The sequence below is a fragment of the Pseudomonas sp. ef1 genome, assembly GCF_007293365.2.
GTDB classification, from domain to species: Bacteria; Pseudomonadota; Gammaproteobacteria; order Pseudomonadales; family Pseudomonadaceae; genus Aquipseudomonas; species Aquipseudomonas siliginis.
The window spans coordinates 3,838,104-3,953,446 of the sequence record NZ_CM129815.1; the positions used below are offsets into that span (position 1 = coordinate 3,838,104).

Consider the following 115,343-nt stretch of genomic DNA (forward strand, 5'->3'; position numbering starts at 1 on the left):
GGCTATACCTGTATCTCCCCTATGCAAAATGTCTTGGCCTTCTCAAAGGAATTACAGCATGAAGCTAGCCGTCGTGATGGGCACGCTGTGCATTGCCACCCTTGGCGTGGTGGGTTGTTCCAGCAAAACCGTCGAGCCTGACCAGTATTCCGGCTTTCTCAAGGATTACAGCCAGCTGAAGGAGGCCAAGTCACCCTCTGGTGCCGAGGTGATGCGCTGGATGGACCCGAAACTCGACATCAATAAATTCACCAGCGTTTACGTAGAGCCAAGCCAGCTCTACCCGAAGCCGCAAGCCACCGAGAAAATCCCCCAGCAGACTCTCAACGGCATCACGAGTTATTACGATCAGGCGCTCAAGCGCGAACTCGGCAAATCGCTGCCGTTGGCCGCAGGTCCCGGGCCGGGCGTAATTGTGGTGCGTCCGGCGATTACCGCAGTCAGCAGCAAGACCGAAGGCCTGCAAGTCTATGAAGTGATCCCGATCGCACTGGTCGCCGCAGCAGTAAGCACGGCCACTGGTATCCGCGACCAGGAAACCACGCTGGCCACCGAAGCGGTATTCATGGACGGCGCGACCAATCATGTCATCGCGCAGGTAGTGCGCAAAGGTACCGGCAAACCGCTGGAAAACTCTTCCCAGGTGATGAAAGCCGACGACATGAAAGCGGTGATCGATGGCTGGGCAAGCGATCTGCATCAGTCGTATCTGAAACTCAAATCTGAATCCAAATGATGCAGTAAGGCTGGTTGCCTTTTCGCGAGCAGGCTCGCTCCCACACTGGACTCGTATTCAGTATGGGAGTGAGCCTGCTCGCATTTCGCTGTATCAGTTTCGAATGTGCTGCCTGACACAACGCTTTTGCTAACAGGCTCACCCCTTCAGGGAAGCTGCGGTGGGTTGTATACAATGTCACCGCTCAGCACCCAACAATTTCCAACAGGGCATAGGTCGTCAGCCGATTTCGTGGTTAACTTCCGCCTCTTGCATGCTTTCCAATCAAAAAACAGAAGGACTCAAGTCATGGCTCAAGTCACCCTCAAAGGCAATCCGGTTCAAGTCAACGGCCAGTTGCCACAAGCCGGTTCCAAGGCGCCAGCCTTTTCCCTGGTAGCCGGCAATCTGTCCGACGTCACCCTGCAAGACTTCGCCGGCAAGCGCAAAGTCCTCAACATCTTCCCAAGCGTCGACACCCCGACCTGCGCCACTTCCGTGCGCAAGTTCAACGCCCAGGCCAACGACATCAGCAACACCGTGGTGCTGTGCATCTCCGCTGACCTGCCGTTCGCCCAGGCACGCTTCTGCGGTGCTGAAGGCCTGGAAAACGTACAGAACCTGTCGACCCTGCGCGGCAGCGAGTTCATCGAAAACTATGGCGTGGCCATCGCTGACGGCCCGCTGAAAGGCCTGACTGCTCGCGCGGTTGTGGTGCTGGATGAAAACGACAACGTCCTGCATAGCGAACTGGTCAAGGAAATCGCCGAAGAGCCTAACTACGAAGCGGCACTGTCCGTTCTCAAGTAAGGCTTTTACAATTGTTAACGGCCTGGCCCTGTCCAGGCCGTTTTCATTTGTGTATCAGGGTTTTGCCTCACACCTTGAAACGTAAGTGGAAGGTAAATTGCCGGTAAAGCTGCTTTGCTTAAATCCACTCAGTGCTTATCGTTCAGCCTCCCGTAATAGAAGCCCACGCGCCCAATGGTCAATAACTCCATGCAATCGTCCCCCCGCAAATCCCGTCGCTGGCTGATCAGCCTGCTGGTCCTGTTGGTCATCGCTGTCCTGTGCTGGAAATTCTGGCCCGCCGGCTCTGCTGACAAGGCGGGCGGCGACAAAGCGGCCGCCGGGCATACCGGGCGCTCGGGGATGATGCGGCCGGGCTTCGGCGGCGGTACCGGGCCGATTCCGGTGCGTGTGGCGCCGGCGGTGAAGGGCGACTTCCCGCTGTATTACAAGGCGCTGGGCACGGTCACCGCGCTGAACACCATCAATGTTCGCAGCCGCGTGGGCGGCGAACTGGTGAAGATTCATTTCGAAGAAGGGCAGATGGTCAAGGCGGGCGACCTGTTGGCCGAGATCGATCCGCGTCCTTACCAGAATGCTTTGCTCCAGGCCGAAGGCACGTTGCTGCAGAATCAGGCGCAACTGAAAAACGCCCAGGTCGACGTCGAGCGCTACCGCGGTCTGTATAAGGAAGACAGCATCGCCAAACAGACCCTCGACACCGCCGAAGCGCTGGTTGGCCAGTATCTGGGCACGGTCAAGACCAATCAGGCGGCGGTCAACGACGCCAAGCTCAATCTCGAATTCACCAAGATCCGCGCGCCGATTGCCGGTCGCGTCGGTCTGCGTCAGGTCGACGTCGGCAACCTCGTCGCCGCCAACGACACCACGTTCCTCGCGGTGATCACCCAGACGCAACCGATCAGCGTGGCCTTCACCTTGCCGGAAAACAGCCTCGACACCGTGCTCGCGCGTTACCGCAGCGGCGCCAAGTTGCCCGCCGAAGCGTGGGATCGGGGCGACACCAAGCTGCAGGCTACCGGTGTGCTGCAAAGCCTCGACAACCAGATCGACGTCGCTACCGGCACCCTCAAGTTCAAGGCCCGTTACGATAACCGCGACCAGTCGCTGTTCCCCAATCAGTTCGTCAACGTTCATTTGCTGGCCGACACGCTCAAAGGTGTAGTGCTGGCACCGTCGGCAGCGATTCAGTTCGGCACCAATGGCACCTTTGTCTATGCGCTGGACGGCGACAAGAAAGTCACCATTCGCCAACTGAAAATCGGTGCCAGCGACGGTGACAACACCGTGGTCACCGAAGGCCTCGCCGCGGGTGATCGCGTTGTGCTTGAAGGCACCGATCGCCTGAAGGAGGGCAGCGAAGTCGAAGTGGTCAATGACAGCAGCGAAGTGCCGACCTCGCCGACCGAGCACCTGCAAGGTAAATCCGCCGCCAATCCCGATGCGACCACCGCTGACAAGGCCAAGAAGGGCGCATGAACATTTCGCGGCTGTTCATCCTCCGTCCGGTAGCCACCACCCTGAGCATGCTGGCCATTGTCCTTGCCGGCCTGATCGCTTATCGCCTGCTGCCGGTTTCGGCCTTGCCGCAGGTCGATTATCCGACTATCCGCGTCATGACCCTGTACCCCGGCGCCAGTCCGGACGTGATGACCAGCGCCGTCACCGCGCCGCTTGAACGCCAGTTCGGGCAGATGCCGGGCCTCACACAAATGGCTTCGACCAGCTCCGGCGGCGCTTCGGTGCTGACCCTGCGTTTCAGCCTCGACATCAACATGGACGTCGCCGAACAGCAGGTGCAAGCCGCGATCAACGCCGCGACCAACCTGCTGCCGACCGACCTGCCGGCACCGCCGGTGTACAACAAGGTCAACCCGGCGGACACCCCGGTACTGACCCTGGCCATCACTTCGAAAACCATGCTGCTGCCCAAGCTAAATGACTTGGTCGATACGCGCATGGCGCAGAAAATCGCCCAGATCAGCGGCGTCGGCATGGTCAGCATTGCCGGCGGTCAGCGTCAAGCCGTGCGGATCAAAGTCAACCCCGAAGCGCTGGCGGCCAACAGCCTCAACCTGTCGGACGTGCGCACGCTGATCGGCGCCTCCAACGTCAACCAGCCGAAAGGCAACTTCGATGGCCCGACCCGGGTTTCGATGCTCGATGCCAACGACCAACTGACCTCGCCCGAGGACTACGCCAATCTGATCCTGACCTACAAGAACGGCGCGCCGTTGCGGCTCAAGGACGTCGCGGAAATCGTCGATGGCGCCGAGAACGAGCGTCTGGCCGCGTGGGCCAACCAGAATCAGGCGGTGCTGCTCAACATCCAGCGTCAGCCGGGCGCCAACGTCATCGAAGTGGTCGATCGCATCAAGGCCTTGCTGCCAAGCATCACCGACAACCTGCCGGCCGGCCTCGACGTCACGGTGCTGACAGACCGCACCCAGACCATCCGCGCCTCGGTCACCGACGTGCAACACGAACTGCTGATCGCCATCGCGCTGGTGGTCATGGTCACGTTCCTGTTTCTGCGCCGCGCCAGTGCGACGATCATTCCCTCGGTCGCCGTGCCGCTGTCGCTGATCGGCACCTTCGGCGTGATGTACCTCGCCGGTTTCTCGGTGAACAACCTGACGTTGATGGCACTGACCATTGCCACCGGTTTCGTCGTCGACGACGCCATCGTCATGCTCGAGAACATTTCGCGCTTCATCGAGGAGGGCGACAGTCCGATGCAGGCCGCGCTCAAGGGCGCGAAACAGATCGGCTTCACCCTGATTTCCCTGACCCTGTCGCTGATCGCCGTACTGATTCCGCTGCTGTTCATGGCCGACGTGGTAGGGCGCCTGTTCCGCGAGTTTGCCATTACCCTGGCGGTGGCGATCCTGATTTCCCTGGTGGTGTCGCTGACCCTGACGCCGATGATGTGCGCGCGCCTGCTCAAGCGTGAACCGCAAGAACACGAGCAAGGCCGTTTCTACCGCGCCAGCGGTGCGTTCATCGACTGGATGATCAAGGAATACGGGCGGATGCTGCGCTGGGTGCTCAAGCATCAGCCGCTGACCTTGCTGGTCGCCATCGGCACGCTGGCGTTGACCGTATTCCTTTACGTGATCGTGCCGAAGGGTTTCTTTCCGGTGCAGGACACCGGGGTCATTCAGGGCATTTCCGAGGCGCCGCAGTCGATCTCCTTCGCGGCGATGGGCGAGCGGCAGCAGCAACTGGCGAAGATCATTCTCGAAGATCCGGCGGTGCAGAGCCTGTCGTCCTACATTGGCGTCGACGGCGACAACGCCACGCTCAACAGCGGCCGCTTGCTGATCAACCTCAAGCCTCATGGCGAGCGCGATCTGACGGCCAGCGAAGTGATCGCACGCCTGCAACCGCAACTGGACAAACTGGTCGGCATTCGGCTGTTCATGCAGCCGGTGCAGGACCTGACCATCGAGGATCGGGTCAGCCGCACCCAGTACCAGTTCAGCATGTCCTCGCCGGACTCCGAATTGCTCAGCCAGTGGAGCGGCCGTCTGGTCGAAGCCCTGGCCCAGCGTCCGGAGTTGACCGACGTGGCCAGTGATCTGCAGGACAAAGGCTTGCAGGTTTATCTGGTGATCGACCGCGACGCCGCATCGCGCCTCGGCGTGTCGGTGGCGAATATCACCGATGCGCTGTACGACGCCTTCGGCCAGCGGCAGATTTCGACCATTTATACTCAGGCCAGCCAGTACCGCGTGGTGCTGCAAGCCCAGGCCGGGGAGAAGATCGGCCCGCAGGCGCTGGATCAGATTCACGTCAAGACCACCGACGGAGCGCAGGTGCGCCTGTCGAGTCTGGCGCATGTCGAAGAACGTCAGGCGCAATTGGCGATCACCCATATCGGCCAGTTCCCGGCGGTGATGATGTCGTTCAACCTCGCGCCGGGCGTGGCGTTGGGGCATGCCGTGGACATCATCGAGCAGGTGCAGCAGGACATCGGCATGCCGGTCGGCGTGCAGACTCAGTTCCAGGGCGCGGCGCAGGCGTTCCAGGCTTCGCTGTCGAGCACCTTGCTGCTGATTCTGGCGGCCGTGGTGACCATGTACATCGTCCTTGGTGTGCTCTACGAGAGCTACATCCACCCGATCACCATTCTTTCGACCTTGCCGTCCGCCGCAGTCGGTGCCTTGCTGGCGTTGCTGCTCAGCGGCAACGACCTGGGCATGATCGCGATCATCGGCATCATTCTGTTGATCGGTATCGTCAAGAAGAACGCGATCATGATGATCGACTTCGCCCTCGACGCCGAACGCACCCAGGGCATGGCCCCGGCAGAGGCGATCTATCAAGCGGCGCTGCTGCGCTTCCGGCCGATTCTGATGACCACGCTGGCGGCGTTGTTCGGCGCAGTGCCGCTGATGCTGGCCACGGGGTCTGGCGCGGAACTGCGTCAGCCGTTGGGTCTGGTGATGGTCGGCGGCTTGTTGGTGAGCCAGGTGTTGACGCTGTTCACCACGCCAGTGATTTACCTGGCTTTTGATCGGTTGGGGCGGCGTTGGACCAAGCCTGTCGCGGGAGAGGTGGTGTGAGCGGCGTGGTGAAAGCAGCTTCAAGCTGCAAGCTTCAAGCTGCAAGAAAACAGCAGCATGCGCGCGCAGGAACAGCTTGTAGCTCGCAGCTTGCAGCTTGGAGCTCGACGCTATGAACCTCTCCGGCCCTTTCATCAAACGCCCCGTGGCAACCATGCTGCTATCCCTGGCAATCATGTTGCTCGGTGGGGTCAGCTTCGGTCTGTTGCCCGTATCGCCATTGCCGCAGATGGATTTCCCGGTGATTGTCGTCCAGGCCAGTCTGCCGGGCGCCAGTCCCGAGGTGATGGCTTCGACGGTGGCGACGCCGCTGGAGCGGTCGTTCGGTGCGATTGCCGGCGTCAATACCATGAGCAGCCGTTCCAGTCAGGGTTCGACGCGGGTGATTCTGCAGTTTGACCTCGACCGCGACATCAACGGCGCGGCGCGGGAAGTGCAGGCGGCGATCAACGCCTCGCGCAATCTGCTGCCAAGCGGGATGCGCAGCATGCCGACCTATAAGAAGGTCAATCCGTCGCAGGCGCCGATCATGGTGCTGTCGCTGACCTCGGACGTGCTGGAAAAAGGCCAGCTTTACGACCTGGCTTCGACCATCCTCTCGCAAAGCCTGTCGCAGGTGCAGGGCGTTGGTGAAGTACAGATCGGTGGCAGTTCGCTGCCGGCGGTGCGCATCGAGCTCGAACCGCAGGCGCTGAACCAGTACGGCGTTGCTCTCGACGATGTACGCAAGACCATTGCCGACGCTAACGTACGCCGGCCCAAGGGTTCGGTCGAGGACGGCGAGCGCTTGTGGCAGATCCAGGCCAACGACCAGTTGGAGAAAGCCAAGGATTATGAGTCGCTGATCATTCACTACGCCGACGGCGCCGCATTGCGTCTCAAGGATGTGGCGAAAGTCAGCGATGGCGTCGAAGACCGTTACAACAGCGGTTTCTTCAACGACGACGCGGCAGTATTGCTGGTGATCAACCGTCAGGCCGGCGCTAACATCATCGAGACGGTCAACGAGATCAAGGCGCAGTTGCCCGCGCTGCAAGCGGTGCTGCCGGCCAGCGTCAAACTCAATCTGGCCATGGATCGATCGCCGGTGATCAAGGCCACGCTGCACGAAGCCGAAATGACCTTGCTGATCGCCGTCGCCCTGGTGGTGCTGGTGGTGTACCTGTTTCTGGGTAACTTCCGCGCCTCGCTGATCCCGACCCTGGCGGTGCCGGTGTCGCTGGTCGGTACCTTTGCGGTGATGTACCTGTACGGGTTCTCGCTGAACAACCTGTCGCTGATGGCGCTGATTCTCGCCACCGGTCTGGTGGTGGACGACGCCATCGTGGTGCTGGAAAACATTTCCCGGCACATCGACGAAGGCGTCAAGCCGATGCAGGCCGCGTACCTTGGGGCCAAGGAAGTCGGCTTTACCCTGCTGTCGATGAACGTCTCGCTGGTGGCGGTGTTCCTGTCGATCCTGTTCATGGGCGGGCTGGTCGAGAGCTTGTTTCGCGAATTTTCCATCACCCTGGCGGCGGCAATCGTGGTGTCGCTGGTGGTTTCCCTGACGCTGACACCGATGCTCTGCGCGCGCTGGCTCAAGCCGCACACGCCGGGCCAGGAAAACCGCCTGCAACGCTGGAGCCACAAGACCAACGACTGGATGGTCGGCAAATACGCCACCAGCCTCGACTGGGTATTGCGTCATCGCCGTCTGACCTTGTTCAGTCTGCTGCTCACCGTTGGCGTCAACATTGCGCTGTATGTGGTGGTGCCAAAAACCTTCCTGCCGCAGCAGGACACCGGCCAGTTGATCGGTTTCGTGCGTGGCGACGACGGTCTGTCCTTCAACGTCATGCAGCCGAAAATGGAAACCTTCCGCCGCGCCGTGCTCAAGGATGAAGCGGTGGAAAGCGTGGCCGGCTTCATTGGTGGCAACAACGGCACCAACAACGCGTTCATGATCGTGCGCCTGAAACCGATCAAGGAACGCCAACTGTCGGCGCAGAAAGTCATTGAGCGCCTGCGTAAGGAAATGCCCAAGGTCCCCGGTGCACAGTTGATGCTCATGGCCGACCAGGATCTGCAGTTTGGCGGCGGTCGCGAGCAGACCAGTTCGCAATACACCTACATCCTGCAGAGCGGTGACCTCGCCGAGCTGCGCAAGTGGTTCCCGAAAGTGGTCACCGCGTTGCGTGCCTTGCCCGAGCTGACCGCCATCGATGCCCGCGAAGGTGCCGGGGCGCAGCAGGTGACACTGATTGTCGACCGGGATCAGGCCAAGCGCCTGGGGGTCGACATGAACATGGTCACCGCCGTGCTCAATAACGCTTACAGCCAGCGGCAGATTTCGACGATCTACGACAGCCTCAACCAGTACCAGGTGGTGATGGAGGTCAATCCGAAATACGCCCAGGATCCGGTGACGCTCAAGCAGGTCGAGGTGATTACCGCTGACGGTGCGCGCGTGCCGCTGTCGACGTTCGCCCATTACGAAAACAGCCTGGAGAACGACCGCGTCAGCCATGAAGGCCAGTTCGCGTCCGAAAGCATTTCCTTTGACATGGCCGAAGGCGTGACCGTAGAGCAGGGCAGTGCCGCCATCGAACGAGCGATCGCCAAGGTCGGCTTGCCGGAGGATGTGATTGCGAAAATGGCCGGCACTGCGGACGCCTTCGCCGCGACGCAGAAGAGCCAGCCGTTCATGATCCTCGGTGCGTTGCTGGCGGTGTATCTGGTGCTCGGTGTGCTGTATGAAAGCTACATTCACCCGCTGACCATTCTCTCGACTTTGCCCTCGGCCGGGGTTGGCGCGTTGCTGTCGATCTATGCGCTGGGCGGCGAGTTCAGCCTGATTTCCCTGCTGGGGATATTCCTGCTGATCGGCGTGGTGAAGAAAAACGCCATCCTGATGATCGACCTTGCGCTGCAATTGGAGCGGCATGAGGGCCTGTCGCCCCTGGAGTCGATCCGCAGCGCCTGTCTGCAACGCTTGCGGCCGATCCTGATGACCACGCTGGCGGCGATCCTCGGCGCCTTGCCGTTGCTGCTCGGCCGCGCCGAGGGTGCGGAAATGCGCCAACCGTTGGGCCTGACCATCATTGGCGGCCTGGTGTTCAGCCAGGTCCTGACCCTCTACACCACCCCGGTGGTTTACCTTTATCTCGACAAGCTGCGCCATCGATTCAACAAATGGCGTGGCGTGCGTACTGATGCCGCTCTGGAAACTCCGCTATGACTGACCGTTCGCTTATCCAATTGGCCACCGTCCGCGGCTCGCGCCTATTGAGCCTGTCGCTGTGCGTGGCGCTGCTCAGCGCTTGCGCAGTCGGCCCGGACTACCAGCGCCCGCAAACTGCCGAAATCGCTCAGTTCAAGGAAGCCGAAGGCTGGCGTCAGGCCAACCCAAGCGACTCGCTGGCCCGGGGCGCCTGGTGGGAGTTGTACGGCGACCGGCAGCTCAACGCCTTGGTGGAAAAACTCAACAGCTCCAACCAGACTGTCGCCCAGTCCGAGGCGCAGTTTCGTCAGGCGCAGGCGCTGGTGCGCAGCGCGCGCGGGGCGTTTTACCCCAGTGTCGACCTGAGTCTGGGCAAGAACCGCTCGAGTCAGGGCACTGGCAGCAGCAGTTCGAGCCTGAGCAGTTCCTCAAGCGGTATTCGTGATACCTACACCGCGCAACTGGGCGTCAGTTGGGAAGCCGACGTCTGGGGCAAGCTGCGCCGTGGGCTGGAGGCGGATGAGGCCAACGCCCAGGCGAGTTTTGCCGATCTGGCGGCGATGCGTCTGAGTCAGCAATCGGAGCTGGTGCAGAACTACCTGCAACTGCGCGTCATCGATCAGCAGAAGCGTCTGCTCGAGGCCACGGTTGCCGCTTATGAACGCTCGCTGAAAATGACCCAGAACCAGTACCGCGCCGGGGTTTCCGGGCGCGATGCGGTGGCGCAGGCGCAAACCCAGTTGAAAAGCACCCAGGCCGATCTGGTCGACCTGATCTGGCAGCGCGCACAGTTTGAAAACGCCATTGCCGTGCTCACTGGCGAAGCCCCGGCCAACTTCAGCATCGCCGAAACCCAGAACATCCCGAATCTGCCCCAAGTGCCGTTGAGCCTGCCTTCACAACTGTTGGAACGCCGTCCTGACATCGCCTCGGCAGAGCGCTCGGTGATCGCCGCCAACGCCAATGTCGGCGTGGCGAAAGCCGCGTATTACCCGGACCTGACCCTGAGCCTGAGCGGCGGCTACAGCAGCAGTACCTCGAAAAACCTGATCAGCCTGCCGAACCGTTTCTGGTCGGTCGGCCCGCAGCTTTCTCTGCCGCTGTTCGACGGCGGCATTCGTTCGGCCGAGGTTGACCGCAGCGAGGCGGCCTATGACGAAACCGTCGCGCGCTACCGCCAGACCGTGCTCGACGGTTTCCGCGAAGTGGAAAACTACCTGGTCCAGCTCAAGGTGTACGAGGACGAAGCGGCGGTGCGCCAGGAAGCGCTGGATGCTGCCCGCGATTCCCTGCGCCTGACGGAAAACCAGTACAAGGCGGGCCTGATTGCCTATATCGACGTGGTCGTGGTGCAAGCCACGGCGCTGAGCAACGAACGCAGTGTGCTGAATATTCTGCAGAACCGACTGATCGCCAGCGTGCAACTGATCGCCGCGCTGGGCGGCGGCTGGGACGGTCAACTCGACGTCAGCGACAACCGCTGAACCTGCTCGCGAAAGTGGTGGGTCAGGCAACTACGATGGTGGCTGTGCCGACGCCTTCGCGAGCAGGCTCGCTCCCACAGGGATTCGCGTTCGAATGGTGAGGGGTGGCTGGACGCTGAAAAATTGTGGGAGCGAGCCTGCTCGCGAAAGCGGTGGGTCAGTCGAGTGAGATGGTGGCTGTGCCGGCGCCTTCGCGAGCAGGCTCGCTCCCACAGGGATTCGCGTTCGAATGGTGAGGGGTGGCTGGACGCTGAAAATTGTGGGAGCGAGCCTGCTCGCGAAAGTGGTGGGTCAGGCAACTACGATGGTGGCTGTGCCGACGCCTTCGCGAGCAGGCTCGCTCCCACGGGGATTTTTGTCTGGCATGAGATCGCCTTCACAGGGTGAGGTTAAAGCCCACCGCAGAGCCTTGTAGGACGATCGAACAAGCGTTTCATCGGCTTGATGGCAATTTGGTTACTTTGTCAGTGCGTTCTTCCGCGCAATCAGTACAATCGCCGCATTTGCCCGACCGAGAATGGAAGCAGTACGGTTTCGGCTTGTCACGAGAACGTCCATGCTCATCGGCAGCTACTCCTTCACCCTGGTTTTCATTTCGTTGTGCGTGGCCATTCTGGCTTCCTACACGGCGCTCGATCTCACCGGGCGCATTGCCACGGCTAAAGGCCGGGCCGTGCATTTCTGGACGGCGGGCGGGGCGTTGGCGATGGGCGTTGGCGTCTGGTCGATGCATTTCATCGGAATGCTCGCCTTCAAATTGCCGATCGACCTGGGCTACGACTTCGCCCTCACTGCGCTGTCGCTGCTGATCGCGGTGCTGTCCTGCGGCTTCGCGTTGTGGCTGGTCAGCCAACCGAAACTGCCACTGGCGCAACTGGCTTTCGGTGCGCTGATCATGGGTTCGGGCATCAGCGCCATGCACTACACCGGCATGGCCGCGCTGCGCATGACACCGGGCATCGATTACGACCCGACCCTGTTCAGTGCCTCCCTGCTGATCGCCGTCGGCGCCTCAGCAGCGGCATTGTGGATTGCCTTTCGCCTGCGTCAGCAATCGCCCTATGTGCGGCTGATTCGTGCCGGCGCGGCGGTGATCATGGGTGTGGCGATTGTCGGCATGCACTACACCGGCATGGCTGCTGCGCAATTTCCTGACGGCAGTTTCTGCGGCGCGACGCTCAATGGCTTGAAGGGCAATGGCCTCGACAGCCTGGTCGTGGTCACCACGCTGGCGGTGCTGTCGATTGCCTTGTTGACCTCGATCCTCGACGCCCGCCTCGAAGCGCGCACGGCTGATCTGGCGCACTCGCTGACGGTGGCCAACCGCGAACTCACCCAACTGGCCCTTCACGATCCGCTGACCAGTCTGCCCAACCGCATGCTGCTCGACGACCGCATCAATCAGGCGATCAAAAAGGTGCAAGAGCAGGGTGGCTGCTTCGCCTTGATGTTCATCGACCTCGACGGCTTCAAACCAGTCAACGACGCATTCGGCCATCACATGGGCGACCAACTGCTGCGCGAGGTCGGCGCGCGTCTGCGTGAAGACTTGCGCAGCCAGGACACTCTTGCGCGGATCGGCGGCGATGAGTTCGTTCTGCTGGTGCGTTTGAGCGAGCCCAATGACGCCTTGAGCCTGGCTGCGCGTCAGGTCAGCCTCATCGGTCGCACGTTCCGCGTCGCTGAACATGATCTGCAGATTTCCGCCAGTGTCGGCATCGCCCTGTACCCGGGCAACGGCGACAATGCCCAGGAACTGCTGATGAACGCCGATGCCGCGATGTACCACGCCAAGGGCGGCGGCAAGAATGGCTACAGCTTCTTCGATGCGTCGATGAACACCAACGCGCGCAAACAATTGCAACTGTTACAGGACCTGCGCGCGGCCATCGAGCACAACCAGTTCTGCCTGCATTACCAGCCCAAATTCGACGCCGCCAATGGCCGCCCGGTCGGTGCCGAAGCGCTGCTGCGCTGGAAGCATCCGCTGCATGGCATGCTGATGCCGGATAAATTCATTGATCTGGCGGAGAAAACCGGGCTGATCATTCCGATGGGTGAATGGGTGCTCAACGAAGCCTGCCGGCAGATGCGCGAATGGTACGTGCTCGGTTACACCGACTGGCGCATTGCCGTGAACCTCTCGGCCTTGCAGTTCTGCCATGCCGGGCTGGTGCAAAGCGTGGCCAAGGCGCTGGCGACCCACCACTTGCCGGCCAACAGCCTGACTCTGGAAATCACTGAAACCACAGCGATGAGCGACGCTGACGCGAGCATGACCGTGCTGCAAGAGTTGTCGGACATGGGCGTCGACCTGTCGATCGACGACTTCGGCACCGGTTATTCCAGCCTGATGTACCTCAAGCGCCTGCCGGCCAATGAGCTGAAGATCGACCGCGGTTTCGTCCGCGATCTGGAGCATGACAGCGATGATGCCGCAATCGTCTCGGCGATCGTTGCGCTGGGGCAGGCGCTGGATCTGCGGATTGTCGCCGAAGGTGTCGAGACCGGCGCGCAACAGGATTTCCTGACCAAACTGGGCTGTGATTCGCTGCAGGGCTATCTGTTGGGCCATCCGATGCCGGCGGAGCGCTTCATGCAGGACATCGTGCGTGGGCAACGGCTGGCGGTGGTCTGAGAGACCGAGTCATCGTTCTTCGCGAGCAGGCTCGCTCCCACAGGGGACGGCGGCAACACCATAGAACTCATGCAAAAGCCATGAATGGCAGTTATTCTTCCCCCGACTGTTACGTGTGCACGTGGGGGAAGGCCAGCATGGATAAAGTCATTGTCATCACCGGGGGCGGGCGCGGAATCGGCGCGGCTACGGCATTGCTGGCAGCCGAACAGGGCTACCGGATCTGCATCAACTATCAGTCGGATGAGCAGGCCGCACACAGCGTACTCGAACAGGTTCGAGCCTTGGGCGCGCAGGCCATCGCGGTTCGCGCCGATGTCAGCATCGAAGACGAAGTGATCGCGATGTTTCATCGCGTCGACACCGAACTGGGCCGTGTCACCGCGCTGGTCAATAACGCCGGCACCGTCGGACAGAAATCGCGGGTCGATGAGATGTCCGAATTCCGCATCCTCAAAATCATGAAAACCAACGTGCTGGCGCCGATCCTCTGCGCCAAGCACGCGATCCTGCGCATGTCGCCCAAACATGGCGGGCAGGGCGGCAGCATCGTCAACGTCTCCTCGGTCGCGGCACGCCTCGGTTCGCCGAACGAGTACGTCGATTACGCCGCATCCAAGGGTGCGCTCGACACCTTCACTATCGGTCTGTCGAAAGAGGTCGCGGGTGAGGGCATTCGCGTCAATGCCGTGCGTCCGGGCTACATCTATACCGACTTCCATGCGCTGAGCGGCGACCCGGATCGGGTCAGCAAGCTCGAATCGGCGATTCCCATGGCCCGGGGCGGGCGGCCGGATGAAGTGGCGGAGGCGATTGTCTGGTTGCTGTCGGACAAGGCATCGTATGCGACCGGGACGTTTGTTGATTTGGGGGGTGGGCGGTAAGGCCGAAAGATTTTCGCTAAAAGTGCGGCCCTCATCGCTGGCAAGCCAGCTCCCACAGATTTTGCGGCCTCATCAGATTCTGTATATGTCGAAGATACATGTGGGAGCTGGCTTGCCAGCGATGAGGCCGGTGCAAACAGCACAGAATCATCAGAACGACCGCACAATCCGCCCCAACGTCTCCATGGCCTTTTCCGATTCTTCGGTCCACGGGCTGCCGTAATTCAAGCGAATGCAATTCCTGAAGCGCTGGGTCGGCGAGAATATCGGCCCCGGCGCGATGCTGATGCCTTGCGCCAGTGCCATCTGGAACAACTTCAGCGAGTCCATCTGCTCCGGCAATTCCAGCCACAGAAAGTAGCCGCCCGCCGGTTGGCTGACCCGGGTCTGCGCCGGAAAGTAGCGGGCAATCGCCGCGAGCATCGCGCTCTGCTGTTCTTCCAGGGCATAACGAAGTTTGCGCAGATGCCGATCGTAGCCGCCGTGTTGCAGATAATCGGCGATAGCCGCTTGCGCCGGCATCGAAGCGCACAGTGAGGTCATCAGCTTCAGCCGTTCGATTTTCTGCGCGAAACGTCCGGCGGCCACCCAGCCGATGCGATAACCGGGCGCGAGACTTTTGGCGAACGAGCCGCAATGCATGACCAATCCTTCGGTATCAAAAGCCTTGGCCGGTTTTGGCGCCTGTTGCCCGTAATAAAGCTCGGCGTAGACGTCGTCTTCGATCAACGGCACCTGATGCTGACGCAGCAGTTCGACCAGTTCCTGTTTCTTCGCCTCGGGCACAGTCGCGCCCATCGGATTCTGGAAACTGGTCATGCACCAGCAGGCCTTGATCGGGTGACGTTCGAGGGTTTGCGCGAGCACACCGAGATCGATGCCATCGCGCGGGTGCACGGGGATCTCCACGGCTTTGAGTTTCAGACGCTCCAGCACCTGCAGGCTGGCGTAGAACGCCGGGGCCTCGATGGCCACCAGATCACCGGGCTCGGTCACCGCTTGCAAACACAGGTTCAGCGCTTCGAGGGCGCCGTTGGTGATAAGCAATTCTTCCATCGGCAACATCAGTCCGCCGACCATGTAGCGCAGGGCAATCTGCCGGCGCAGTTGCGGATTGCCCGGCGACATGTCGGTGACGACCATGCGCGGGTCCATCTCCCGCGCGGCGCTGGCCAGGGAGCGCGACAGGCGTTGCAGCGGGAACAGCGTCGGGCTGGGGAAGGCGGAGCCGAAGGGCACGGTGTTGGGGTCTTTGATCGAATCGAGTACCGAGAACACCAACTCGCTGACGTCGACTTCAGTGGATTCGTTGACTTGGCTGCTGATTACCGGCTCGGAGAATGTGCTCGGCGTATGGGCGTTGACGAAGTAACCGGAGCGCGGCCGGGCGCGGATCAGGCCACGGCGTTCGAGCAGATAATAGGCCTGGAACACCGTGGACGGGCTGACGCCGTAGGTCTGACTGGCGTAGCGCACCGACGGCACCCGCTGGCCGGGGCCGAGCACGCCGGAGCGAATCAGTTCAGCGATGTCGTCGGCGAATTTTTCGTAGCGTTTCATGGTGGATCCGAATGGGGTCTATAAGCAATCGCGTCGCCTCCATTCGCGAGCAGGCTCGCTCCCACAACGACCGCCATTTCCTGTGGGAGCGAGCCTGCTCGCGAATGAAAGCACCGCAGTCTAACGGCAATCAACGATTTATCGGCGCCACAAACCGGCTCTTCGCCACGCTGTAAACCTGCGGCTCGTCACTGTCTTCAATCCTGAAACTCAACGTCTGCGAACTGCTCGCCGGGCGCTCGGTGGTCATCGCCACCGACACCGGCACATCGACAATCTCTCCCGGCGCCAGGCTCAATGCCGTTTTGCCCTGCAATTCAAACCCGTCGCCATCAACCAGACTCAAGCGGTATTCCTGTCGCTGCTGAGTCTTGTTGATCACTTTCAGCGAATAAATATTCTCGATCTGCCCCTGAGCGTTCTCGCGGAACAACCCGCGATCCTTGGTCACGTCCAGCGACACCATCGGCCGCTCGATCAATGCCAGCGCCAACGCTCCGATCATCACCAACAACACCGCCGTATAGCCAATCAAACGCGGACGCAGCAGGTGGGTTTTGCCGCCCTGCAATTCGCGCTCGGAACTGTAGCGGATCAGGCCGCGCGGGTAATGCATTTTGTCCATGATCGAATCGCAGGCGTCGATGCACGCTGCGCAGCCGATGCATTCCATTTGCAAGCCATCGCGGATGTCGATGCCGGTCGGGCAGACCTGCACGCACAACTGGCAGTCGATGCAATCACCCAGGCCGGCTTCGACCGGGCGCACATCACGCTTGCGCGGACCACGGTTTTCGCCACGGGCGGCGTCGTAGGCAATGGTCAGCGTGTCCTTGTCGAACATCACACTCTGGAACCGCGCATACGGGCACATGTGCATGCACACTGCCTCACGCAGCCAACCGGCGTTGATGTAGGTGGCGGCGGCGAAGAACAGCACCCAGAACAGACTGACGCCACCGATCTGCAGGGTCAGCAAATCTTCGGCCAGCGGCCGGATTGGGGTGAAGTAGCCGACGAAGGTCAGGCCGGTGATCACGCTGATCGCCAGCCACAACGTGTGCTTGGCGGCGCGCCGCGCCAGTTTGTTCAGGCTCCACGGCGCCGCTTGCAGTTTGATCCGCTGGTTGCGTTCGCCTTCGGTGATCTTCTCGCACCACATGAAGATCCACGTCCACGAACTCTGCGGGCAGGTGTAACCGCACCAGACGCGACCGGCGAACACGGTAATTGCGAACAGACCGAAAGCAGCGATGATCAGCAGCGCCGAGAGCAGAATGAAATCCTGCGGCCAGAACGTCGCGCCGAAGATGTGGAATTTGCTTTCCGCCAGATCCCAAAGTACGGCCTGCCGACCGCCCCAGTTCAGCCACACGGTGCCGAAAAACAGCACATACAGAAGTCCGGCACCGCTCATACGCAGGTTGCGGAAAAGGCCGGTGAAACTGCGGGTGTGGATCTGCTTGTCGGTGGATCCGGCAGTCGCCTTCAGTGGGCGCGCGGGTACGCTTTTTATCGTTGGCGATGCTTCTACGGTTCGGACGGGGATTCGGTCGCTCATGGTCATTCGCTCATCAGCCTCCATCAGGCCGATGAACTATGGGCGCCGATCTGTTTGCAGAACAGACTCAGGTCTGGCAATAAAAAGCGGATCAGATGAGGTTTGGCGCAATGCCTGCGACAACTTGAAGCAACCTGCCAGGCAAGGCGCAAACGCCTATTGCAGGCGTCTGCGTCGGGTGTTGATCGAAATCAATCAAACCACCGAATCACTGTCATCGGCCTTCAGATGTTTGCGCCCGTCCTTGGCCCCGGCGACGGTCAAGGCATCGGCTTCTGCTTCGGTGATGTAGGTACGTTTGCCTTCGATTTCCACGAACGACATGGCTTTTTCGCTATCGGTCATGACTTCGAGGGTGTCGCAGATGCGAATTTCCTCACCATGCTCGACGGTGAAAAAACACACTTTCTGCTCGGGGTTGGATTCATCGATTCGAACGGGCATGGCGGCAGTCCTTGTTCCAGTGAGGTCTGCACGTTAGGGCGCGCAGCGCGCCGATCGTTCTGCGCAACCGATTAATGGTCGCTGTTGTCCATCGTTTATCTAACCAATAACAAGGGAGGCACGATGGAAGACTGGTGGGATGAAGTGTGGGCAACGGTGCAAGCCGAATTTGCCGATATCGGCGACGCCTCGCAAATGACCCGAATCACCGTACGCCTGCTGATGGCGGCGATTCTCGGCGGGATACTCGGATTTGAGCGCGAGCATAAAGGCAAGGCAGCGGGCGTGCGCACGCACATGCTGGTGGCGTTGGGCGCTGCGCTATTCGTATTAGTGCCGCAGACCTCGGGCGCAGAATCCGATGCGATGAGTCGGGTATTGCAGGGCGTAATTGCCGGGATCGGCTTTCTCGGCGCCGGCACCATTCTGAAAAATCAGCAGGGCGACGAATCCCATGTCAAAGGCCTGACCACGGCGGCGGGCTTATGGATGACGGCGGCAATCGGCGTGGCGGCGGGGCTGGGCAAGGAGGCGACGGCATTGCTCAGTACCATTCTGGCACTGGCGATCTTCAGCGTGATGCCTTACGTGGTGAGAGTGTTCGAGAAGGATGTCGACAAGAACGACCACCTCTGACTTCCCGACGGCTGATGATCGTTGCCTGATCGTTCCCACGCTCCGCGTGGGAATGCAGCCCGGGACGCTCCGCGTCCCTTCTGGAGCCGAACGCGGAGCGTCCGTTGAGGCATCCCCACGCGGAGCGTGGGAACGATCAGGGGGGCAGGGTCAGACGATCACTGGCGGCATCGTATTCGGTGGCTCTTCTTTCGGCGGTGGCGTGGTGCCGGGTGGCTCTTGCTCGGGCACCGGTGGCGGCTCGGTATCCGGCAGGGTGGGTTTGTCGATGTTCGGATCAGGCGTTTCCGCCGGGATCGGGATGTTCATCTGATGACCTCCATATGGCACATGGCGTGGGACGTGCTTAAGTGAGTTGACCCGGCCACGACAAATTCGATCCGCCGGTTTGTCTTGTTAATTTCATCTGAACTTTTCCCCGCGCCGGTTGCTCGGAACCTAAGTGAGTTCATGACAGGGCCGGCGCTTTGTCGCGAATACTGTTCCGGCACAAGAGCGTCCTTGGGGCGTTAAGGAGAGATGCTCAATGACTGCTGAAAGACCTTCAGAGCTGAGTTACAACCCGCACATGCCATTGTCGCAGGCGTTGCTGCTGCCTCGAATCGTCATCGAAAACACCATGCCGACCCTCGACGGCGGCCAGTTTGCCGTCAAGTCGATTGCCGGGCGCGAAGTGGTGGTGACCAGCAAGGTGTTTGCCGACGGCCATGACAAGCTCGCCGTACGCATCCGCTGGCGTGAAGAAGGCCAGGAAACCTGGCAGACCGAGATCATGTCCGATCAGGGCAACAACACCTGGCAAGGTCAGTTCCGCCCTGAGGAGCAGGGCCGCTATCTGTATTGCATCGAAGCGTGGATCGACCATTTCGCCAGCTTCCAGTACGAACTGGAAAAGAAGCACAATGCTGCTGTGCCGGTTTCCTTGGAGCTGCAGGAAGGCCGGACCATGGTGCAACAGGCCGCAGAGCGCAGCGAAGGTCAGCTCAGCGAGCAGCTTGCCGCGCTGCACCATGAATTGTCCGGCCTGCTCGAAACCGAGCAGGTTGCGCTGTTTCTGCACTCGCGCAGTGCAGAGCTGATGGCTCAGGCCGATCACCGCGCCTACCTCAGCATCAGCGCCGAATTCCCCATGGACGTCGAGCGCGAACTCGCCGAGTTCGCCAGTTGGTATGAGCTGTTTCCGCGCTCGATCACTGACGATCCCCAGCGTCACGGCACGTTCAACGACGTGCACTCGCGTCTGCCGATGATTCAGGACATGGGCTTCGACGTGTTGTACTTCACGCCGATTCACCCGATCGGCCGCGCCCACCGCAAGGGCCGCAACAATTCCCTTACCGCCGGCCCTGACGATCCTGGCAGTCCGTACGCGATCGGCAGCGAGGAGGGTGGTCACGAGGCGATTCATTCGCAACTCGGCACCCGTGAAGATTTCCGCCGGCTGGTGGCTGCCGCCGCCGACCATGGCCTGGAAATCGCTCTCGACTTCGCCATCCAGTGTTCCCAAGACCACCCGTGGCTCAAGGAACATCCGGGCTGGTTCAACTGGCGCCCGGACGGCACGATCAAATACGCCGAAAACCCGCCGAAGAAATACCAGGACATCGTCAACGTCGACTTCTATGCGCCGGACGCGATTCCGAGCCTGTGGGTCGAGTTGCGCGATATCGTCGTCGGTTGGGTCAAGGAAGGTGTGAAGATCTTCCGCGTCGACAACCCGCACACCAAACCGCTGCCGTTCTGGCAATGGTTGATCGCCGACGTTCGCACGCTGTATCCGGAAGTGATCTTCCTCGCCGAGGCCTTCACCACGCCGGCGATGATGGCGCGTCTGGGCAAGGTCGGTTACTCGCAGAGCTACACCTATTTCACCTGGCGCAATACCAAGGCCGAGCTGGCGGAATATTTCACCGAGCTGAATCAGTCGCCGTGGCGCGAATGCTACCGGCCGAATTTCTTCGTCAATACCCCGGACATCAACCCGGCGTTTTTGCATGAGTCGGGGCGTCCCGGTTTCCTCATTCGCGCTGCCTTGGCAACGATGGGCTCGGGCCTGTGGGGCATGTATTCCGGCTTCGAGTTGTGCGAATCGGCACCGGTGCCGGGCAAAGAGGAATACCTGGATTCGGAGAAATACGAAATCCGCGTCCGCGACTTCACCGCGCCGGGCAACATCATTGCCGAGATCGCCCAGCTCAACCGCATCCGTCGGCAGAACCCGGCGCTGCACACCCATTTGGGCCTGAAGATCTACAACGCCTGGAACGACAACATTCTGTTCTTCGGCAAGCGCAGCGCCGATGGCACGAACTTCATTCTGGTCGCGGTCAGCCTCGATCCGCATAACGTGCAGGAAGCGAATTTCGAACTGCCGCTGTGGGAAATGGGCCTGCCGGACGATGCCACCACCCATGGCGAAGATTTGATGAACGGCCATCGCTGGGACTGGCACGGCAAGTATCAGTTCATGCGCATCGATCCGGCGTATCAGCCGTTCGGGATTTGGCGGATCAGCGCCACGTAATGATCGTTCCCGCGCTCTGCGTGGGAATGCATCCCGGGACGCTCCGCGTCCCAAAGCGGACGCAGAGCGTCCATGGCGGCATTCCCACGCAGAGCGTGGGAACGATCGTCGTGGGACGCCCATAAAGTATTCAACAGGAGTTCCACATGGCGAAGAAACCCAAGGCAGCCGCCTTCATCAAAGACCCGCTCTGGTACAAGGATGCGGTGATTTATCAGGTTCACGTCAAATCGTTTTTCGACTCCAACAATGACGGGATCGGCGACTTTCCCGGGCTTATCGCCAAACTCGATTACATTGCCGACCTCGGCGTCAACACCATCTGGCTATTGCCGTTCTATCCCTCGCCACGCCGCGACGACGGCTACGACATCGCTGAATACCGTGGCGTGCACAGCGACTACGGGACCATGGCCGACGCCAAGCGTTTCATTGCCGAAGCGCATAAGCGCGGGCTGCGGGTGATCACCGAGCTGGTCATCAACCACACCTCCGACCAGCACCCGTGGTTCCAGCGTGCGCGTAAAGCCAAGCCCGGTTCAGCGGCGCGAGATTTCTACGTGTGGTCCGATGACGACCAGAAATACGACGGCACGCGGATCATCTTCCTCGACACCGAAAAGTCCAACTGGACCTGGGACCCGGTCGCCGGCCAATACTTCTGGCACCGCTTCTACTCGCACCAGCCGGATCTGAACTTCGACAACCCGCAAGTGATGAAAGCCGTGTTGTCGGTGATGCGCTACTGGCTGGACATGGGCATCGACGGCCTGCGCCTCGACGCGATTCCGTACCTGATCGAGCGCGACGGCACCAACAACGAAAACCTGCCCGAGACCCACGACGTCCTCAAGCAGATCCGTGCCGAGATCGACGCCAACTATCCCGACCGCATGCTGCTGGCCGAGGCCAATCAGTGGCCGGAAGACACTCAGCTGTATTTCGGTGACACCGATGCCGCTGGCGTCAATGGCGACGAATGCCACATGGCCTTCCACTTCCCGCTGATGCCGCGCATGTACATGGCACTGGCCCAGGAAGACCGTTTCCCGATCACTGACATCCTGCGTCAGACCCCGGAGATTCCGGCGAACTGTCAGTGGGCGATTTTCCTGCGTAATCACGATGAGCTGACCCTGGAAATGGTCACCGACCGTGAGCGCGATTACCTGTGGAATTACTACGCCGCTGACCGTCGCGCGCGGATCAACCTCGGTATTCGCCGTCGTCTCGCTCCGTTGATGGAGCGCGATCGCCGCCGTATCGAACTGCTCAACAGCCTGCTGCTGTCGATGCCCGGCACGCCGACGCTGTACTACGGCGACGAAATCGGCATGGGCGACAACATCTACCTCGGCGACCGCGATGGCGTGCGTACACCGATGCAGTGGTCGATCGACCGCAACGGCGGTTTCTCCCGCGCCGATCCGGCCAGTCTGGTACTGCCGCCGATCATGGACCCGCAGTATGGCTATCAGTCGGTCAACGTCGAAACCCAGTCCGGCGATCCGCACTCGTTGTTGAACTGGACGCGCCGTCTGCTGGCCGTGCGCAAGCAATCGAAAGCCTTCGGCCGTGGCACCTTGAAAATGCTCTCGCCGAGCAACCGTCGCGTGCTGGCTTACACCCGCGAATACACCGATGCCGACGGCAAGCACGAGATCATTCTGTGCGTGGCGAACGTCTCGCGCAGTGCGCAAGCGGTCGAGCTGGACCTGTCCGCGTATGTCGGCATGGTGCCGGTGGAAATGCTCGGTGGTAACGCGTTCCCGCCGATCGGTCAGTTGAATTTCCTCCTGACCCTGGCGCCGTACGGTTTCTATTGGTTTGCACTGGCGGCAGAAAATCAGATGCCGAGCTGGCACGTCGAGCCGGCGCAGAGCCTGCCGGATTTCACCACGCTGGTGCTGAAAAAGCGCATGGAAGAGCTGCTCGAAGTGCCGTCGCGTACGACGCTGGAGCAAAGCATCCTGCCGAGCTGGCTGCAGAATCGTCGCTGGTTTGCCGGCAAGGATGCGGCGATCGAGAAGGTCAATCTGGCTTACGGCGTGCGCTTCGGTGACGCCCAGCACCCAGTGCTGCTCAGCGAAATCGAAGTCACCAGTGGCGGCCAGACCAACCGTTATCAGCTGCCGTTCGGCTTCATTGGCGAAGACCATGTCGGCCCGCCATTGCCGCAGCAATTGGCGCTTTCGCGTGTACGCCGTGTGCGTCAGGTTGGCCTGATCACCGATGCGTTCACCCTGGAAACCTTCGTCCGCGCCGTTCTGCAAGGCATGCAGAACAACACCGTACTGGAGTCGATCGAAGGCGAAATCCGCTTCGAACAGACAGATCATCTGGAAAAACTCGGCCTTGGCGCCGAGTCGGATGTGCGCTACCTGTCGGCCGAGCAATCGAACAGTTCAGTGGTAATCGGCAACAGTCTGGTGCTTAAGCTGATACGCAAAGTCGCTTCTGGCGTACACCCGGAACTGGAGATGAGCGCTTACCTGACCGAGGCCGGGTTTGCCAATATCTCTCCACTGCTCGGTTCGGTGATTCGCCGTGACGCGCAAGGCGAAGACAACTTGCTGATGATCGCCCAAGGCTATCTGAGCAATCAGGGCGACGCATGGGAATGGACGCAGAACAACCTGGAACGGGCGCTGCGCGATGAACTGGCCGACGCCATGTCCGAGCAGGAGCAGCATTACAACGCCCTCGGCGAGCTGAGAGACTTCGCCGGCATGCTTGGTCAGCGTCTGGGCGAGATGCATCAGGTGCTCGCTGCGCCAACCGACAATGCCGGCTTCGCGCCGCAAGTGTCGTCGAGCAAGGACATGGCCGCGACGGGCAAGGATGTCACCGCCCAGGTCGAACACGCCTTGAAACTGCTCAAACAGCATCAAGGCGAGTTGAATGCGGCGGATCAGAAACTGGTCAAGCGTCTGCTCGACGAGAAGAAAACCATTCTTGCCCATGTGCAGGATCTGGCGAAGAAAGCCACCGGCGGCTTGCGCATTCGGGTGCATGGCGACTTGCATTTGGGCCAGGTGCTGGTGATCAAGGGCGACGCCTACCTGATCGACTTCGAGGGCGAACCGGCGCGGCCGCTGAGCGAGCGCCGCGGCAAGCACAGCCCGTACAAGGATGTCAGCGGCGTACTGCGTTCGTTCGATTACGCAGCGGCGATGACCATCAATGTGCATAACGTTGATAACAGCGTCGAAGCCGAAGCGGCGCGCAAACGGGTCGCCGAGCGTTATCTGCGTGAGGCACGCGAGGCATTTGTCCAAGCATACCGCGAGGCAGCAGCTAGTCTTGAGCATGCCTGGCAGGATCCCGAGGGTGCCGACGCCGCGCTGGCGTTGTTCGGCCTGGAAAAAGCCGCTTATGAAGTGGCTTACGAGGCAGAAAACCGCCCAACGTGGCTGCCCGTGCCATTGCACGGCTTGTATGGATTATTGACAGGGCTTAAACCCTTTTCCGATCTTGGTGGAGAGTAGTCATGAGTTTCTCGAACAAGGAACAGGGTGTGGTAAAGGAAGCATTGTTACCCTCGGCGCGCGACATCGATGCTTTGGTGCGCGCTGAACATCAGGACCCGTTTTCCATTCTCGGCCCGCACGGCGATGGCGCTGGTGGGCAGTTCATCCGTGCTTATTTGCCAGGTGCGCTGAGTGTGGCGGTGCTGGACAAGGACAGCGGCGAAGAGCTTGGTCCGCTGGAGATGACTGAGACGCCGGGGCTGTTTGTCGGCCATTTCGATCAGGCGCGACCGTACCTGTTGCGCACGCGCTGGGCCGGTGGCGAGCAGGTCGCCGAAGATCCGTATAGCTTTGGTCAGCTGCTCGGCGAAATGGATTTGTATCTGTTCGCCGAAGGCAATCACCGTGACCTCAGTGCTTGCCTCGGTGCGCAGCTGAAAACCGTTGATGGCGTGGACGGTGTGCGCTTTGCCGTGTGGGCGCCGAATGCCCGCCGTGTTTCGGTGGTTGGCGATTTCAACGTCTGGGACGGTCGCCGTCACCCGATGCGTCTGCGCCACCCTTCGGGCGTGTGGGAGTTGTTCATCCCGCGCCTGCAAGCGGGGGAGTTGTACAAGTACGAAATCCTCGGCGCCCACGGCATTTTGCCGCTCAAGGCCGACCCGATGGCACTGGCCACCAGCCTGCCGCCGGACACCGCTTCGAAAGTTGCCTCGCCCCTGCAGATCGACTGGCAGGATCACGACTGGATGAATTCCCGTCAGGATCGCCAGCAGCGCTCAAAACCTCTGTCGATCTACGAGTTGCACGCCGGTTCCTGGCAGTGCGAGCTGGATGATCTCGGCGAGGTCGCGCGCCAGTACACCTGGCCGGAGCTGGCCGAGCGCCTGATTCCTTATGTCAAAGAGCTGGGTTTCACCCACATCGAACTGATGCCGATCATGGAGCACCCGTTCGGTGGTTCCTGGGGTTATCAGTTGCTTTCGCAGTTCGCGCCGAGTGCGCGTTATGGCACGCCGGATCAGTTCGCCGAGTTCGTCAACGCCTGTCACCAGGCCGACATTGGGGTGATCCTCGACTGGGTGCCGGCGCATTTCCCCACTGATACCCACGGTCTGGCCCAGTTCGACGGCACCGCGCTGTACGAATACGGCAACCCGCTGGAAGGCTTCCATCAGGATTGGGACACGCTGATCTACAACCTCGGTCGCACCGAAGTGCACGGCTACATGCTGGCCTCGGCGTTGCACTGGCTGAAACACTTCCATATCGACGGCCTGCGGGTGGATGCCGTGGCTTCGATGCTGTACCGCGACTATTCGCGCAAGGCTGGCGAATGGGTGCCGAATCGCCACGGCGGTCGGGAGAACCTGGAGGCCATCGACTTCCTGCGGCATTTGAACGACGTGGTTGAGCTGGAAGCGCCGGGTGCGCTGGTGATTGCCGAAGAGTCCACCGCCTGGCCGGGCGTCAGTCAGAGCACCCAGCAGGGCGGTCTCGGGTTTGCCTACAAATGGAACATGGGCTGGATGCACGATTCGCTGCACTACATCCAGCAAGATCCGGTGTACCGCGCCCATCACCACAACGAGTTGAGCTTTGGTCTGGTCTACGCCTGGTCGGAACGCTTCATTCTGCCGATTTCCCACGACGAAGTGGTGCACGGCAAGCACTCGTTGATCGACAAGATGCCTGGCGATCGCTGGCAGAAGTTTGCCAACCTGCGCGCCTATCTGAGCTTCATGTGGACGCATCCGGGCAAAAAGCTTTTGTTCATGGGCTGCGAGTTCGGCCAATGGCGCGAGTGGAACCACGATCAGCAGCTGGACTGGTACCTGCTGCAGTATTCCGAGCACAAAGGCGTGCAGAAACTGGTTGGCGATCTCAACCGGCTGTATCGCGAAGAGCCGGCGCTGCACGACCAGGACGATGCGCCGCAGGGCTTCCAGTGGTTGATTGGCGACGATGCGATCAATAGCGTTTACGCGTGGTTGCGCTGGAGCAAGGATGGCTCGCCAGTGCTGGTGGTTGCCAACTTCACCCCGGTACCGCGCCAGGCGTATCGGGTCGGCGTGCCGTTTGCCGGGCGCTGGACCGAGCTGTTCAACAGTGACGCCGACATTTACGCCGGCTCCAACTATGGCAATGGCGGCGGAGCGTTGACCGAAGAAGTGCCAAGCCATGGTCAGTCGTTGTCGCTGGAACTGAACCTGCCACCATTGGCGGTGTTGATTCTCAAGCCGCAGGGCTGATCCAGGTACAGTAAAACTGTGGGAGCGGGCTTGCCCGCGATGAGGCCGTCACATTCAGCACCTTTGTTGACTGACACTCCGCCATCGCTGGCAAGCCAGCTCCCACAGGGTTTTTCACTGATCAGCAGATCACCAACGCATCCGCACTCCAAGGCTGCCGATAATGCCGTTCAGATCATTGTCATCCACATCGCTGCTGTAATCGGCGCTCATGTACAGGCTTACTGCCGGTGTGACCCGCGCCACCAGACCCAAACCCAGTTCCACTGTTGATGACTTGCGGCTGCTGCTGATCTTGTCGACCTGATCAAGGGTCACCGTGCTGCCGGTGTAAACGGTGTGCCAAAGGTTGGTGCGCACGTAAGGTTCAACAGGCAACCCGTTCAAGTCATAACTGCCTTTCAACCGCGCACCGACACGGCCACTCCACGCGGTCAGGTCGGTCGACGAGGCGTTGCCCGAGCCGGCATAAGGCGCGTCGAGGCTGATGCGCTGGTTGATCAGTTGCGCCTGTGGTTCGACCACCCAGTTGTCACTCAAGCCGATCGGATAACCGCCTTCAACGGAAAAGGTCATCGCGTTGCCTTCGGTGGCTTGCCGATTGCCTTGCGGGGTCCGACTGAAACCGCTGACCCGACCGCCGCTGGCCGACAGGTCGACGTGCCAGCCCTGCGCGCCGACCAGGCTGTAATAGGCGCCAAGGCTCTGGCCTTGCAGGTTGAGGCTGTCAGTGTTGCGGTCGGCGAGGGCGCGTCGGGTCAGCGCACCACCGGCATTCAGCTGGACCTGATTGTCGCCACCTATGAGACCAAGGGTCTGGGTAGTCCCGTTACCGCTTTTCAACGTGAGCACGGCCGGACCTTTGAACTCGCCACCGGCCATCGCATAACCGGTAGAAAGTGCGTCGGTCTGTGCTTGCCGAGCGCTTTTGCCGTACAGCTCGTCCCATGCGGAGGGTGCAAGATCTTCGGTGATCAGGCGCGAACTCTGCTGACTCAATGGCAGCGGTCCGGGCGTTATCACGGTCACTGGCAAGGTCATCACAGGGACATCGGCGCGATACCACGCGGGTTCATCCGCCGAAAATTCCGCATGCGCCTCCATGGACGAGCACAGCAACAGCGAACCTGACACTGTGCAAAAAGTGATTTTCAATTCATGTGGGGTCAGTGAAGTTTTCATGGAGGTCTACCTTGCAAGCGCATGCGTCATCTCGTGTTTGGCGTCTCTCCTACCCCGAACGAGGGGCGACCGAATAGAGCGGGGCGAACCGCGGCTGCTCGATTTCGCGAGTGCCGGAAGGTCAGCCCCAGTAGTGATTCCGGGGGTAGTAAGGTAGAGATAAGAAGAGCGATGCCCGCGCGTCAAGAAAATGCACGATGAATGGCGCGCTTAAATCAGCAACCGCAAGCGTTTGTTTTTCTGCACATAACTAAGTGCTTGTTTGCATGGAAAAACGCTTGCGAAGGGTGCATCTGACGGTTTTTTGCCGCCGACGAAAGGTCCTTCCGAGCGGTAATTGCCGGAACGATCTGTCATTAGATGGCTGTCAAAAATGCAGCTAGAGGTGCACTTCAACCGCCAAGGGAAGATGATCCGACAAATGCGTCCACGGCTTGTTGCCGAGAATCCTTGGATCGTGGCTGCTGGCATTGCGCAGGTAAATCCGGTCCAGGCGCAACAGCGGAAAACGCGCCGGATAGGTTTTCGCCGGGCGCCCATGATGACGTTCAAAAGCTTCGTGCAAATAGTCGCGACGGGCGAGGGCGGCGTTGCCCTGCAACTGCCAGTCATTGAAATCACCGGCAATGATCACCGGCGCATCGTCGGGCAGTGATTCAAGCAACTGGCAAAGCAGCTGCAACTGCAATTGCCGATGGCTTTCCAGCAGACTCAAATGCACACAGATCGCGTGCACCTCGGCATGCCCGGGCACATCCAGGATGCAGTGCAACAGCCCGCGCCGTTCAGGCCCGGTGATCGACACGTCGAGGTTGCGATATTCGCGGATCGGGTATTTCGACAGCAGCGCGTTGCCGTGGTGGCCGTCGGGGTAAACGGCGTTGCGGCCGTAGGCAAAATCGCTCCACATACTGTCGGCGAGGAATTCGTATTGCGAGGTCTGCGGCCAGTCGTTGTAGCGACTCGAATGGCGCTCGTGTTCACCCACCACTTCCTGCAGAAACACCAGATCGGCCGAGGTACTGCGCATCGCCTCGCGCAGCTCCGGGAGAACAAACCGCCGATTCAGCGCAGTGAAGCCCTTGTGGGTATTGACCGTGAGTACCCGCAGGCGATGAATGACTGGCGCGTCGACCGCTTGACGCTTGGGATCGCTGGACACGTTCACTCCTCTGATTTGGGCCATGCCTGTTCATGCGACTGGTTTGAGGGGGTGGCAGTTCCTTACAGAAATATTTGATCGTACACAGGACTCTGTGGGAGCTGGCTTGCCAGCGATGGGGCCAAATCAGCAGTATCTCTATTGCCTGATACACGGCTATCGCTGGCAAGCCAGCTCCCACAGGATTTCACGGTGTCAGAGGGATCTGTGGTGCTTAGACAAAGACGATTTCATACGGCAAGCGCATCCGCTCCAGCAGCACCGGGGGCAGCAGCGGGGCGATGCCGATGGCCGGTTCGCCTTTGAGCTGGCTGGCGTAAGCGTGGGTGGCGTGGCTCTTGCGCGCTACGGTCCATGTGTCGAGACGTAGCTTGCGCGCGCGTTCCCAGGGAATCATTTGCTGCTCGCGCTCCGGCCAGTGCCAGGCCCACACCGGCACATCGTGGTAGGTCGCCCCGGCCTTCTGCGCCGCGTCGAAACTGGCCCGGCCAACCACTTCATGATCCGGCGGGCCATCCTTGCGCCAGGTACTGAACACCACGTCGCCCGGTCGCAGGTAACGGCCGATGAACTCGGTGAGCTGGCTTTGCTGATCACTCAGTGCGTTGTCGGTAAAGCCGCCGCGCACCCACTTCAGGCTGTGCATGGGCAGGCCGAGGCGGCGCAGGGCTTCGACGCTTTCCTGCGGGCGGAACACGCTCAGGCGTTGTTCCGACCATTGCCGCGAGCCGGGGTGGCTGGCGCTGCCGTCGGTAATGGAGAGCAATTGCAGTGGATGGCCAAGGCTGGAAAGCAATTGCAGCAGACCGCCGCAGGTGACCACTTCATCGCCCGGATGCGGGGCGATGACCACGGCGCGGGCGCCGGCGGGAACCAGGCTGTGGGTGTTGATGACGGGAATATTGTCGAGTTGCGGCGCGCTGTTCCAGATCTGCGCTGGCAGGCCGTGTTCGTTGATCAATGACGATTTCATGAGTGCGACGTCCTTGTGGTATCTCGCCCTCAGTCGTGAACAGCCAACGCTGATCGCGGCCCGTGAAGGCAAATGAATAGCAACGGTGCAGTGCTCCAACCCTTGGATTACTGCGAAGCAGAGTATTGCTCAAGACAGCGGATTCGTCGCGTCACAGATCGATCTGATCCGTATTTTTTTATTCCAGCTGTGCCAGATTGCGCAGAAAGTCACCGAATCCGCCCTTGGCCCGACTGTCCAGACGGGCGCTGGTGTGCACTTGCGGACGGTGACTCCAGGCGATATTCGCACCGCTGCGCTCCAGCGCACGCACCAGTTGCACGTCCTCGTCACAGGTCAGCGGTTTGAAACCGCCGGCCAGGCGATAAGCCTCGGCGCTGACACCGAGGTTGGCGCCGTGAATGTGTCGATGCCCATCGCGCGCCTGATAATGGCGGTGATAGCGAATCTGCGCCGCTTCATCGATCGATTCGTGCCAGTGCTCGACGGTCACCGTGCCGCACACTGCGTCCGCCTCCAGTCCCAGTTGCGCCGCCAGCCAGTCATCGGCGACGCGGCTGTCGGCGTCAGTGCAGGCGATCCAGCGGGCACCGCGCTCGAGCAGCAGTCGCGCACCGGCGGCTCGGGCTTCGCCGACGTTGCGTGCGTCGATCTGCAGGCTCAGCACCGGATAAGCGCTGACGATCTGCGCCGAGGCGTCACTGCAACTGTCGAGCACCACCAGTATTTCCACCGGCTCGCCGCCCAGTTGTGCATGCTGGCTGGCGCGCAACGCTGCACGCAGGCATTCATCAAGCAGCGCCTCTTCGTTGTGCGCCGGAATCACGATACCGATCAACGCAAGCCCTCCAGTGCCGCCACCGAGCGTGGCTCGCGGCTCCACAGTTCGAGAATGAAATCCGCTTCCTGATGCAGCACCAGACGCGGCAAAGCCAATTGATCGTGAATCTGATCGTGGACCTGACGTGCATTCAGCGGACAGCCCTCGATCGGCGGGCGCCAATGGCAAGCCAGCAGTTGACCGTCGGCGGTCAGTGACTCACTGATCCGGCGGATCATTTCTGTCAGATCTTTTTCGTCGAGGTAGTAGCCGATTTCGCTGAATACGATCAGGTCGAATTTTTCCTCCGGCCAGTCAGCCGGAAGGCGGCCCTGACGGACTTCGGCATGCTCGAACACACTCAAGCGCGTCCGCGCCAGCTTCACCGCCGCGCTCGCCGTGTCGCAGGACAACAGGCGGTCGGAGCGCGGAGCGAGTTCTGCACTCAGTTCGCCGTTGGCGCAACCCGGCTCGAAAACCGACCTGTAGCGCGGACGCGGCAGGGCAGCGAGGGTGATCGCGCGCTTGCGCTGTTCGTACCAGCGCTGGCGGAACGCCCATGGGTCGTCATTGCCCGCGAACAGGCCGTCGAAATAGCGGTCATCGACGCTCACAGGAACACCACTTCAAAAGGTTGCAGCAAACGATCAAGCACATAGGGCGCAAGCACCGGCCCGAGCCCGACGTCGCGGTCGCCTTCCAACTGGCTGGCGAACGCGTGGGCCGCGTGGCGTTTGCGCGCGATGTGCGTGGGTGACAGAAGAATCTTGCGCGCGCGTTCCCATGGTACCGAGGCGTCTTCCGGGGTTGCCCAGTGCCAGGTCCAGACCGGAAGTTCATGGCAGGTCGCACCAACGCGTCGCGCCGCTTCGACACTGGCGCGGCCGACGGCCTCGTGATCGCTGTGACCGTCCTGGCGCCAGGTAGTGAAAACCACGTCACTGGCATGCAGGTAACTGGCGATGAATTCGCTCAACCCGGTTTCCTGAGCCGCCACTTGCGTGTCGGTAAACCCGCCGCGCAGCCATTTCAGGCTGTGCATCGGCAAGCCGAGGCGGCGCAGAGCTTCGGCGGATTCCTGCGGTCGCACCACGCTCAAGCGTTCGACCGTCCAGCGTTGCGAGCCGGGGTGACTGGCGCTTCCATCGGTAACCGAGATCAATTGCAACGGCCGTCCGGCTGCCGCCAGCAACTGCATGATGCCGCCGCAACCGAGCACTTCGTCATCCGGATGCGGCGCGATGATCACCGCCCGCGAACTCAGCGGTACCAGGTCAAGAACGTCGATGGCGGGCAGTTCAGCCAGACGCTGCGAACCCTGCCATTGCTGCAGTGAAGTGCCTTGGCCGACGATCGGGTTGTCCCTCATAACGCCCAGACCTCGCAGGATTGACCGGCAATCCGCTGGCCCAGCGCAGCAAGGTCGCGTTCGGCGTGACTCTGGCGCAGAAATACCGGCAAGTCGGCACTCAGTCGCGCAAAATGCCGATCCTGACAAAACGGCCCGGCACCCAGCGCCCGGCCGACTTCGCGCATGACCTGTTCGGCAGACTGTTCGACCACCGCGCGGGCGCGACGGGCCAGCAGTTCAGCGTCAGCCTCAGGCTGCGCATCGATTTGCAACGCGCTGAAGCGCAACACGTCGGCCGCCGCTTGCAGTGCTGTGTCAGTCGCACCGAGATGGGCGAGGGCGTGCGGTTCATCGCGTTGCGCGCAATGCTGACGCAGCCCTTCGGCAATCCGCCGTGAAGCGCCGTACCAGCAAGCCGCGATACCGATCCCGCCCTGCCAGAACCCCGGCCGTTGCAGGTAATCACCGGGGTTGCCAATGGCCTGCGCTTCGGCGTTTTCAAACAGCACTTCGACGCTGCCGGTGGCCGCCATGCCCACCGCTTGCCAGCCTTGATCGGTGATGGTCACGCCAGGTTGATCGAGTGCGACTGCAACCAATTGCTGCTGATCATCAGCGTCCCACGCAGTGAGCAAGGCGTGGCTGAGCACCGCCGCGCCAGAACACCAGGCCTTGCGCCCGTTCAGCGTCACCATATGCCCGGCCGGCGTAACTTTTACCCGCGCCTGCGGCGGCTCGGCAGCCCACATGCCCCACGTGCTGCCTGGGGTTGGCGTACCGCCCAATTGCTCGATGATCGCCAGCGCATCCGTGTGGCCTTCATAGAGTTTGCACAGCCCTAGATCGTGTCCACCCACCTCCGATAGACGCTGAAAGCGCTCCAGCGTGTGACCGCTGCCGGGCAACGGCAAGCGGTCAAGGCCGGCCTCGACCATTGCCCTCAGGCAACGGCCGAGGGCGTTGGTGTCGGCGTAATCTGGCGGACGTCGGGCCAGATAATGTTGAAAGTCCATATCAATCTTCTTCGTCACGTTGCAGTTCGAACAACAGCAACGAACGCCCGGTCACCGAATACTCGTGACCGAATTCGAAGCGTTCCTGGCCACGAATCGACGGCTGATTGGTATCGATCATGCAGGTCCAGAAGCCGCCGTCCGGCACTTCTGGCAGCGTGAAGTTGACGATGTCGTGGTGGGCGTTGACCACCAGCAGCAGCGTCGCGTCGGCGCCTTTGCGACGGATGCCGGTTTCCTGCGCGCGACCGTCGAGCAGCATGCCGAGGCAGCGATTGTGCGCATCGTGCCAGTGCTCGGTGGTCATCTCGGTGGCGTCTGGTGCCAGCCAGGTCACGTCCTTGACGCCGATATCTTCGTTGTACTCGCCGACCAGGAAGCGTCCGCGACGCAGGATCGGATAAGTCAGGCGCAGTTTGATCAGGCGTTTGACGAACTTGAGCAGGGCCTTGCCGTCCTCGCTCAGGTCCCAGTTGACCCAGCCGATCTCGCTGTCCTGGCAATAGGCGTTGTTGTTGCCGTCCTGGGTGCGGGCGAACTCGTCACCGGCAACGATCATCGGCGTACCTTGGGCCAGCAGCAGCGTGGCGAAGAAGTTGCGCATCTGCCGATGGCGCAGAGCGTTGATTTCCGGATCGTCGGTCGGGCCTTCGACGCCGTGGTTCCACGACAGGTTGTTGTTGCTGCCGTCCTGGTTGTTCTCGTCGTTGGCTTCGTTGTGCTTGTCGTTGTACGAGACCAGATCGTTGAGAGTGAAACCGTCGTGGGCGGTGATGAAGTTCACCGACGAATACGGCCGACGCCCACGCTGGTTGAACATCTCCCCGGAAGCGGTCATGCGGCTGGCGAAATCGGCGAGCTGGGCGTCGTCACCTTTCCAAAAGGCGCGCACGGTGTCGCGGAACTTGTCGTTCCACTCAACCCAGCCCGGCGGAAAGTTGCCGACCTGATAACCGCCGGGGCCGCAGTCCCAGGGTTCGGCGATCATTTTCACCTGACGCAGCACCGGGTCCTGACGGCAGGCGACGAGGAAGCTGTGGCGCTCGTCAAAACCATCGTGGTAGCGGCCAAGAATGGTTGCCAGGTCGAAACGGAAACCGTCGACGTGCATCTCACTGGCCCAGTAGCGCAGGGAGTCAGTGACCATTTGCAGCACGCATGGGTGACTCAGGTCCAGCGTGTTACCGGTGCCGGAGTCGTTGATGTAGTAGCGCTTGTCATCGGGCATCAAGCGGTAATAGGAGGCGTTGTCGATACCGCGCATCGACAGAGTCGGACCTTGCTCGTTACCTTCGGCGGTGTGGTTGTAGACCACGTCGAGAATGACCTCGAGATTGGCATCGTGCAGGTGCGCGACCATTTCCTTGAATTCGGCGATCTTGCCACTGGCCAGATAACGCGGGTCCGGGGCGAAGAACGCGATGCTGTTGTAGCCCCAGTAGTTGGTCATGCCCTTTTGCAGCAGATGCTGATCGTTGACGAAGGCGTGAATCGGCAGCAGTTCGACGGAGGACACGCCGAGTTTACGAATGTGCTCGAGCACGTCGTCGACCATCAAGCCGCCAAAGGTGCCGCGCAGGTTTTCCGGCACCGAAGGATGACGCATGCTGATGCCGCGCACGTGGGTTTCATAAATGATGGTTTTGTCCCACGGCACGCTGACGCGATGGTCGTTGCCCCAGGTGTGGGCCGGGTCGATAACCTTGCACTTGGGCACGAACGGCGCACTGTCACGCTCGTCGAAACTCAGGTCGGCGTCGGGGTGGCCGATGGTGTAGCCAAACAGCGCTTCCGACCATTTCAGCTCACCAACCAATTGTTTGGCGTAAGGGTCGATCAGCAGTTTGTTGTGGTTGAAACGGTGACCATTGGCCGGGTCATAAGGACCATAAACGCGGTAGCCGTAGATCAAGCCAGGATGCGCATCCGGCAGGTAGCCGTGGTAGATCTCATCGGTGTATTCCGGCAGCTCGATGCGTTCGAGTTCGACTTCGCCGGCATCGTCGAAAATGCACAGCTCGACCTTGGTGGCGTTGGCGGAAAACAGAGCAAAGTTCACCCCCAGACCATCCCAGGTCGCACCGAGCGGGAAGGGCAGGCCTTCACGGATTCTCGACGGCTCGGCGTGCGCAGCGGGTTCGGCTTTCTTTGGACGGGTCATGATTGCTCCTGCAAAAAAACGGGACAGTTCAGGCAATGAGATTTCCTTGTGGGAGCGAGCCTGCTCGCGAAAGCGTCGGTACATTCGACGTTTTCACCAACTGACCTAGCGCTTTCGCGAGCAGGCTCGCTCCCACAGGGTGGTGTGTTTTGCCCCAAGAAGGGCTTTCTTCGGGGCGCAAGAACCCCTTGTGGCGAGCACGCTCGCCACACAGTCATTCAGTTCAAATATGGATCGGGTCAGTTCGCCGGAGGCTTCTTCGCAGCTCGCGGCTTTTTCTCGGCAGCCTTTTCGCCCGGCGGGACTACTTTGGCCGTGGCCGCAGGCTTGGCTTTCGCCGCTGGTTTGGCTTTGGCGGCTGCCGGTGTCTTGCCGTCGGTGCTTTTCGCTGTTGCGCCTGTAGTCTTGCCAGCCACTTTGCTGCCAGCCGCCTTGGGTGGCTTCTTGGGTGCCAGCGCTTCGGCCTCGGCCAGCTTGCGCGCCATTTCCCAATGACGTTCTTCGTGGCCTTCAGGTTTCCCTTCCGACTCCCAGATCTGATAGGCGAATTCGCGAATGCGTTTATCGTCGGTGCTCATCGCAATGCTCCTGAACTGAACTCATGCTTGTGTTAAGTGTTGGATAAAGAGATTGACCGGGACATCCCCCAGCGCTTCGCTGACATTCAGCTCCCTGTTTTGTGTGACTACGCTGCTTGCAAAAAGTCCCTTCAGGTTTGCATCCGAAGCGGCAGACGGTAAAACCACCCGCGTATCGCCCCAGCGCAGCGCATCGACCTGCGGGATGGCACTGTTTTCCAGCAACGTTGCGCAACGCACCGGCACTACGACAATGGCCCGCACGCCTTCGTGTTCACGCGCGAATGCCAAGACGTTGTGCGCCTGACTGCCCAGTACTTCCAATGGCTGGTAATCGCCACGGCGGAAAAGCTCGCCGTGCTCCTTGCGCAGGTTCAACACCTCACTGATCAGCGCCTGTTTGATGCGCCCGTCACGCCAGTCCTTAAGCAGCTCGGTACCCCGCACGGATGCCTGCAACGCTTGCTCGCGTGCGGCGTAATCCACCGGGCGGCGGTTGTCCGGGTCTACCAGACTGAAGTCCCAGTACTCGTTGCCCTGATACAGATCCGGCACACCCGGCACAGTCATGCGCAGCAAGGTTTGCGCCAGCCCGTTGAGCGCGCCGGCAGCGGCGATGCTGTTGACGGTCTTGCTCAGCGCCGCGCGCAGCAACTCGCCTTCTTCGCCAGTCAGCAGCTTCTCCGTGAAAGCCTGGGCCGCGTTTTCATACGCTTCGTTCGGCGCGCTCCAGCTGCTTTGCAGCTTGGCTTCGCGCAGGGCTTTCTGTTGCCACTGCCAGATGCGCTTGGCGTAATCGGCGAAACCGGCCTGGTCATCGTCCTGCAGGTCCAGCGGCCAACTGCCGAGCAATGCCTGATAGAGGATCAGTTCGTCGCCAGCGGAAGGCGCGTCATCTTCGATGCGCACCGGGCGGGCGAGGGCGCGCCACAGTTCGACCTGGTCGGCGTACCAATGGCTTCGCTCGCTCAGCACGGCCAGCCGGGCACGGGTGTCTTCACCGCGCTTGTGATCGTGGGTGGCAGTCGCCAGAAGGTTGTCGGGAAACTCCGTCATGCGCTGTTGATTGACTTCATGGAATTCGCTGACCGGCGCACTGAATTGCTCGGTGTTGTAACCGACATCGTTGCGCGACAGCAGCACCGCCGAGCGATACAGCGCAGTATCTTCCACAGCCTTGGCCGCTGCGGGCGAGGTCAGTTGCTGAAACCGCACGCAGGCATGCTTGAGGATCTTGCGCGAGCGCCCCCGTGGCTTGCGTCGCCATGGCGTGCCGCCAAGCCAGCTGGCGACCGAGTCGAGCACTGGCCAGTCAGCTTCGCTGAGGGTCTGCCGCGCACCGTCCATGGCGTGCAGGAAAATCGCTTCGTCCTGCTCGGAACGGCCCATCGCGCTGATGTAGGTGCGATAAACCGGGAAGTGCACGATCAACGCATGCAGCACGCGGCGAATCGCGCCCAGGGTCAGGTCGCGGGTCATCAAGTCATCCCGCGCGACTTGATGCAGCGCCTGGGCAACACTTTCGAAGTCGCTGGCCAGCGAACCATTGAGGATTTGCTGACGGGCCAGTTGCGCTTCTTCCATGAACGCTGCCGGGCGCTCGGTACGGCGCTGCCAGAGTTCGCCGAGGACATGTTCGCCGTCCGGGTCGTGTTGCAGCAGCGACAGCTGATTCATGAACTCGTAACCGGTGGTGCCGTCGACGCTCCAGTCGCGGCGCAGGGTTTCGCCCTCACCGAGGATCTTTTCGACATAGATGGGCAGATGACGTCCCGGTGCCAAGTGATCCAGACGCCGACGCAATTTGCGGCAGTAGCCACGCGGGTCGGCAAGGCCGTCGATGTGGTCGATGCGCAGGCCGTCGACCAGACCTTCTTCAACCAATTGGAAGATCTTGCCGTGGGTTGCTTCGAACACTGCCGGGCGCTCCACGCGCAGACCGCCAAGCTCGTTGATGTCGAAGAAGCGCCGCCAGTTGATGTCGTCCGCCGCCGTGCGCCAGCTGGCGAGGCGATAGCTTTGCCGCTCGAGCAACTCGTGGAGCTTGTGGAAGCCCTCGTCGGTGGTCGAATCGTATTGGGCGACATTGCTTTCGATGGTGGCCAGAACACGCGGATCGCTTGCCAGCTCTCGCAACTCCTGCTTCAGCGGGATCGCCAGCGAGTGGGCATCGGTCTGGTAACTGAGCGTACTGAAGCGATCTGCCAGCGATTTCAGCGTGTCGTCGGACTTGAGCAGCTCGCCATAGTTGTTCGGGCAGATCGGGAAGTGGTGGTCGTAATGCTCGACGTAAAAAGTCCCGGTCTGCGCGTTGAATTTGAGCTTGAGTGTGCCTTCCTGCAACGCCACGCCGTAGTCACTGCCAAGAAACGGCAGCAGCAATTGGCCTTCCATCAACGGGTCCGGCGAGTGCCACTGAATGTCGAAGAATTCGCCATACGGACTCAGGCGTCCCCATTCCAGCAGGTCGAGCCACCACGGGTTGTCATTGCCGCCCACGGCCATGTGGTTGGACACGATGTCGAGAATCAGCCCCATGTTGTGTTCACGCAGGGTGCTGACCAGTTGGCGCAATGCCGGCTCGCCGCCCAGCTCCGGATTGACCTGGGTCGGGTCGACCACGTCGTAGCCATGCATGGAACCGGCGCGCGCCGCCAGCAGGGGCGAGGCGTAGATATGGCTGATGCCGAGCCGGGCAAAGTACGGCACCAGTGGCACCGCTTGTTCGAGGGTAAAACCTTTATGAAATTGCAGGCGCAACGTGGCGCGCAGTGGCTGGATTTGCTGTTGATTCATTGGTCACGCTCAGAGGCTTGAAGGCGCGCGCAGGCCAACAGTTCCAGGCGGCGGGCGGCATCGGGGCCGTCCAGCAACGCTTCGCTGGGACCGGGCAAACGTCGCGACCAGTTCGGATGTGAATCGGTGGTGCCAGGCAGATTCGGCTGTTCATCGATACCCAGGGCATCTTCCAGCGGTAGCAGTACCAGCGGCGCGCGGGTATGGCCGAGGAAGCGCACACTGGCATCGACCACTTGATCGGCTTCGTGGGACTCTTCGCGGAAGTTCTGTGGATCCTGACGCAGCGCATCGCGCAGGCCTTCGCGTTCACGCTCGCGATGCCGGCGCCAGTCGATTTCGCCGTTGGCATCGACCAGACCGAGGCGCGCGTTCCAGTCGATATCGCGGCCATGCCACCAGCCATTGAGTGTTGGCAGGTCATGGGTGCTGGTGGTGGCGAGCGCGTCATCCGGCCAGTCGAGAATCGGTTTGAAGCGGGTATTGTCCTGTTCGAACAACAGCACGCGCATGCCGAGAATCGAGCGCGCGGCGAGTTTTTCCCGCAGGCCTTCCGGCACGGTGCCGAGGTCTTCGCCGAGCACGATGGCTTGATGCCGATGCGACTCGAGGGCCAGCAGACGCAGCATGTCGTCGAACGGATAATACAGATAGGCGCCATCGGCCGGGGCGGCGCCGTTGGGAATCACCCACAGGCGTTGCAGGCCCATGACATGGTCGATGCGCAGGCCTCCGGCGTGGGCGAAGTTGGCGCGCAGCATCTCGATGAAGGCACGGAAACCGTTGCGGATCAGCCCTTCCGGCGAGAACGCGGAAATGCCCCAACCCTGGCCGCTGCGATTGAGAATGTCCGGTGGCGCGCCTACGGTCAGCGAAGCGAGCAATTCATCTTGGAAGCTCCAGGCCTGACTGCCGGCACCGTCAGCACCGACCGCGAGGTCGGCGATCAGGCCAATGCCCATGCCGGCACTGCGCGCGGCAGATTGCACGCGCTCGAGGCAGCGATGGATCAGCCATTGGCAGAAGGCGAAATAACCTATGCGCTCGGCATATTCTTCGGCAAAAGCGCCCAGCGCCGCGCCGCGCGGGTCGTGCCAGTGCTCCGGCCATTCGCGCCAGTCGAGGCTTTCGCCACGGGCGGCGCGCATTTCCTGAATCGCTTCGAAGCGGCAATGGTTCTCCAGCGCTTCGCCACCGGCATGACGGAAACTGGCGAAGTCGGCGTGCAGCGGATGCTCGCCAGCGACGAAACCATCATATAAGGCTTGCAGCAGTTTCTGCTTGGCTTGGGCGGCGGCGGGCCAGTCGATCAGCTTGAGATTTTCCAACTGGTCGAACTGCGCGGCCAGGCCACTGGCATCGATTGCGTCGCGCAATGCGCGCTCGCCGAGAATGCTGCCCGGCGCTGCGTACAGTGAATTGAGAAACAAGCGGCTGGACGGCGAATAGGGGCTGTAGCGGCCATTGTCTGAGCTGAACATCGCGTGCATCGGACTGATCGCCAGCGCATCGGCGCCGCGTTCACCCGCTACACGAACCAATTCCTCCAGTGCCTGGGTGTCGCCAAAACCACCGTCACCCGGACGGCGCAGCGAATACAGCTGGGCGCTCAGACCCCAGGCGCGCGGGATCGGACTATCGACCGCATCGCCAACGCTGAAACAACGCTCAGGCGCCACAGCGAGAGTGAAATACTGATCGCCGATGTGCACTTGCTGGTAACCGACCGGAATCAAGCCGGGCAACATGGCTTCGTTGTCCAGCTTGAGGTTCATCTGCGAGCCGTCTTCAAGATGAATCTCGCAGGGCGTCTCCGGTGTGAAGTAGCGACTCAGGTCGAGGGCAACGCCAACGTCGCAGGTCAGCAGGGGCGGCAGATGGCGGTCTTGCTGGACTTCTTGCAGTTGCAACAGGCTGGCATCGATTTCTTGCGCGGTGCTGGCGGGGTGGCCGAGTCCGACCAGGACATTGCGCAACACAGCGGGAGCGACTTTTTGCTGACGCCCGTTGGCGTCGATCCAGTCGACGGCAAGGCCGGCTCGACTGGCGAGTATTTCCAGTTGCGCATCGCTCATAGGCGCTCTCCATCCAGGGGGTGCAAAAGGGGTGCGGCCGTGAGGCTGACGAGCGCTGTGTACGCCGGCAGTTGGTTCGGGTCCGACAGTTCGATCGCGGCTGGCTGTTGAAACAGCCACTCGGTATCGGTCTGTGCAGGGTTGACCACTGGCGTGTCACTGAGGTTCAGGTCAATTCGCAGCTCACTGCCGTTGCCCAGCCGCCAGCGCGCGCTGACCGCTCCATAGCCGAGCATTTGCGCGCCCAGAGCCTGGGTCCCGGAGAGATGAGGAATGATGTACTGATGGCGCAACTTCAGCAGTTGTCGGTAGAGCTCTTGGGTCTGCTGTTGCAATGGCGTGCCGCTGCCGGACAGTCGCGGCTGCGAAGCGTGGAAGGTGCTTTCGGCATTTGGATCGGGGATCTGCTCGCGCTTGTGCGGATCGGTGAAGGCACTGAATGCGGCGAACTCGTTGCGCCGACCTTCACGCACCAGTTCCGCCAGTTCACCGTGGTGGCTGGTGAAAAACAGGAACGGTTGCTCGGCGGCGAATTCGTCGCCCATGAAGACCAGCGGAATCATCGGCGACAGCAGCAACAACACCGTCGCCGCCTGCACCGCACGCGGGTCGGCAAGCTGATGCAGACGTTCGCCAAAGGCGCGGTTGCCGATCTGGTCATGATTCTGCAAAAACAGCACAAACGCAGTGGAAGACAGGTGCTCGCTCGGCTCGCCCCGAGGTTCGCCATGGCGAGTGATGTGGCCCTGGAATACGAAGCCCTGACTCAGGCAGCGCACCAGTTGCTTGGTGGGCTGCGCGGCATAGTCGGCGTAATAGGCGTCAGTTTCGCCGGTCAGCAGCACATGCAACGCGTTATGACCGTCATCGTTCCATTGCGCGTCGTAATCGTTTTCCAGCAGGCTCGACTGGTTCAGCTCGTTTTCGACGGTCAGCCAGACGTGGCGGGTCGGGTCGATCTGCTGGCGAATGCGCCGGGCCAGATCGCTGAGGAAATCCGGGTCTTCAATTGCGTGCACCGCATCCAGACGCAGGCCGTCGAAACGGTATTCGAGCAGCCACATCAGTGCATTCTCAATGAAGAACTCGCGCACTTCCGGGCGGCGGAAATCGATCGCCGCGCCCCAAGGCGTGTGCTTGTCCTCGCGGAAAAAGCCTTTGGCGTAACGATGCAAATAGTTGCCGTCGGGGCCGAAGTGGTTGTAGACCACGTCGAGAATCACCGCCAGGCCATGACCGTGGGCGCTGTCGATCAGGTGTTTGAGTTGTTCGGGGGTGCCGTAGGAGGCTTGAGGTGCATAGGGCAGCACCCCGTCGTAGCCCCAGTTGCGATCACCGGGAAATTGCGCCAGCGGCATCAGTTCGATCGCGGTAATGCCCAGCGCCACCAGCCGCGCCATATGCTGTTCGACTTCGGCAAATCCACCGAGCGCACCGACGTGCAACTCATAAATTACCGCTTCACTCCACGGCCGACCATTCCAGGTCGTGTGCCGCCATTGATAGGCATGGGGGTCGACCACCACGCTGTGGCGGTCAAGGTCACCATCCTGCGCTCTGGAGGCCGGGTCCGGCACCTCCAGTTCGCCATCGATGCAGTAACGGTAGCGACTGCCCGCCGGGCAATTGGCCTTGATTACAAACCAACCGTCACCTTCAGGCAGCATGGGCAACGATTTTCCATCTTCCAGTTCCACACTGACGTAGAACGCGTCAGGCGCCCACAACGCAAATTGCGTGTGCTCGGCATCCAGCATGATCGCGCCGTGGGGCCAGGTTTCTTGGGTCCTTGACGGCATTTTCTGCAACTCCCTGGTTATTTGTGGCTGGCTTTACCCAACGCCTTGGCGACCAGTTGTTCGTAAAGTTCGGCGTACGGTTCAACCGCTTTGCTCCAGTTGAACGGTGCGGCCATGGCACGGCAGCGCATGGCGTTGAGCAGTTCCGGAAAGGCGAAAACCTTGAACGCGCGGCTCAGGGCTTCCTTGTAGCTATCAACGGTGGACTCATCGAAGAGGAAACCGGTGACGCCGTTTTCAATGGTGTCGGCCAGGCCGCCGGTGTTGCGCGCGACCGGCAGCGAGCCGAAACGCTGGGCGTACATCTGGCTCAAGCCGCAAGGCTCGTAGCGCGACGGCATCAAGAGGAAATCGCTGCCGGCGAACATGCGTCGGGCATCGGTTTCGTTGAAGCCGATCCGCACGCCGATCTGGCCTGGGAAACGCAGCGCCAGTTCACGCATGGCTTGCTCTTCCTCCGGCTCGCCGCGACCGATGATCGCGATCTGACCACCGTTCTGCACGATGAACTCGGACACCGCTTCGGTGAGGTCGAGACCTTTCTGATACACCAGTCGCGAAACCACGGCGAACAGCGGACCGGTAGAGTCATTCAGGCCGAACAGCTCACGGACATGGGCGGCATTGACCGCTTTGCCTTCCCAGTCGCCGATGGCGAACGGGGCAAACAGGTGCGGGTCGGTCGCCGAATCCCAGCTCTCGTCGATGCCGTTCGGGATGCCGCTGAGCAGGCCTTGCTGGGTCTTGGCGGCAAGGAAACCGTCGAGGCCGCAACCAAAATCAGGCGTGGTGATTTCCTGCGCATACGTCGCGCTGACCGTGGTGATATGGCTCGAATATGCCATGCCGGCCTTGAGGAACGACATCTTGCCGTAGAACTCCATGCCTTCCTGTTGCAGGGCATGGGTGGGAATCCCCAGCTCCGGGCAGGAACCAAGGCTCGTCACGCCCTGGTAGGCGAGGTTGTGAATGGTGAACAGCGTTGGCGTGCGCTGCCCGCGCCAGTGCATGTAAGCGGGCGCGAGGCCAGCCGGCCAGTCATGGGCGTGCACCAGATCCGGGCGCCAGTGGATTTGCGCAAGATTGGCGGCGATGTCGGCAGCGGCCAGGCCGAGACGGGCGAAGCGGATATGGTTGTCCGGCCAGTCGCGACCGTTGTTGGCGCCGTAAGGGCCGCCTTCACGCTCGTAGAGTTCAGGGCAGATCAACACGTAGATCACCAGGCCATCGGGCATGTCCATGCGCCCGATCTTGCAAGGTGGCAGCGCGGCGTGGCCACCCAGCTCGCCGATGATGTGAATCGGGTTTTCGCTGTGCACCACCTGCGGATAACCGGGAATCAACACCCGCACGTCATGCAAGTGGGCCATGGCCCGAGGCAGGGCGGCAGAGACGTCACCGAGGCCGCCGGTCTTGACCAGATCGGCGATTTCCGAAGTCACGAACAACACTTTTTTCTTGTTGGGATTCTGGCTTGCTACCGGAGCAAGCGTCTTGGTGCCGGGTACGTTGATCTGTCGGCTGCCGGGAACACTGATGGTGCTCGATTCTCCAAGCGACTGGTGAGCACGCTCTCCCTGAATATCCAATGCCGCACTGATCATATGTATCTCCCGTGTGTGATCTGATTCTTGTCTCGAACAAGCTGTTTCGTGGCCAAGTCCTGTGGCCGGGCGCAAAGGCGCCACGCATCGGTGAGCAAGTGCTGACCCAACACGCGCAAGCAGAATGGGTGGTGAGGCCGTTGCAAGGATTACACCAGTCGCTTTCGCCCAGTTGTTCTGATGACCTGTGGCGTGAAGCAAAAGTTTCGACTTTTTTTCGTCGGTATGACCGAGTGGTTTGGCCACTGAAAAATCAGTCTAGGCCAGATCCTAGAGCGGGTTAGGGCAAATGGGTAAATTGTTCGACAATCGGTTGTGTCGGGATGTTAGCGAGGGTTCAGTAGGGAAAACGCTCCGACGAAGGGCATGTTTTTCGGTCGGAGTGTGCCAAAACAGTGACTGGGCAGTCACGGTTTTGTGCTAGGGGATGGGCGAGTTGCACCGTTGTGGTGCGAGCGTATTGCAGAGTGGTATCTGAGATGACTTCTTCGCGAGCAGGCTCGCTCCCACATTGGACCGCGTACAACCTGTGGGAGCGAGCCTGCTCGCGAAGAGGGCGGTTGAAGCAACTCAACTTTAAAGTGATGGACTCAGTTCAACAGACGCACCGGCTCCCCAGCTGCCCAACCCTGAATATCCTCGATCATCTGCCGGAAGAACTGCTCGTAATTCTGCCGACTGACATACCCCACATGCGGCGTGGCGAGGACATTGTCCAGCGTGCGAAACGGGTGCAGGGCCGGCAAAGGCTCTTGCTCGAACACATCCAGCGCCGCCCCGGCAATGCGCCGTTTCTGTAGCGCCTTGATCAACGCCGCTTCATCGACGATCGGCCCGCGAGCGGTGTTGACCAGCAGCGCGCTCGGTTTCATCCAGTCCAGCGCCTGGGCATCGACCAGACCGCGACTGCGTTCGCTGAGCACCAGATGCACCGACAGCACGTCCGCCTGTTCGAACAGTTGCTGCTTGCTGACGTACGTCACGCCGGCCTGTTCAGCGCGTTCGGCGGTGAGGTTTTCGCTCCAGGCGATCACCCGCATGCCGAACACCTGACCGAATTGCGCGACCCGCTGGCCGATGCTGCCCAAACCGAGAATACCCAGCGTCTTGCCGTGCAGATCGCCGCCGAGGCCCTGCTGCCACTGGCCGGCCCGCAGGGCATTGGCTTCCTTCACCAGATCACGGGTGGCCGCCATGATCAGCGCCCAGGTCAGTTCCGGCGCGGCGTGTTTGTAGCTATCGGTGCCGCAGACCTTGATGCCCAGCGCTGCAGCGGCCGGCATGTCCAGCGCCGCATTGCGCATGCCGCCGGTGACCAGCAACTTCAGATTGGGCAAGCGCCCGAGCAAATCGGCGTCGAAGCGCGTGCGTTCGCGCATGACGCAGATCACCTCGTACTTGCCAAGGCGCTCGGCCAGTGTGGCGTTGTCGGCCGGGTAATCATGCACAAAGGTTACTTCACCGATGCCCTCGAGCGCGGACCAGTCGACCACGTCGCGGGCCACGTCTTGCCAGTCATCGATCACTGCAATCTGCACCGTCATCGGCTTGCCTCATCAAGGAGCGGAAGGAGTCTTGCCCAGCCAGCCAAGCAGCGTCTGATGGAATTTCTCCGGTTCTTCCATTTGCGGCGCATGACCCATGCCCGGGAATTCAATCAGCGTCGACTGCGGAATCAGCTTGGCGACCTGTTTGCCAAGCACCTCGTAATGACCGATTTTGGCTTTCACTTCCGGCGGCGCGAGGTCCTTGCCGATGGCGGTGGTGTCGGAGGTGCCGATCAGCAACAGGGTCGGCATCTTCAGGTCTTTAAACTCGTAGTACACCGGCTGGGTGAAGATCATGTCGTAGATCAGCGCCGAGTTCCATGCAACCTGGGTCTTGCCCGGACCGTTGCTCAGGCCGGCGAGCATGTCGACCCAACGATCGAATTCCGGCTTCCAGCGGCCGTCGTAATAGGTGGTGCGCTCATAGTCGCGAATGCCCTTGGCCGTGACCTTCAACTCACGCTGATACCATTGATCGACGGTGCGATACGGAACGCCGAGGGCTTTCCAGTCTTCCAGACCGATCGGGTTGACCATTGCCAGTTGATCGACCTGCTCAGGGAACAGCAGCGCATAACGGGTAGCGAGCATGCCGCCGGTGGAGTGGCCGAGCAGGGTGGCTTTCTGAATGCCCAACGCCTTGAGCAATTGCTGGGTGTTGGTGGCCAGTTGCTGGAAGCTGTATTGATAGTGCGCAGGTTTGCTGGACGTACAGAAACCGATCTGATCCGGCGCAATCACGCGGTAGCCGGCGTCGCTCAGGGCTTTGATCGAACTGTCCCAGGTCGCTGCGCAGAAATTCTTGCCGTGCATGAGCACCACGGTGCGGCCGTTGGCCTTGCCATTGGCGGCGACGTCCATGTAGCCCATTTGCAGCTTCTGGCCTTGGGATTCGAAGGCGAAGTGTTTAAGCGTGTAGGGGTATTGGAAACCTTGCAGCTCCGGGCCATAGGCAGGCCCTTCGGCGGGGGCGGTTTCAGTGGCCGCGTGCGCCATTAATGGCAGGGCAGCGCTGAGGACGAGGCCGGGCAGCCAGCGGGAAAGCGTGACGGACATTGGCACAAACTCCTTGAAAATTGGCCGACTCTGGAAGGCGGGGATTACGCCGACGTTAAACAAAGGCAATCACACTGAGGGTTGGTTCAACCTAGCCAGCCCAGTGTCAGCAAGGCCAGCACGCCATAGCGCGCGCCTTTGGCAAGGGTGACGATCAACAGAAAGCGCCCGAGCGGTTCGCGCATGACGCCGGCAATCAAGGTCAGCGGATCGCCGATCACCGGCAGCCAACTGAGCAGCAGCGACCAATGCCCATAACGCTCATAGTGCTTGCGCGCCTTGGCCATATGCCGCGGACTGACCGGGAACCAGCGTCGATCCTGAAAGCGCTCGATGCCACGGCCCAGCCACCAGTTGACCAGCGAGCCGAGTACGTTGCCCAGCGTCGCCACCGCAAGCAAACCCCACAGCCAGTAACGCTCGCTAACGATCAAACCGACCAGCAGCGCCTCTGATTGCAACGGCAACAACGTTGCCGCACCGAACGCAGCAAAGAACAGACCGAAGTAAGCCGCACCCATCAACGGGCCGGGTAGTCCGCCACCACCACGTCGGCGCCGTCCTTCTTCAGACCGATCACTTGGTACGCATCGCTCATGCCGTCCATTTCCATGCCCGGCGAGCCCATCGGCATGCCTGGCGCTGCCACACCCAGCAGATCGTCGCGCTTGCTCAACGCAAGCACCTGATCGGCCGGCACATGACCTTCAACGAATTTGCCATTGATGATCGCGGTGTGGCAGGACGCCAGACGCGGTGGTACGCCGTGCTGCTGTTTAAAGCTGCTCATGTCGCTTTCGACGTGATCTTCGACTTTGAAGCCATTGGCTTCGAGATGGCTGATCCACTTTTTGCAGCAGCCGCAATTGGCATCGCGGTGCACTTCGATCGGGATCAGTTCGGCGGCTTGCGCCAGGGAGGAGATGAACAGGGCGCTCAGGGCGAGCAGACGCAGTTGGCTTCGCATGGGAATGGGCTCTCGACTCGGTGAAGGTCAGCAAGAACGCATTTTGACCGGTTTTTCCATCCCGGCATCAACTGAGTGTTTCCAGTTGCTACAAGACAGCCGAACCAATGTGGGAGCGAGCCTGCTCGCGAATGCGGTTGACCAGCCGCAGATACAGTGACTGAAAAATCGCTTTCGCGAGCAGGCTCGCTCCCACAGGGGATTGGCGTAAAGGCCAAATCCCCGTGGTCGCGGTTGGCTCAACTGACCTTGAACCGCCCCATGATCGCGCTCACGCGGCTATTGGCTTCGAGCAACTGGCGGGTATTGAGCTCGCTGGCCTGGCCGCTCTGCACCAGTTCATCGACCATGTGGCGAATCTGCACCATGCTGCGGTTGATCTCTTCGGTCACTGCGCTTTGCTGTTCGGCGGCGGTGGCGATCTGCGTGCTGAGGCTGTTGATGTGGCTGACCGAACCGGCCATTTCGTCCAGCCCCGAGTTGACTCGGGCGGTGGCGTCAGCAGCGGACTGGCAACTGGCCTGGGTGTTTTCCATGGCGCTGACCGACGAACTCACGCCTTGGGTCAGACGGGTCAACATTTCGTTGATTTCCGAGGTACTGGCCTGAGTGCGGGCGGCGAGGGCGCGGACTTCATCCGCCACCACCGCAAAGCCGCGCCCCTGTTCACCGGCCCGGGCCGCCTCAATCGCGGCGTTGAGGGCGAGCAGGTTGGTCTGGCCGGCAATTGCGCCGATGACCCCGAGGATTTCGGTGATGCGCTGGGCGTCCTGCTGCATGTTTTCAACTTTGTGTGTAGCGCTGGCCACTTCGTCGATCAGCGCGACCACGCTGTTGGTCGCTTCACCCACCACGACGCGCGAGCGGTCTGCGTTCTCATTGGCGCGTTGGGTGAATGCAGCGGTTTCAGCGGCGTTTTGCGCGACGCTTTCAGCAGTCGAGCTCATTTCGTTGATGGCGGTGACGGTCTGATCGGTTTCCGAAGCGTGACGCAGCAGAATCTGGCCGGTATGTGCCGAGGTGCGCTGCAGGTTGTCGAGGCTGGAAGCCATGGCGCCGGTGGCTTGGGTGACTTCGCCGATCATGTTCTGCAGATAGGCGATGAAGGTGTTGACCGAGTGACCGATGGCGCCCAGTTCGTCTTCGGCGCGAATGGTGATGCGGCGGGTCAGGTCGGCGTCACCGCTGGACAGCGAGTCAATGTTGGCCTTCAGCGCTTTCATGCGCAGCACCAGTTTGCGAATCGCGTAAACCTGCAACAGCACCAGCAGGATCACCAGCGGAATCTGGATCAGGCTGAGGCTATGGAGCACGTCATCGCGCTGGGCAGTGAGCATCTTGGTCGGCAGGGCGGTGGCGAGGAACCACGGTGTGCCCTCGATAGGGCGCATGAAGAAGGTGGCGTCTTCACCGTTGTTATCGAACTCGACGCGTTGCGCTGTATCGCGACTCTGCAGGCCGGTCTTGATCTGATTGATGAAGGTTGAGCTGGCCGCCAGTTCGCTGATGTTCTTCAGCACGATCGGGCCGCTGATGCGCGAGCTGTTGCTGATGATCTTGCCGTCCGCCTCGACGATGAGCATTTCGGCGTTGAGGTCTTTTTCCTTGCGCGCCACCAGGTCGTTGAAGAAGCCCAGGGTCACGTCGATGGTCGAAACGCCCCAGGCGCTGCCGTTCTTGTAGATCGCCATGGCGCAGTTGGTGCGCGGCTCGGCACTGGCGTCGTCTTTATAGGCAGCGGCCCACGCGCACTGGCCGCGCGGAGTGGCCATGCCGCCCTTGTGCCAGCTCTGGTCGTAATAGTTGGGCGCCGCATCGCTGTTCCAGAACGTATTGACCTTGAGTTGGCCAGAGGCGTCACGGTGCCAGAAAGTGCTGAATTTGTTGCGCCCGGCTTCACGCTGGCCCGGTAACGGCCAGATGCCGCCGCCGAAGACTTTCAGCTCGCCGTACTGATCCACCAGCCCTGGCAACACCGTGTCGATGGCGGCGCTGTCTAGCAGTGGGATGGTCTGGGTGATGCTGCGTTGCTGCGCCTGGACCTTGTTCAGTTCGCCCTGAATCTGCACGGCGACTTCGGCGATGCGGTTGAGCACGACCTTCTCTTCGGTATCGCGCAGGGTCGGTGCCACCAGTTGGCTGATGCCGACCACGGTCAGTACGGACAACAGCAGGATGAACAGAATCAGAAACAGCGTGTAGCGAGCCTGAATAGTGCGCAGTGCGGGCATGGAACTGATCCTTGAGCGGCTTTTTTGTTGGAGGGCAGGAATAAAACAGGGCGGGTATCACAGCGTATCGTCGTTGCGGGCCGAAGCTTTAGGTGCTTGCGCGCCGAAACAACGCTGGGCGATGACCGGTTGGTATCGGGATGGGTACAAACCCCCGGATCGCCACGTTTGTTACATCAAGATGACGGCTCTGAACCAATGTTTACGGGATGCAGGCTTGTGTCACGAATGTACGAGATTTGTAAAAAAGCGCACAAAAGACTTGGTGCGATCAGGCGCATCGGCCGATACTCGCGCCCATTCAATTGGTTGGAACAAGGACATTTCATGCTCATCGCACAAGGAATCCTCGCATGACGATCGGTTATACCGGCGCCTGGGAAAGCAAGGCGGGCGTTATGGTCCGTGATACCGGCGCGAAAAAGCAGGTTTCGCAGAGCGTCAAAGTGCAGCAGATGCTGACGCTGGTCGGCAACGATCCGAATGCACTGAATGTCGCGGAGATGGATAAGCAGGGTTTGCGCAAGCAGATCAAGGGCTTCGACCCGGCCAACGTTTCCGTCAAGCAGTTGGGCAACCTCAGCGAATTCCTGCGCGGGCGCGGCCTGATTTCCGAGATCACCTCGATCACTTTGCTCAATGCCGGCGACAAATTCGACCGCTTCGGCGTGCAGAAAGACCCGGAGGCGAAGTTCAACGCGCTGGAATATTTCGCCACTCAGCTCGATGCCATCCAGACCAACAGTCTCAATGGCAATTACTACGGCAAGAGCCTGATCCCCGAATTCAAGAAAGCCATTTACGTCCTGCAGAATCTCAAGACCTATGGCGAAGGCAATGCGGCAGTTCCGTCCGACAAAGGCCTGAAGGCAAAGGCGTAACGTCTGCTGATGATGCCCGCTCATCCGTGTGCGGGCTCATGCTGTTTACGCCGCCGGCACGGCTTGCCGAGTGATGGGACGTTGTGCGTGGTCATGCAACTGCTGCATGTGCGGACAATGCAATGTCAGCCTGCGCGTGCGGTAGCCACGATGAAACAGCGCGAGCCATCCCCCTCGATTGTCCTGTGCAGGCGCCAGGCCGGTGAAAGCAAAACCGATGGCATTCAGACTGTGCAGATCCACGGCAAACTGTCGCGAAAGCTGTAGACGAATCGAAACCAGCCAATGCCCGGGCAGTGATCGCAACTGGTCGAGCAGTTCCGGATTGAGTTTTTCCAGCCACATTTCATGGCGGCTGCCGTGCTGCTGGACCTGAACCGAAGCTCCGCGCCAGCGTCCTGCATCAGCTCCGACGCCGAACACAGCGCTCAGACGCTCCATCAAGGGGCGGCAACTGGCTGGCCATGCCTGTTCTGGCAATGGCCGTTGATAGCCATCGATAGCACGTACACCCAACACGATCGACTCGGGTTTTTTACAACCAAAGGGTGAGCGGACATAGTCCGGCAACAATCCAGTGTTGTGAAAACCGAGGTTGATAGCCATGCGTTGGGTGTAAGGGTGATGGGTGACCTGTTTGATCGAGACGCTGCGACAACCCAACGCCTGCGCATGAGTCAGCAGTTGTCCGCCCAGCCGCGTGGCAATGTTCTTTCCACGGGTATCGGGATGTACGACGCTCAAGGCCAGTTCGGCATCGTGCGAGCTTTCGCTCTGCCGATACAAAGTGGCATGGCCAAGAACCCGCTCACCCTCCACTGCAACCAGTGAATGCCAGCGTTTGTCGGCGTGGTTCTGATTGATCAGGCAGGGCATGTAAACGTCGGTTTGCACGTAATGATCACCGTAGACCTCTCGAAACAGCTGGCTGACGGCCTTGGCGTCGGTGTCACGGTAATTGCGCAGAATCAACGACTCCATCACGCACCTCCCTCTCGTCCGGGCCATAGCAGCGCAAGTCGACGATCCGCAGGCTTTTCCCTGCGCGAGGATGGCGCGCCAAATCCTCGAACCGGCAACTCTGGATGCGCAGCTCCAATAACCGCTCAGCCCGCAGTTGCGCGATCGGCGGGTACAGTTCGATCAAGCGGGCCTCAAGTTTCTCGTCGATGAGCGCCGATCGTTCGATGACTGCGTATTTCAACGTCAACACATCTGCGCTATTGGCTTGTTCGATCAGCAATTGCCAATCGTCGCTGCCAGTGATGCTCCGTACGCTTTCGCTGATTTCATCGGTCATCAGCGACAGAATGCCGACCCGCACACGCTGGCTATTGCCGCTGCGTCCTCTCAGGGCGAATTTGCGTCGTGCAGTGCCCGACGGTTCGCGCCAGCACGCAAGATCTCCGACGGGATAGCGGATCAGCGGCATCAAGCGGCGATGCAGATTGGTCAATACGAGCAGACCGGTTTGATTGCAGGCCTCGATCGTTGCGCCGCTGTGCTGATCGACAATCTCCAACAGGACGTGACCGTCGGGTGTGCGATGTTCTCCTTCGATGCAGTCAGGATGACTGGCGCCAATGAATCCGCCATCGACGCTGGCGTAGCCGATCGAGGCAATGCGCGCGTTGGGCAGCACTTGCTCAAGGAACTGGCGTTGTGAGGCAAACAGGCTCTCCCCTCCATAAAGCACGCTATCAACCAGGGGCAACGTAAGGCCGCGTTGTTTGAGCCAACTGGCGAAGGTCAGTAATTGCGCGGGCACGCCAGCCAGTACATTGATTCGATGCTGTTCGATGGCATCGGCCAACTTCGGCGGATCGACCTCACCGGTAAACGGAAACTCGGTAACAGCTGTTCCAGCATGGGCCAGTGAATCGTGGATAAACAGAAAACTGGCGTAGAGGTCGCCAGCGAAGAACAGATTGGCGACACGGTCGCCGGGGCTGAATTGCTCGCTCAGACTGCGGCCGAAAGCTTCCACTGTGCGTTGCCATTCCGTGCGGGCGTACACGGAGAGCCTGCCGCCGCCGGTTGATCCACCGGTCTTGAACACCAGGGCGTGGGCAATGGAGGCCGTCAGAACCGGCCATTGCATCAGATCCGCGCTGTCTTTCCAGAAGTCTGCCGGATCAAGCAGTGGCAATTCGCACAGTGAACTTATCGCCTCGGGGATGTTGGCGAGACTGTTCTTGTAGTAGGGCGAATGCTCACGGGCGAAACCCGTTAATTCGCTAATCGAGTCGGTTGTTTTCACGGTGTGTTCTTCTTGATTCGAATGAGCCAGCTCACGGCAAGCGTCAGCGGCGGGAGTCAATGACCAGCGGCGTCTTGCCGCTGTGTTTGTTTCGAGCGAAGTGTTCGGGCGAGCATTGCTCGATCTGCAGCACCAGCAATCCGCTGTCGATGATGGTCGTCAGGGTCAGGTAATCGGCGAGACGTGTTTCAACGGTGGCGGCTGTTAGTTCGCAATGCAGTTGCATGCGCTCGACGCCCTCGGCGCTGTGGTCCAGATGCAACTGAAACGGCACTTGCAGCCGTGACGCCAATTCGCTCAGGGAAATGAAGTCGGTGCCGATACGCAACAACTTGCCGTGGCGTTGCAACTGTTCAAAGCGGGGCGACTTCAGCCCGCAGGCGCAGACGCACGGGAGCCAGCGTCCGCTGTCGCCAATCTCATAACGCTGCACGCGCTGACCACCCTTGCGGGCGAGCGAGGTGACCAGCAGCCGGCCCACCTGATCGTCGATCACCGGCACATCCTCATCGAACGCGACAATCTCCAACTGCTGGATTTCGCTCATCAGATGGAAAACCCCATCCGCCGAATCCTCGCAGGCATGCCCAAGCGGACCGGCGTCGACGCTGCCGTAAATCGCCGAGCGAATGGTCGAGACGCCACAACTGCGCAGCAATTCACGGTTCTGCTCGCTCAGGTGCTCGCCACCGAGAAAGACCTTTTCGACTCCGGCATAAGCACGCAGACGCTCCTGTTCATTGAGAAACAGACGATGCAGGGTGCCGGGCATACCGACCAGCACGTTGACCCGTTGGTCGATGATCAATTGGGCAATCTCCCGATAATCGTCATCAGCAGGTGCGGCCATGGGCAGGTGCGTCACCTCGAGCAGTTCCAGCGCTTTGCTGAAGCTGAGAAAGCCGCCGTACAGCCCGCCACAGAAGAACAGGTTCATGACTCGGTCTTGTGCTGGATCCAGACCGGCAGCGAACAGGCCATCAGCGGTCGCGCGCATCTGCCGATCAAAGTCGCGATAGCTGTAGCCGGCCAGAGCAGGGGTGCCGCTGCTGCCTCCGGAGCGGAAATACAACTGCGCCTGATCGTTGATGGGCTGGGCGACGAAGGCTTCTTTGTCCATGATCGCAGCGCACGGCGTCGCCGCTGATGGCGCTGGATCGAGACTGGCCTGATTCGGCAGTTGCGTGGCCGCCAGACTCACCGATACCCGTCGACTCAAACGTTGCAGCGCATAGACGCCATCATGGGGTTCGCCCTCGTACCCGTCGTGAATGTTGCCGATCGGTGCGATCCGCGTGACTCCGGCAGCGATCAACGCATGGGTAAGCTCGACAATTTGCGGTTGTGCGCATACCAGCGCACAGCTTTGCAGGACGTTGCGCCACGGCAGCAGAGTGGCGGGCAGCAGCGCCTGCGGCACCGGGTGCAGCAATACGCTGCGAAACAGCGGCGAAGGTGCGAGTTGCCGATCATGGCTCCAGATCACCCGCCAGCCCGGGCCATTCCACACTTGCCCGGTGTGACCGGCAAAACTCTGACCGAGGCGGGCCATCTGCGTGTGCGTGGTAATTTGCGCAGCTTCCTGGCGTGTCGGCACCAGTGCCGGCCACTGTGCGGCGCGTCGTTGCAGGGCCTGCGCCAGGCGTTCACCGATATCGCGCAAGACTTGCGTGTCGTCGCTGTCCACCAACAGCCATTGCGGGCTGGAGCAGGCCTGCTGATCCAGTCGGCAAACTTCGTCGGCGACGGCATCAAGCGCCTCTGGCGTAGACGATTCCGGGGTGAGATAGACGAAGCTGATGCGGTGCCCCCAATCGATCCAGCGACAACCCGGCACCAGCTGTTGCCGAATGGCTTGCAAGGCCGCTTCGCCACCCCACGCCGCGACACCATTGGCAGATTTGCATAATCGGCCGATCTGCTCGGTGTTCGCTGGAACCACCGCCACGTGGCCGGCCAGTTGTCCGCTCGCATCGCAGTTCACCAACGCCCGCAACAGTCGCGCCGTCATACCTTGATCGCTGCGGCTGGGGCGCAACCAGTTGACGTTGCCGGCGAGCAGACTTTCCACCACCGCGCAAAAGGCCAGCAGCGGCGCGTTGGCCGGGGTGATGTGCACCACCAGCCCGAGCGGGCGCCAGGCTTCGAAGCGCGGCAGGCGATAATCGATACGGCGCAGGGAGTCGGCAGCGATGCCGAGTTCGCGCTGGCGTTTGATCGTCAAGGCTTCAGGTTGGCAGAAATCGATCAAGGCCTGCCGTTGTTCGCTGTCGAGGGGCGGATCCATGCGCGAGTCACGCAGCAGCTGGGCAAAAACAGTGATCGCCGTGATGACCGTGCTGCTGTCTAGTGACGTCGCCAAGCGCTGGGGCAACTTGTGTTGCAGGTCTTGCAGCGCTTGGTCGAGGCTGTAAATGTCGTGCAGTTGTCCATTGATCAAATACATTTCAGTGACTTCCCAGTAATTCGGCGGCGGCCATCGCGCAGCTTCTGCCGGCCGTGGTGCCGGCGCGGCCGTGCAGTTCGAACCAGTCGCTGGTCAATGCACAGCCGCAACTTGCGCCCGGGTGCAGCGTGGCAAGGTCGCTCATGACCATGGCATGCGCCGGGCTGGATGAGATGTAAGGCGAGACGAAGCCGAGCAGGCCTTGTTGGCCATAGGGCAGCAGGGAAAAATCCGCCGGATCGCGAATCAGCACCCGCGAATACACCGGCACATGAAAGCGGTGACGGGCGCATTCGATGTAAGGCACGGCGTGTTCGACAGCGCCGTAACCGTCGCGGCAGCGGGCGGGTTCGATGCCCAGTTGCCGATGGATATGGGCATAAAACTGTTGTTTAGGAATTTCCTGCGCAGCCTGGGTTTTCCAGCCGCCGCCAAAAAAGGCCAGCGAACCGGCGGGCAATTGCACATCCTGCACAGCGCTAGCCTGCATGCGTTGCAGGGTCTGCCAGAGAAACGCCGGGAAGCCGAAAATCCGTACCGGCAAACCTTCTTCAGCGAATGACTGCAATGCGGCGATGACACCGAATACGTCGAACTGATGGCCGCTACCGGTGTTGCGCAAGGCGTAAACCACGCGATTCACCGGGGCAAACCAACAGAGAAACTGGTCGGTAAACGAAGTGCCGAGCGTAATGTGACCCTCGGGTTCGTAGCTCAGCAGCAAGTAGTTGCACGGCGTATCCGGAGTGTCCCAACCGTAATGGCGAAAGATCTGCGCAACCATGAACTGCGCCCGCGCCAGGCTGCGTTCGTCGTAACGCATCCGGCTTTTCTGTCCGCTGGTGCCCGACGAGGTCAGTTCCAGGGCGTCTGCGCCGGTGCTGCTGAGCAGCAGGTGTTGCTTGAAGAAACTGGCAAAGATCGGCGGCAGACGTGACCAGTCATCAAGACTGTCGAGGTCTTGCGGTGCCAGCCCATGGGCGTTGAGCCAATGGGCGTAACCCGGGGTGTGATCGCAGTGAAAGCGGCTGATTTCAGTCATCGCCCGATCAAACAGACCGGGCGCGGCTGAATCCGCGCAATAGGGTTGCTTCAACGCGCACAGCGCGTCGGCATAGGGTAGGTGAGTCATCAGTGTTCCTTACTGAGGCGAGGCCACATCAGCTGTGGTGGTTTGCAGGAGCCGGTAAGCCATGGGCAGGCACATCAGCCCGCCGAATGCGGCCCAGAGAGCGAAGTATTCAAGACGGCTGCCGCCACCGATGGCCGCAATCAGCGAACCGCCAAGTCCCATGACGGCGATCGAGATCATGCCGGTCAGCGCCGACACCAGGCCTTTGCTGTCGTCACTGGCAAACAGTGCCAGGCGATACACCGCCGCGTTGCTCATACCCAGCCCGACGGCGTACAGCGACAGACTCGCCACCACCGGTCCAAGCCCCGCACCGAGCAATGCGCACGCGGCCAGAAACAGAAGGCCCAGACAGAAAGGCCAGAGCGCCAGTTGAATCAATTGCGTCAGCGAATGAGTCCGCAGCAAACGGTCGAGAATCAGATTGCCGGCAATCACCGCTGAGAAAACCGGAATCTGCCACAGGCCATATTCCAGCGGCGGCAGTTCCAGCACCCGCACCAGCAGCAACGGTGCCAGGCCTATCCATGTGATCAGGGGCAGACTCATCAGGCCCAGCGCCAGACTGGCGCAGAGAAAACGCGGATTGCCCAGCAGGGCGCCATAGCGCCGTGAAGTGCAACGCCAGGAGAAGGGCACACGGGGTGTTCGATGACCATCGCGGCGCTCGACGCCTACGGTTTCCGGCATCCACAGCAACAGACCGAGCCAGACCAGCGCTGCCGTGAATCCCAGCAGCAGAAAGATTTCTCGCCAGCTCAGCCATTCCAGCAACAGGATCCCCAGTAGCGGCCCGAGCAGCGGCGATAACAACGCAACATTGCCGAGCAACGCCATCAGCCTGACGGCGTCCGCTTCACAGAACACCTCCTGTAGCGCCGGATAGCTGACTGCGACGACAAACCCCAGACCCATGCCTTGCAACAGCCGCAACAGGTTGAACGCTTCGATACTGTCGGTGAAAAAAGCTGCCGCGCACGACAATCCGAACAGCGCGCTGCCCGATAACAACAGTGGTCGTCGGCCGTATTGATCGGACAACGGGCCGAGTAACCATTGCAGGCACACGCCACCCAACAGATACAGGTTGAAGGCATGGGGAACATGCCGTACGTCCGCGTCGAGGTCGGTGGTGACATCCAGCATCGCTGGCATGATCACATCGCTGGCCATGTAAGTGAGCAGTTCGAAAGCGGTCAGCGCCAGACAGAAACCCGCAACCTGTCTGGGGCCGATATTGATAAGTGTTCTCTGCATGAACATCCCTGTTTATGAGTTATAGGAAGTTCGCAGAGCCTAGGCGCAGACGCACAGCCGACCTAGCCGTTTGCTGCGTCAGCAGATTTCAAAAACTTACGACATGTTTAAAGGATTGGCGCGGCGCGAAAGCTGTTTACCTGGTTGCCATTGCGGCGAAAACAACGATGCCCGCGTCAGTGCGGGCATTGTTTGCGCTGGATCAGGGAGGGCGGGCATGTCTCAGGGTTGGGTGCCCATGCAGCCAAAAAACCTCAGGGGCGGTAACATGAGCACCCGTTTGCCCCGGCGCATCCCCCTCATCCGGGAAACGCTCGGCGCGCAACCGGCTACATTTCAATGTTTCAGGAAACCGCAATGACCCAGAAGCAACGCTTGATTTATTCGATTCTGATCGCTCTGTCGGTACTGGCGATCATGCTGGGCCTGTCCTGGCTGCAGAATGCCGGCATGATCACCGAGAAGACTTTCCAGTACGTGGCAATCGGCGTGGCGGTCGTGGTGGTCATCATCAACGGCGTGATGCGCCGCAAGGTCAAGCCCTGAAGGCGAGCCTCATTCGTGGTTGAGGACCGCCGCAGCCTGTGGATGCAGGCTGTAACTCTTGTCGGCGTTGAAGGTGATCACGCCTTCGGCGCACAAGCGTTTAAGCACTTCTCGCACGCTGAGAAACGACAGCGGCACGTCCAGATCGAGCAACTGGCTATGTACGCCACGTACGCCCAGGCGACGATTGCTCTGTGCCGCCACGAGCAGCGCGTCGATGACTTTCAGGCGAATCAGGCTGGTGCGCAGGCCGAAACTCTTCAGTAGCACGCGAATACGCTCATTGCCCGGACGCTCGCCGCGCTGGGTGAAATTGCCAGAGTGCGAACTCATGGAAACGCCCTGTGGCGTCTGGCTACCGTCCGTTGGTAGTTGCGAGTTGTACATGCGATTACTCCTTTTCAGAGCCAGATCGGGAAAGGTTTTGTTGCGCTCTCTAAACAAGACGTTTCAGCACGACAAATCATGAAAGAAAAGATGTAGAAATTTCGTCGCTAATTCGTCCTGGGCGCGTGATGACGACTAATCTCGTTGCGCGGCGCATTAAATTTTTTCCTTCAGCATCGTCTATTCGACAGGCTCATGTCGCGTGGACGCGTGGGTAATTGACCTTTCGATCAGGAGCGAGCGTGATTATTTCCAGGCAACTCACCGGGCTGGCCCTCGCCGCCAGCTTATTCGGGCTGTGCTTCTCGGCCCATGCACTAGGTCCGGCTGCACAGACCAGCGCGGAGATCCGCCGCACCACCTTTGGCGTACCGCACATCCGTGCCGAAAACGAACGTGGCCTGGGTTTCGGCATCGGCTACGCCTACGCCCAAGACAATCTGTGCCTGCTGGCCAACGAGGTCGTCACGGTCAACGGTGAGCGCTCCCGCTACTTCGGTCCGGAGCAGTTCACGGTCGAGCAACGGGAAAACCGCGTCAGTGACGTGTTTTTCACTTGGCTCAATACCCCCGAGGCAGTCAAATCCTTCTGGCAGGCGCAGTCGCCCCAGGTGCGCGACCTGGTTGAAGGCTATGCCGCCGGCTACAACAGCTATCTGGCCGAACGCCGTCAGCAAGGATTGCCGCAGCAATGTCAGGGTGAATGGGTGCGAGATATCAGCGCTGAGGATCTGGTCAAGCTGACGCGGCGTCTGATGGTGGAAGGCGGGCTGGGCCAGTTCGTCGAGGCGCTGGCCGGCGCCGCTCCTCCGGAAGCCACCGCGCAGGTCAAACAAGACGCCCGGGCCTACCAATTGGCCGATGCACGTCAACAGCGTTTCGCTCTGGATCGTGGCAGTAACGCGGTGGCGGTCGGCAGTGAGCGCTCGTTCAACGGTCGTGGCATGCTGCTGGCTAACCCACATTACCCTTGGATAGGCGGTCTGCGGTTCTATCAGATGCACCTGACGATCCCCGGAAAACTCGATGTCATGGGCGCCGCTTTGCCGGGTCTGCCGATGATCAATATCGGCTTCAACCAGCATCTTGCCTGGACCCACACGGTCGATTCGTCGAAACACTTCACGCTCTATCGTCTGCAACTCGATCCGAAGGATTCGACCCGTTACCTGCTCGACGGCAAGTCGCTGCCATTGAGCAAGCAGACGGTCACTGTGCAGGTCAAGCAGTCTGATGACCAAGTCGTAGCGGTTAAGCGCGACGTTTACAGTTCGCAATTCGGCCCGATTGTCCAATGGCCGGGCAAGCTCGACTGGGACAAGCAGTACGCCTACAGCTTGCGCGATGCCAACCTCGACAATGATCGGCTGCTCGGGCAGTGGTATGCGATGAACCGGGCCAGTAATCTAAAGGAGCTGCAGGACTCGGTGCACAAGATACAGGGCATTCCCTGGGTCAACACCCTGGCGGTGGATGACAAGGGCCAGGCCTTGTACATGAACCTGTCAGCGGTGCCGAACGTCAGCGCCGCCAAACTGGCCAAGTGCAGCGACCCGAGCATTGCTTTGCGCATGATTGTGCTGGATGGATCCAATAGCGCCTGTGCCTGGGATATCGATCCTCAAGCGGCGCAAAAGGGTATTTTTGCTGCCAGCCAATTACCGCAGCTGTTGCGCAAGGACTTCGTACAGCATTCCAACGATTCCGCTTGGCTGGCCAACCCCGCGCAACCGCTCACCGGCTATTCGCCGCTGATCAGTCGTGACGGACGGCCGCTGGGCATGCGCTCGCGGTTCGCTTTGAATCGCTTGAGTGAGCTGGACAAAAAAGGCCCGCTGACCGTCAAGAATCTGCAGGACATGGTCATGGACAATCAGGTGTATCTGGCGTCGCAGGTCATGCCGGATCTGCTTAAGTTCTGCGGATCCGACCTGGGCAGCGATACGGCGGCATTGAAACCTGCCTGTGCCAGCCTTGAAGCCTGGGATGGGCGCGCCAATCTGGACTCGGGGCTTGGTCTGGTGCACTTCCAGAATATCATGCAGGCGACGCTGCTCGAGTCACCGGACATTTGGCGTGTCGCGTTCAATCCGGCAGATCCACAAAACACCCCGCGTGGCTTGGCGGTCGAGCAACCGGCCGTCGCCAAGGCGCTGCGTGAAGCAATGCTCGCCTCTATCGCGGCGACTGACAAAATGGCCTTGAAGCCGGATTCGCGCTGGGGCGATATCCAAGTGGTCAGCAGTGGCAGCCAGCAAACGCCGATTCACGGCGGGCGGGGTACGCTCGGCATCTACAACGCCATGCAGAGCGTGCCCCGTGATGATGGCAAACTTGAAGTCATCGGCGGCACCAGCTATCTGCAAGTGGTGAGCTTCGATGAAAAAGGCCCGCACGCCCAAGGGCTGCTGGCGTTCTCGTTATCCAGTGATCCGATGTCGAAATACTCGCGGGATCAGACTGAAGCGTTTTCGAAGAAACAGTGGAGTGTCCTGCCGTTCACCGAACAGCAGATCCAGGCGGATCCGCAATATCAGGTGCAGACGATCAAGCAGGATCAGGCAGGGAAGGTGGCAGCGCAGTAAAACAGTCACAGCTCGAAACAAACGAAGGCCGCTTCCCGCAAGGGACGCGGCCTTCAGCTTTTCGGCGGGCGTTGCGGCATCGAATTGATTACCGGGTTGCCTTCCTTGTTGCGCGTCAAATAGACCGGCAGCACTTTCGGCAGGCTGTTGGCGAGGTGGTTCATCTCTTTGATGTTGTAGACGCCGCCCACGCGGATCGCGCCGGTATTGGTGTCGGCCAGCATCAACGGCTTGTCGAGGTAACGGTTGATCAGCGGCAGGGCGTCGTGCAGCGCAAGGTTGTCGAGCACCAATCGGCCGCTGCGCCAGGCCAGCGAAGTATCGCCAGGGTAGGTCTGACTGATTTGCGGCGCGTAATCGCCATGCCGGTAGCGCGCCTGCATCGAGGGACTGAGGCGCAGACCGTCGCCAGGCAAGTCGCGATTGCTGCTGACCAGCACCGAACCTTCGATCAGATTGACCCGCACCTGATCTTCGTACATCCACACATTGAACCGCGTACCGGTCACGCGGATCTTGCCGTCGCCGGCGCGAACCACGAACGGATGAGACGCGTCATGGCTGACATTAAAAAACGCCTCGCCCTTGTTCAGGGTGACGCGACGTTCATGTTTGTAATTGCTGAAGCTCAGGTCGGTGTGCAGGTTGAGTTCGAGCTGGCTGCCGTCACTCAGGGTGATCTGACGCACACTGTCGGTGGCGGCGTAATGCTGATAACTGTTGGGCACCCAGCCCAGACTCCAGCCGCTGTAAGCCGCGAGTGGCAAGGCGAGGGCGCAGGCGCCAGCAATGACCGCGAACTTGCGCCACGAACGCGAAGGCTTGCGTTGCGCGGCGAGTGCCTCGGGCTCGGTTCGAGGCAGATCTCCGGCGACTTCCCAGATTTCTTGCATGGCTTCGTATTCGAAGGCATGCAAAGGATGTGCAGCGTGCCAGGACTCAAATGCGCGACGCTCCTCGTCCGTGCAGTCAGCGGCGTGCAGACGCATGCACCAGTGCGCGGCGGCATCGGTGATCGCATCGTATTCGGCTTCCGAGAGAGTGTCTTGGGTCATTGACTCGTCCTGATTTCGCTCATTCTAACCTCGCCGGCAGGCTGCCGAGAACATCCGTCATGGCATTTACCCATCAACGCGGAACTTATTTTTCCCTGTGGCGCCCAAAAAAACAGGAAGCAACTGCCTACTATCCATAAATGGAGTGAAAAAATGATCAAAAAGACATTCGCAGCCCTGATTGCCACTGCCGGTCTGCTCAGCGCCGGTGCCGCTCTGGCGGATAAGCCGGGCGCAGGCTGGATCACCATCGAAAAAGCCATCGAGGTCGCCAAGACCAAGGCCGGCTATGTCGAAGTCTATGAGATCGGCGCCGACAATGACGGCTACTGGGAAGGCGAAGGGCGCAAGGCTGACGGCATTGTCTACGAGTTCCGCATCGACGGCGCCTCGGGCAATGTACTGCGCGATCAGAAGGATTAACGCACCGTCTCACTCGTTGATTCTTGGCATGAGCAATGCGCTGGCGTTACGCCGGCGCATTTTTTTGTCTTCACGCCAGCGCTTGCGAGGATCCCGCCTGATCTGCAACCGGCGCCGGTAGCGGCATGGGCGCCGGAAGCGGGTCGAGCTGGCGGCCCAGTTCGCTGATGAGCAGGGCGATCGAGTCGGCGTTGGCGAGCATCACGTCGACCCGCGCATCTGCTGAAACAGGACTGCGAAACGCTCGGCGCGCGTCTGCAAGGTTTGTGGTTTTGGTAAGGCTGAGGATTTTCAGGTAATCCGCGGCATGCGTCGGCATTTTGTCCAGATCGGTCCAGACGTGGTTATCGGATTTCACTGCAAACAGGTGCGAGAGATTGCCGTAGCGCGACAATAACCTGCGATAACGTTCAAGCGAGTCCTTGACCGCTTGCCCCTCTGCCGTCGTCGTGTCGATAAGGTCGAGATAAGGCCCCATGGCCTGGATCGTCACCAGATCTTCGCTGTCGCAAACCAGATGCGAGAGTTCATGGATAATCGTTACCGCGCGTGCGTGTGAATCAACATTGAATCGAGGAGGCAGATGGGCGGTGTATTTGTCCATTCTGGGATTGAAAAAAACCTCGGTGAGATGAATTATTTTTTGTTTGTCCTGTTTGAAAACGAAAGCAACGGTATTGGCGCTGCCAGGCCCATTCAGACCAGTAAAGAAGCGCTCGGTGTAGAGCAAATCATCTTTTGGGTTCGTCAATTCCTGGCAGACAGGAATGATCACTTTCTCGAGTTTTGTGAGCAGCAAGGGCGTTACCTCATGCACCTCGAAGAACTCCTTCAAAACCCTCTCCAGCCGTGTGCCCGCAGGGTGGCTGCGCTGTGTAACGTAGTTATGCAGGCAGTTGACTGCGTATTCTCTTGCACGGTTTACGGCTTGCTGTATCACGAACGCCCTGGCCGGATAGCGACGGTGGATCTGGGCCATGCCTCTGGCCTGGATATACATTTCTATTGAGCGGTTTTCCTCGACTTCATGTTGAGCAGGGTCACGACGTTTTGATCGGCAGCGATGAACCGGCTGGCTGGCGCTTGCAACAACCAGACGGGCATTTTTCTCTTCGAGTGCCGGCCCCTGACTGCCGTCTTTTTTGCGCAAATACCAGTTTTTTTCGAGCTGGACTGCCGGATATACCTTGCCGGCAATGGCGGCGTATTTTTGCGTCGTTGACGAATCCCCATAGACCAGCTTATTGGCATCAAGCTTGAGGGATTCCAGCGCCGTACTGCTTTCAAAGGGCTGCAAATCAATCCGAGCGGGCGTGACGGGCGACACCTTTGCCCAGCCAGAAGCGACTTGCACCGTTGTGGCTGTACCCGCAGGTGCTTGCGCCTCTGCGGCGAATTCGGAGCCGGCCGTTTCTGCCTCGCTTTCCCATGACAGACGTCCCAGGCTGAAGAGGGTAATCGCCCCTGCGATGAAGCTTTTCAGGGCATTTGCCCAGTGGTGATCCTGAAGGCCTTCGGCGGACGCCTTGAAGTCCTGGTAGCTTCGCCACAGAAAAAAACCGGACGCGAGTTTGCCCGGTAGCAAATATGGCACCAGGCGCACGCCGTGACTGAAGAGAAACTTCACCGCTTCCCAATCCGCTTGGCCATTGATCTGTGGCTGGCTGCGCAACAGTTGCGGCAGAAGACGCAGAGTGTCCTGGTGAAACCGCTCGAGCACGTTGCCATTGATGGGCGCGCCATGAAGAGTGATTTCACTGTCTTTGCCGATCGTTGTTTTCAACAGACTCTTGAATATCGCCTGCTGAGCTTCAGGCAGACGCCGGATGATCAAATCCTGGAAGTGCCCGGGGGTATTCAGTGCTTCGATCAGCTGCGCTTCGTTTTCGAATTCGCGAAACACACACCTGGAGTAAGGCGCATAGAGGATCCGGGGGCCTGTTTGCCCTGCGCCCGGACCGAAGACATACAAACCGAGTGTGTCGACGCAATCAGCGCCTGGAGTCTTGATCAGCGATAGGGGACAGGCGATGGCTTGAGCGCCCTCGACCGCAGCGCGCGCTATCGCGTCAGGCATGTCGAGGACCTGGCAAATGTAGTCATAGCCGGTATCCGAGAGCTGTTGTTGCAATTTCATCGAGTGGGCGTGTTGCATCAATTGCCAAGGCAACTGGCGCAAAAACCGTTCTTTGCTGGTGCGAGCAGACGGGCTGTCGGCTGACAGCGCTTCGGTGACTTTCGCGGTGTAGGTGGTAGCAACATCGAGAGATTGCAGTAATTGCCGTACCGCGGCCTGGGCAAACTCTCTTGGTAGAGCCGTGGCCGTTGTCGAGGCGACTTTGAAACCGCTGCCCTGCACGACGTTGTAGTGATGCAAGGCAAATTCCAGCAAGTCGCAGGCAGGGCCGGCCAATATCAGGTTGGGGGTAATCCGGATGTCCTGTGGCTTGAGCCCGTTGCCTGGAAATCGCGCGTCGAGCAGGGTTTTGAGGCTCTGCTCGATATGCGTGGCCAGCGCCGGGACCTCATCGAGGAAATCCTTGCCATCGATGAACGCATGCCGCAGTTCATCCAGCAGCGCGAGTTGCGTGCGTTGCTCCGTCGCCGAGGCCATGCGCAACCAGTCCGGGTAATCCAGATGACGCGAAAGGGTTCGTGCAAGATCGATCGCGCGTCGCAGGTTGGTATCGATGACAGCAATTTTCATTTCATCAAGGAAGCTCGCCAATGTCTTTGGCTCCTTGATGCAAACTCGCAGCAGTTCACATTCCGCCAGGAACTGTTCAATGGCAGATTGCATGCGGTCTCGGGAGACACTGCCATTAATCAATTGAAACTCGCCCAGGGTGTATTGCTGGTCCAGTCTGTGTTGCGCCTTTGGCAGATTTTCCAGCAGCGTGTGACTCTGGTTATTGTCGTCCAGCCGTTGCTGCAATTGCTTTTGCGCATTGGCGATGTCGTCAAACAGCTCCAGGCCCAGGGCCGGTGTCCAGAGGATGGCGCGCCCGGAATGTTTCACGTCCATGCCGCCGCGCTCGGTCAGCAGCACGCAGTGAGCGAGCGGCAGCGCAGCGTTGGGCTCGGCCCCGCTGAGGGTCAGTGACCAGGCATCGGGGCGAAAACCATTGAGTGACTGGCGGTCCCTGCGTGTCGGGTGCCTGGAATCGAACACGGTGTCGACGATCTTTCGTTCCGCCTCCAGCCATGACCCGCTGAGGCTGCGCAGGTACGCCTCACCACGCAGGCCGTCTTCGAATGCCTGGGCCAGTTTCCACAGAATGCCTTCGAGAAAGACGCGCTGTTCGGCGCCGTGCGCGGTCGGCTGGTCTTTGAAGTGGCTGGTCAGATTATCCAGCGTCCGTCCCAGAAGTGTCGCCTGCTGCGCAGCCTTGTCTGCCTGCACGAGTGACGATGGCGGTGTACTGGTAAACAACGGCCGGGTACTCCAGCGCTGATTGACGTCGAGCTTGAGCAGCCGTTCATGAATCATTGAGCGGATATCCAGCGCCTTGTCGAAGAGCGCATGGATGTCAGTGGTGCGCTCGCTCTGACGAAAACGCTGCAGAACGAATTCAACGTTCTGACGTTGCTTGGTGATGATGGCCTCAAACAGCGTGGTCATGATCTCACCGCCAATGTTTTCCCCGGATACCTGCGCGTTAGCGAAGCCAAGGTAACGATTGCGCTCTTGCAGATTCATCAGCCCGTAGAGTTCGTCTTCGTGTCCGGCAGCCCGCATTTTCGCAGTCAGTGTCTGTTTGAGATCCGCGTAGTCGGCGAGTACCTGCAGGCCCTGGCTGGGCGTATAGAGATAAGCCTTGTCGTGATTGATCATCAGCGAACCGGCCAGCTCGACACAGGCTGTATCTTCACTCAAGCACACGGTTTCAAACGTTGGCCGCCGTACCGCAACGGTTGGCTCGCGTACCAGGCTGTGCAGGGCGTCGAACTCGCTGGCGGTGAGGATCTGCGTTTCGCGCTTGATCATCAGATCCGCGCGCGCCTGATCCTGCAGCGTCTGGCTGAAGAAAGTACGTCTGGGCGAGCCCGCGAATGAAGCGCTGTTCCAAAACACCTCAAGCTGTCGAAACAACAGCATGGTCAGTTTTCCCGATGCCGACTTGATCGCATTGGTCCAGGCCGACTGATCGTCTTCGTGTACCGAACGGCCAGGATGGGTAAACTCTACGACCTGACCGTGGGGCCAGCCCTGACGGTGAAAGTGCACCAACAGCGCTTCAGTCAGCGACAGCGAGTCGACCCACTGTTTTCCATCCGAAGTAGTCACCGAATAGAAACCGACCCGGGTAAGCGATTGTTGCACCGCGCCAAAATGCGCTTCGAGCAGTTCGTCGAGAATCTTTTCCAGCAGCGTTGCAAGGGATGGCAGGCGTTTGAGTTCGTCCAGCAAGTCACGGGCGCACCTCTCCAGAGAGTCGCCGATTGCCAATTGCTGGTCCTCGAACACATCACCTTCGATGGTTTCGCAGGTCAGGGTGATACTGCGTTTTTCCACCAGTTCCTTGCGCAATGAAACCGAGAGGAAAGCCAGCAGATCATCGTTTTCCCTGGCGTTGTCGAGGCGTTTCTGCAGGGCATCAGTCAGGGCTTGCCGGTCAGCGAATTTTTTCAGGCCATCGTAGGGCGTATAGAGAAACACGCCGTTGTCATCCGGCCCTGCGCTGAGTATGAAGCTGCCTGCCAGCGGCACGGCCAGTTGCTTGTCGGCGTTGAGCAGGATGCGTTCGGCCAGCATTGGCGGGGTTTGCTTGTTGCGCAGCGATTGCGTAGCGAGTTGCGCATGTGCAAGCCAGTCGAAGTCTTTGCTGTTGAGACCGTGTGCCGGACCGAGGTCAGCGTGCAGGCCGGGTGAATCGAATATCACTGGAAACAACAGCGGGGCAGTCGGGATGGACATCATTGCAACTCTGAACAGGGCGCCATTGGGCTGGAACTCAACAGTAAATGCGCAGAGTGGAGCACTTGCGGTAGACAGTTACCGCACGTGCCGAGATCAAAATGTGCATCAGGGCGCGCCAACCGATGGCAATGAATCGAAGGGTTGACAGCTGGCAGCTCGGACAGGGTTAATCGGTGGGCAAAATCGACCGTACGCTGTTGTTCCCTCCAATAATCATTCTGGAGCTTCAGATGTCTGCGCCACACGATCATGGCTCGTCCACAGTGTCCCTCGAAGCACTGACGCAATTGCTTGAAACGATTTTTCTGCGCCACGGCACCTCCAGCGAAGTCGCACGGGTACTCGCCGTCAACTGCGCCAACGCCGAACGCGACGGCGCTCATAGTCATGGCGTGTTTCGCATCCCCGGTTATGTCTCGACGCTGAAAAGCGGCTGGGTCAATGGCCATGCCGTGCCACAGGTTGAAGATGTCGCGCCGGGGTTTGTCCGGGTTGACGCTGGCAACGGTTTTGCCCAGCCAGCGTTGGCAGCGGCCCGACCACTGCTGATCGAGAAGGCGCGTCATGCCGGGATCGCGGTGCTGGCGATTCGCAACTCGCACCATTTCGCCGCTTTGTGGCCGGATGTCGAGCCCTTCGCCGACGAAGGTCTGGTGGCGCTGAGCGTGGTCAACAGCATGACCTGCGTGGTGCCCCATGGCGCTGATCGGCCATTGTTCGGTACCAATCCGATTGCCTTCGCCGCGCCAAGGGCCAACGCCGCGCCGATTGTGTTCGATCTCGCCACCAGCGCCATTGCTCATGGCGATGTGCAAATCGCAGCGCGCAAGGGTGAAAAACTCCCGGCCGGCATGGGTGTCGACAGCCTCGGCCAGCCGACCCAGGACCCCAAAGCTATTCTCGAAGGCGGCGCCTTGTTGCCGTTTGGCGGCCATAAAGGCTCGGCGCTGTCGATGATGGTCGAGTTGCTGGCGGCGGCATTGACCGGCGGCAATTTCTCATTCGAGTTTGACTGGTCCAACCATCCCGGCGCGAAAACGCCGTGGACCGGCCAGCTGTTGATCGTCATCGACCCGAGCAAAGCGGCGGGGCAGAGCTTTGCCCAACGCAGCGAGGAACTGGTGCGGCAGATGCACGGGGTCGGGCTCAAGCGTTTGCCGGGGGATCGGCGGCATTTGCAGCGCAGTCGGTCGATGGTGCAAGGGATCGTACTGGATGAGCAGACGCTGGGGCAGTTGCGGGAGTTGGCGGGGGAGTGAGTCTTTTGTTGTTCTGACGATTGCAGTGACAAGGTCAAAAGCCCCTCACTGTAGAGACCGGTACATCCTTTACAAATTAGACCGGGGACATCGTTTACACCTTTACAGGCTTGCTACGCGTTTAGCACCGCGTTCAAGCCTGCCTAAACAGTGGCTGCAAAGGTACAGCTCCCAAGCGTCGTCAGCCACTTCCTTCAGCGCGATGTCCTCTCCAATCAAAGCCTCTCCAAGAAAAATCAGCTGTCCTTTCCATTTGATTTCGCCATTTGACCGAACCTTGCGTACTTCAACATCAGAGCCGTATTCAAGCGCAGGCAAGTAACCGGGATATGCACGTACCGATGGGCTATAGACAGAAGCCGGCGGTTTCATGCCCAGCGCGGTGTGCGGTCGGTGGTGGTTGAAGTCCTGGACAAAATCCTGAAAAGCCAGCTGTTGGCGCACCAGGTTTTCTGCCGGTGGCACTGCTGCCTTTAGCGTTCGATGCATCCGTTCATGTCGACCATTTTGGTCGGGACGGCCAGGCGTAATCGTTTCGACATGGATTCCAAGCCTGATGAACCAAACCGATAACTTCGAAAGTCGCGCCAGACCTGTCGACGCGAAAGGAGCGCCATTGTCAGTGCGGATCACATCCGGCAGCCCATATTCTCGAAAAGCCCACTCAAAGCCTTCCCGCGTCGGCGCCCCGTGCGTACTGGGCAAAGCGCGACAGACGAATAAAAAGCGGCTCATCTGATCGGTAATGGTCAGCGGATAGCACCAATTACCGTCCTGCATTTTGAACTGCCCTTTGTAATCAGCACACCAAGTCTGGTTGGGCGCGTCGACCGGACGCAAATGCGTCGGAGCACGGGGACGTGGGGGATAAGGTCGTCGCGCCATGACCAAACCAGCTTTCTTCAACCATTCTCCGGCAGTACTCGCCGCCGGCCACTGGATATGCGGATCAGAAACGCGCAGGCGATCAATGATCTGCTTGGGCCCCCGATCGGGATGTTCATTTTTCTTGGCCAGCAACTTGGCGATGATTTCATCGGAAGTTTGATGAGGGCAGTTCAGCGGCTTGCGCGACTGCTCTTTCAAGCCATCAACGCCCAACGCTGCGTATCGTTCCAACCACTTGTCGATGGTGGGACGGCTGACGTCATACCGCCGGCTTAGCTGGCTTTTGGTGTAGCTGCCGCCGAGCCAATCGCTGATTAACTTCACTCGTTGATCCATTGGGGACTCTTGTTTCCAGGGCATGGTCAGCACCTCCTGACCATCATTGATACCTGTAAACCATGTCCCCGGTCTCAAACGTAAAGGATGTATCCGGTCTTTACCCACCCTAGCCCTCTCCCGGGGGGAGAGGGGACTGACCGCGTGGTTTGGGCGAGGTACGCCGACTTGGGATACCGAGGTGAATTCAGTAATGGAAAAGCGAAGCGGTGGGCATAAAAAAAGCGAACCCTGAGGTTCGCCTTTTTCTGTGCGCCTGACTCAGCGACGGCCGAGCAGCAGGCCCACCACCAGGCCGAAACCGGCGGAGATCGCCACGGTTTGCCAAGGGTGACCACCGATGTAGTTCTCGGTGGCTTCAACAGCGGGTTTGGTGCGGTCGCGCACGCTGGACACCGAATCCAGTGCCAGCTGCAGCTTCTGGGCGATTTGTGCGCGCAGGGTTTCTGCTTCTTCGCCTACCAGTGAAGCGCTGCTCTTGAGCAGTTTGTCCGATTCTTCGATCAGAGCCTGAAGCTCGCTGAAAGCTTGATCCTTGATTTGCTCTTCGGCAGCTTGCGAGGCGGTTTTACGGGCCATTGGGTGACTCCTTGCAGGTGAATGGACAGTGACCAATGGAGTGTAGCGGCAGGCGAAAAGTTGCATGTCATTCGCGGACAAGGGAAAAACCTGCACCGGAGATTTCCATCGAGCGTGTAAGATGTCGCCATTTTACGCAGCAGGATAAATCCCCATGAGTTTCAATCTGGCCGACAAATCCCTCGCAGAGCGCGCAGCGCTGGAAGATGAGAAATCCCGTCTGTTCGAACTCTGGCAGAACAATCTGGGCAAAGCCAAAGGCGAAGCCGCGCGCTTGTTTGGGGAGCGCTCCAAGCGCAAGGGCAAATGGGCCGAGTGGGTCCGCGCCGAACTGGACGGCATGTCGCCGCCGGAGTTCGCCAACATGGTGCGCAGTGAAGTCAATCGCCTGATGGCGGCGAACAAATAATCCGCTTCACGCCTGGCTGAACGTGGCGGCAATCGCCTCGCGAACCTTGACCAGCACCGGATCGATCTGCGTGCTGGTGCGCCAGCCCAGTTCCACCGGATAGCGCGGTAAAGCCAGAGGGCAGGGCAGCAACGCCAGCCCGCTCAGCGTCGCGATGCTTGCGGCGGCATGGGCCGGGATGGTCGCCACCGCCTGACTGCCCTTGAGCAGAAAGGGCAGCGCGGCAAAATGCGTGGTCGACGCGCAGACTCGCCGGTTCAAGCCCACTGCCGCCAATCCCTCATCGGTGATACCGATAAAGCCGCCCGACGACACCAGAATGTGCTCGCGTTCAACGAACTCCTGCAACGCGATCTGCTGTTGGCCTGGCGCGAGACTGGCCGGGTCGACCAGACACGCATAGCCGCCTTCCCCCAACACCTGACGACTGAGCAGGCGCTCGGAAAAGCCGCCGGCAGTGATCGCCAGGTCGATGCTGCGTTCCATCAGTGCGCGGGCAACGATCTGGCTGTGGGTCTGGCGAAATATCAACCGCAGCTTTGGCGCACGGCGGGCGATTTCCTCGATCAAGTGGCGCCCGTAGGCAATTTCAAAATCATCTGACAGACCGATCGCCACCGAACGTCCTTCGTATTGATTGGCCGCTGGATCAAGCATGGCCAGACTTTGCCGGCATTTGTTGAGCGCATCGCTGATCACCGGTTTCAGCTGATTGGCTTGCAGGGTCGGCGCCAGTCCGCGCCCGGTGCGCACGAACAACTGATCGCCATACACCTCACGCAAGCGGCGCAATGCCGCGCTGACTGCCGATTGCGTTACGCCCAGGCGCAGGGCGGCGCGACTGGCACTGGATTCATCGTGCAGTGCTTCGAAGACTTTCAGCAGGTTGAGGTCAATGTCGGCGATATTCATTTGGCTCATATCATTCAGCAGTCGGCAGGGCTTTATTCATGATCGCGTGACGCTGGAGAATCGGCAACACCTGAACCTGATGGAGTAAATACGATGGCCAAATCCATAGTGGCGGCGTTGCAGATCGGCGCATTGCCCGGCGGCAAAGGCGAAACCCTTGAACAGATCCTTGCTTGGGAAGACGCAATCCGCGAATCCGGCGCCGCGTTGGTGGTGATGCCGGAAGCCTTGCTCGGTGGTTACCCGAAAGGCGAGGGCTTCGGCACCCAATTAGGCTACCGACTGCCCGAGGGGCGTGAGGCGTTCGCGCGATATTTTGCCAACGCCATCGATGTGCCCGGCGCCGAAACCGACGCGCTGGCCGGATTGTCAGCGCGCACCGGGGCCAATCTGGTGATCGGCGTGATCGAGCGCGCTGGCAGCACGTTGTATTGCACGGTGCTGTATTTCGATCCGCAGGCCGGGCTGCTCGGCAAACACCGCAAGCTCATGCCCACCGGCACCGAGCGACTGATCTGGGGCAAGGGTGATGGCTCGACGCTGCCGGTGTTCGACACCCAGGTCGGCAAGCTTGGCGCCGTGGTCTGCTGGGAAAACATGATGCCGCTGCTGCGCACGGCGATGTATGCCAAGGGCGTTGAGGTCTGGTGCGCGCCGACCGTGGACGAGCGCGAGATGTGGCAGGTCAGCATGCGCCACATCGCCCACGAAGGCCGCTCTTTCGTGGTCAGCGCCTGTCAGGTGCAGGCCTCGCCGGATGATTTGGGGGTGGAGATTGCCAATTGGCCGGGTGATCGACCGTTGATTGCCGGTGGCAGCGTGATCGTCGGTCCGATGGGCGATGTGCTGGCGGGGCCGTTGCGCGGGGAAGCGGGCTTGCTCACGGCGGAAATCGACACTGATGAACTGATCCGCGCGCGGTATGACTACGATGTGGTCGGCCACTACGCGCGGCCGGATGTCTTCGAGTTGACCGTTGATGAGCGTGCGAAGCCGGGGGTGCGGTTCAACTCCTGACCTTGATACTTGTTTTGAACCTGTGGGAGCTGGCTTGCCAGCGATGGGGCCATGTCAGTCGACATCTTTTTGGCAGATGCACCGCTATCGCTGGCACGCCAGCTCCCACAGGGATCGGTGCGCGATCAGAAAACTTTTACCAGGTCGCCGCACTCGCCTTGGGCAGGCTCAACTTGCCGCTGTCGGTAAAGCGCATCGTGCCAAACAACCCGCCCGCCAGTTTGCCGCGCAGCACGTAGGGCAGATTATCGAGGTTTTGCGTCTGGCTCAGGCCCAACGTCTGGCGCAGCACCGAGAACGCCGAGACGCTGACCGGCACCGTGACAATGGCTTCAGAGAAACGCGGGATCGAGCCGCTCTGATCGCTCACACCGGACGCCAGCGAATGACCATTGACCTCCAGATCCAGCGCGATGCCGTTGTAATCGATCGCCGTTTCATTGGGGTTCTGTACGCGCAGCTTGATCGCGAAGCGTACTTCCAGTTCCTGACTCGGCAACGGTTCGAGGCCGACCACGTTGATGTTCACCGGATCGCGGTTGGGAAACAGTGCGCAGGCGCTGAGCGACAACAGCACAAGCGACAGGATGACGGCGTGGACGCGGCGCATAAAAATCTCTCGACAAAAAAAGGGCTGAACCGTCGCCGGTGCAGCCCTTTTTTCGAGGCGTGACGTCAGCGGTTCAACTGTGCGACAGCCGCCGCTTGGCCGGGTTCACCTTTGGCGGCGACGTCGGGGTTTTCCATGACCTGCAGAATCGACGCTTCCGGGTCGAAATCATCTTCTTCCAGCTCGATGAATTCTTCCGGCAGGAAGATGTTCAGCACGATAGCGCACAACGCACCGACAGTGATTGGCGATTCGAAGATGTTGCGCAGCGCTTGCGGCAGTTCGCGCAGGACTTCCGGCACCGCCGCGATGCCCAGGCCCATGCCCAGCGAGATCGCCACGATCAGCATGTTGCGTCGATGCAGGCCGGCTTCGGCGAGGATCTTGATCCCGGCCACGGCGACGGTGCCGAACATCACCAGCTCGGCGCCGCCCAGCACCGGTTTCGGCATTAGTTGCAGCACCGCGCCAATCATCGGGAACAAACCGAGCAACACCAGCAGCCCGGCGATGAAAAACGCCACGTAGCGGCTGGCCACGCCGGTCAACTGGATCACGCCGTTGTTTTGCGCAAACGTCACCATCGGCATGCTGTTGAACACTGCCGCCATGGCCGAGTTGAGACCATCGGCGAGCAGGCCGGATTTGATCCGGCGGATGTACAGCGGGCCTTTCACCGGTTGCCGCGAGATCATCGAGTTGGCGGTCAGGTCACCAGCCGCTTCCAGCGGCGACACGAGGAAAATCACCGCCACCGGCACGAACGCCACCCAATCGAAGTTGAAACCGTACTTGAACGGCACCGGCACGCTGACCAGCGGCACTTCGGGCATCGAAGCGAAATCCACCGTGCCCATCAGCCATGCCACCACGTAGCCGAGCGTCAGGCCGATGACGATCGCGCCCAGGCGCAGAAACGGCACGTCGACACGGTTCAACACAACGATGGTGCCGATCACCAGCGCCGCCAGAAACACATGGCTGGCCGCGCCGAGATCAGGCGCACCGAAGCCGCCGGCGATGTCGGTCATCGCCACTTTGATCAGCGACAGGCCCATCAGCGTGATGATCGTGCCGGTCACCACCGGCGTGATCAGCATGCGCAGTTTGCCGATGAACTGGCTGAGCACCACTTCAATGAACGCAGCGAAGAAGCACACGCCGAAGATCGTCGAGAGGATTTCGTCAGTGCCACCGCCACGCGCCTTGACCATGAAACCGGCGCTGAGAATCACACTGATAAAGGAAAAACTGGTGCCTTGCAGACACAGCAGACCGGAACCCACCGGGCCGAAGCGCTTGGCCTGGACAAAGGTGCCAAGGCCGGAGACGAACAGCGCCATGCTGATCAGGTAGGGGATTTCACTGTGCAGACCGAGGGCGCCACCCATGATCAGGGTCGGGGTGATGATGCCGACGAAACTGGCCAGCACGTGTTGCAGCGCGGCGAACACCGTGGCGGTCAGGTGCGGACGGTCGTTGAGGCCGTAGATCAGGTCGTTGTTGCGCGGGGTTTTGTCAGAGGCGGTCATGGTGATGTGCGCGCCGCAAGGCGGGGCCGGGTCAGAAAATGGGTGCGCAGAATGCCGGAAGAGGGCGGCGAGGGCAACGAGCAATAACTGCCTGAAAGGTCAGGTTTTACTGCCTATGTGGGAGCGAGCCTGCTCGCGAAAGCGGTGGCTCAGTCTGCATCTCGGTGACTGACGAGCCGCCTTCGCGAGCAGGCTCGCTCCCACAATGATCGTCCACGCCCGTTAATCAGCAATGGCCAATCGCCCGTGGCATACTCCCGCGCATGACTTTCGACTCCCCCCTCAGTGCCTGGCAATACGCGGTCGACCACAAGGGTTTCATCCAGGATGAAGCCCAGGAACACGCAGTCTGGGCCTTGCAGAAATGCCATGAAGGCTTGCACGCCGGTGCACGTTCGGTCAGCGGCGTGTACCTGTGGGGGCCGGTCGGGCGCGGCAAGACCTGGTTGATGGATCAGTTCTATCAGAGCCTGCGGGTGCCGGCGCGGCGTCAGCACTTTCATCACTTCATGGGCTGGGTACATCAGCGTTCGTTTCAACTCAGTGGCATCGCCGATCCGTTGCGCGCTTTGGCCAAAGAGCTGGCCGCCGAAGTGCGCGTGCTGTGCTTCGATGAACTGTTCGTCAATGACATCGGCGACGCCATCATTCTCGGCCGGCTGTTTCAAGTGATGTTCGACGAAGGCGTGGTAGTGGTCTGCACGTCCAACCTGCCGCCTGATGACCTGTACGCGGACGGCTTCAATCGCGACCGTTTCACGCCGGCGATTGCGGCGATCAAGGCACATATGACAGTGGTGGCGGTGAATGGCGCCGAGGATCATCGCTTGCACCCGGGGGCGATCGAGCAGCGCTATTTTGTCAATGAAGCCGATTCACCGAGCGCACTGGGTGCCGTGTTCAAGTCGCTGGCTGCAGATGAGACTGTCAGTGATGAGCCAGTCGCCGTGGGCCACCGCACACTCAACGTCGTGCAAGCCAGCGAATCGGTGCTGTGGTGCCGCTACAGCGATCTGTGCGAACAACCTTTCGCCGCCATGGACTTCATTGCCCTGTGTGATCGCTACCGGGCTATTCTGTTGAGCGAAGTGCCGAATCTCAGCGCACAAAAACGCGAAGGGCGCATTGCGCGGGGCACCGAAGACGGCGCTGAGCGCGTGGTCGCCGGTGACCGGGAATTGCCGCAGTTATCGGTGCACGACGACGGCGTTCGTCGCTTTATCGCGCTGGTCGACGAATGCTACGACCGCAAGGTGCCGCTGTACGTCGAGGCAAGCGTTCCGATGGACGCGCTATACACCGAGGGCTATCTGGAATTCCCGTTCCGCCGCACCCTCAGCCGTTTGCGGGAGATGCAACTGCAGCGTTTCGCCGAAGCTTGAAAGAAGAGGGCGCCGACATGAGTCAACCGCTGTCCCATCATTTGCTGACCATGGCCTATCAGAATGCCTGGGCCAATCACCGCCTGGCAAAGGCCTGGAGCCAGCTCGACACCACTGAACTGGCGGCGCCACGGGTGAGCTTCTTCCCCAGCATCCGCCTCACGCTCAATCACATCCTCACCTGCGACTGGTTCTACGTCGACGCGCTGGAGCGGGAATTGCGCGGGGACGAGCCACACCCTGATTGCTACGTGTTTTTCAATGCAGACGAGCCGTTTACCGAGGCTGCGGCGCTGCGTGCAGAGCAGGCCCGCGTTGATCGCCGGCTGATCGCCTATTGCGAGCAACTGCGCGATGCCGATCTGCTGAGAATCGTCACTATCGCTCGCGACGAACCGCAACATGACAGCCGCCTGTGCATGCTCTCGCACCTGTTCGAACACCAGATCCATCATCGTGGCCAGGTGCACGCCATGCTCAGCGGCACGGCGGTCAAGCCACCGCAACTGGATGAATTTTTCTGTGTCGGCGAAAGCGCATTGCGTGCCGAAGATTTCGCCGAACTGGGCTGGACCGAAGAGCTGATCTGGGGCCACTGACCACGAAAGATCGCAGCCTCGTTGCACTCGTCAACTCCTACACATATCGGACCGTAGGAGCTGACGAGTGCAACGAGGCTGCGATCTTTTGATCTTCAGCTTTTCAAGTTGCCCTCTCCGGCGCACCCAAGCTAAGGTCCCCCCAGGCCTTTCAGCTAGCACCTTGCGCGCCGGGGCTTTTTGCTTATCGGGGATGGAAATGGATTCCGCAGAAATACTCGTACTTCAGGCCAGCTACAGCAACCCGGTGCACGCTGAAGCCATCGGCATCGTGCTCAACCACTACGCCGAAGATCCCATGGGCGGCGGTCATCCGATCGCGCCCGAACTGCTGCAACGCCTGCCCGAAGAGCTCGCCCGCCGCCCGCATGCCTTCAGCGTGCTGGCCTTCGTCGGCGGTGAACCGGCCGGGCTGGTCAACTGTTTTGAAGGCTTCTCCACTTTCGCCTGCAAACCGCTGGTCAACGTTCACGACGTCGCCGTGGTCGGCAAATTTCGTGGCCTTGGGATCAGTCAGAAAATGCTGCAGAAAGTTGAAGAAATCGCTCGTCAGCGTGGCTGCTGCAAGATCACCCTGGAAGTGTTGGAAGGCAATGCGGTGGCGCAGGGTTCATATCGCAAATTCGGCTTTGCACCGGGGATGTTCAATCCAGATCACGGGCGGATGCTGTTCTGGATAAAGGATTTACAGGCCTGAAGGCTCCTCACCGCCAATCAGCAACATAAAAAAAGGCGCCCCAATGAGGGCGCCTAACTGTCATCTCCCGGGCCAGAGCGGAGCCACGGAAGGTTCATCGGTTGCTCGGTAGAACTCAGTCGCGATAAGACTCGGTCACCTGCGCCGTCTGGTCAGCAGGGACGCGAATTTCTTTCGCACTGGCGTCGGCCTTCTGCTCGCTTTGCGCGTGCTGGACCGGGAAATTGTCGTAGTAATAACGCATGCGTTCGGCACCGCCTTCAGCGAAGGCGCTGGTGGAGCCGAGGGCGAGCAGGGTGGTGAGAATGAAGGTAGTGGTTTTCATGGTGCCTCCTACTGAACAAGTGGGAGTCGGTTCGTCCGTGAAGCAGACCGCGAAAGAGAGTCTGCGTCGCGGCCATTAACAATCGGTTAACGCTGGGTCAGGGCAAATATTGCGGCGTATTACAGAAACACCGCGGCCGATAGGCACAAAAAAGGGCCTTCTCGGCCCTTTGTCGTTTTACTTCTGCGCGACTTCCGCCGGAGCGGGGTGTTTGGGCTTCATCAAACTGAAGTCAATCAACGCGCGCCTCGGCGCCTGGTACGGGTCGCCAATCAACAGCTTGCGCGGTACAAAGCTGTCGCTGACCAGGCTTTTGCTGCGATCCAGTTCATCGGAACTCAACCCGGCCAGATCCGCCCAGGTGTGAATGAGTTGCGAGCTGCTGTACGGGCGGCTGAGGTCGCCGGCGAAGTTCCAGTCGTGGTTTTCCTTCCACTTCGGCGAGGCCCAGGCCATGAACGGGATGGTGTACATCGGCGCGGTCGGTTTGTTTTCGTTGCGCCCCAGCGTGCCGTGACCGGCGGAGTCGAAGACATCTTCACCGTGGTCGGAGAGGTACAGCAGGAAGCCATTCGGGTCGGTCTTGGCGTAGTCCTTGATCAGGCTCGAGACCACGAAGTCGTTGTACAGCACGGCATTGTCATAGCTGTTGTAGGTCGGTACCTGATCGTCACGCACGCCAGCCGGAACGCCCTGGCGATCCTTGAACTTGTCGAACGTCGGCGGATATCGGTACTGGTAGCTCATGTGCGTGCCGAGCAGGTGCACGACGATCAGCTTGCGCGGCGCCGCATCGGCCAGCGCCTTGTTGAACGGCTCGATGACGTCGCCATCGTACTGCGCCGAGTTCTGGTTGCGGTTGTTGTTCAGGTACACCTGCTCGTCGGCCTGTTCGGAGAAGGTCGTGAGCATGGTGTTGCGCTTGGTCATGGTCTGCTGGTTGGTGATCCAGAACGTCTTGTAACCGGCCTGTTTCATCACGCTGACCAGCGATGGCGTCGACAGGTACAGGTCGGGGTTCTGCTCGTCAGCGAAGGTCAACACTTGCTGCAGCGCTTCGATGGTGTACGGGCGCGGAGTGATGACGTTGTCGAAGATCGCCAGTTGATCCTTGAGTTTGTCCAGTTCCGGCGTGGTGTTGCGCGGATAACCGTAGAGGCTCATGCGCTGGCGGTTGGTCGATTCACCGATGACCAGCACCAGCGTCGCCGGTTGCCCGGCCGAGGCGTCCTTGAGGTTTTTCAGCGGCGGGATCTTGCTGGCACTGTCGAGCATGCCTTGCATGTCCCCCAGCGTTTCCAGATAGCGGTGATAGGCCACGGCCATCTGCCACGGCACGGCGGGCTCGATGCGGGTTTCGAATTTCTCGAAGCCTTCGGCGAAATTGCCCATGCGCATGGTTTGTTTGATCAGCGGGTAGCCGGCCACGGCGATCACGATTGCGGTGGCTGCAACCAGTGCGCGACCACGGGGCATGTACACCGGGCGCAGGCGCGTCCACAGAAAGTAGGCGAACGCGGTATGGGCGAGGAACGCCGGGATCATCCACCAGGCGAAATACTGCGTCATGTACTCGCCGGCTTCCGACACGTTCGACTCGAACATGATGAAGATGACGCTCTGCGAGAATTCCTGCTGATAAATGAAGAAGTAACCCAGGCTGGCCATCGAGCAAGCCCACAGCACCACGCCGATGATCGCCGCAAGCACGCGGGTCTGTTTAGGAAACAGCAACATCGGCGCCAGCCACAGTGCACTCATCACGAACGCCTGACGGAATCCCGTGAAACCAGACGTGCCGGTCAGCTGGATCAGCAGTTGAGTGATGCCCGAGAAGTACCAGAAGAAGACGAACAACCAGATGAATCCGGCCCAGTCGAAACCGGTCGCAGTCGTTTTGCTGCGTTTGAACAATGCCATTCAGCGCTCCAGCTCAATCATCAGACCCACGCCGGAAACGCTTCCATGACACCGACGAACAGAGGCCGTACACGCAGGCACGGCCAGAATGGGGCGAAGTATCCCCAAGGGCTTGTGAAAGATTTGTTAAGCGCCGCTGTTGGTGTGTATCAAGCGGTCAGAGGTGCAACGTATCGGGAACGACGAGGGCCGTTCCCGAAGCAGGCGGGGATCAGGCTTGGGGTGCGCGCTGCACAACCGGACGCGGTTGCGGCTGCGAGCCCTGGGTCAGTGCGCGCAATTGCGCCAATTCGTGCTTCAACTGGTCGCGCTCGTCTTTCAACTGGCGCAATTCATCGCGACGGATCGTAACGTAGAGGGTTTGTGGCGGCATTGCTGTATGTACTGTGCCCATTGCTCACCTCGCAAATGGCGTGCATCAACTGTAAGTCACTCCTCGTTTTGAGGCGCTTGACTTACTATCGGCGCCAATTTTGATTTCTTTTGCCCTGGAAGGGAACTTTTTTATTTTTCATGGTCGGTGTGTCTTCGGCAGGATTCGGGGCGTTATCACTCTGGATCGGGCACAATGCCCGGAAACTTCATCGCAACGCTCTGGACTAACCTCCATCAGTCGCGTTGGGCTATAACCAATGACACACATTTATTTGTAGTAAGGAGCATCAGCACATGCAACTCGGGATTATTGGACTGGGCCGCATGGGCGGCAATATTGCGCGACGTCTGATGCTCAACGGGCACACCACCGTTGTTTACGACCGCAATACCGCTTTCATCGATAACCTGGTCGCCGAGGGCTCCACCGGCGTCGCCGATTTGCCAGCGCTGGTTGCCGGCCTCGACAAGCCGCGTGCTGTCTGGGTCATGCTGCCGGCGGGCGCACCGACCGAAGACACCATCAACACCCTGAGCGAACTGCTCGAACCCGGCGATACCATCATCGACGGCGGCAACACCAACTATAAGGACGACATTCGCCGGGCCAAAACGCTGAACGACAAGGGCCTGCACTACATCGACGTCGGCACCTCCGGCGGCGTCTGGGGCCTGGAACGCGGTTATTGCATGATGATCGGTGGCGATGCCGAAACCGTGCAGCGTCTCGATCCGCTGTTCGCCGCACTGGCGCCGGGCATGGGCGACATTCCGCGCACCAAGGACCGCAAGTCCGATGACCACCGCGCCGAGCATGGCTACATCCACGCCGGTCCCGCCGGCGCCGGGCACTTCGTGAAGATGATTCACAACGGCATCGAGTACGGCATGATGGCCGCGTTCGCCGAGGGCTTCGATATTCTCAAGACCAAATCCAGCGAACGCTTGCCGGAAGATCAGCGTTTTGATCTGAACGTGGCCGATATCGCTGAAGTCTGGCGTCGTGGCAGCGTGGTGTCGTCGTGGTTGCTTGACCTGACTGCCGACGCACTGGCCAGTGATCCGAAGCTCGACGGTTTCTCCGGTTCCGTGGCTGACAGCGGCGAAGGCCAGTGGACCATCGAAGCGGCCATGGAGCAAGCGGTGCCGGTACCGGTGCTGTCCAACTCGCTGTTCTCCCGTTACCGCTCGCGCGGGCAGGGCACCTTCGGTGACAAGATCCTGTCGGCACAACGCTTCGGCTTCGGCGGCCACGTGGAGACACCGAAGAAATGACCCATACGATCCGCAGAAAATCCAAGGCAGAACCCGCACCACCGACCACGCTGTTCCTGTTCGGTGCCCACGGCGACCTGGTCAAGCGCCTGCTCATGCCGGCGCTGTACAACCTCAGTCGGGACGGCCTGCTCGACGACAATCTGCGGATCGTCGGCGTTGATCACAACGCCATTACCGATGAAGCCTTTGCGCAGAAGCTCGAAGACTTCATCCGTACTGAAGTGGCGGCGAAGGTCGGCAAGGGCGATCAGATGCTTGATCCGGTCTTGTGGGCCAAGCTCGCCAAAGGCATCAGCTACGTCCAGGGCGATTTCCTCGACGACAGCACTTATTCAGCCCTGGCGGCGAAAATCGCCGACAGCGGCACCGGCAATGCGGTGTTCTACCTGGCCACCGCGCCACGTTTTTTCAGTGAAGTGGTGCGCCGCCTCGGCAGCGCCGGTTTGCTGGAAGAAACCCCCGAAGCGTTCAGAAGAGTGGTGATCGAGAAGCCGTTCGGCTCCGACCTGCAGACCGCCGAAGCCTTGAACGCGTGCCTGCTCAAGGTCATGAGCGAGAAGCAGATCTACCGGATCGACCATTACCTGGGCAAGGAAACCGTACAGAACATTCTGGTCAGCCGGTTCTCCAACAGCCTGTTCGAAGCGTTCTGGAACAATCATTACATCGACCACGTGCAGATCACCGCGGCGGAAACCGTCGGTGTGGAAACCCGTGGCAGCTTTTACGAGCACACCGGCGCACTGCGCGACATGGTGCCCAATCACCTGTTCCAGTTGCTGGCCATGGTCGCCATGGAACCGCCGGCTGCTTTCGGCGCTGACGCGGTGCGCGGCGAGAAAGCCAAAGTGGTCGGGGCGATTCGTCCCTGGTCGACGGAAGAAGCCCGGGCCAACTCGGTGCGCGGCCAGTACCGCGCCGGCGAGCGCGATGGCCAGCCATTGAAGGGTTATCGCGAAGAAGCCAACGTGTCGCCCGACAGCACCACCGAAACCTACGTGGCGCTCAAGGTGATGATCGACAACTGGCGCTGGGTCGGCGTGCCGTTCTATCTGCGCACCGGCAAGCGCATGAGCGTGCGCGACACAGAGATCGTCATCTGCTTCAAACCGGCGCCGTACGCACAGTTCCGCGACACCGAAGTCGACGAGTTGCAACCGACTTACCTGCGCATCCAGATCCAGCCAAACGAAGGCATGTGGTTCGACTTGCTGGCCAAGCGGCCGGGGCCGGCGCTGAACATGGCCAATATCGAGCTGGGTTTTGCGTATAAGGATTTCTTCGAGATGCAGCCTTCCACCGGCTACGAAACCTTGATCTACGACTGCCTGACCGGCGACCAGACGCTGTTCCAGCGTGCCGACAACATCGAGAACGGTTGGCGAGCCGTGCAGCCTTTCCTTGATGCCTGGCAGCAGGACGCGAGCGTCGAGACCTACGCGGCCGGCGAAGATGGCCCGCAAGCAGCCGAAGATCTCCTGACTCGCGATGGTCGCGTCTGGCACGGCCTGGGATGAGTGATTTGCCGAAACAACCCATACGTTTTCTGCTCAGCGACATGGACGGCACGCTGTTGCTGCCGGATCACACGCTGAACCAACGCACCATCGAAGCCGTGCGCTCGCTGCGCGAGGCCGGCGTGCTGTTCAGCCTCGCCAGCGGCCGCCCGCCGAAAGCCATGTTGCAGCAGATCGAGGCGCTAGGCGTTGATCTGCCGACAGCGGCGTTCAATGGCGGCACCATCGTCAAAGCGGACGGCACTTTGTTGGCCGCGCATTATTTGCCGGCAACCACCGCGCTGATTGCGCTGGCGCAGTTTGCCGATCAACCGGAGGTGGAAATCTGGGTGTTCAGCGGCGGCGACTGGCTGCTCAAGGACCCGCACGGGCCGATGGTGCCGCGTGAACAGAGCGGCCTCGGCTATCCGCCGGTGGTGGTCGAGAGTTTCGAGCCGTATCTGGAGCGCATCGACAAGATCGTCGCTACCAGCAGCAACACTGAGTTGCTGATTGAGCTGGAGGCGCAGCTCCTGCCCAAGGTCAACGGTATGGCGCAAGTGTCGCGCTCGCAGCCGGTGTATCTCGACGTTACGGCGCTTGAGGCCAACAAAGGCACGGCATTGACGACCATCGCCGAATACCTCGGCGTGCCGCTGGAGCAAACCGCTGTCATCGGCGACGGCGGCAACGACCCGGCGATGTTCAAATGCGCTGGCTTTTCGATTGCCATGGGCCAGGCGGAAGAGGCGGTGAAGCACCAGGCTGATGTCGTTACAGCGCCAAACACTGAAGACGGCGTGGTCCTGGCGATCGAGAAATACATCCTCACGCACTGACCCAACACCAAAACCAATGTGGGAGCGAGCCTGCTCGCGAAGGCGGTGTGTCATTCAACAGATTCGTTGCCTGACACGACCTCTTCGCGAGCAGGCTCGCTCCCACAGGTTTTCGCGGCGCGTGCAAACCCCGGTAACCCACAGGTTTATTCAGTGTTGCTTAGAGCCAATAGCTCACCGCATACCAGCCCAGCAGTCCCATCACCACGGTATACGGCACCGCCATCCACACCATGCGCCCGTACGACAACCGCACCAGCGGTGCAATCGCCGAGGTCAGCAGGAACAGAAACGCTGCCTGACCATTCGGTGTCGCCACACTCGGCAGGTTGGTGCCGGTGTTGATCGCAATCGCCAGCGTTTCGAAGTGCTCGCGAGTCATGTGTCCGGCAAGAAAAGCCTGTTTCACTTCGGTGATGTAAATGGTCGCAACGAATACGTTGTCGCTGATCGCCGAGAGCAAGCCGTTGGCGATGAACAACATGCCCGGCTGTTGATCCATTGGCAGCGCCAAGACCCACTCGATCAGCGGGACGAACAGATGCTGATCGTGAATAATTGCCACCACGGCAAAAAACACCACCAGCAGCGCGGTAAACGGCATGGCGTCCTTGAACGCGCTGCCCAGGCGATGCTCGTCGGTGATCCCGGTAAACGCGGTGATCAATACGATCACCATCAATCCGATCAGGCCGACTTCAGCCAGGTGAAACGCCAGGCAACCAATCAGGATCAGCGCCGCCGCCCCTTGCACCAGCAGCGCCGCCGTCTGACGAGGCGTGCGTTTGGCGTTGTCCTCGGCAGCGTAGTTCGCCAGCACGGCGCGGACGTTGTCCGGCAGCAGCGTGCCGTATCCGAACCAGCGCAGCTTCTCCAGCAGCACGCAAGTAACCAGACCCGCCGCCAGTACCGGCAGCGACACCGGGGCAACCTTCTGGAAGAACTCGCCGAAATGCCAGCCCATTTCATGGCCGATCAACAGGTTCTGTGGCTCACCCACCAACGTGCAAACCCCGCCGAGTGCTGTGCCCACCGCGCCATGCATCAACAGGCTGCGCAGGAATGCGCGGAATTGATTCAAGTCGTCATGGTGTCGCGACGGTAAATGCTGATCGTCAGCGAATTCGCTGTCCTTGCGTGGATCATTGCCCGACGCGACGCGGTGATACACCGAGTAGAAGCCGACAGCCGCACTGATGATCACCGCCGTCACGGTCAACGCATCAAGAAATGCCGAAAGAAATGCCGACAAGAAGCAGAACATCAGCGCCAGAATCGCTTTCGAGCGCACGCCCAACAGCAGGCGCGAGAAGAGAAACAGCAGCAGATCTTTCATGAAGTAGATGCCAGCGACCATGAACATCAGCAGCAGGATCACCGGAAAGTTGTGCAGCAACTCATCGTAAAGCGCTTGCGGCGTGGTCATCTTCAACAGCAACGCTTCAATCAACAGCAGGCCGCCAGGCATCAACGGATAACACTTGAGGGCCATGGCCAGGGTGAAGATGAATTCGATCACCAGCAACCAGCCTGCGGCGACCGGGCCAATGGTGAACAGCACCACGGCGTTGAGAATGAGAAAACCGACGATGGTCGCCTTGTACCAGCGTGGCGATTGCCCGAGGAAGTTGTGCGCGAACGCCTGGGCGATTGAACCGGACATCGGCTGCTCCTTTTATTTAGAAGCGCGAAAGTTGCCGGATGTTTCAGGGAAGATCAAGTCGCCGATACCTCGATCCTGTTGAATGCTCTATGGATTCAGATAACGCGCAACCATTGCCCGGTAGTTGCCATCCAGCGAATAGCCACCTACCACAATCGCCCCGTCAGTATGTACGGTCAGTGAATTGGCGGTATCGAGGCTTCGCCCCAGTCGCGTGCGCAACCAGCCATGGCCCTCACCGAACGCTGGATCAAGGCTGCCATCGAGTTGATAGCGCGCCACCATGAAGTCAGCTTCGACTCCGCCGATGGTCGCGCCCACGGCGACGATGCGGCCGTCGCTCATCAACCGGGCGGCGTTCCATTGGCATCCGCTGGGGCCGATGTCCAACACCTGTGGCTGGCCATGATGACAGTGCAGGTCCGGTCGACCGTTGGCGTGCAGGACAAACGTCAAACAGCGGATCGGATCGCGGCTGCTGCCGAAGCAATAAAGCCTGTCGTCGGACTCAATGATCTGGCTGACCTGAGCGCTATTGCCGTGGGCCTTGAAGGCCATGAAGCCATCGACGGCGAAGCGCTCGTCCAGGCTGCCATCGGGCCGATACACCGCCAGCAGGCCTTGCTGAGGAAAGTCGATGGAACCTGCGACGACGATGCGCCCATCCTCCTTCAACAACAGCGTGCTCAGCCAGGTATTGAGCAGCAGGTGGCGGACCACTACAAATCCGCGTCCGTTGAATGATTCGTCGAGAAATCCATCGGGTTGCAGGCGAATCAGCAACCCGGCGTGGTCGGCAAGGCTGAAATGATGGTTGGCGATCAGCAGAATTCGGCCGTCTTCCTGCACCACAAAGTCACAGGCTTCGACGCCCGGCACGCCCGGCGGCAACCAGTTGTCGCGGGTGCCCATGGACAGCTCGCCGGGCAGTCGCACCACCTGGAAACCGTCATCGCCGAAGAATCGGTCTGGCTGGCCGTTGGCATCGAACAGGGCGAGGGCGGGCAGGGTGCGTTGGGTGTCTTCATAATGCAGGCCGGCCAGCAGAATCTTGCCGTCGGCTAACACCTGAACCTTGCCGGCCTTGGCTTCGAAACCCTCGACGAAACTGCCGATCACGCTGCCCTGAAAGCCGAACGACAAATCCGCCGAACCATCGGCCAGCAGCCGCGCCAGGCCAAAACGACTCCCCTTGGATGTACCGACCTTGGCGGCCACCAGAATCCGGCCCTGTGCATCAAGCTCGACATGTTGGGTCTGGCTGGACAAACTGCCGGCAAAGTACACCTGCGCAACACCGCCAATGGCGAATGTCGGGTCGAGCGAACCGGGGGCGGTCCATGCAGTAGGCAGCGCGTAAGGGCTCAGGGTGGACATGCACGCGTCTCCTTGTGCCTGAGCCGATACCCAGTGGTTGGGAGGCTGACTGCACGAGCGAAACATTCAATCCCTGAACCGCGAGAAGTACAACTGGGGGAACTAACAGAAGGACGGTCGCACTGTGCCAGAACAGTGTCTTGTTGAACCACTCGCAAGCGAGCCAAGTACTTTCGATGAAACGGCATTGCAACTACGTTGATTGTTCGACTACGCATACAACTAGGGCGGATGACTTTAACGTCATCCGCCCTAGTTCGGTTATCAGTGTGGCATCGACCAGGATTGCAACTTGTGGCCGTCTTCGCTCAGCTCGGCGCGGGCCTGCTGCAGCAGTTGTTCGAGTTGCGCCGGGTCAGAGTAGGCGCTGCTCGGGATCTGTTTGCGACCGATGTGGGAGTTGGTGCGGTCGACGACGGTCAGGCTCAGTTCGCCATTGCCGTCTTGTGGCGCCCAGGCCACGCATTGAAAAGGCTTGAACGCGTGGTTGGCAATCAAAAGAGCTTCGTTGATACGCAGCGGGGCAGTCATGGGGTCTTCTCTCTATTGGCGCCCAATCAAATGATGTGCCGTCGGTTGGGCTTACCGTGCGGCGGGTTACTTGTACTGATGCACGCAACCGGGGGGCGGGTCACACGTGAAACAAAGAAATTTTCGAATCAGGCGCCGCTATTCAGAACAAATCAAATAGTCGATAGCTAACTAACAACTGACATTCTTATAACTCTTTTAATACCCGCCCTATAAGCAATCGGTACAAGCCCCCGTCAAAATCTTGCTAGTGTTACAACCGGGTCTGCCAAATGACTGTTTTTACGATCATTTATCAAATTTGGCGCCAAGGAACAGTCATGAGCGAAGCGCCTGCATCGAGACGTTTACTGGTGGTCGATCCCTGCGACGACTGTTATCGCCTGTTGCCCGGATTGCGCGCCGTAGGCTGGGATGTCGACAGTTGTAATCTGGAAAACGCCGCATCCCGGGCCTGCGATGTCGGCCTGCTGCGTTTGCAGCCCTACCACCTGGAACGACCCGAAGCCGTCAAAGAGCTGATCAGCCGCAGCGGCACCGAATGGATCGCTGTGCTCAATCAGGAAGTCCTGCGCTTGCAGAACGTTGGCGATTTCGTTTGTGAATGGTTCTTCGATTTCCACACCTTGCCCTTCGACGTTTCCCGAGTACAGGTCACCCTCGGTCGCGCCTTCGGCATGGCACGCCTGCGCGGGCAGGGTACGATTCATGTCGATCAGCCGGAGCACGAACTGCTCGGCGACAGCAAGCCGATCCGCGAACTGCGCAAACTGCTGAGCAAACTGGCCCCGACCGAATCGCCCGTGCTGATTCGCGGCGAAAGCGGCACCGGCAAGGAACTCGTCGCGCGCACCCTGCACCGCCAATCCCAGCGCCACAACAAACCGTTCGTAGCGATCAACTGCGGGGCGATCCCAGAGCATTTGATTCAGTCCGAATTGTTTGGCCACGAAAAAGGCGCGTTCACCGGCGCACACCAGCGCAAGGTCGGACGCATCGAAGCGGCCAATGGCGGCACGTTGTTCCTCGACGAAATCGGCGACCTGCCGCTGGAATTGCAGGCCAACCTCCTGCGCTTTCTGCAGGAAAAGCATATTGAACGGGTAGGGGGCAGTCAGCCGATACCGGTGGATGTGCGCGTGTTGGCCGCAACCCACGTTGACCTGGAAGCAGCAATCGAGAAGAAGCGCTTTCGTGAAGACCTTTATTACCGGCTGAACGTCCTCCAAGTGGTCACAGCGCCGTTGCGTGAACGTCATGGCGATCTGTCGATGCTGGCCAACCATTTTTCGCACTTCTACAGCCACGAAACCGGGCGCCGACCAAGAAGCTTCAGCGAAGACGCGCTGATTGCCATGGGCAAGCACGACTGGCCGGGCAATGTGCGCGAGCTGGCTAACCGGGTCAGGCGTGGGTTGGTGTTGGCCGAGGGCCGCCAGATCGAGGCGCGGGATTTAGGGTTGATCAGCCAGCATTCCATCGCCACGCCGATGGGCACGCTGGAAGACTACAAGACCCGGGCGGAACGGCAGGCGTTGTGTGATGTGTTGAACCGGCACAGTGATAATTTGAGTGTGGCCGCGAAAGTTTTAGGGGTTTCGCGGCCTACGTTTTATCGGTTGTTGCATAAGCATCAGATTCGTTAATCAGCTGAAGATCAAAGGATCGCAACCTTCGGCAGCGCCTACACGGAACAATGTAGGAGCTGCCGAAGGCTGCGATCTTTTGCTTTTAGAAGTAATACGGGAATTTCAGGCTGAACGAAAAGTCCGGCGCATCATCGGTCATACCGATCGACAAGTTCGGCACGATCGTCAGGTTGTCGGTGGCCGCAATGGTCATGCCGACGTTGAAGTAACCGGCGTTGGCATCACTGGACACTACCGATTCCCAATCGCCGCCGTCCTGTTTCAGCTTGCTCTTGCGTTGCACCAGGTCGGAGACCGAGAACGACATACTCATCTTCTCGTTGAGCGCGAAGGCGATACCGGCGCCGATCTGGAAGCTGTCGCCAATCTTAACCTTGCCCGGGTTTTTCTGATTGACCGTAGAGCTGATGTCGTCGAACGACTCCTCGAGGTTGTGGGTGTAGGAAAGGCTGCCGAACAGCACCGCCGGGTCAAACGTCTTGACCAGCGAGATACCCGGCGTGATCGACCAGACGCCGTTGCCGGTGGGCAGGGTGTCGGGGACGAACAGGTTGGAGTTGGCGTCGGTCTGGCGCAGTTTGATGCCGAACGGGTCTTTGCCGGTCGGCGCCTTGACGCGCAAGGTGACGACGGCGTCCGGGGTGTTGACCGATTCGTCGAGGAACTTGTAGGCGATACCGAAGTTGACGTCGCCAATGGTTGGATCCTTGGTGACGGTTTCTTCTGTTGTTACGCCAGCCGCGCCCTCGTTGCCGCCTCCGGATTGATACGTCGACTCGCGATAGATCACCGGCACGTTCAGGTCGAACTGCCAGCGGTTATCGAAGTTGTAGCGGCCGGTGAGGTCCAGGGTCCAGGTGTCGGCCTTGATCCGGTCGAGGTTGATGTTGCCCAGGAAGATCGAATCCAGCGCAAGGAACCCGTTCAGGATCAACTGACGGGTGTCGTAGCGTGAATAGGTCAGGCCGGTTTCCACGCTGAACTTGCCGCCGCCAAAGAAACCACTGGCTTCGTCATACAGGTTGGAAACGCTCTGCGCCGGTTGTGAATCATCGGCCAGCGATTGGCCATAGGAAGCGCCACTGCCCCCGGCGGCGCCTCCCGATGCAGCGGCCGCACCGGTGCCTGTGGCGGCTCCGGCGGCGACGCGATTGCCTTTCATGTCGGACGGCGATTTCGCCAGCCGTTTTGGCGGTGGGGCCGCGGGTGTTTCTTCTACCTGGCGGACCCGTTGTTCAAGTACCGCCAGCGCTTGTTGTTGTTGTTCGTATCGTTGTCTCAGTTCCAGAAGTTCCCGTTTCAGGGCTTCTACATCGGCGTCGGGTGCTGCTTGCAGCATTGCCGCCGGGAGAAGGGTACTCAAACACACTGCGGCACGCAGTGATACTGATCGATACATGAATAAGCCGTCCCTTTAAGCCCAATGATCGAGACTCAGCGTAGTTCAATATCCGATATTGCGTAGGGCCCCGAGTTGGGTCAGGTTGCAATCCAGTGCACCGGCGCTTCTGCCGTTATTGTTCAGTACGACGTTGAGTTGCGTAAGGTTGTTGACCACGTTGGCGCTGCCCAGCAATCGGGTGTTCTGCAGCAGCCCGCCCTGGGCGACTTGTTGCAGTGCCGTGCCTTGATTGCCGCTGGCCTGAATGGCCATTTGCACGCCACCGCCATTGGCTGAAACCGCGACACTGCCGGCGCCGTTGCTGCCAGTAATGGTTTGGCCGGCGATAAGGGCCTGGCCTTGCGATGGCACCAGTGCCGGCGCCTGACTGGCTTCGCTGACGTTGATCGCGACGTTGTTGTTGGCGGTGTTGCCATCGCCGGCGGCGCGTACGCTTTGCGTCACACCCTGGCTGCTGTTGAGGCCGGCGCCACCGATTACGCTGCCGGTGCCTGCGGTGAGGGCGCTGCCGTTGCCCGACTCCTTGATGGTCGAGACGTAGAATTCCGGTTTGACGGTTGCGGCCTGGATCTGCATCGAGGTCGCGGCCCCGATCAAGTCGCCGCTGGCGTTGCGCCAGGTGCTGCTCATGACAATGCCGAAGCTGATAATCCGCCCCGGCATGACGTAACGACCGCGCAGCTCGGCGAGCTCCTGGTCCTTGATTTCGATGGGTTTGAATCCGGCATGGGCTAAACCTGACGCACTCGCTGCCAGGCAGGCGGCGGCCAGCCAGTATGAGCTTTTCATCTGCTGCTCCCGGGACATCCAGTCCCATTCTCTAACTCGGCGATTAAAAGAAGTCGCTCTGAATGAACCCGAAATCCATCAATTCCGCATCTTTGACCGGGTTGAAACTGTCCAGCGAGTTCTTCGCCGTCAGCGGCACCGGAGGGCTGCGCAAGGCGTTGGCCTTGTCGTAACCGGGGCCGACGATGGCAAAGACAATGCCGTTCCAACCTTTGACAAAGTCGTCGTGCTTGTAGCGCTTGTGGCCGAGAACCGGGTCACCGATGTAGACCCAATCCTTGTCCGAACGCTGCAGGACGACGAAATGCTTGTAACCACGAATGTCCATCAGAACCACCACCGGAATGGTCACCGCTTCGAGTTTCTCGGGCGGGATCCGGTAACCACGGGCACGCATGCCGATGCTTTCTACGTAGCGCTTCATGTCGAGCATGGAGAAACCCTGGGTTCGCACCAGGTCCTGGTCAGCGTTGACCAGCATGCCTTTAATGATGTGCTCCTCATCGACGTCGAGCCAATAGGCCTGGCGCAGGACCGTTGCCAGTGCAGCAGCGCCGCAGCTGAAATCGGTTTTCTGTTCGACGATGTCGGCAAACTTGCGCTCACGAATGCTTTGCACGTCCTTGTAGACCAGCACGCCACCCGGCAGGGCAGCGACGGGCATCTGGGCCGCCTGAGTCAGGCCGCACAGACAAAGCAGAGCGAGGAGGGCAGGAGTCCGCATGATCGAATACGCCTTGTGGAACCGAGGAAAAGCCCCGTTGCCGGGGCTTTCGTTTCGATCGCGATTACATGCAGGCTTTGCAACCTGCGGCGATGGACAGCGAGTTGCTTTGTTGGTTGCCCACACCCGCCGAGACGTTGGCTCCGCCGTTGCCGGAGAAGTTGTTCATCGAGTTGGTCATGTTGGCGTTGTTGACGACAGGGGTTTTCCAGCCATCTTTGGTCAACACTTGTTGGGTGGTGACGCCAGCGAGGCCAAAAGTACCCACGGCTTCGAACTTGGCTTTCTGATCATCGTTGCCGCCATGGCCGCCGCCACGGTTACCCCAGCCGCCATGGTCGTTGTCGTCTTCGATGGTCGCAGTGCCTTTGGCTTTGAACACGCCAGCGGCTGCATAAGTACCGGTAAGGGTGTCGGTTTTGTAAGCCTGCACGCCTTTGTTTTCCACGACCAGGCCAGTCGAGGACTGGTTGGCAGAGGCGGCAGCCTGCGCTACACGACCACCGGAAACGGCGATGGCGAGGTTGTTTTTCTGTTGGTTGAAGTTGCCGGCGGTCACGTTGATGCCGATGTTGCCGGAACCGTTGTTACCAGTATTGGTGAGGTTGGCGTTGTTGAAGGTGGAAGAGTTTTTCACGTAGTTGTTGTTGTTCACCTGAGTCGCACTCGAGGCGGCAACAGCATTGCCGAAGATGAAGCTTTCGTCAGCGGTGGCCAGTGCAGCAGCGTTGTCCTGCTGGTTGCCGTCGCCGCCCGCCACGTTGGCACCCATGTTGCCGTTGGAGCCGTTGAGCGAGTCGCTGGCATTGGCGTTGTTCAGGGTGCCCTGGTTTTTCACCACGTTGCCGTCGCTGTTTTGTGCGTCGAGTACAGCGGCGCCGGCGCCTGCGGTGATCTGCAGCAGTTGTTCAAGATTCGGACCTTGTGGCTGGCCGTGACCGTTGCCGTGTCCATTGCCATGCCCGTTACCACGACCGTCGGCCTGTGCTGCCATTGCCATCACTGCTGCGAGTGCGAAAACCAGTGGTTTGAGAGCCATTGTAGGTTTCATGGTTGTTTCTCCGTCGTGCTTATTAGTTGGTTAAGTGTTGGGACTTTTCTAATTGCACTGCTTTTTGTTTGGGTCAGTCTGCGACCCGGATGCTCAGGGTGTTAGCCATGCGGTTCCCCACCCCGGCACTCTGGTTCACCTGGATTACCCCGCGGCTGCCGGTGAAGGCCTGATCACTTGTCGTGACCTGGCGACTGCCGATTGAAGTACCAGTTGCTCCTGAGCTCGGTAAAAACGCCACGTTCTGTTGTGAAAGGGCGCTGTCGTCAACGCTCTGCGGGCCGGCACTGATGCTGACGCGCGTAACGTTGGCCATTTGGTTGTTGGCACCGGCGCCCTGGTTCACACCGAGGATGCCGTTGCCATTGCTGAAAGAGTTGCCGCCGATGTTGGCGCTCGCGTCGATGGCGCGGCTGGCGGGCGTGTCGATGGTCTGCCTGACGCTGGTAGTGGCATGGGCTTCGGTGCCGATGGCAATCGCCTTGGTGTTGGCTTGTTGCATCTGGTCACCGGCAGCCTGGTTGACATTGAAGTTGCCGCGATACTGGGCGCCGGAATCCTGAATGTTTGCCTTGTTGACTGAAGCCGAATCGGCCATGGCGCTGGTGCAGCCGAGCAGGGCGAGAAGCAGCAGGGTGCGATTCATGTCATTGGCCTCCGGCCATGCGAGTCAGAGGCGCCAGCCCGGTGCTCATCGCCCGGTTGACGGTATTGGAGATCGAGGCGCCAGAACCACCGCCGCTGCCAGTGCGCATACCGGGCAGGCCATTCTGGTTGGTCAGGGTGTTCATGCCGGGCAGGTTTGAGCTGGGCGTGGTCATGTTGCCGCGAATCGATGAGCCGCTGGCGACACTGGCGAAATCACCGTCAGTGAGTTCGGTACTGCTGAGGGTCTGGTTGATCCGCGCCGAAGGGTTGGCGTTGACCGTGGTCGGATAGGGGTCTTTGCCGCCATTGCGCCCGATCGCGATGGGTTGAACGTCGCGGTTAAGGACGATCACGCCGTTGCCTTCAGCCTGGGCGCTGACGCTGATCAAAGCGCTGGCGGCTGATCCGATCAGCAGGAGGCAGGTCAGGCCTTTATTGAAATTCCCCACGGCTGCAATTCCTTCTTCAGTGGGCTGGGTTATTCAGCGTTGTGAAGGAGAGAGCGAAAGCTGTGCCGGTTTTGAATTATCTGTTTATTTCAACGGCTTACATGCTTTGGGAAGTTTCCTGTTGCGGGCATTGTTTCAGCGCTGAGACACAGGGCGGATCGCTTGCGGGGCAATGGGCGCCGGAAAGCTCTGGAACAGGGGTTTGCGCCGAGGTGTTTCATCGGCGTAACAGATCACGGGACGCGATGGTGAATGACGCTTGGGCGGGGCCTTTGCGCGGTCGTGAGTGTTTCAAAAACGGACAGTTTTGCGTTAAAAGCCGCCGGGCGGCTTATCTGGACAGCAAACGCTCGACCGCCGCAAAGGCTTGCGTCTGGCGCTCGGCCCAATTGCCTTCGATCACTTGCAGCGGTTGTTGGTGCTGGATCAACCAAACGCGGGTGGCTTCGTAGAACGCCATGCGATCCGCAAGATCCGGTTGGCAGCGCTGGCCGTCTTCGGTCCAGTCGATCTGTTGCGGGGACAGCAGCAGGTGCAGGTCGTAATGGCGCGCCAGTAACTCGGTTTCCAGCCAGGCCGGGCAGGCGCCAAACAGAGTCTGGCTCCAGAGGATGTTGCTCAGCAGGTGGGTGTCGAGAATCAGCAGTGGGGGCTGTTTCGCGCGCGCCTGATCTTCCCATTGCACCTGACCCCGGGCAATGGCCGGGATATCCGCAAGGCAAGTGTCGCGTGGGTTGTCTTCGATGAACCGACGAACATATTCATCAACGCGCACGCCGCCGAAACGCTGCTCCAGCCCTGCCGCCAGCCAACTCTTGCCGGTGGATTCCGGGCCGGTGAGAACAACGACTTTCATGTGCGCAACGCCGGATCGGCACGCCATTCCCGCCAGCCTTGCACCGCGAGCAAGGTAAACAGCGCGTAGAGCGCGGCGGTCAGGTACAGGCCTTTGTAGATGAACAAGCCGACAAAGATCACATCGAGGACGAACCACAGCGCCCAGCATTGCAGACGTTTTTGCGCCATCCACAGTTGCGCGACCAGACTGAAACCGGTGAGCGCGGCATCGAGCCACGGCTGTGCGGCGTCGGTCCAATGCGCCATCGCCGCGCCCAGCAACACACTGCCGATCGCCCCAACGCCGAGGCCGAGCACCATCGAGCGTGGATCGAGGCGGGTAACCTGGCGACCGTCATGCATCGTCCCGGCGCGGGTCCACTGCCACCAGCCGTAGATCTGCAGCGCGGCGTAGATCACTTGCAGCAACATGTCCGAATACAGCTTCACCTCAAAGAAGATCCAGCTGTAGAGCAACACCATGACCAGCCCGATCGGCCAGCACCACGGATTCTGCTTGACCGTCAGCCACACGGCGATGACACCGAGGGCAGCGGCAAACAGTTCAAGCCCGGACATGAGGGATCCTTGGGGGAGTTGAGAAGGGGGCGGATTGTACTGCATTCGCCCAGACACAGAAGTACCCTGTGGGAGCGAGCCTGCTCGCGAAAGGGCCTGTCCAGTCGACATCTTCTTCCAATGACTGGCCCGACGCCTTCGCGAGCAGGCTCGCTCCCACAGGTTATGGTTCAGACCCGGAACTGGCGCAGCAACCCGTTGAGCTGTTCGCTCAGTTGCCCAAGCCGCAGGCTGGCTGCACTGGACTGCTCAGCCGCCAACGCGGTGCTATGGGAAAGCCCGGCCGCCTGGGTGACGTTCTGGTTAATGTCCTCAACCACCTGCGCCTGTTGCAGCGTAGCGCTGGCAATCGACGCATTGAGGCCGTTGAGATTACGCAATGCCTGGCCAATCGCATTAAGGCTCGCTCCGGCCAGTCCCGCCTGTTCGATGGTCAACTGCGAGGCCTTGCTGCTGTCGCCGATCACCTTCACCGCAGCCTCCGAATGATTCTGCAAACGCTCGATCATCGACTGAATCTCCGCCGTCGATTTCTGCGTACGCTGGGCCAGCAAGCGCACCTCATCGGCGACTACGGCGAACCCGCGACCCTGTTCTCCCGCGCGAGCCGCTTCAATCGCCGCGTTCAAGGCCAGCAGGTTGGTCTGTTCGGCAATCGAACGAATCACCTCCAGCACGCTGCCAATCTGCGTACTCTCCGCCGCCAGGGTGCGGATCACTTCCACCGCTTGATCAATCGTGCCCGAGAGCTTGTCGATCTGTTGCAGGCTGCCGTCAATATTGATCTGCCCCTGTTGCGCCTGCGCTTCGGCATCGCGCATTTCTGCGGCGGCGTGTTCGGCGTTTTTCGCCACGTCCTGCACGCCGTAGGTGACTTCGTTGATCGCTGTGGCCACCAGTTCCATCTGCTGCGACTGCTGCTGGCTGCGCTGCTGCGCCTGCGAGGCATCGTTACCCAGCTCGCTGGAAGACTGGCCCAAAGCGCTGGCCGAGACCTGCAGATCACCAATCACTCGGCGCAGCTTGGCGGTGAAGGCATTGAAGTGATGGGCCAGTTCGGTGACTTCATCCTTGCCATGGGTATCGAGGCTGCGGGTCAGGTCGCTTTCGCCACTGGCGATGTTGGCCATCGCATTCACGGTTTCCTGCAACGGACGGACGATGCTGCGTGCGATCAGGATCACGAGCAGCGCCATGATCAGCGCAATCGCCAGACCGATGGCCGACGCCTTGATCATCTGCCCTTGGAATTCGGCTTGCACATCGTCGACGTACACGCCGGAGCCGATCACCCAGCCCCACGGCTCAAACAGCTTCACATAAGAAGTCTTGGCAACGGGATCAATCGCTCCCGGCTTCGGCCAGCGATAATTGACCATGCCCGCGCCTTTTGCCTTGGCGATGGCGACCATCTCGTTGAACACCGCAAAGCCGTCCGGGTCGCGGATCGCCGAAAGGTTCTGGCCTTCGAGTTTGGGGTTGGTCGGGTGCATGACCATCACGGGCGTGAGGTCGTTGATCCAGAAGTAGTCGCTCTGGTCGTAGCGCAGGCCACGGATCGCGGTCAGCGCCTGCTTTTGCGCGGCATCCCTGGTCAGGGTGCCAGCGGTCTCAAGACCTTGGTAATAGGTGAGCAGGCCGCTGGCGGTCTGCACCACGTGCTGGGTTTTCTGCGCCTTGGCGTGGTAGAGGTCGTCATGGATCTGCTTGAGCATCAGCACGCCCAAAGTCAGCAACATGACCACCGCCACGATCAAGATGAGCCACAAGCGTCGGCTGATCGACACACTGCGCAAGCTGTTCATAACGCTGTCACTCCGGATTCTTGTTCTTGTAATAAACGACCGCCAGCATCCAGTCACAGCTGAGTGCCCGGGACTACCATCCAACGCGCAGAGCGCTTTTGAGGCTTGTCTGTTAGGATTTCGGCCCCGCGCGCGAAAACCTGAATCCGGTTTTGATATTTCACGGAATTTTTACCGTTTCGTGTGGATCCTGTGCGCGCGCAATCGCTACAGCTTTTACCGGCTACGCTGGACGCAGTGAACGAAAAAATACTATCGGGGCATGCCCGCGTGCATCGCTCTTTGGGGGATTGATGGATCTTTGGACCGCCTTGCAGGCACTGATTCTAGGAGTTGTAGAAGGGCTGACGGAATTTTTGCCCATTTCAAGTACCGGACACCAGATCATCGTCGCCGACTTGCTGAACTTCGGCGGCGAGCGGGCCATGGCGTTCAACATCATCATCCAGCTCGGCGCGATCCTCGCGGTGGTCTGGGAATTTCGGCGCAAGATCCTCGACGTGGTGATCGGCCTGCCGACCCAGCCGAGCGCACGGCGTTTCACCGCCAACCTGCTGATCGCCTTCCTGCCGGCCGTAGTGCTCGGCGTAATTTTTGCCGATCTGATCCACGAATATCTGTTCAACCCGATCACCGTGGCGGCGGCGCTGGTCATCGGCGGGATCATCATGTTGTGGGCCGAACAGCGCCAGCATGAAGTCCACGCCGAAACCGTCGACGAGATTCGCTGGACCGACGCGCTGAAAATCGGCTTCGCGCAATGCCTGGCGATGATTCCCGGAACCTCGCGTTCCGGCTCGACGATCATTGGCGGCCTGCTGTTCGGCCTTTCGCGCAAGACGGCCACCGAGTTCTCGTTCTTCCTCGCCATGCCAACCATGGTCGGTGCGGCGGTGTATTCGGGTTACAAATACCGCGATTTGTTCGTGCCGGCGGATTTCCCGGTGTTCGCCATTGGTTTTGTCACGGCGTTCATCTTCGCCATGATCGCTGTGCGCGGCCTGCTCAAGTTCATCGGTAGCCACAGCTACGCAGCTTTTGCCTGGTACCGGATTGCCTTCGGCCTGTTCATTCTGGCCACCTGGCAGTTCGGCTGGGTGGACTGGTCGGCGGCCAAGGCATGAACGACTCCCGCACGCGCCGCCCTGAGGGGCGACCTTCAGGCGGGCGCGTTCAGCATCTGAAATTGAAGCTTGGGGTGTTGCTGATCGTCTGCGCGCTGCCGCTGTTCGGCTCGCTGTCGATGTGGCTCAGCGGCATCTCGCGGGTGCCGCTGGCGGCGTACGGGATTGTCAGTGTGCTGGCGTTCTTTCTGTACTGGGCCGACAAACGCAAAGCCCGCACCGATGCCTGGCGCACGCCGGAAAACATCCTGCATGCGGTTGAACTGGCGGGTGGCTGGCCGGGCGCTTTGATCGCGCAGCAGGTGTTTCGGCACAAAACGCGCAAGGTATCGTTTCAGATTCTGTTCTGGGCGATCGTGTTGTTGCATCAGGTGTTCTGGATTGACCAGATTTTCCTCGGTTCCAACCTGCTAACGCTGTTCTAAAGAACACACTTACCCCTGTAGGAGCTGCCGAAGGCTGCGATCTTTTGGGACGCAGAGCGTCCCCGGCTGCATTCCCACGCAGAGCGTGGGAACGATCAATCCTCGCTGATGAGTCGCCTGACAAACCGCCTTCGCGAGCAGGCTCGCTCCCACAGGATTTGCGTGCTTACAAAAGCAGGCCGATTTGGGTTTTCTTAGGCAACTTGCCCACCACCAGTTGATGCGATCGCTGCAACAAACCCTGTAATTCCTCGGCACCCAGCGGGTAGGGCGGGTGCATGATGATCCACTGCGCCCGCGCCAGATACGGCGCCGGATGAATCCCCGGGCGGTCGCAATGGCCGAGAAACAGATCCTTGTCGACCTTGAACGCCAGCGAATCCCCACGTAATCCCTGCAAGGCAAACATCTTGTTGCCGGCAATCGAGAACACCCGCACGCCGCCCCATTTGTAATCTTCCCGCGCGCCGGGCAGGGCCAGACAAAACTCGGCAACCTCGGTTTCGCTCATTCTTCCCTGTTTCATAGAAATCGATCCCCGCAGGCATTGAACGATTCGACCAAGTGATCGATCCATGCGCGCACCGCTGGCATCACCCCGCGCCGGTGCGGATAGACCGCTTGCAACCAGCCGCCGGGCAATGACCACTCCGGCAGCACCTGCACCAGCGTGCCGTTACGCAATTCGGTTTCGCAGAACATCATCGGCAGCACGGTAAAGCCCTGACCGGCGAGCACGCAGGCCTTGCGCACCACGAAGTCATCAATGCCCAGCCGCGCTTCCATGCTCAGATCGACGCTCTTGCCTTGCTGATCGAGCAGACGCACATGAACCATGCGGTCGGCTTCCAGCGCGCCGAGTACCGGCAGGTTTTTCAGGTCCTGCGGATGAGTGATGGTCTTGCCTTGCATGAACGCCGGGCTGGCGATCACCACTGCTTGCGCCTGCCGCAAGCGGCGGGTGACCAGCAACGGGTCTTCATCGCCGTGATCGCGCACACGCAACGCCACATCGATGCCTTCGGTGACCAGATCGACCCGGCGGTTGAGCAGGACGACCTCCAGCTGCACCTGAGGAAACTTGCCGAGGAAATCGCTGATCACCGTCGGCAGCATTTCATGGGCAAGACCGGTCGGGCACGATACCCGCAAGCGCCCGCGAGGCTCGCTGGACATGCTCGCCACCGCCTCGTCAGCCATTTCCGCTTCCAGCAGCATCGCCTGACAGTGGCGCAAGTAGCGTTCGCCCACGGCTGTTAGGCTAAGTTGGCGGGTAGTGCGTTGCAGCAGACGCGCGCCAAGACGTTCTTCCAGTTCAGCGATGCGTCGCGACAAGCGTGACTTGGGAATGCCGAGCAGGCGCCCGGCGGCGGCAAATCCGCCGGCTTCGACCACTTTGGCGAAATAGTAGAGATCGTTGAGGTCCTGCATGCGCGTTTCCAGTCGTTCTATCAATGGGACGAACTATCGCATTGTCAGCGACTAATCAGCTATTGGTTTGTTGCGTAGGATTGTCTCCATTCCGTCGCCGCCGGCGATTCTTTCAGGAGAACCCACATGAAACTGTTGCACATCGATTCGAGCATTCTCGGCGACAACTCGGCTTCCCGTCAGTTGAGCCGTCAAGTCGTCGACGCCTGGCAAGCCGCCGAGCCGAGCGCCGTGGTTACCTACCGCGACCTGGCCGCCGATGCGATCAGCCACTTCTCGTCGACCACGCTGGTTGCCGCCGGCACCACCGCCGAACTGCGCGACGCTGCGCAACAGCACGAAGCCGAGCTGAGCGCTTCGACCCTGGCCGAATTCATCGCTGCCGACGCCGTGGTGATTGCCGCGCCGATGTACAACTTCACCGTGCCGACCCAGCTCAAAGCGTGGATCGACCGCGTCGCCGTCGCCGGCCAGACGTTCCGCTACACCGAAGCCGGCCCTGAAGGCCTGTGCGGCGGCAAGAAAGTGGTGATTGTGTCGACCTCTGGTGGCATCCATGCCGGTCAGGCCAGCGGCATCGCTCACGAAGAGTATCTGAAGCTGGTACTGGGCTTCCTCGGCATCACCGATATCGAGATCATCCGCGCTGAAGGTCTGGCTTATGGCGAAGAAGTGCGCAACAACGCCATGAGCGCTGCGCAGGCAAAGATCAGCGAGCAACTGTTCGCCGCCGCGTAAGGCTTGCGTAAAGAACAGCGCCTGTTCAGGCAATCCCCAAAAAACTCTGTATTCTGGTTCCGCAAGGGCCGAATGCGGAGTTTTTTGTTTCTGGCTGTTACATAATCTGGCCCGGGTTATGCAGTTTCAGCACATCCGACGATGTGGTCCAACAGGGTAGGGCATTCATGAGGCATCTTTGTGCAATGTTGCTGATTTGCCTGCTGGGCAGCCTGAATTCAGTGCAGGCCGCACCGGGGCGCCACCCTGTCTGGAGCGTCGGTTATCACGAGATGACCTTTCTCGACCCGCTCGATCTGCAACCGATGCGCGCCATCGCTTTTTACCCGTCCAGTGACCGTGAGCATATGAGTTTGCTTGAGGGCTATTCGGTCGAAGCTGGAGAGGACACCAAAGTCGCAATCGGCCGCTTTCCGATGTTGATGCTCTCCCATGGCAATACCGGCACGCCGCTGGCCTTGCATGATCTGGCGACCTCGTTGGCGCGCAAGGGGTTTGTCGTGGTTGCGGTGATTCATCCCGGCGACAACTGGCGCGACCACAGCCGACTTGGCACGTTGAGCAATCTCTACGGGCGGCCAATCCAGATTTCCCAAGCGATCACCGCGACGCTCGGCGACAACATGCTGGCCCCGTTCGTCAATGCTGATCAGGTTGGTGTGATCGGTTATTCGGCTGGAGGCGAGACCGCGTTGATTCTTTCCGGGGCGCAACCTGATCTGGATCGTCTGCGCCGCTATTGCCAGGAACGTCCGGACGATCACGACGCCTGCAACACCCAGGGCGAGCTGATTGTCGATCGCGACGATTTGCAGCCAGTGGCCGATCCACGGGTTCACGCCCTATTGCTGATGGCGCCGCTGAGCCTGAAGTTCGGCCGCCACACCCTCGCCGATGTGCACGTACCAGTGCTGCTCTACAGCGGCGACGGCGACAAACTGGTGGCCTTCGATAAAAATGCTGCGGCCCTGGCGCGCAAACTGCCCACCGCGCCGGACTTCAAACTGCTGGCCGGAGCAGGGCACTTCGTGTTCATGGCGCCGTGCACCGAAGAGCAGATCCGCGCCATGCCGGCATTGTGCACCGATGCCGACGGGGTGGATCGCGAGGATATTCACCGCAACCTGATCTCCGAGGCCGGACGGTTTTTTGCCCAGGCACTGGGTAAATCGAGCAGGGCGGGGATGCAGACGGCGGATCAATAACTTCATCGCCGCCACCAATTCCTGTAGATACTCTGTTCGCGGTCAAGCTTTTTGGGTGTGTTTACCGCTAAAAAGCTTGGCTGTACTGAAGTCTTCGCCTGCCCGCATGCAGGCCCATAGTCCGGTCAGGTATTTGCGCATGACTGCGACGATAGCCTGCATCTTCCTCTTTCCTCGAGCCACCAAGGCTTCGTAAAACGCTTTAACGTTCGGGTCGCAACGTATGGCAGTCAGCGCAGGCATGTACATCGCTGATCGCAAATAGGCATTGCCGCTCTTACTTATCCGGCCGGGTTTATCAATGCTGGTGCCTGACTGCGTGAGTCGGACATCGAGTCCGGCATGGCGGCTGACCTGCGCTGACTTGAGCGTTACCGGTAAGGTCGTCAGTTCAGCCAGCGCCGCAAATACTGAGATCTCACCCATGCCAGGGGCGGTGATCATGTGGGCGAACTGGGCGCTCAACGTTGGGCAGTTGTCGATCAGTGCCCGACCAGCGAGTCGGAAACGCTCGATTCGTTTGTCAAAGGCGTTGATGGCTTCTTCTTCGTCCTCAATCAGCATCAGAAGAGTTGTTTGAGTGGCTTTTAGTGCATGCAGCTCGTTTTTGGCGCGGGTGCGATGACCCGTCAAACGATTGATGTGGCGACCGATAGCGCGCAGCTCAAGCTGTATTGAAGTGGGCGGCGTCCACAACCTTGGGCTCATGCGTTCGCCGTACTCAGCTAATAACTGGGCATCGATTGCGTCCGTTTTGCTGTTTTTCAGCATCAGTTTTGCAAAGTTGTGAAAACTCTTCGGATTGATAACCGAGACTGGCAAACCTGCCGCAGCGAGCTCCATGGCCAAGTCCAGGTAGTAGATTCCTGTGGCTTCCATCACCACAGACATAGGCTTGAGCTCAAGCAATTTGCCGACAGCAGCTTTGCGCCCCGCCGGTGTCTGGTCGATATTGCACTGACCTGCAAAGCGGCCGCCATTGCGCCAGCCCATCGCTGTAGTGCGAGATCCCACATCCAAGCCGACGTGCATGTTCATGCTTTCAACTCCAAGAGAACTGAGTTAAAAATGCTTCCTGGTTCCCCTGACCTCGAACTTCATGCCACTGCAACCTTGTAATGCGAAGTCCGACTCGTCGGCTTCTCGATACTCTTCGTGGTGGGCAATGAGGCGGGGGGACCTCTCTACAGACAAGGTCAGGAGCAAGTCCTGCCTTAAGGAGCGATCGGTCTCCCCCAGAAACACATCTTCGTATGTCGCACCAGCGAGCTTAGATCTCATTCATGCTGGTGTGTGGGGAACATACAAGGAGCTGACGAGTGCAACGAGGCTGCGATCTCTTGATCTTCAAAGCAAAATCAAAAGATCGCAGCCTCGTTGCACTCGTCAGCTCCTACAAGGGGATCGGTGGTTTCAGGAGGTCGCGCGACGCTTGAGCAACAAGGTCAGGCCCAGCCCGGTCACCGACAACAACGCCGCGCTGAAGAAAATCCACGAATAGCCCAGATTCAACGCCACCGCGCCCATCAACGGTCCCGCGATCGCCAGCGCCAGATCGAAGAACACTGCATAAGCCCCCAACCCTGAACCACGACTGGAACTCGGCACCTGTTTGATCGCTTCAACCCCCAGCGCCGGGTACACCAGGGACAGCCCAAACCCCGCCAGCCCTGCGCCAGTCAACGCATACGCAGTGGAGGGCGCCAGCCACAACAGCACCAGCCCGACAGTTTCAACCGACATGCAAACGATGGCTGAGGCAAACCCGCCAAACCGGGCGATGGCCGAGATGAACAACAGCCGCGACAGGATGAAACACACGCCAAACACGGTCAGGCAGTAAGCTGCGCCGGTCCAGCCTCGATTGAGGTAATAAAGGGTGATTAACGTGGTCAGTGTGCCGTAGCCGATAGAGGCCAGCGTCAGGCTGGTGCCGTACGGCGCAATCTTGCCGAACACCGCCCAGAACGACAGGCGCTCGCCACGAATCACCGGCACCGAAGGTTTGTTGCGGATCAACCACAGCGCGCCTGCCGCCAACGCCGACAGCGCGATGCCAAGGCTGACAAAGCCATATTCAGCGACCATCACCACGCCCAACGGCGCGCCAATGGCAATCGCGCCGTAAGAAGCGATGCCGTTCCAGCCGATGGATTTTGCCGTGTGCTCGACACCGACCTGGCCCATGCACCAGCTGATGGTGCCGACACCGATCAGGCCTTGGGCAATGCCAAGCAGCAGGCGCCCGGCAATCAGAATCAACAGGCTGGTCAGCGGAAAACTTTGCAGCAAGGTCGACAGCAACGTCAGCGCGCCGCTGAGGACAATCCCCCACAAGCCATAAATGATCGCCCGCTTGGTGCCCAGGGTATCCGACATGCGCCCGGCCATTGGCCGGCTGAGCAGTGTGGCGAGGTACTGCGAACCGATCACCAGGCCGGCAATGATCGCGCTGAAACCCAGTTGCTCATGGACGTAACCGGGCAGTACCGCAATCGGCAACCCGATACAGAGAAAGGCAATGAAGGTATAGAAAACGATGGAGACGATCTGCAGGGTGATCGCCAGGGAGCTTTGCGGTGGCAGTGGCTGCGCAGACATGAGCACTCGTTCGCGGGCGGCGGTGGGAGAGTTGCCGACATCATCGCGCGGGGCCGGGATAAAAGAAAGCAGGCTAACTACTTTCCCTTGGGAGTGATGGTGCTGCTCACGGCCCATTCGCGAGCGGGCTCGCTCCCACATTTGAAATGCATTCCCCTGTGGGAGCGAGCCTGCTCGCGAATATCTGCGCACCCACAATTCCCAAGCGCCGAATGCAAAAAGCCCCGTCACACGGACAGGGCTTTTAACTTGCAGCTTGCAGCTTGAAACTAAAAGCTGCTCTTAGAAAACCACACCCTGGCTACGCAGGTAGTCGTCATAAGTGCCGCTGAAGTCGGTCACGCCGTTCGGGCTCAGCTCGATGATGCGCGTGGCCAGGGACGATACGAACTCACGGTCATGGCTGACGAAGATCAGCGTGCCCGGGTAGTTTTCCAGCGCCAGGTTCAGTGCTTCGATCGATTCCATGTCCAAGTGGTTGGTCGGTTCGTCCATGATCAGCACGTTGGGCTTTTGCAGGATCAGCTTGCCGAACAGCATGCGACCTTGCTCACCACCGGAGATGACCTTGACCGACTTGAGGATCTCGTCGTTGGAGAACAGCATCCGGCCCAAAGTACCGCGAATCATCTGTTCGCCCTGGGTCCACTGACCCATCCAGTCGAACAGGGTGACGTCGTCTTCGAAGTCGTGAGCGTGGTCCTGAGCGTAGTAACCCAGTTCAGCGGCGTCGGTCCATTTCACGCTACCGGCATCCGGGGTCAGTTCGTTGACCAGGGTGCGCAGCAGGGTGGTCTTGCCGATACCGTTCGGGCCGATGATCGCAACGCGCTCGCCGGCTTCAACCTGGAAGCTGAAGTCCTTGAACAGTGGCTTGCCATCGAAACCCTTGGCCATTTTCTCGACCATGACCGCCTGACGGTGCAGCTTCTTGTTCTGCTCGAAACGAATGAACGGGCTGACGCGGCTGGAAGGCTTGACCTCGGCCAGCTGGATCTTGTCGATCGCCTTGGCACGGGAGGTGGCCTGCTTGGCTTTCGAGGCGTTGGCCGAGAAGCGGCTGACGAACGATTGCAGCTCGGAGATCTGCGCTTTCTTCTTGGCGTTGTCCGACAGCAGCTGCTCGCGGGACTGGGTCGCCACGGTCATGTACTCGTCGTAGTTGCCCGGGAACAGACGCAGCTCGCCGTAATCCAGGTCAGCCATGTGCGTGCACACGCTGTTCAGGAAGTGACGGTCGTGGGAGATGATGATCATCAGGCTGTTGCGCTGGGTGAGGATGTTTTCCAGCCAGCGAATGGTGTTGATGTCCAGGTGGTTGGTCGGTTCGTCGAGCAACAGCACTTCCGGATCGGAGAACAGTGCCTGCGCCAGCAACACGCGCAGTTTCCAGCCTGGCGAAACTTCGCTCATCGGGCCGAAATGCTGTTCCAGCGGGATACCCAGACCCAGCAACAATTCGCCGGCGCGGGATTCGGCGGTGTAGCCGTCCATCTCGGCGAATTCGGTTTCCAGCTCGGCAACGGCCATGCCGTCTTCTTCGGACATTTCAGCCAGCGAGTAGATGCGATCGCGCTCGGCCTTGACCTTCCACAGCTCTTCGTGACCCATGATCACGGTGTCAATCACGGTGAATTCTTCGTAGGCGAACTGATCCTGGCGCAGCTTACCTAGACGCACGTTCGGCTCGAGCATGACCTGACCGCCGGACGGATCGAGATCGCCGCCGAGGATTTTCATGAAGGTCGACTTGCCGCAACCGTTGGCACCGATCAGACCGTAGCGATTGCCTGCGCCGAATTTGACCGAAACGTTTTCGAACAGCGGCTTGGCGCCAAACTGCATCGTGATGTTAGCTGTGGAGATCAATTACCTTACCTATCAATGGGTTAGAGCTGGTCTGTGGTGCATGGTACAAACCTGAGTACCAATCTGGAGCTTTTCCAGCTCCCCCAGTCTGTGCTTGAGTTGAGCCAACGCGCATAAGCCGTCCGCAACTGGGGCCGTTGAAGGCAAGCTGCTGAGCGACGAGTACGGGGTTCTTGTTGGACATTGGCGCGCATTGTCGCATAACTCAGACGGCAGTTATATGGCAGGCAAACGGGCGTACGCATCGGCTCGTCCGAGAAGTCCCCGATATCCGCTGATCAAAATCTCGAAAACCCGAATGAACTCACTCGGCCATTTTCACTTCGGAAAGTGGAGCAGCAGCCATTTTCGTTCAAACGAGTGAGGACCAAGCCATGCGAGCAATGACCTATCACGGCGCCCATGACGTGCGCGTCGAAACCGTACCGGACCCGAAACTTGAAGCCGCCGACGACATCATCCTGCGCGTCACCGCTACCGCCATCTGCGGGTCGGACCTGCACCTGTACCGAGGCAAAATACCCACCGTCGAGCACGGCGATATCTTTGGTCATGAGTTCATGGGCATCGTCGAAGAAACCGGGCCAGCCGTCACGGCCGTGCAGCGCGGCGACCGCGTGGTGATTCCGTTCGTGATCGCCTGTGGCGATTGCTTCTTCTGCCAGCAAGAGCTTTACGCCGCTTGCGAGACCACCAACGAAGGCCCCGGCGCGGCGCTGAACAAGAAAATGATTCCGCCGCCAGCAGCGCTGTTCGGCTACAGCCGTATGTATGGCGGAATTCCCGGTGGCCAGGCGGAACTGGTGCGCGTGCCGAAAGCCAATACCGGCCCGTTCAAGGTGCCGGGCACGCTGTCGGACGAGAAGGTGCTGTTCCTGTCCGATATCCTGCCGACTGCCTGGCAAGCCGTGATCAACGCTGGCGTCAAACAGGGTTCGAGTCTGGCGATCTACGGCGCCGGGCCGGTCGGTTTGCTCACCGCAGCCTGCGCCAGGATGCTCGGTGCCGAGCTGATCTTTATGGTCGACCATCATCAGTACCGCCTCGATTATGCCCAGCGCACCTACGGCGTGATTCCGATCAACTTCGATGAAGACGATGACCCGGCCGACACCATTACCAGCCAGACTCCCGGCCATCGCGGCGTTGATGCCGTGGTCGATGCCGTCGGCCTTGAAGCCAAGGGCAGCACCACCGAAACGGTCATGGCTACACTCAAGCTTGAAGGCAGCAGCGGCAAGGCCTTGCGCCAGTGCATCGCCGCCGTCCGGCGCGGTGGTGTGGTCAGCGTTCCGGGGGTGTATGCAGGATTTATCCATGGCTTCATGTTCGGCGATGCTTTCGACAAAGGCCTGACCTTCAAAATGGGCCAGACTCACGTACAGCGTTTTCTGCCGGAGCTGCTTGGCTACATCGAAACCGGCAAGTTGCAGCCTGAAGCGATCATCACCCACAGGCTTTCGCTGGAGCAGGCGGCCGAGGGCTACAAGATCTTCAATAAGAAGCAGGAAGAATGCCGCAAGGTGATTCTGACCCCGGGTGGCAGCGATGTCCCGCTGGCGCAACTGGATGAAACCACGCCGTTCGTACCGGCCACCTGACACCAAGGAGTTTTCATGGCGCTACCGTCATCTTCGTTCGCCGCCCCTGTGCGCGCATGGTTCGTCAGCCTGACGCGTACGGGCTGGGGAGGGCGGATTTTCTGGCTCACCCTGGTCGGTGTAACCGTGTTGTTGCTGATCAGCGGCTACACCGGTTTGGTCAGTACCGGCCGCGACACGCTACGCCTCGCCACTCTAGGCGGTCTGTCGGGTTTTGCCGCCACGGCAATCGGTGCGTTGCTGGCCCTGGCGTTGCGGGCGATTACTTCGCGAACTCAAGACACCATGCTCGGGTTTGCGGCAGGGATGATGTTGGCTGCCAGTTCCTTTTCACTGATCCTGCCGGGGATTGCGGCGGCGAAGGAAGCGGTGAGCAGTCCCATGCTCGCCGCTGCCGTCGTTGTGGCCGGCATGGCTTTAGGCGTGGCGTTGATGGTCGGTCTCGACCGCTTCGTCCCCCACGAACATGAAAAAAGCGGCCGGCGCGGGCCTGAAGCCAAGCGCTTCAATCGGGTCTGGCTGTTCGTGCTGGCGATCACTCTGCACAACCTTCCGGAAGGCATGGCGATCGGCGTCAGCTTCGCCACCGGCGACATGAAAATCGGCTTGCCGCTGACCACTGCGATCGCCATTCAGGACATTCCAGAAGGACTAGCGGTCGCGTTGGCATTGCGCGTGACCGGCATTTCCGCAGGGCGTGCAGCGTTGATTGCCGCCGCTTCAGGATTGATGGAGCCGTTGGGCGCGATTATCGGATTGGGCATCACCAACAGTTTTGCGTTGGGTTTTCCGGTGGCGATGGGCCTGGCGGCGGGCGCGATGATCTTTGTGGTGTCGCATGAAGTGATTCCGGAAACTCACCGCAACGGCCACGAAACGCCTGCCACGCTGGGGCTGATGCTTGGCTTCGGCGTGATGATGTTTCTCGATACCGCTTTGGGTTAGAAAACCGACACACACCACTGGGCGTATCGCCTCGCACAAAAAGGGAATTTTTTTCAGCGCCAATCACTCTTTCGTTTATAGGCAATGCCAATAACGCAGGGGAATGAGTCATGTCGCTGATCGAAATCCCGACCAGGAAGTCTTCGGGTAAAACATCCATGCCGGCGGATACCGAGCGCCGGCTCTATGACCGATTGCTGGCGGAAGACTCCACGGTTGATCGTGCGGCACTGGACTTCCTGCGCCGGCAGCTGAGCAAGGCGGCTGCGCTGTCCGACGATTTGCCGGCCAGCACCGAAGAGTTGCTGCAATGGTCGGAAACCCGCTGCGCCAGCGTCGCTGCCGAATACGCGGAGTACCTCGAACAGCGTCAGCAGGGCGCGCCGCGCCGCTATTTCTGCAACAAATCCCACGCGTTGTATTTCATCTTGCATGTGGCACCGACCAAAGAGGTCGATGGCGCTTGGCTGGCCGGGCTGCTGCCGCAGTGGCAGGACCCGCGTTTCGACGATTTGCTCGATACCTATCTGGAAGAGCTGGGCGAGGGCGTGCCACGGCAGAATCATGTGGTGATCTATCGCAAACTGCTCGCCGAGCATGACTGCTCCGATCTGAGCGGCCTTGCCGACGAGTACTTTCTGCAAGGCGTAGTGCAGCTGGCGCTGGGGCGTTTCGGCGGACAGTTTCTGCCTGAAGTCATCGGCTTCAACCTCGGCTATGAACAACTGCCGCTGCACTTGTTGATCAGTGCTTATGAGCTAGCGGAGCTGGGCATCGATCCGCACTATTTCCGCCTGCACGTGACCATCGACAACGCCAGCACCGGCCATGCGCGCAAGGCAGTGCAATCAATGCTCGAACTTATGCCGTTGGGCGAAGAGCGCGATGAGTTCTATCGGCGCATGGCCGTCGGTTATCGCCTCAATGATGTCGGCAAGGGCACAACCGCGGTGATCACAGAGTTCGATCTGGACCACGAAGTCATCGCCATGCTTGAGCGCAAGGCGGTGTTTGGCCGGCACATGCATTCCGACTACTGCCGTATCGAAAACCGCACTATCAATCAATGGCTGGCCACGCCGGGACAGATGGGCGAGTTTCTTTCGGCGCTGGAGCGCAAAAGCTGGATCAAACGCGGTGAGGCGGTGGAAGAAAGTCGTTTCTGGCGTTTGATCGACGGCAGCGACGCGGCGATGTTCGGGGTGTTCAATGGCTATGAGAAACAGCTGTTGCGCGACTGGATCACTCAGGATTGCCCGGCCTCCCGGCCTCGGCCTTACGTACGCCGCGAAGCTGCCGTCGAAGAAACCTTTGACGATGACGCCGACCTGCTCAACCTGGAAGCGGCACTGGCCGACAAGCCTGCCGCCGAACAGATGTCATTGTTGATGCCATGGCTGCAACCCCAGCGGCACTGGCGTCCGGCCGGACTTTTCGCGACGCGTCGCTTCATGCAACTGCGCGCCCGCTTGCGTTGAAACAAGGAGGCTTCATGTCGGCACAAGAAACATCGGACAGAGCGCTGTTCGAATTGGGCAAGCGCCTGCTCGACAGCGGTTATCACTTCATTACTCCAACGCCGTTGACCCACGAGCGCTTTTTGCAGCGCTTCGCCACACCTTTGGCGAAGGATCTGCGCGACGTGTTCGGCTGGTCGATGCCGTTTCCTTCAGAGCTGTTTCGCGCAGACGAGCTGGCCAGCCTGGAGCAGGCCGGCATAGTCGAACGCGATGGCGCGGTATGGCGCAGCCATGTGCGCTGGTCGACGCTGAATGACCGGTTGTTCGCCCACTCGGCGTTTCCGACGACGGCGAGCGATGCGGTGTTCTTCGGCCCCGACACTTATCGCTTTGCCCAGGCCATCGAAGCGCAATTGCAGCAGCGCTTTTCGCCGATCAGGCGCGCAGTGGACATTGGCTGCGGCAGCGGCGCCGGGGCAGTGCTCATCGCGAAGGCACGGCCGGATGCCCAAGTGCTGGCGGTGGATATCAATCCGCAGGCGTTGCGCATGAGTGCCGTCAACGCTGAGCTGGCCGGGGCCAACAACGTGTCGGTGTACCACAGCGATCTGCTCGCCAGTGTCGAAGGTCAGTTCGACTTGATCATCGCCAACCCGCCATATATGAACGACCAGCAACAGCGCGCTTATCGCCACGGCGGCGGGGCGCTGGGCGAAGGCTTGTCGGTGCGTATCGTGCGTGAAGCATTGCCACGTCTGGAAGTCGGCGGCACGTTACTTGTGTATACCGGCGCAGCGATTGTTGCCGGGCAGGACCCGTTCCGCGAGGCCGTGGCGCCTCTGCTCAAGGGCGAACGTTTTGGCTGGACTTATCGTGAGCTTGATCCGGACGTGTTCAGCGAGGAACTGCTCAAGCCTGAATATGAGCGCGCCGAGCGCATCGCCGTGGTCGCACTGACGGTAACCCGCGAGCAGTGACCGATAGTTGGGCCACTGCTCGCGCGGTGGCCTTCAGCGATTTCTGATGCGCGAGATCGTCAGCAGGCAAACCCCTACCAGCATCGCAGCCCCGGCCACCAGAAGCGGTGAAGGGCGAATTGGCTGCCGCGAGATACGCTCGATGCGCCCGGCGAGGGAAGCGCGCACTGGCGCAGCAGGTTCCGCCAGATAAGGCGCTTCTTCAATCTCCAGCCGTAAGCCGTCCGGCATTACCAGCGTCAGCCCTTCGATCGTGCCGGCAATCCTGCCCGGATAAACCGGCTCACCGGTCGGGTCGAGCTGGTCGTAGAAGAATATTTGCCCTTCAAGCCAGCCGACGGCGGTCTGCAACTCAGGTCCCAGGTAATACTTTCCATCGAGAAAAAAGCCAGAGAATTGCGGCGCGCGCTCGACGCTTTCAATTCGATAGCGCTGACCTGGTTTCATACCGGTTTCTGGGGCGATCATGGGGGTTCCTCCGTTATTGGTAAGCGATAGAGGAGCGCGTGCCAAGCGTGGTTCCATCGAAATGAGCAACGGGCGTTGCGCCTGTTTGTATGACGCGCAGGCATTACACAAAAGCAGGCAAGACAGTTTTTCACAGTTGAGGGTTCACTATCGGTTACGAACTGTGGCTAAAATGCCACCCTTTCACCGAGCGCCCGGAAACGGCGCGGGCCATGGACGCGCCCTGTGCATCAAGACCGCTGCATAAGACGCTGGGCCTCAGGTCGCCACGCGCGCAGTTTGTTCACTTTTGACGTGTGACCCTTTTCCGTGAAACTCATCATTGCCGCTGTTTATGTCATCTCCATTGCTTACGTTCACTTGCGTGGACGCGTGCGCCACAAACTGGGGCGGCAATTGAGTGACCACTCGACGTTTCTCGCGCCCATCAACTGCTTCCTCTATCTGTTTTCGAAAATCCCCAACAAGCCGTACCTGAATCCGGCGGATTTCCCGGATCTGAGCCCGTTGCAGGCGCACTGGCAAGAGATTCGCGAGGAGGGCCAGAATCTGTTGCGTGCCGGCGAGATCAAGCGCTCGAATCAGTATGACGATGTCGGCTTCAACTCTTTCTTCAAGACTGGCTGGAAGCGCTTCTACCTCAAGTGGTACGGCGACAGCCATCCATCGGCGATGAAGCTGTGCCCGCGCACCACTGAATTGGTGCAGAGCATCGGCTCAATCAAGGCGGCGATGTTTGCCGAGCTGCCACCGGGCTCGAAGCTGGTGCGCCACCGCGATCCGTACGCCGGTTCCTATCGTTATCACCTGGGTCTGGATACGCCGAATGATCCCGGCTGCTACATCAACGTCGACGGTGAGAACTATCACTGGCGCGATGGCGAAGCGGTGATGTTCGACGAGACGTTTATTCATTACGCCGAAAACACCACGGATCAGAACCGGATCATTCTGTTCTGTGATATTGAGCGGCCGTTGAAGTACCGCTGGGCGGCGGCGTTCAACCGCTGGTTCAGCCGCACCGTGATGTCAGCGGCAGGCGCGCCGAATGATGCGGGGGACAAGACCGGTGGTATCAACCGCTTGTTTACCAAGATCTACAAGATCCGTTTGCGCGGCAAAGAGCTGAAGAAACGCAACCGTACGCGGTATTACCTGGAGAAGTGGGCGATTTTTGCGGCGTTGTTGGCGATCTTTATTCTCATCTGAGACTTGCGGTGTCAGTACCGGCCTCTTCGCGAGCAGGCTCGCTCCCACATTTTGGAATGCGTTCCCCTGTGGGAGCGAGCCTGCTCGCGAAGGCGGCTTCACTTCAAACATACCTCTAGCTGGCCCAACGCTTACTCCCCGGACGCCTTCCTGGTCTTCTTCGCCGGCGCCGCCTTACTGGTTGATTTGGCCTTGGGCTTGGCCGGTGCCTTGCCGCCGAGGCTGCGTTTAAGCAGTTCGGTCAAGTCGATAACATCGGCACTCTTGCGTTCTTCCTCGCCAGTGGTGGTCTCGACGTCCTCGATCTTGCCTTCGTGGGCTTTTTTCTCGACCAGCGCCATGATCTTGTCTTCGAACTCGTCCTTGTAGTCCTCAGGCGACCACTCCGAGGTCATGTCTTCGACCAGACGTTTAGCCATGTCCAGTTCACCCTTGGCCAGTTGCGGTTTGGTCACTTCGCTGCCCAGCGCCAGCTCATCGAGGCTGCGCACTTCCTGTGGCCAGCGCAGTTTCACCAGAACCAGCGCCGACTCCAGCGGCATCAGCGCGGCCAGATATTGGCGCGTGTGCAAGACGACGCGGGCGAGGGCGACCTTGTTGGTTTTGCTCAGGGTTTCGCGCAGCAACGCGTAGACCTTACCGCCGCGCTTGTCTGGCGCCAAATAGTAGGGCGTATCGATGTTCTGCAGTGGAATCTGCTCGGCATCGACGAACGAGAAAATGTCGATGGTCTGCGTCGAGACGGGGTGCGCCGAGCGGATTTCTTCCTCGCTGAGCACCACGTAGCGGCCCTTTTCGTAGGCCACGCCTTTGACGATGTTTTCTTTGGTGACTTCCTTGCCGGTGACCTTGTTGATGCGTTTGTAGCCCACCGGGTCCATGCTGCGGCTGTCGAGCCAGTCGAAGTCCACGCCTTGGGACGACGTCGCTGAAACCAGCGCCACGGGGATGTGTACCAGTCCAAAACTGATTGCGCCTTTCCAGATTGCCCGAGCCATGACCTGTCCTCCGAGTGATGATCAGGTGACCCGTGGCGCGGCGAGAAAGTTTCCAGTGATTGCGCGGCTTCCAGCGGTACTGTCAAGCCGTGTTACATGTTGTTTAAGGCACGAGGGTTAACAAATCCGAACCCACGGCGTAGCGTGGGCTCCAAGGCTCTAGTCCACGCACATCGAGAGGTAATGTCCCATGAACCGGTTTCTGATCGGCATCGCCGTCCTCGCCCTCAGTGGTGGCCTGGTTCATGCCGATGTAGTGCTCGCTCAAAGCCCCACCGGGAACAGCAACAATCCCTACAACAGCCCGATCCGCCGGGCCAATCCCAACAGCATGCAGGGCACCCAGCCCAGCGCTCCGCCGCTTCGCGGGCCGAATACC

General features: G+C 60.0%; 93 protein-coding genes (1 of these 93 only partly in view). 36 read left to right on the forward strand and 57 right to left on the reverse strand.

The features are described from left to right. The first annotated feature begins 58 nt into the window (after nucleotides 1-58). From FEE99_RS17545 to FEE99_RS17580, 8 genes are all read left to right on the forward strand, one after another. The gene (locus FEE99_RS17545; protein WP_039760442.1) at nucleotides 59-736 is read left to right on the forward strand and encodes a DUF3313 domain-containing protein; all 678 of its coding nucleotides are present in this window, start codon (nucleotides 59-61) and stop codon (nucleotides 734-736) included. Nucleotides 737-1,024: 288 nt separating this feature from the next. Next, the gene (gene tpx / locus FEE99_RS17550; protein ID WP_039760445.1) at nucleotides 1,025-1,525 is read left to right on the forward strand and encodes a thiol peroxidase; all 501 of its coding nucleotides are present in this window, start codon (nucleotides 1,025-1,027) and stop codon (nucleotides 1,523-1,525) included. A gap of 174 nt (nucleotides 1,526-1,699) precedes the next feature. After that, nucleotides 1,700-3,004 (forward strand): MdtA/MuxA family multidrug efflux RND transporter periplasmic adaptor subunit, encoded by a 1,305-nt coding sequence (locus tag FEE99_RS17555; RefSeq protein WP_041481001.1) that lies wholly within the window; start codon nucleotides 1,700-1,702, stop codon nucleotides 3,002-3,004. Continuing rightward, the gene (locus FEE99_RS17560; protein ID WP_041481000.1) at nucleotides 3,001-6,093 is read left to right on the forward strand and encodes an MdtB/MuxB family multidrug efflux RND transporter permease subunit; all 3,093 of its coding nucleotides are present in this window, start codon (nucleotides 3,001-3,003) and stop codon (nucleotides 6,091-6,093) included. Before FEE99_RS17555 ends, FEE99_RS17560 begins: the two co-directional genes overlap by 4 nt. A gap of 112 nt (nucleotides 6,094-6,205) precedes the next feature. Further along, nucleotides 6,206-9,313, forward strand: coding sequence for an efflux RND transporter permease subunit (locus FEE99_RS17565; protein WP_041480999.1), 3,108 nt, complete (start codon nucleotides 6,206-6,208; stop codon nucleotides 9,311-9,313). Then, nucleotides 9,310-10,779, forward strand: a complete 1,470-nt coding sequence (locus tag FEE99_RS17570) for an efflux transporter outer membrane subunit (protein ID WP_041480998.1) — start codon at nucleotides 9,310-9,312, stop codon at nucleotides 10,777-10,779. Before FEE99_RS17565 ends, FEE99_RS17570 begins: the two co-directional genes overlap by 4 nt. Before the next feature lie 556 nt (nucleotides 10,780-11,335). After that, a complete protein-coding gene (locus FEE99_RS17575; protein ID WP_041480997.1) occupies nucleotides 11,336-13,417 on the forward strand; it encodes a putative bifunctional diguanylate cyclase/phosphodiesterase in 2,082 nt (693 codons plus the stop codon). A 137-nt stretch (nucleotides 13,418-13,554) separates the two neighbouring features. Then, a complete protein-coding gene (locus tag FEE99_RS17580) occupies nucleotides 13,555-14,301 on the forward strand; it encodes an SDR family oxidoreductase (RefSeq protein WP_041480996.1) in 747 nt (248 codons plus the stop codon). A gap of 150 nt (nucleotides 14,302-14,451) precedes the next feature. Here the strand turns inward: FEE99_RS17580 and mapR are convergent, their stop codons facing one another. The 3 genes from mapR to FEE99_RS17595 all read right to left on the reverse strand — a co-directional run bounded on the left by mapR (nucleotide 14,452) and on the right by FEE99_RS17595 (nucleotide 17,866). Continuing rightward, nucleotides 14,452-15,861 carry a GntR family transcriptional regulator MpaR gene (gene mapR, locus FEE99_RS17585; protein WP_041480995.1) on the reverse strand — a complete coding sequence of 470 codons (1,410 nt, stop codon included), beginning with the start codon at nucleotides 15,859-15,861 and terminating at the stop codon, nucleotides 14,452-14,454. A gap of 130 nt (nucleotides 15,862-15,991) precedes the next feature. Next, nucleotides 15,992-17,422, reverse strand: coding sequence for a cytochrome c oxidase accessory protein CcoG (gene ccoG / locus FEE99_RS17590; RefSeq protein ID WP_041481087.1), 1,431 nt, complete (start codon nucleotides 17,420-17,422; stop codon nucleotides 15,992-15,994). A gap of 195 nt (nucleotides 17,423-17,617) precedes the next feature. Continuing rightward, nucleotides 17,618-17,866 carry a DUF3203 family protein gene (locus FEE99_RS17595; RefSeq protein WP_041480994.1) on the reverse strand — a complete coding sequence of 83 codons (249 nt, stop codon included), beginning with the start codon at nucleotides 17,864-17,866 and terminating at the stop codon, nucleotides 17,618-17,620. A 123-nt stretch (nucleotides 17,867-17,989) separates the two neighbouring features. Between FEE99_RS17595 and FEE99_RS17600 the strand changes: the two genes are divergently transcribed. Beyond that, nucleotides 17,990-18,502, forward strand: coding sequence for an MgtC/SapB family protein (locus FEE99_RS17600; RefSeq protein WP_041480993.1), 513 nt, complete (start codon nucleotides 17,990-17,992; stop codon nucleotides 18,500-18,502). Between the two features lie 150 nt (nucleotides 18,503-18,652). Here FEE99_RS17600 and FEE99_RS17605 read toward each other — a convergent pair whose 3' ends face one another. Next, complete coding sequence (locus FEE99_RS17605) at nucleotides 18,653-18,811, reverse strand: hypothetical protein (protein ID WP_167351302.1); 159 nt, start codon at nucleotides 18,809-18,811, stop codon at nucleotides 18,653-18,655. Nucleotides 18,812-19,028: 217 nt separating this feature from the next. Here FEE99_RS17605 and FEE99_RS17610 point away from each other — a divergent pair, with 217 nt between their 5' ends. The 3 genes from FEE99_RS17610 (at nucleotide 19,029) to glgB (ending at nucleotide 26,748) form a co-directional block, all read left to right on the forward strand. Further along, nucleotides 19,029-21,026, forward strand: coding sequence for an alpha-1,4-glucan--maltose-1-phosphate maltosyltransferase (locus FEE99_RS17610; RefSeq protein ID WP_041480992.1), 1,998 nt, complete (start codon nucleotides 19,029-19,031; stop codon nucleotides 21,024-21,026). 146 nt (nucleotides 21,027-21,172) lie between these two features. Beyond that, nucleotides 21,173-24,514 (forward strand): maltose alpha-D-glucosyltransferase, encoded by a 3,342-nt coding sequence (gene treS / locus FEE99_RS17615; RefSeq protein ID WP_041480991.1) that lies wholly within the window; start codon nucleotides 21,173-21,175, stop codon nucleotides 24,512-24,514. A 2-nt stretch (nucleotides 24,515-24,516) separates the two neighbouring features. Then, nucleotides 24,517-26,748, forward strand: coding sequence for a 1,4-alpha-glucan branching protein GlgB (gene glgB, locus FEE99_RS17620; protein WP_041480990.1), 2,232 nt, complete (start codon nucleotides 24,517-24,519; stop codon nucleotides 26,746-26,748). A gap of 129 nt (nucleotides 26,749-26,877) precedes the next feature. Here glgB and FEE99_RS17625 read toward each other — a convergent pair whose 3' ends face one another. From FEE99_RS17625 to FEE99_RS17710, 18 genes are all read right to left on the reverse strand, one after another. Continuing rightward, on the reverse strand, nucleotides 26,878-27,930 hold the full coding sequence (locus tag FEE99_RS17625) for an autotransporter outer membrane beta-barrel domain-containing protein (protein ID WP_041480989.1): 1,053 nt from the start codon (nucleotides 27,928-27,930) through the stop codon (nucleotides 26,878-26,880). 379 nt (nucleotides 27,931-28,309) lie between these two features. After that, nucleotides 28,310-29,092: an endonuclease/exonuclease/phosphatase family protein gene (locus FEE99_RS17630; RefSeq protein WP_016774637.1), complete on the reverse strand. Its 783-nt coding sequence runs from the start codon at nucleotides 29,090-29,092 to the stop codon at nucleotides 28,310-28,312. A 214-nt stretch (nucleotides 29,093-29,306) separates the two neighbouring features. Then, nucleotides 29,307-30,065, reverse strand: a complete 759-nt coding sequence (locus tag FEE99_RS17635; protein ID WP_041480988.1) for a PIG-L deacetylase family protein — start codon at nucleotides 30,063-30,065, stop codon at nucleotides 29,307-29,309. Nucleotides 30,066-30,243: 178 nt separating this feature from the next. Beyond that, nucleotides 30,244-30,903, reverse strand: a complete 660-nt coding sequence (locus FEE99_RS17640; protein WP_041480987.1) for a glycosyltransferase — start codon at nucleotides 30,901-30,903, stop codon at nucleotides 30,244-30,246. Beyond that, nucleotides 30,900-31,499, reverse strand: a complete 600-nt coding sequence (locus tag FEE99_RS17645; protein WP_143979114.1) for an SAM-dependent methyltransferase — start codon at nucleotides 31,497-31,499, stop codon at nucleotides 30,900-30,902. The genes FEE99_RS17640 and FEE99_RS17645 overlap by 4 nt, the downstream gene beginning before the upstream one ends. Continuing rightward, nucleotides 31,496-32,254 carry a PIG-L deacetylase family protein gene (locus FEE99_RS17650; protein WP_041480985.1) on the reverse strand — a complete coding sequence of 253 codons (759 nt, stop codon included), beginning with the start codon at nucleotides 32,252-32,254 and terminating at the stop codon, nucleotides 31,496-31,498. The genes FEE99_RS17645 and FEE99_RS17650 overlap by 4 nt, the downstream gene beginning before the upstream one ends. After that, nucleotides 32,251-33,249, reverse strand: a complete 999-nt coding sequence (locus FEE99_RS17655; protein WP_041480984.1) for an acyl-CoA dehydrogenase family protein — start codon at nucleotides 33,247-33,249, stop codon at nucleotides 32,251-32,253. The genes FEE99_RS17650 and FEE99_RS17655 overlap by 4 nt, the downstream gene beginning before the upstream one ends. Before the next feature lies 1 nt (nucleotide 33,250). Beyond that, on the reverse strand, nucleotides 33,251-35,410 hold the full coding sequence (gene glgX / locus FEE99_RS17660) for a glycogen debranching protein GlgX (RefSeq protein ID WP_041480983.1): 2,160 nt from the start codon (nucleotides 35,408-35,410) through the stop codon (nucleotides 33,251-33,253). A 239-nt stretch (nucleotides 35,411-35,649) separates the two neighbouring features. Further along, complete coding sequence (locus tag FEE99_RS17665; protein ID WP_041480982.1) at nucleotides 35,650-35,988, reverse strand: DUF2934 domain-containing protein; 339 nt, start codon at nucleotides 35,986-35,988, stop codon at nucleotides 35,650-35,652. 21 nt (nucleotides 35,989-36,009) lie between these two features. Next, entirely contained in the window at nucleotides 36,010-38,784 is a 2,775-nt protein-coding gene (locus tag FEE99_RS17670) for a malto-oligosyltrehalose synthase (protein ID WP_041480981.1), read from the reverse strand. Then, nucleotides 38,781-40,859, reverse strand: a complete 2,079-nt coding sequence (gene malQ / locus FEE99_RS17675) for a 4-alpha-glucanotransferase (RefSeq protein ID WP_041480980.1) — start codon at nucleotides 40,857-40,859, stop codon at nucleotides 38,781-38,783. The genes FEE99_RS17670 and malQ overlap by 4 nt, the downstream gene beginning before the upstream one ends. Beyond that, nucleotides 40,856-42,658, reverse strand: coding sequence for a malto-oligosyltrehalose trehalohydrolase (gene treZ / locus FEE99_RS17680; RefSeq protein ID WP_041480979.1), 1,803 nt, complete (start codon nucleotides 42,656-42,658; stop codon nucleotides 40,856-40,858). Before treZ ends, malQ begins: the two co-directional genes overlap by 4 nt. Nucleotides 42,659-42,675: 17 nt before the next feature. Beyond that, on the reverse strand, nucleotides 42,676-44,262 hold the full coding sequence (gene glgA / locus FEE99_RS17685; protein ID WP_016774645.1) for a glycogen synthase GlgA: 1,587 nt from the start codon (nucleotides 44,260-44,262) through the stop codon (nucleotides 42,676-42,678). Between the two features lie 590 nt (nucleotides 44,263-44,852). Beyond that, nucleotides 44,853-45,806, reverse strand: a complete 954-nt coding sequence (locus tag FEE99_RS17690) for a D-2-hydroxyacid dehydrogenase family protein (RefSeq protein WP_041480978.1) — start codon at nucleotides 45,804-45,806, stop codon at nucleotides 44,853-44,855. Nucleotides 45,807-45,818: 12 nt separating this feature from the next. Next, a complete protein-coding gene (locus FEE99_RS17695) occupies nucleotides 45,819-46,865 on the reverse strand; it encodes an alpha/beta fold hydrolase (protein WP_041480977.1) in 1,047 nt (348 codons plus the stop codon). Nucleotides 46,866-46,951: 86 nt separating this feature from the next. Continuing rightward, on the reverse strand, nucleotides 46,952-47,386 hold the full coding sequence (locus FEE99_RS17700) for a YqaA family protein (RefSeq protein WP_041480976.1): 435 nt from the start codon (nucleotides 47,384-47,386) through the stop codon (nucleotides 46,952-46,954). After that, nucleotides 47,386-47,832 (reverse strand): DUF411 domain-containing protein, encoded by a 447-nt coding sequence (locus FEE99_RS17705; RefSeq protein ID WP_041480975.1) that lies wholly within the window; start codon nucleotides 47,830-47,832, stop codon nucleotides 47,386-47,388. The genes FEE99_RS17700 and FEE99_RS17705 overlap by 1 nt, the downstream gene beginning before the upstream one ends. A gap of 239 nt (nucleotides 47,833-48,071) precedes the next feature. Beyond that, the gene (locus tag FEE99_RS17710) at nucleotides 48,072-50,063 is read right to left on the reverse strand and encodes a methyl-accepting chemotaxis protein (RefSeq protein WP_041480974.1); all 1,992 of its coding nucleotides are present in this window, start codon (nucleotides 50,061-50,063) and stop codon (nucleotides 48,072-48,074) included. A gap of 353 nt (nucleotides 50,064-50,416) precedes the next feature. On the opposite strand from FEE99_RS17710, the gene FEE99_RS17715 reads away from it, so the two are divergent. Further along, nucleotides 50,417-50,944 (forward strand): hypothetical protein, encoded by a 528-nt coding sequence (locus FEE99_RS17715; protein WP_024012886.1) that lies wholly within the window; start codon nucleotides 50,417-50,419, stop codon nucleotides 50,942-50,944. Between the two features lie 45 nt (nucleotides 50,945-50,989). Here the strand turns inward: FEE99_RS17715 and FEE99_RS17720 are convergent, their stop codons facing one another. The 5 genes from FEE99_RS17720 to FEE99_RS17740 are packed head-to-tail and all read right to left on the reverse strand — an operon-like array spanning nucleotide 50,990 to nucleotide 58,039. Then, nucleotides 50,990-51,925, reverse strand: a complete 936-nt coding sequence (locus FEE99_RS17720; protein WP_041480973.1) for a GNAT family N-acetyltransferase — start codon at nucleotides 51,923-51,925, stop codon at nucleotides 50,990-50,992. Next, the gene (locus FEE99_RS17725; RefSeq protein ID WP_041480972.1) at nucleotides 51,894-53,204 is read right to left on the reverse strand and encodes a phenylacetate--CoA ligase family protein; all 1,311 of its coding nucleotides are present in this window, start codon (nucleotides 53,202-53,204) and stop codon (nucleotides 51,894-51,896) included. The genes FEE99_RS17720 and FEE99_RS17725 overlap by 32 nt, the downstream gene beginning before the upstream one ends. 43 nt (nucleotides 53,205-53,247) lie before the next feature. Beyond that, nucleotides 53,248-55,650 (reverse strand): aldehyde dehydrogenase family protein, encoded by a 2,403-nt coding sequence (locus FEE99_RS17730; RefSeq protein WP_041480971.1) that lies wholly within the window; start codon nucleotides 55,648-55,650, stop codon nucleotides 53,248-53,250. 1 nt (nucleotide 55,651) lies between these two features. Beyond that, nucleotides 55,652-56,782 carry a LuxE/PaaK family acyltransferase gene (locus FEE99_RS17735; protein WP_041480970.1) on the reverse strand — a complete coding sequence of 377 codons (1,131 nt, stop codon included), beginning with the start codon at nucleotides 56,780-56,782 and terminating at the stop codon, nucleotides 55,652-55,654. Between the two features lie 9 nt (nucleotides 56,783-56,791). Then, complete coding sequence (locus FEE99_RS17740; protein WP_041481086.1) at nucleotides 56,792-58,039, reverse strand: MdfA family multidrug efflux MFS transporter; 1,248 nt, start codon at nucleotides 58,037-58,039, stop codon at nucleotides 56,792-56,794. 357 nt (nucleotides 58,040-58,396) lie between these two features. On the opposite strand from FEE99_RS17740, the gene FEE99_RS17745 reads away from it, so the two are divergent. Then, a complete protein-coding gene (locus FEE99_RS17745) occupies nucleotides 58,397-58,585 on the forward strand; it encodes a hypothetical protein (RefSeq protein WP_041480969.1) in 189 nt (62 codons plus the stop codon). Between the two features lie 9 nt (nucleotides 58,586-58,594). Here FEE99_RS17745 and FEE99_RS17750 read toward each other — a convergent pair whose 3' ends face one another. After that, nucleotides 58,595-58,972 (reverse strand): fe2+ zn2+ uptake regulation protein, encoded by a 378-nt coding sequence (locus tag FEE99_RS17750; RefSeq protein WP_041480968.1) that lies wholly within the window; start codon nucleotides 58,970-58,972, stop codon nucleotides 58,595-58,597. A gap of 242 nt (nucleotides 58,973-59,214) precedes the next feature. Here FEE99_RS17750 and pvdQ point away from each other — a divergent pair, with 242 nt between their 5' ends. Next, nucleotides 59,215-61,557, forward strand: a complete 2,343-nt coding sequence (pvdQ, locus tag FEE99_RS17755; RefSeq protein WP_041480967.1) for a bifunctional acylase PvdQ — start codon at nucleotides 59,215-59,217, stop codon at nucleotides 61,555-61,557. Nucleotides 61,558-61,610: 53 nt separating this feature from the next. Here the strand turns inward: pvdQ and FEE99_RS17760 are convergent, their stop codons facing one another. Then, a complete protein-coding gene (locus FEE99_RS17760; protein ID WP_041480966.1) occupies nucleotides 61,611-62,612 on the reverse strand; it encodes a FecR family protein in 1,002 nt (333 codons plus the stop codon). Between the two features lie 153 nt (nucleotides 62,613-62,765). Here FEE99_RS17760 and FEE99_RS17765 point away from each other — a divergent pair, with 153 nt between their 5' ends. Next, the gene (locus FEE99_RS17765) at nucleotides 62,766-63,035 is read left to right on the forward strand and encodes a PepSY domain-containing protein (RefSeq protein WP_041480965.1); all 270 of its coding nucleotides are present in this window, start codon (nucleotides 62,766-62,768) and stop codon (nucleotides 63,033-63,035) included. 70 nt (nucleotides 63,036-63,105) lie between these two features. On the opposite strand, the gene FEE99_RS17770 is transcribed toward FEE99_RS17765, so the two are convergent. After that, a complete protein-coding gene (locus FEE99_RS17770; protein WP_237143772.1) occupies nucleotides 63,106-67,551 on the reverse strand; it encodes a dermonecrotic toxin domain-containing protein in 4,446 nt (1,481 codons plus the stop codon). Between the two features lie 635 nt (nucleotides 67,552-68,186). Here FEE99_RS17770 and FEE99_RS17775 point away from each other — a divergent pair. Further along, nucleotides 68,187-69,215, forward strand: a complete 1,029-nt coding sequence (locus tag FEE99_RS17775) for an Ldh family oxidoreductase (protein ID WP_041480964.1) — start codon at nucleotides 68,187-68,189, stop codon at nucleotides 69,213-69,215. A 102-nt stretch (nucleotides 69,216-69,317) separates the two neighbouring features. On the opposite strand, the gene FEE99_RS17780 is transcribed toward FEE99_RS17775, so the two are convergent. Together FEE99_RS17780 and FEE99_RS17785 are read right to left on the reverse strand one after the other, a co-directional pair. Beyond that, nucleotides 69,318-70,463 carry an IS481 family transposase gene (locus tag FEE99_RS17780; protein WP_041479768.1) on the reverse strand — a complete coding sequence of 382 codons (1,146 nt, stop codon included), beginning with the start codon at nucleotides 70,461-70,463 and terminating at the stop codon, nucleotides 69,318-69,320. 237 nt (nucleotides 70,464-70,700) lie between these two features. Further along, nucleotides 70,701-71,018, reverse strand: a complete 318-nt coding sequence (locus FEE99_RS17785; protein WP_016774661.1) for a DUF883 family protein — start codon at nucleotides 71,016-71,018, stop codon at nucleotides 70,701-70,703. A 154-nt stretch (nucleotides 71,019-71,172) separates the two neighbouring features. Here FEE99_RS17785 and FEE99_RS17790 point away from each other — a divergent pair, with 154 nt between their 5' ends. Further along, nucleotides 71,173-71,427, forward strand: a complete 255-nt coding sequence (locus FEE99_RS17790; RefSeq protein WP_003224595.1) for a hypothetical protein — start codon at nucleotides 71,173-71,175, stop codon at nucleotides 71,425-71,427. Between the two features lie 6 nt (nucleotides 71,428-71,433). Here FEE99_RS17790 and FEE99_RS17795 read toward each other — a convergent pair whose 3' ends face one another. Further along, nucleotides 71,434-72,348: a LysR family transcriptional regulator gene (locus FEE99_RS17795; RefSeq protein WP_041479709.1), complete on the reverse strand. Its 915-nt coding sequence runs from the start codon at nucleotides 72,346-72,348 to the stop codon at nucleotides 71,434-71,436. 84 nt (nucleotides 72,349-72,432) lie between these two features. On the opposite strand from FEE99_RS17795, the gene FEE99_RS17800 reads away from it, so the two are divergent. After that, nucleotides 72,433-73,356: a carbon-nitrogen hydrolase family protein gene (locus FEE99_RS17800; protein WP_041479708.1), complete on the forward strand. Its 924-nt coding sequence runs from the start codon at nucleotides 72,433-72,435 to the stop codon at nucleotides 73,354-73,356. Nucleotides 73,357-73,492: 136 nt separating this feature from the next. On the opposite strand, the gene FEE99_RS17805 is transcribed toward FEE99_RS17800, so the two are convergent. Next, nucleotides 73,493-73,966, reverse strand: coding sequence for an LEA type 2 family protein (locus FEE99_RS17805; RefSeq protein WP_041479707.1), 474 nt, complete (start codon nucleotides 73,964-73,966; stop codon nucleotides 73,493-73,495). Nucleotides 73,967-74,031: 65 nt separating this feature from the next. After that, entirely contained in the window at nucleotides 74,032-75,498 is a 1,467-nt protein-coding gene (locus tag FEE99_RS17810) for a nucleobase:cation symporter-2 family protein (protein WP_016774665.1), read from the reverse strand. A gap of 263 nt (nucleotides 75,499-75,761) precedes the next feature. Between FEE99_RS17810 and zapE the strand changes: the two genes are divergently transcribed. From zapE to FEE99_RS17825, 3 genes are all read left to right on the forward strand, one after another. Next, entirely contained in the window at nucleotides 75,762-76,880 is a 1,119-nt protein-coding gene (zapE, locus tag FEE99_RS17815) for a cell division protein ZapE (protein ID WP_041479706.1), read from the forward strand. A gap of 17 nt (nucleotides 76,881-76,897) precedes the next feature. After that, entirely contained in the window at nucleotides 76,898-77,479 is a 582-nt protein-coding gene (locus tag FEE99_RS17820; RefSeq protein ID WP_041479705.1) for a DinB family protein, read from the forward strand. Between the two features lie 199 nt (nucleotides 77,480-77,678). Continuing rightward, nucleotides 77,679-78,176 (forward strand): GNAT family N-acetyltransferase, encoded by a 498-nt coding sequence (locus tag FEE99_RS17825; protein ID WP_041479704.1) that lies wholly within the window; start codon nucleotides 77,679-77,681, stop codon nucleotides 78,174-78,176. A 115-nt stretch (nucleotides 78,177-78,291) separates the two neighbouring features. On the opposite strand, the gene FEE99_RS17830 is transcribed toward FEE99_RS17825, so the two are convergent. From FEE99_RS17830 to FEE99_RS17840, 3 genes are all read right to left on the reverse strand, one after another. Further along, entirely contained in the window at nucleotides 78,292-78,501 is a 210-nt protein-coding gene (locus tag FEE99_RS17830; RefSeq protein ID WP_041479703.1) for a hypothetical protein, read from the reverse strand. A gap of 177 nt (nucleotides 78,502-78,678) precedes the next feature. Next, nucleotides 78,679-80,421 (reverse strand): phosphoethanolamine transferase CptA, encoded by a 1,743-nt coding sequence (locus FEE99_RS17835; RefSeq protein ID WP_041479702.1) that lies wholly within the window; start codon nucleotides 80,419-80,421, stop codon nucleotides 78,679-78,681. Nucleotides 80,422-80,632: 211 nt separating this feature from the next. After that, nucleotides 80,633-80,815 (reverse strand): DUF6026 family protein, encoded by a 183-nt coding sequence (locus tag FEE99_RS17840; RefSeq protein WP_041479701.1) that lies wholly within the window; start codon nucleotides 80,813-80,815, stop codon nucleotides 80,633-80,635. A 275-nt stretch (nucleotides 80,816-81,090) separates the two neighbouring features. On the opposite strand from FEE99_RS17840, the gene gnd reads away from it, so the two are divergent. From gnd to FEE99_RS17855, 3 genes are read left to right on the forward strand one after another with little or no spacing between them, the layout of a single operon-like run. Further along, nucleotides 81,091-82,071, forward strand: a complete 981-nt coding sequence (gene gnd / locus FEE99_RS17845; protein WP_041479700.1) for a phosphogluconate dehydrogenase (NAD(+)-dependent, decarboxylating) — start codon at nucleotides 81,091-81,093, stop codon at nucleotides 82,069-82,071. Next, nucleotides 82,068-83,591 (forward strand): glucose-6-phosphate dehydrogenase, encoded by a 1,524-nt coding sequence (gene zwf / locus FEE99_RS17850; protein ID WP_041479699.1) that lies wholly within the window; start codon nucleotides 82,068-82,070, stop codon nucleotides 83,589-83,591. The genes gnd and zwf overlap by 4 nt, the downstream gene beginning before the upstream one ends. Further along, the gene (locus FEE99_RS17855; RefSeq protein ID WP_041479698.1) at nucleotides 83,588-84,409 is read left to right on the forward strand and encodes a Cof-type HAD-IIB family hydrolase; all 822 of its coding nucleotides are present in this window, start codon (nucleotides 83,588-83,590) and stop codon (nucleotides 84,407-84,409) included. Before zwf ends, FEE99_RS17855 begins: the two co-directional genes overlap by 4 nt. A 160-nt stretch (nucleotides 84,410-84,569) precedes the next feature. Here FEE99_RS17855 and nhaB read toward each other — a convergent pair whose 3' ends face one another. The 3 genes from nhaB to FEE99_RS17870 all read right to left on the reverse strand — a co-directional run bounded on the left by nhaB (nucleotide 84,570) and on the right by FEE99_RS17870 (nucleotide 87,980). Further along, nucleotides 84,570-86,072, reverse strand: a complete 1,503-nt coding sequence (gene nhaB, locus FEE99_RS17860) for a sodium/proton antiporter NhaB (protein WP_041479697.1) — start codon at nucleotides 86,070-86,072, stop codon at nucleotides 84,570-84,572. An 87-nt stretch (nucleotides 86,073-86,159) separates the two neighbouring features. Beyond that, on the reverse strand, nucleotides 86,160-87,449 hold the full coding sequence (locus FEE99_RS17865) for a hypothetical protein (RefSeq protein ID WP_041479696.1): 1,290 nt from the start codon (nucleotides 87,447-87,449) through the stop codon (nucleotides 86,160-86,162). 264 nt (nucleotides 87,450-87,713) lie between these two features. Beyond that, nucleotides 87,714-87,980, reverse strand: coding sequence for a hypothetical protein (locus FEE99_RS17870; protein WP_016774677.1), 267 nt, complete (start codon nucleotides 87,978-87,980; stop codon nucleotides 87,714-87,716). Between the two features lie 320 nt (nucleotides 87,981-88,300). Here FEE99_RS17870 and FEE99_RS17875 point away from each other — a divergent pair, with 320 nt between their 5' ends. After that, complete coding sequence (locus FEE99_RS17875) at nucleotides 88,301-89,626, forward strand: sigma-54 dependent transcriptional regulator (RefSeq protein WP_041479695.1); 1,326 nt, start codon at nucleotides 88,301-88,303, stop codon at nucleotides 89,624-89,626. A gap of 85 nt (nucleotides 89,627-89,711) precedes the next feature. On the opposite strand, the gene FEE99_RS17880 is transcribed toward FEE99_RS17875, so the two are convergent. The 9 genes from FEE99_RS17880 to FEE99_RS17920 form a co-directional block, all read right to left on the reverse strand. Next, on the reverse strand, nucleotides 89,712-91,028 hold the full coding sequence (locus FEE99_RS17880; protein WP_041479694.1) for a hypothetical protein: 1,317 nt from the start codon (nucleotides 91,026-91,028) through the stop codon (nucleotides 89,712-89,714). A gap of 45 nt (nucleotides 91,029-91,073) precedes the next feature. After that, nucleotides 91,074-91,820, reverse strand: a complete 747-nt coding sequence (locus FEE99_RS17885) for a hypothetical protein (RefSeq protein ID WP_041479693.1) — start codon at nucleotides 91,818-91,820, stop codon at nucleotides 91,074-91,076. Nucleotides 91,821-91,863: 43 nt separating this feature from the next. Further along, the gene (locus FEE99_RS17890; protein ID WP_024012915.1) at nucleotides 91,864-92,544 is read right to left on the reverse strand and encodes a C39 family peptidase; all 681 of its coding nucleotides are present in this window, start codon (nucleotides 92,542-92,544) and stop codon (nucleotides 91,864-91,866) included. Between the two features lie 64 nt (nucleotides 92,545-92,608). Continuing rightward, the gene (locus FEE99_RS17895; RefSeq protein WP_041479692.1) at nucleotides 92,609-93,595 is read right to left on the reverse strand and encodes a hypothetical protein; all 987 of its coding nucleotides are present in this window, start codon (nucleotides 93,593-93,595) and stop codon (nucleotides 92,609-92,611) included. Nucleotides 93,596-93,668: 73 nt separating this feature from the next. After that, a complete protein-coding gene (locus FEE99_RS17900; protein WP_041479691.1) occupies nucleotides 93,669-94,241 on the reverse strand; it encodes a hypothetical protein in 573 nt (190 codons plus the stop codon). A 1-nt stretch (nucleotide 94,242) separates the two neighbouring features. Beyond that, the gene (locus FEE99_RS17905; protein WP_041479690.1) at nucleotides 94,243-94,692 is read right to left on the reverse strand and encodes a hypothetical protein; all 450 of its coding nucleotides are present in this window, start codon (nucleotides 94,690-94,692) and stop codon (nucleotides 94,243-94,245) included. Between the two features lie 331 nt (nucleotides 94,693-95,023). Beyond that, a complete protein-coding gene (locus FEE99_RS17910; protein ID WP_041479689.1) occupies nucleotides 95,024-95,548 on the reverse strand; it encodes an AAA family ATPase in 525 nt (174 codons plus the stop codon). Then, on the reverse strand, nucleotides 95,545-96,108 hold the full coding sequence (gene pnuC, locus FEE99_RS17915) for a nicotinamide riboside transporter PnuC (protein ID WP_041479688.1): 564 nt from the start codon (nucleotides 96,106-96,108) through the stop codon (nucleotides 95,545-95,547). The genes FEE99_RS17910 and pnuC overlap by 4 nt, the downstream gene beginning before the upstream one ends. Nucleotides 96,109-96,278: 170 nt before the next feature. Continuing rightward, complete coding sequence (locus tag FEE99_RS17920) at nucleotides 96,279-97,913, reverse strand: methyl-accepting chemotaxis protein (protein ID WP_041479687.1); 1,635 nt, start codon at nucleotides 97,911-97,913, stop codon at nucleotides 96,279-96,281. 293 nt (nucleotides 97,914-98,206) lie between these two features. Between FEE99_RS17920 and FEE99_RS17925 the strand changes: the two genes are divergently transcribed. Both FEE99_RS17925 and FEE99_RS17930 read left to right on the forward strand, forming a co-directional pair. Continuing rightward, entirely contained in the window at nucleotides 98,207-99,037 is an 831-nt protein-coding gene (locus tag FEE99_RS17925) for an undecaprenyl-diphosphate phosphatase (protein WP_016774688.1), read from the forward strand. After that, nucleotides 99,034-99,462, forward strand: a complete 429-nt coding sequence (locus FEE99_RS17930) for a DUF1294 domain-containing protein (RefSeq protein WP_041479686.1) — start codon at nucleotides 99,034-99,036, stop codon at nucleotides 99,460-99,462. Before FEE99_RS17925 ends, FEE99_RS17930 begins: the two co-directional genes overlap by 4 nt. Nucleotides 99,463-99,628: 166 nt before the next feature. Here the strand turns inward: FEE99_RS17930 and FEE99_RS17935 are convergent, their stop codons facing one another. Both FEE99_RS17935 and FEE99_RS17940 read right to left on the reverse strand, forming a co-directional pair. Beyond that, the gene (locus FEE99_RS17935) at nucleotides 99,629-99,988 is read right to left on the reverse strand and encodes an MmcQ/YjbR family DNA-binding protein (protein ID WP_041479685.1); all 360 of its coding nucleotides are present in this window, start codon (nucleotides 99,986-99,988) and stop codon (nucleotides 99,629-99,631) included. Beyond that, nucleotides 99,985-100,893, reverse strand: a complete 909-nt coding sequence (locus tag FEE99_RS17940; protein WP_041479684.1) for a LysR substrate-binding domain-containing protein — start codon at nucleotides 100,891-100,893, stop codon at nucleotides 99,985-99,987. Before FEE99_RS17940 ends, FEE99_RS17935 begins: the two co-directional genes overlap by 4 nt. 126 nt (nucleotides 100,894-101,019) lie before the next feature. Here FEE99_RS17940 and FEE99_RS17945 point away from each other — a divergent pair, with 126 nt between their 5' ends. Together FEE99_RS17945 and FEE99_RS17950 are read left to right on the forward strand one after the other, a co-directional pair. After that, nucleotides 101,020-101,631 carry an FMN-dependent NADH-azoreductase gene (locus tag FEE99_RS17945; RefSeq protein ID WP_041479683.1) on the forward strand — a complete coding sequence of 204 codons (612 nt, stop codon included), beginning with the start codon at nucleotides 101,020-101,022 and terminating at the stop codon, nucleotides 101,629-101,631. Between the two features lie 167 nt (nucleotides 101,632-101,798). Next, complete coding sequence (locus FEE99_RS17950; protein ID WP_041479682.1) at nucleotides 101,799-102,836, forward strand: alpha/beta hydrolase family protein; 1,038 nt, start codon at nucleotides 101,799-101,801, stop codon at nucleotides 102,834-102,836. Nucleotides 102,837-102,878: 42 nt separating this feature from the next. Here FEE99_RS17950 and FEE99_RS17955 read toward each other — a convergent pair whose 3' ends face one another. From FEE99_RS17955 to FEE99_RS17965, 3 genes are all read right to left on the reverse strand, one after another. Next, nucleotides 102,879-103,874 (reverse strand): IS110 family transposase, encoded by a 996-nt coding sequence (locus FEE99_RS17955; RefSeq protein WP_064361053.1) that lies wholly within the window; start codon nucleotides 103,872-103,874, stop codon nucleotides 102,879-102,881. Nucleotides 103,875-104,249: 375 nt separating this feature from the next. Continuing rightward, nucleotides 104,250-105,437, reverse strand: a complete 1,188-nt coding sequence (locus FEE99_RS17960) for an MFS transporter (RefSeq protein WP_041480403.1) — start codon at nucleotides 105,435-105,437, stop codon at nucleotides 104,250-104,252. Between the two features lie 282 nt (nucleotides 105,438-105,719). Then, a complete protein-coding gene (locus FEE99_RS17965) occupies nucleotides 105,720-107,306 on the reverse strand; it encodes an ABC-F family ATPase (protein WP_016774693.1) in 1,587 nt (528 codons plus the stop codon). 374 nt (nucleotides 107,307-107,680) lie between these two features. On the opposite strand from FEE99_RS17965, the gene FEE99_RS17970 reads away from it, so the two are divergent. The 4 genes from FEE99_RS17970 (at nucleotide 107,681) to FEE99_RS17985 (ending at nucleotide 112,289) form a co-directional block, all read left to right on the forward strand. Continuing rightward, nucleotides 107,681-108,907: a zinc-dependent alcohol dehydrogenase gene (locus FEE99_RS17970; RefSeq protein WP_041480402.1), complete on the forward strand. Its 1,227-nt coding sequence runs from the start codon at nucleotides 107,681-107,683 to the stop codon at nucleotides 108,905-108,907. Between the two features lie 15 nt (nucleotides 108,908-108,922). Beyond that, on the forward strand, nucleotides 108,923-109,852 hold the full coding sequence (locus FEE99_RS17975) for a ZIP family metal transporter (protein WP_041480401.1): 930 nt from the start codon (nucleotides 108,923-108,925) through the stop codon (nucleotides 109,850-109,852). Between the two features lie 110 nt (nucleotides 109,853-109,962). Beyond that, nucleotides 109,963-111,330: an iron-containing redox enzyme family protein gene (locus FEE99_RS17980; RefSeq protein WP_041480400.1), complete on the forward strand. Its 1,368-nt coding sequence runs from the start codon at nucleotides 109,963-109,965 to the stop codon at nucleotides 111,328-111,330. A gap of 14 nt (nucleotides 111,331-111,344) precedes the next feature. Then, nucleotides 111,345-112,289, forward strand: a complete 945-nt coding sequence (locus tag FEE99_RS17985; RefSeq protein ID WP_041480399.1) for a methyltransferase — start codon at nucleotides 111,345-111,347, stop codon at nucleotides 112,287-112,289. Between the two features lie 33 nt (nucleotides 112,290-112,322). Here the strand turns inward: FEE99_RS17985 and FEE99_RS17990 are convergent, their stop codons facing one another. Further along, nucleotides 112,323-112,757 (reverse strand): hypothetical protein, encoded by a 435-nt coding sequence (locus tag FEE99_RS17990; RefSeq protein WP_041480398.1) that lies wholly within the window; start codon nucleotides 112,755-112,757, stop codon nucleotides 112,323-112,325. Nucleotides 112,758-113,066: 309 nt separating this feature from the next. On the opposite strand from FEE99_RS17990, the gene lpxO reads away from it, so the two are divergent. Beyond that, nucleotides 113,067-113,966: a lipid A hydroxylase LpxO gene (gene lpxO, locus FEE99_RS17995; protein WP_041480397.1), complete on the forward strand. Its 900-nt coding sequence runs from the start codon at nucleotides 113,067-113,069 to the stop codon at nucleotides 113,964-113,966. 131 nt (nucleotides 113,967-114,097) lie between these two features. On the opposite strand, the gene ku is transcribed toward lpxO, so the two are convergent. Beyond that, nucleotides 114,098-114,964 carry a non-homologous end joining protein Ku gene (ku, locus tag FEE99_RS18000; RefSeq protein ID WP_041480396.1) on the reverse strand — a complete coding sequence of 289 codons (867 nt, stop codon included), beginning with the start codon at nucleotides 114,962-114,964 and terminating at the stop codon, nucleotides 114,098-114,100. Between the two features lie 190 nt (nucleotides 114,965-115,154). On the opposite strand from ku, the gene FEE99_RS18005 reads away from it, so the two are divergent. Beyond that, nucleotides 115,155-115,343, forward strand: the 5' portion of a protein-coding gene (locus FEE99_RS18005) for a hypothetical protein (protein WP_041480395.1). It continues 132 nt past the right edge of the window; only the first 189 of its 321 coding nucleotides appear in the window; its start codon is at nucleotides 115,155-115,157; its stop codon lies off the right edge, out of view.

Coding starts and splice junctions, on each gene's coding strand:
- FEE99_RS17575 (WP_041480997.1), top strand. CDS start 11,336: ATGCTCATCGGCAGCTACTCCTTCACCCTGGTTTTCATTTCGTTGTGC.
- treS (WP_041480991.1), top strand. CDS start 21,173: ATGGCGAAGAAACCCAAGGCAGCCGCCTTCATCAAAGACCCGCTCTGG.
- FEE99_RS17545 (WP_039760442.1), top strand. CDS start 59: ATGAAGCTAGCCGTCGTGATGGGCACGCTGTGCATTGCCACCCTTGGC.
- FEE99_RS17570 (WP_041480998.1), top strand. CDS start 9,310: ATGACTGACCGTTCGCTTATCCAATTGGCCACCGTCCGCGGCTCGCGC.
- FEE99_RS17565 (WP_041480999.1), top strand. CDS start 6,206: ATGAACCTCTCCGGCCCTTTCATCAAACGCCCCGTGGCAACCATGCTG.
- FEE99_RS17985 (WP_041480399.1), top strand. CDS start 111,345: ATGTCGGCACAAGAAACATCGGACAGAGCGCTGTTCGAATTGGGCAAG.
- FEE99_RS17650 (WP_041480985.1), bottom strand. CDS start 32,254: ATGAGGGACAACCCGATCGTCGGCCAAGGCACTTCACTGCAGCAATGG.
- nhaB (WP_041479697.1), bottom strand. CDS start 86,072: ATGTCCGGTTCAATCGCCCAGGCGTTCGCGCACAACTTCCTCGGGCAA.
- FEE99_RS17700 (WP_041480976.1), bottom strand. CDS start 47,386: ATGGGTGCGGCTTACTTCGGTCTGTTCTTTGCTGCGTTCGGTGCGGCA.
- FEE99_RS17895 (WP_041479692.1), bottom strand. CDS start 93,595: ATGAAACCTACAATGGCTCTCAAACCACTGGTTTTCGCACTCGCAGCA.
- zapE (WP_041479706.1), top strand. CDS start 75,762: ATGACTTTCGACTCCCCCCTCAGTGCCTGGCAATACGCGGTCGACCAC.
- FEE99_RS17720 (WP_041480973.1), bottom strand. CDS start 51,925: ATGGAGTCGTTGATTCTGCGCAATTACCGTGACACCGACGCCAAGGCC.
- FEE99_RS17865 (WP_041479696.1), bottom strand. CDS start 87,449: ATGTCCACCCTGAGCCCTTACGCGCTGCCTACTGCATGGACCGCCCCC.
- tpx (WP_039760445.1), top strand. CDS start 1,025: ATGGCTCAAGTCACCCTCAAAGGCAATCCGGTTCAAGTCAACGGCCAG.
- FEE99_RS17695 (WP_041480977.1), bottom strand. CDS start 46,865: ATGTCCGTCACGCTTTCCCGCTGGCTGCCCGGCCTCGTCCTCAGCGCT.
- mapR (WP_041480995.1), bottom strand. CDS start 15,861: ATGAAACGCTACGAAAAATTCGCCGACGACATCGCTGAACTGATTCGC.
- FEE99_RS17665 (WP_041480982.1), bottom strand. CDS start 35,988: ATGAGCACCGACGATAAACGCATTCGCGAATTCGCCTATCAGATCTGG.
- FEE99_RS17925 (WP_016774688.1), top strand. CDS start 98,207: ATGGATCTTTGGACCGCCTTGCAGGCACTGATTCTAGGAGTTGTAGAA.
- FEE99_RS17605 (WP_167351302.1), bottom strand. CDS start 18,811: ATGAACATCCCGATCCCGGCGGAAACGCCTGATCCGAACATCGACAAA.
- FEE99_RS17635 (WP_041480988.1), bottom strand. CDS start 30,065: ATGAAATCGTCATTGATCAACGAACACGGCCTGCCAGCGCAGATCTGG.
- FEE99_RS17795 (WP_041479709.1), bottom strand. CDS start 72,348: ATGAGCCAAATGAATATCGCCGACATTGACCTCAACCTGCTGAAAGTC.
- FEE99_RS17960 (WP_041480403.1), bottom strand. CDS start 105,437: ATGTCTGCGCAGCCACTGCCACCGCAAAGCTCCCTGGCGATCACCCTG.
- FEE99_RS17750 (WP_041480968.1), bottom strand. CDS start 58,972: ATGTACAACTCGCAACTACCAACGGACGGTAGCCAGACGCCACAGGGC.
- FEE99_RS17910 (WP_041479689.1), bottom strand. CDS start 95,548: ATGAAAGTCGTTGTTCTCACCGGCCCGGAATCCACCGGCAAGAGTTGG.
- FEE99_RS17880 (WP_041479694.1), bottom strand. CDS start 91,028: ATGTATCGATCAGTATCACTGCGTGCCGCAGTGTGTTTGAGTACCCTT.
- FEE99_RS17595 (WP_041480994.1), bottom strand. CDS start 17,866: ATGCCCGTTCGAATCGATGAATCCAACCCCGAGCAGAAAGTGTGTTTT.
- FEE99_RS17870 (WP_016774677.1), bottom strand. CDS start 87,980: ATGACTGCCCCGCTGCGTATCAACGAAGCTCTTTTGATTGCCAACCAC.
- FEE99_RS17805 (WP_041479707.1), bottom strand. CDS start 73,966: ATGCGCCGCGTCCACGCCGTCATCCTGTCGCTTGTGCTGTTGTCGCTC.
- FEE99_RS17940 (WP_041479684.1), bottom strand. CDS start 100,893: ATGCAGGACCTCAACGATCTCTACTATTTCGCCAAAGTGGTCGAAGCC.
- glgX (WP_041480983.1), bottom strand. CDS start 35,410: ATGACCCGTCCAAAGAAAGCCGAACCCGCTGCGCACGCCGAGCCGTCG.
- FEE99_RS17625 (WP_041480989.1), bottom strand. CDS start 27,930: ATGAAAACTTCACTGACCCCACATGAATTGAAAATCACTTTTTGCACA.
- FEE99_RS17930 (WP_041479686.1), top strand. CDS start 99,034: ATGAACGACTCCCGCACGCGCCGCCCTGAGGGGCGACCTTCAGGCGGG.
- FEE99_RS17715 (WP_024012886.1), top strand. CDS start 50,417: ATGACGATCGGTTATACCGGCGCCTGGGAAAGCAAGGCGGGCGTTATG.
- ku (WP_041480396.1), bottom strand. CDS start 114,964: ATGGCTCGGGCAATCTGGAAAGGCGCAATCAGTTTTGGACTGGTACAC.
- FEE99_RS17875 (WP_041479695.1), top strand. CDS start 88,301: ATGAGCGAAGCGCCTGCATCGAGACGTTTACTGGTGGTCGATCCCTGC.
- FEE99_RS17790 (WP_003224595.1), top strand. CDS start 71,173: ATGAGTTTCAATCTGGCCGACAAATCCCTCGCAGAGCGCGCAGCGCTG.
- FEE99_RS17730 (WP_041480971.1), bottom strand. CDS start 55,650: ATGTATTTGATCAATGGACAACTGCACGACATTTACAGCCTCGACCAA.
- FEE99_RS17800 (WP_041479708.1), top strand. CDS start 72,433: ATGGCCAAATCCATAGTGGCGGCGTTGCAGATCGGCGCATTGCCCGGC.
- FEE99_RS17600 (WP_041480993.1), top strand. CDS start 17,990: ATGGAAGACTGGTGGGATGAAGTGTGGGCAACGGTGCAAGCCGAATTT.
- FEE99_RS17765 (WP_041480965.1), top strand. CDS start 62,766: ATGATCAAAAAGACATTCGCAGCCCTGATTGCCACTGCCGGTCTGCTC.
- FEE99_RS17555 (WP_041481001.1), top strand. CDS start 1,700: ATGGTCAATAACTCCATGCAATCGTCCCCCCGCAAATCCCGTCGCTGG.
- FEE99_RS17825 (WP_041479704.1), top strand. CDS start 77,679: ATGGATTCCGCAGAAATACTCGTACTTCAGGCCAGCTACAGCAACCCG.
- FEE99_RS17890 (WP_024012915.1), bottom strand. CDS start 92,544: ATGCGGACTCCTGCCCTCCTCGCTCTGCTTTGTCTGTGCGGCCTGACT.
- FEE99_RS17820 (WP_041479705.1), top strand. CDS start 76,898: ATGAGTCAACCGCTGTCCCATCATTTGCTGACCATGGCCTATCAGAAT.
- FEE99_RS17855 (WP_041479698.1), top strand. CDS start 83,588: ATGAGTGATTTGCCGAAACAACCCATACGTTTTCTGCTCAGCGACATG.
- FEE99_RS17760 (WP_041480966.1), bottom strand. CDS start 62,612: ATGACCCAAGACACTCTCTCGGAAGCCGAATACGATGCGATCACCGAT.
- FEE99_RS17710 (WP_041480974.1), bottom strand. CDS start 50,063: ATGCCCGCACTGCGCACTATTCAGGCTCGCTACACGCTGTTTCTGATT.
- FEE99_RS17935 (WP_041479685.1), bottom strand. CDS start 99,988: ATGAAACAGGGAAGAATGAGCGAAACCGAGGTTGCCGAGTTTTGTCTG.
- FEE99_RS17775 (WP_041480964.1), top strand. CDS start 68,187: ATGTCTGCGCCACACGATCATGGCTCGTCCACAGTGTCCCTCGAAGCA.
- FEE99_RS17920 (WP_041479687.1), bottom strand. CDS start 97,913: ATGAACAGCTTGCGCAGTGTGTCGATCAGCCGACGCTTGTGGCTCATC.
- pnuC (WP_041479688.1), bottom strand. CDS start 96,108: ATGTCCGGGCTTGAACTGTTTGCCGCTGCCCTCGGTGTCATCGCCGTG.
- FEE99_RS17900 (WP_041479691.1), bottom strand. CDS start 94,241: ATGAATCGCACCCTGCTGCTTCTCGCCCTGCTCGGCTGCACCAGCGCC.
- FEE99_RS17950 (WP_041479682.1), top strand. CDS start 101,799: ATGAGGCATCTTTGTGCAATGTTGCTGATTTGCCTGCTGGGCAGCCTG.
- FEE99_RS17560 (WP_041481000.1), top strand. CDS start 3,001: ATGAACATTTCGCGGCTGTTCATCCTCCGTCCGGTAGCCACCACCCTG.
- FEE99_RS17885 (WP_041479693.1), bottom strand. CDS start 91,820: ATGAAAAGCTCATACTGGCTGGCCGCCGCCTGCCTGGCAGCGAGTGCG.
- glgB (WP_041480990.1), top strand. CDS start 24,517: ATGAGTTTCTCGAACAAGGAACAGGGTGTGGTAAAGGAAGCATTGTTA.
- FEE99_RS17690 (WP_041480978.1), bottom strand. CDS start 45,806: ATGACGGTGCAGATTGCAGTGATCGATGACTGGCAAGACGTGGCCCGC.
- FEE99_RS17610 (WP_041480992.1), top strand. CDS start 19,029: ATGACTGCTGAAAGACCTTCAGAGCTGAGTTACAACCCGCACATGCCA.
- zwf (WP_041479699.1), top strand. CDS start 82,068: ATGACCCATACGATCCGCAGAAAATCCAAGGCAGAACCCGCACCACCG.
- FEE99_RS17975 (WP_041480401.1), top strand. CDS start 108,923: ATGGCGCTACCGTCATCTTCGTTCGCCGCCCCTGTGCGCGCATGGTTC.
- ccoG (WP_041481087.1), bottom strand. CDS start 17,422: ATGAGCGACCGAATCCCCGTCCGAACCGTAGAAGCATCGCCAACGATA.
- FEE99_RS17740 (WP_041481086.1), bottom strand. CDS start 58,039: ATGCAGAGAACACTTATCAATATCGGCCCCAGACAGGTTGCGGGTTTC.
- FEE99_RS17990 (WP_041480398.1), bottom strand. CDS start 112,757: ATGATCGCCCCAGAAACCGGTATGAAACCAGGTCAGCGCTATCGAATT.
- FEE99_RS17970 (WP_041480402.1), top strand. CDS start 107,681: ATGCGAGCAATGACCTATCACGGCGCCCATGACGTGCGCGTCGAAACC.
- FEE99_RS17670 (WP_041480981.1), bottom strand. CDS start 38,784: ATGAATCAACAGCAAATCCAGCCACTGCGCGCCACGTTGCGCCTGCAA.
- FEE99_RS17580 (WP_041480996.1), top strand. CDS start 13,555: ATGGATAAAGTCATTGTCATCACCGGGGGCGGGCGCGGAATCGGCGCG.
- gnd (WP_041479700.1), top strand. CDS start 81,091: ATGCAACTCGGGATTATTGGACTGGGCCGCATGGGCGGCAATATTGCG.
- FEE99_RS17780 (WP_041479768.1), bottom strand. CDS start 70,463: ATGCCCTGGAAACAAGAGTCCCCAATGGATCAACGAGTGAAGTTAATC.
- FEE99_RS17835 (WP_041479702.1), bottom strand. CDS start 80,421: ATGGCATTGTTCAAACGCAGCAAAACGACTGCGACCGGTTTCGACTGG.
- FEE99_RS17840 (WP_041479701.1), bottom strand. CDS start 80,815: ATGGGCACAGTACATACAGCAATGCCGCCACAAACCCTCTACGTTACG.
- FEE99_RS17745 (WP_041480969.1), top strand. CDS start 58,397: ATGACCCAGAAGCAACGCTTGATTTATTCGATTCTGATCGCTCTGTCG.
- FEE99_RS17810 (WP_016774665.1), bottom strand. CDS start 75,498: ATGACCGCCTCTGACAAAACCCCGCGCAACAACGACCTGATCTACGGC.
- FEE99_RS17785 (WP_016774661.1), bottom strand. CDS start 71,018: ATGGCCCGTAAAACCGCCTCGCAAGCTGCCGAAGAGCAAATCAAGGAT.
- treZ (WP_041480979.1), bottom strand. CDS start 42,658: ATGCCGTCAAGGACCCAAGAAACCTGGCCCCACGGCGCGATCATGCTG.
- FEE99_RS17980 (WP_041480400.1), top strand. CDS start 109,963: ATGTCGCTGATCGAAATCCCGACCAGGAAGTCTTCGGGTAAAACATCC.
- malQ (WP_041480980.1), bottom strand. CDS start 40,859: ATGAGCGATGCGCAACTGGAAATACTCGCCAGTCGAGCCGGCCTTGCC.
- glgA (WP_016774645.1), bottom strand. CDS start 44,262: ATGATCAGTGCGGCATTGGATATTCAGGGAGAGCGTGCTCACCAGTCG.
- FEE99_RS17705 (WP_041480975.1), bottom strand. CDS start 47,832: ATGCGAAGCCAACTGCGTCTGCTCGCCCTGAGCGCCCTGTTCATCTCC.
- FEE99_RS17945 (WP_041479683.1), top strand. CDS start 101,020: ATGAAACTGTTGCACATCGATTCGAGCATTCTCGGCGACAACTCGGCT.
- FEE99_RS17830 (WP_041479703.1), bottom strand. CDS start 78,501: ATGAAAACCACTACCTTCATTCTCACCACCCTGCTCGCCCTCGGCTCC.
- FEE99_RS17735 (WP_041480970.1), bottom strand. CDS start 56,782: ATGACTCACCTACCCTATGCCGACGCGCTGTGCGCGTTGAAGCAACCC.
- FEE99_RS17955 (WP_064361053.1), bottom strand. CDS start 103,874: ATGAACATGCACGTCGGCTTGGATGTGGGATCTCGCACTACAGCGATG.
- FEE99_RS17655 (WP_041480984.1), bottom strand. CDS start 33,249: ATGGACTTTCAACATTATCTGGCCCGACGTCCGCCAGATTACGCCGAC.